Source organism: Paramaledivibacter caminithermalis DSM 15212, assembly GCF_900142245.1.
GTDB classification, from domain to species: domain Bacteria; phylum Bacillota; class Clostridia; order Peptostreptococcales; family Caminicellaceae; genus Paramaledivibacter; species Paramaledivibacter caminithermalis.
The window spans coordinates 1-87,800 of sequence record NZ_FRAG01000012.1 but is presented as its reverse complement, the minus strand read 5'-3'; the positions used below and the strand labels follow the sequence as shown (position 1 = coordinate 87,800).

Below are 87,800 nucleotides of genomic sequence, written 5' to 3'. Positions count from 1 at the left end.
CGAACTTTTATCATCCTTCAGGCGAAATTTAAAGCAATCTGAAGTAATTCTATAAAACATTGTACTATTTTTTCATATTAAGTTTACAAAGCCAACCTTTCCTTTATTAATAACTAGGATCCTATCAGCCATTCTAATAGTAGATAATCTATGGGCGATTATAAAGCTGGTTCTACCCTTTAAAACTTTTCTAATTGCATTTTGTATAAGTTGTTCTGTTTCAGTATCAACTGAGGATGTGGCTTCATCTAGTATAAATATTCTTGGATTAGCCAATATTGCCCTAGCAAAGGATATCAGCTGCTTTTCTCCAGTGGAAAGCCTGCCTCCTTCTTCACCAACCTCAGTATCATATCCTTTCTTCATCTTTATTATAAAATCATGGGCATTAACTAGTTTAGCAGCTCTTATTACTTCTTCATCCGTTGCATCTAATCGTCCATATAATATGTTTTCCCTTATTGTTCCACTAAAAAGATGGGGGGTTTGCAGGACATATCCTAGATTAGAGTGAAGCCATAGCAAAGATCTTTCTTGATAATTAACTCCATCTATCAATATTTCTCCTTCAGTTGGTTCATAGAAGCGACAAGCTAGATTTACTATTGTACTCTTTCCTGAACCAGTCTCTCCAACTAACGCAATTGTTTCACCTGCTTTTACATTAAGATTAAAAGAATCCAAAACCTTCTCTCCTTCTTTATAGGCAAATGACACATTTTTAAAGGTTATATCTCCCTTTATATTTCCCCAATTTTCTCTTCGTGGTCTGAAAACATCTCCATAAATCCTAATTATTTCAGAATCATCCTTAATATCTGGTTCAGTTTCAATCATAGAAATAATTCTTTCTGCTGAAGCTTGAGCCGATTGAAGCTCAGCAAATATTCTAGCAAGTTCTCTAACTGGTTCAAAAAACTGTATTGTAAAGGTGATAAATGCCACAAGTGTACCATAGCTTAAATCTCCAAATACTACACCTTCTCCTCCACGCCATAAAGCTAAAGCTGTCCCTATACTTCCCAGTGTTATCACTACAGGTAAATACATTGAAGAAAATATAGCTGCTTTAACTGATGAGCTATACATTTCACTAGTAATATGGCTAAACTCTTCTAGATTCTTGCTTTCTCTAACTAAAGTTTTTGTGGTCTTAGCACCCATTATACCTTCATTAAATCCTCCTGTTATGCGAGAATTAGTCTTTCTTACCTCTCTAAATGCATTTAAAATTTTCTTTTGAAAAAACACACTTATAATCGCTAAAAATGGAACTACTGTTAGAACTATCAATGCAAGTTTCCAATTCATATACAGCATTACACAAGATATTGCAATCATTACAGCAATTCCCCAAATAAGGTCAACAAGTCCCCATGCAATGGTATCTCCAAGTCTGCTAGTATCAGAAGTCATACGTGCCATTATCCAGCCTATATGAGTTCTATCAAAATATGAAAAAGATAGCTCCTGAAGCCTTTTAAAGCCTGCCTTTCTTATATCATAGCAGATTCCCATATCTACCCTTGCTGCTTCCTCAATAAACTTCCATACCACAACTGACTGAAAAATGACTAATAAACTATACCCCAAAATAAAACCCTTCAAACCTTCTAATTTTTTAGGAACTATAAAACTATCAATTGCATATTTGGTCAACATTGGGAATACTACATCTATGCCTGCTAATATAACCATCATGATTCCAATTGCAATCAAATTCTTTTTATATATTTTTGTAAAACATAACAATTTATTCCAAATCTTTAAATCAAACCCCTTATGATAATCCTGCTCTCTAATTTTATTCATCTATATCTATCCTTTCTAAGATTTTTCCCTATGATGCAGCCTCTTCTAATTTATCCTTGTCATAAGTTTTTATTTCTTCCTCAAGTTCCTCTTCAAGAGAATTTTGTAGTAACCAAACACGCTTATACAGTCCTTCTTCTTTAATTAGATGCTCATGCCTACCAGACTGTATTATTTTACCATCTTCTAAAACCAATATCTGATCTGCCTCAGATAATGTAGTAATACGATGAGAGATAATGAAAGTAGTAGTTCTTTCTTTTCTGGCTTTTAAAGCCCTTCTAATGGCTAAGTCTGTTTCAGTATCAACAGCACTTAATGAATCGTCAAATATTAATATTGGAGATTTTTTAATTATGGTTCTAGCAATTGCAATTCTCTGCTTTTGCCCACCTGAAAGAGTAACTCCACGTTCGCCTACATATGTTTCATAGCCATTCTCAAAATTTAATATTACATCGTGTATTGATGCAATTTTTGAAGCCTCAAATATTTCTGCGTCTTTTATCTTTTCTTTAGTAATCCCAATGTTTTCTTTTAATGTCTTAGAATACAGAAATGGTTCTTGTAGTACTATACCTACCTTCTGTCTAAGCCATTTTTTATTTATATCTCTAAGCTCTATCCCATCAAGCTTTATGTTACCTTTGTCATAATCATACAATCTTAGTAATAGATTAACTAACGACGTTTTACCACTTCCTGTTGCTCCTAGTATTGCTATTGTTTCTCCAAGTTTAACCTTGAAGGAAATATCCTTCAATATTGTTCTATCTTCATCATACTTAAAACAAACATCCTTAAACTCAATTTCTCCTTTTATTTCTGGCTTTCTTCCTTCATCTAATCCATCTTCAATCTCTACTTCCAGAATTTCGTTTATACGTTCTATTGATATTAATGATTTACCTAAATCAGTAAGTATTCTTCCAAGCTGCCTTATTGGAAAAATCAACTTCCTTTCATAACTAATAAATACAACTAGAGTTCCTAGGGTTATTATTTCCTTTGTAGCAAAATAAGCTCCAAAAGCTAATACTGCTCCTATTTGCATAAAACACAGAAGATCAGAGGATGACCAGAACCAAGCAAGTAGACGTATTAATCTATAGGTTACATCTCTATATTCCCTGTTTCTTTTATCAAATTTATCTACCTCGTATTTTTGTCTTCCAAAAGCCCTAACTACCCTGACACCACTCAAATTTTCCTGTAATACCGTCGATAATCTTGCTTCCGATTCATCTGATAGCTTAAAAGCCCTTTGAACCTTATAAAAGAATACCATGGTAAATATAAAAATTATGGGAACTAATGATATTGCTATTAAAGTCATAGTCATATTTAGTGAAACCATTATACCTATAGAAAATATCAAGATGAATAGAACACGACCAATTTCAACAAATTGAATAGCTAAAAATCTTCTGATAGTCTCAACATCTGATGTGCATCTTTGGATTAAATCTCCTGTTTCAGCCTTTATGTGATAATCAAAAGGTAAATGCTGTAGGTGATCATATAATTTTTCTCTAACATTCTTAGCAACAGATTCAGCTGCTACAGCCGACCACTTTCCTTTGAAATATATAAAAACACCATTTATTATTGTTAAAATTATTATAATTGCTCCACAAAACCAAAGGTTCCAAGCAAGCATTGTTTTTCCACCATGTGTATTAATAATGGTTAATATCCGATTAGGTAAATCCATGGGTTTATCCCCTATAATAGAATCTATCGTTATTTTTAATACAAGAGGAATTAATATCTCAAAGCATGTAGCAACTCCTATAGCTAATACTGCTCCGAAATATAACAGTCTGTTTCCCTTCATAAATTTAAGTAGAAGCTTTATCTTCTTCATTTCTTTCTCCCCCAATTCTGTCATGAAATATCCCTTTTATTGACACTTAATAAATCTTCTAAAATTTAATCACCATTGTCTACCTCCTTTAATACATAAAAAAGCCATAGGCAGTTATACCCATGGCTTTAGTTGGTGAAGTTCAAAGAATAATATTTTGTATAGATATATTATTCTTCCTAACTCTTTAAAATAAAAGCCATAGGTTAATATACAAACCTATGGCTATGCTTTATTAATTATTGTATTGTTCAAAAAAATTTAACAATCAATATTGATAGTCCTAGGTCGTATATTCATTATATAAATTTTACTGAAAACTCTATTACTATTACCTACAATAAATCTTTTAGTTTTCATTAATACGACCTCCTACCATAAAAATTTATTTGCATGTCTAGTATATTATTTATTGGCAATATTTACAACTAATTTTGTTATTTGTAATAATTTTGTAATATATGATAACAATGCATCAATTGATGCATTGTAAGTTCCAAGTTTTAGGGACATTCTCATAAGCATCCAAAAAAGCTCTAAAATTTCACTGTCAATAGTTTAAATTTCCTCTTAAATTCACTTTGTTTAAGTCTTATAATTTCATACAAAAAATGTTTTAAAATTAAAACCGCCTTACGGCGGTTTTAGATTGTTGACAAAGTCAACAAGATAGCAGGCTTTTGAGAAAGCTGAAGTTCGAGGCGTGCTGAAAAGGAGCAAGCGGAGCGTATACAGAAATACGTGAGCATTCTCCTTTGAAGCAACAACGAAGAAATTCGGGTTTGTCAACAGCCTGAAACCGCCTTACGGCGGTTTTAGATTCTACTCGATTAAAATCTCATTACCTTACTTTTATATAGGAGTTACCATCTAAAGGAATAACTACTTGTAATGGTGGGCTTTCTCCTAAAAGCCCTATGGCGTACACTGTATAAAATCTATTGGGCTTTAAGTTTATGTTTGGAACATATAAAACTCTTTTATCTGTTCCTGCACCATATATATCTAATGTATATGTTCCCGGGTCTATAAGTTTGTAATCTGCAACCTCTTTATACTCTACATCTTCAAATATATTCTTACCATCTGGTAATCTAACATCAACACTAGGAGCATTTGGTGATAGGTGTACAAATCTCAAATATACTTTATCTTGTGGTACAGACATAGGTGTATCCTCTATAGCATATAAGCTAATATCTTCTAGCTCATTAGTAGCTGCTATCGTCAATATAGTATTTGCTGGTACATTAATATTAGTATTTATAACTGGATTCCTAATTGTGCCTGCTGGGAATACCTTAACATTATATACTCCAGGTGCCAATGGGAGATATTCTGTAAAACTTCTATAGCTTAAATTTGAAACTATAGGTTTATTATTTAAGTATACATCTACAGGCGGTGCGTCGGGAGATGCATGGAAAATACGAGCATAGGTTACATCTACAGGTAAAGTATTTCTTCTAAATAAGCCACCTCTATATAATTTCATGGGATAGAAGTCAAAAAAACCGAACATTATCTCAACACCTCTCAAAACACTATTTTAGTCCTCACTACTAGAATATTCCAATATTTTAGATATGTTACAAAAAAAATAAGAGACAGAGGGGAAGGGTTTGAAATTATTTTTGCTTTTTTATTTTACATTCTAATAATATTTAGACCCATTTCAAGCATCATACCTCTAATTATCCTTCTACCGCAATAGTTGCTTCGTGCTTCTATTATTGTATCAAGCCATTTTATATCTGACATAAAAACGTGGTAGAACAAAAATTTGAATTGTAATTAAATGTTTAATGAAAATATTTATAATTATACAATTTAATTATAATATAATAAATATATACCAATTATATGTATTGCTATATACATGAATGACAATACAAGAGTGTCTTAAATAATTCATAAATATAGAAAGGAGGAATATAACATGTCACCTGCTACATTAGAGTTAACAACAGATCAAAAAAAAGAATTAAGTGAAAAACTTGGAATGATTTGTGATGAATTAATTTTATCATTTATTCCTAAAGGATCAGAAATCAAAGTTGATGATTTAGATGCACCAGTTTTATTGGCATTAGGAAAAACTTTTACTGTCAGTTGAAATATATAAATTTTTCAGACAAATAAAATGGTATAATTAGGATTCAAAAAACTCTTGTGTTTGTCATATTAAGGTTACCCCACAAAAAAAGTCATCATTAAATTTTTAGTGGGAAATAAAGAAATTTCAATAAAAATTATCAATTATTTTATGTTGATGCTTTAGCAGAAAAATTAGATATTGAATCAACAAAAGAGAGAGTTGAAAGATTAGCTCCAGATTTGATTGCTATTACTGTAAAGACTATGCAAGTCCCTAGTACTCTTAAATTAATTAGATTTATTAAAGAAAATACAGATGCTAAAATTGTTTGTGGTGGTAATCATGTAGCTGTGGAACAGAAAGTTTTTTAGACGCCAGTGCAGATTTTTGTATTGTAGGTGAAGGTGAAGTTCCGTTAAGAAAATTGATAGATGCTTTGTTCAATAAGAGAGGGAATATAGATGATATTGAGGGTTTAATTGTTAAAAATAGACAATTAAATACAAAAGTTCGACCTTTTGTTTATAAAAATATTAATGAGTTAAGTATACCTGATTGGGATTGTGTTAATTTAGAACTTTATAATGAAAATATTCATGTTGATAGAGTAAACAAAGCTTTGCCAATTATGGCCTCAAGGGGATGCCCATTTAATTGTGAATTTTGTTCTACCTATTTAACTTGGGGGCATAATGTTAGATATAGAGATGTTAATTTAGTAATTGAAGAAATAGAAACTATTATTTCAAAATATGGCATAAGAAGTTTTCATTTTTATGATGATAATTTGCTTCTAAATGAAAAATGGGTGGAATTTTTTTCTCGTGAAATTTTAAAAAGAGAGATAAAGATTAATTGGATTTGTTTGTCTAGACCTGAAATTATTATGAAACATCAGCATTTACTTCCACTTATCAGAGAAGCAGGATGTAAAGGTTTTGAGTTAGGATATGAGACTAGTGATGAAGATTTATATAACAGAATGAACAAGAAAAATTCTCAAACTTATTTCATTAAAACGTATCAACTATTAAAAGAATTTCGATTTGAAATGATTGAATTTTTATTAATGTGTTTTTATGATGGTGAGACATTACATTCTCTATTGAAGACTTATAGAGATATTAAAGCGTTAAAGAAAAAAGAGTTTTACTTTTTAACTTCAAGATATTTTGCAACACCATTTCTAGGTACAGTTTTCCACATTAAAAGTCAGAATAAAGGAATTAGAATATCAAATGATTATAGATATCATTATGCAATTTTTTTGAATTTTATGCCATATAGCTTTCTTAATAGTAAAATGTCATATTTTAAAATTGATTCAAGAAAACTCAAGACTACTTTTTTATTTTATCAACTAGATAATTTAATCAATAAAAATCAAATTTTCGATATTCAAAATAAAATTCCACCAGAAATGTTTGCACAATACTTTAATGAGTTTTCAGAAAAAGAAAGGACTATTAAAGAGTTTTCTAAATTTTTATATGAGAAGTTGAGCAAATATTATTCGTTAAATTGTATTTATGAATATATGGGAAGAATGATAGAATTTGCAATTAATCAAGGAGTATTATATCATGAAAAAAATACTTTTTATTAATACAGGAGGGATATATCCTTATCATATCAGTGGAGCAGAGGAGACAATAGATCAGTTTTTAAAATATTTAACGTTTTCACAATACGAATGCCTTTCAATAAATTGCAAGGAGAATTATTGGTTTTCTAAAAGATTATGTAATCGCATTGTAGATACTGTAGAATATGTAAAAGATATTTATTTGAAAATATTTTTTAATTCTAAGAAATTTTACAATCGTTATGCATTAGACTGCATCAAAAAAATTCAACCCGATGTTATATTTACTCAACTATCTGGATCACTTGATGTAATTAAAAAGTCTATTGCGGTGGGTATACCAGTTATTTTATTTATGCATAGTTATGATGAGAAGTTGCTTTTAAAGGAAATTAAAATTATCATGAAAGATTATATTAGAGATATTAAAGGTATTATTTGTATATCACGTTTTATTTATGATAGCTTACCAAAAACAGATCAAAAAAATCTCACATTTGTTATCCATTAATCACGAATGAAAAATATAAATTTAAAGGTATTAAAATTAAAAAAGAAAAGAATATACTTTTTGTAAATCCAATAAAGGAAAAAGGTATAGAAATAGTAATACAGCCTGTAAATTATTTTAAAAATAAAATTTTTGAAATTGTTGAAAGTTGGTATCCTATTGAAAGAAAGTATTTACAGATTTTAGAACGATATCCTAATGTAATTATTACGCCACATACTGTGGATATGAAACCAATTTATGCTAGAAGTAAAGTTTTATTGGTACCATCCATTTGTCATGAGGGGTTTGGTAGAATAATTATTGAAGCTAATATTAATCAGGTACCAGTTATAGCTAGTAATGTAGGTGGAATAAAAGAAGCTATGGGAGATGGACAAGTCATTATTGATGATTATTTAAATATCAACTGCTTTATAGATGAGTTGAACTATTTATTAAATAATTATGACTGGTATAAGCAGTTGAAAAAAGAGGCTTTAAAAAATTCAATTAGATTCCAAGAAACAAATTTAATTCAAATATTAAATCAATTTAAAGTGTAATATAATGTAGGAGGTTGAAATGCTAAATTTAATATGTTTTTCACCACATCCTGATGATGCTGAACTTTTCGTTGGTGGAATTTTATTAAAGCATAGTTCAAAATATAAGATTGGTATTATTGACTTGACTAAAGGTGAAAAATCTACAAATGGAGATGTTCAACAAAGGGAGAAAGAAGCTTTAAATTCAAGTGAAATTCTGGGAGTTCATATAAAAGAAAATTTAAATATACATGATACTTGTATTAATCATTTATCTAATGAACAACTTATAAAAGTTGTAGAAATTATTAGAAAATATAAACCTACTATAATCTTGGCACCATATTATGTTGATAAAAATCCAGATCATAGAGAGGCAGGTCTTTTAATTAAAGATGCTATCTTTAAAGCAGCTTTAGCAAATTTATATCCAAAATATCCTGTGCATCGTTGTGCAAATCTGTTTTTTATCCTGCAAGTAATCAAATAATGCCAAATTTATTGGTAGATATTTCAGATGTTTATGAACAGAAACAAAAAGCTATAGCATCCTTTTCTAGTCAGTTTGATTTAAATAACTATTTTCAATCAACAATTTTGAATCATAAGTTTTTAAAGCATATGAAGAATAGAGATAGATATTATGGCAGTTTAATAAGTACTGATTATGCAGAGGGGCTAATTTTTGAGGGTAAATTATATTGTAATAATTTATTTCAAATCATCACTTTTAATAATTGAAATTGTTTTATATATTTATACAATGGTTCTAAATATTTAGATTTAGATGGATGATTATGGGAATGATATATGCTAGTTTAACTATATTTCTAATGGGATTGGTAGTTTCTAGCGTTTTTAAAGGAGTATTTACTAAAAATCAGTTATATTACTTATTTATTGTTTTAGAATTTTTATTAATTTTCTTTATCAGCATTTCAAATATTGCTTTAGTGGTTATTTTTCAAAAAATTGTTCCTCTAGAAAAAATGGGTAGAGTCTCTGCTATATTAAATGCTTCTTGTATGATTGCAGCACCACTTGGACAATTTTTTATAGCACTTCTATATGATTATGTATCTGCTACAGTTACAACGATGTTTATGGGTGGTGTTTTTTTATTAATTGTACTGATTAATAAGAAACAAGTAATAAAAACACTGGAAGAAGATTTTGAACATTTTAAATCTTGAATCAACCTTACCCAAAAAAATAAAATTGTTGCCATGTCATTTAGAAGATATAATTAAAATTTATTAAAAAAAAATCATTTTATGAATTAGGTTATTATGAAAATATATTATATGATTTTTTAAGGAGGATTTTATGGGCTGGTTAAATAAACTTGGATGGTTTGAATATAGTAAGTTTCCTGAAGAAGATGTTGGAAGAATAATTACTGACTATGGCAAACGATTTAAAGTGGTGACTAAAGATGGAATTAAAACAGGAGTAATAGCTGGTAATCTGCTCAATAGAGCATTAGATAATTCTGATTTGCCTTGTATAGGGGACTGGGTTAAGATAAATAATGTATCTGATGATGAATGTGTTATAACTTACGTGTTAAAGAGAAAAAATAAAATTTCTCGTAAATGTCGCGGTAGAAAAGTAGAAGAGCAAATTATAGCTGCAAATATTGATTATGCTTTTATTATTATTCCTATGGATAACATAACATCAAAAATCAATGTTGATAAATTCTTATTAATATGTCGAAATGAAAATATTACACCTATATTGCTTTTAAGTAAAATTGACGTTTTAGAAGATTTACAAGTAATCAAAGATTTCAAAACATATTACAAGAATATCAAGATATTTCCTATTAGTACTACTAAGCTTATTGGTATAGAGAAATTGAAAATATATTTTAATTATAACAAAACTTCAGTTTTTATTGGCCCATCTGGAGCAGGTAAATCTACACTAATCAATTATTTGGCAGGAAAAAATATAATGAAAACCAATTCGGTTTCAGGGAAAGATTTAAGAGGTAGACATACTACTACTTTTAAAAATTTAATCATTTTAGATTCTGGTGGGTTAATCATTGATACACCAGGATTGATTAATGTGATTCCATGGTGTGAAGATAATGTATTAGAAGATGTTTATGATGATATTGAAGATTTAGTGAAGATGTGTAAATTTAGAAACTGTACTCATACCAATGAACCTGGATGTATGGTTAGAGAAGCTATTAAATCTGGAGTTATTTCTCAAGATAAGTTTAATAATTATATTAAAATCAAAAAAGAAGTTGAGTACATTAACTCCGTCCATAGATTTAAAGGGAATTCTTCTACTTGGGAGGATATTGAGAATATAAGAAAAACTCAAAAGGAAAAAATATATCGTAAACATAAATGAGACAGAAAGGGCGGCTCTTTTTGAGTCAAGAAGAACCGTCCCCTCTGTCCCTTCTGACTTAAAATACTCCCTTTTCATTTAGGAAATCTTTATACATATGGTCAACCTTTAAAATATGGTCTTCTATCCAATCCGCAATGAAAACAAGTATTTCCATCATAACTCTTTTTTGTTCCTCATCTATGACACTAATATTAATTTGACTTATTTTATCAACAAAGGCTTTATGTGTTTTTTTATGTTCTTCTAATCCATTAAATCCATATTCCTCCATTAATTTTTCTTCAGTTTCAAAGTGATATATAGTATACTTTGTCAGCTCATTTATAAGTTCAATGATTTCATCGTAATGATCTAAATCGTCCTTTGAACGAACTAAATCCGATAATTTATATCCAATTTCAAATAACTTTTTATGCTGATCATCGATTTTACTAATATTACACGAATATAATTCTTTCCACTTAAACATTGTTTCCCCCTGCCTTCTTAATTATATTATTCTTTTACTTTAGTACCCTTTTTATTATATCTCTAAACACAGCAAGAACGGTATTAACCGTTCTTGCTGTATAAAATAAATAGTAACAGTTAACTATTAACTTTCTCTAATTTTATTCCTGTCTCATGATCGTTTAAGTCCTGCTTTTCAAAGCTGTCATCTGAAACTCTTTCAATACTTACCGCCAATGTTTCTTCCATAATATAGTTTTTATGGATTTCTACAGCTTTAGATATTTCATCGTCCCCATCAAAGTAAATCTTGATATTATCCATCATCTCATAACCATTATTCTTTCTAAGCTGCTGTACTTTAGAAATAAATTCTCTAGCAAATCCTTCGTTAACTAGTTCTTCACTTAATGTAGTATCTAAAATTACAAATAAATTATTTTCCATTTCTACTGTAAAGCCTTCCTTAGCAGAAATATTTATCTTTACAAGTTCATTTGTAACTTCAAAATCTTCTCCATCTAAATCAATAGTTATAGCTTCACCTTTTTCTAGCTTAGGAACTACTGCTGAAGCATCTAGGCTTGCTAATGCTTTGCCAAAGGCTTTTATCTTCTTGCCAAGCTTCGGTCCAGCAACTTTGAAATTAGGTTTTAAGCTAAAGTCCATAAATTCTTTTAAGTCCTTAGCAAATACTACTTCTTTAACATTTAACTCTTCTTTTATAAGAGAAATTAAATCTGATATAAGCTCTTCATATTTACCATCAATAAGAACCTTTTGTATAGGCTGACGAACCTTAATTCTAACTGCTTCTCTAGAAGCCCTTCCTAGCTTTACTAAATTCCTAACAAGATCCATTTTCTCTTCTAAATGACTATCTATTAAGGCTTCATTTGTAGTCGGATAATCACTAATATGAACAGATAATTCTCCTGTTAGCTTCTTATATATCTCTTCTGATAAGTATGGAGCAAAAGGAGCTACCATTTGACTTATCCCTACTAATATTTCATAGGTTGTATTATAAACAGCTTTTTTATCCTCAGTAAGTTCAGTAGCCCAAAAACGTCTACGTGAACGTCTTATATACCAGTTTGAGAGATCTTCATTTACAAATTCTTGTATCTTTCTTACAGCCTTTGTCAAGTCAAATACATCCAAGTCTTCTGAAACACTTTTTAAAAGACTATTGAATTTTGATAGTATCCATCTGTCTATTTGCGGTCTATCCTTATATTCAACAAAGAATTCCTTAGGGTCTATTCCATCAGTATTTGCATATAATACAAAGAAATTATATACATTCTTAATTGTACTAAAGAATTTGCTTTGAACTTCCTTAAGACCTTCTTCATCAAATCTAGTTGGGGTCCAAGCAGGTGAAACGTAAAGTAGATACCATCTTAATGCATCGGCACCATATTTGTCAAATAATGCAAATGGATCTACAGTATTACCTCTGGATTTGGACATTTTTCTACCTTCTTTATCAAGAATAAGGTCATTAACCAATACTCTCTTATAAGAAGATTTTCCAGTAACAAAGGTTGAAATAGCAAGTAATGAGTAGAACCAACCCCTGGTTTGATCTATACCTTCGCATATAAAATCAGCTGGATATAATTCTTCAAAAAAGTTTTCGCTATTTTCAAATGGATAATGATGCTGTGCAAAGGGCATAGATCCACTATCAAACCAACAGTCAATAACGTCCTTAACCCTTGTCATAGTAGAACCACATTTTTCACACTTGATATGAATTTCATCTACATATGGTCTATGAAGTTCTATAGTTTCATCTATATCTTCTATTGCCCTTTCTACTAATTCTTTTCTTGAACCTATGCTAGTAGTATGTTCACACTCATCACATCTCCAAATATTTAATGGAGTCCCCCAGTACCTACTTCTTGAAATAGCCCAATCATTTAAGTTTTCAAGCCAGTTTCCAAAACGCTTTTCTCCAACATAGTCTGGATACCATTCAACACCATTATTATTTTCGATAAGCTTGTCCTTTAGCTTAGTCATTTCTATATACCAGCTTGGCTTAGCATAGTATAGAAGTGGTGTCTTACATCTCCAGCAATGTGGATAATTATGAGCAACCTTTTGTTTTTTGTAGAGTTTACCCTCGTTATAAAGCCATTTAATAATCTCAACATCGGCATCCATAACGAACATACCTTCCCAAGGCGTTGCGGTGTATTTTCCTTCTTCATTTACTGGTTGAAGTACAGGAAGACCATATTTCATACCAGTATTATAGTCATCTTCACCAAAGGCTGGAGCAGAGTGAACTATACCAGTACCATCTTCAGTAGTTACATAATCAGCAAGTGTCACAAAAAATGCTTTTTTGTCTGTCTTAACAAAAGGCATTAGTTGTTCATATTCCATATATTCTAAATCTTTGCCCTTATATTCTTCCAAAACCTCATATTCTTCCTCGACAACGGAAGAAACAAGTTCTTTTGCTAAATAATAAATCTCCCCATTATCAGCCTTTATTTTCACATAGTCTACATCTGGATTAACAGTCAAACAAACATTTGATGCTAAAGTCCATGGAGTAGTTGTCCATGCAAGGAAGTATTCATTTTCTTTATCCTTTACTTTGAATTTTACTACAACAGTGTTGCTCTTGATTTCCTGATATCCTTGAGCAACCTCATGACTTGCTAATCCTGTTCCACATCTGCTACAATATGGAAGAATCTTATGTCCCTCGTATATAAACCCTTCTTTATTAAACTTGTCTAAAATCCACCATACACTTTCAATGTAATTATTATCAAGAGTAATATATGGATTTTCAAGATCTATCGCATAAGCCATTCGCTTAGTCATTTCTTTCCATAGACCTTCATATTTAAAAACAGACTCTCTACACTTTTCATTGAACTTATCAATTCCATACGCTTCTATTTCCTGCTTATTATTAAGGTTTAGCTGCTTCTCAACCTCAATTTCAACTGGTAGTCCATGGGTATCCCATCCAGCCTTCCTCTTTACCTGATATCCCTGCATTGTTTTATATCTACAAACCGAATCCTTTAAGGTTCTAGATATCACGTGATGGATACCTGGTCTTCCATTAGCTGTTGGAGGTCCTTCATAAAACACAAAGGATTTTGCACCCTCACGGGTTTCTACACTTTTTTTAAGAATATCAATTTCATCCCAGAATTTAGATATTTCTTTTTCATTTTCACTAACTGACTTATTCAATAATTCTTCAAATTTTCTCATATTTCCACCCTTTCCATATTGGTTGCAAGTGTTATGGTCTTCCTTTTAGGTCTAATAAAAACTAGCCACTAGGTTAAATTTAAAAATAAGTTATAATCAAAAAATCCCTAAGCTAACAGACTTAGGGACGAAAATTTTTCCGCGGTACCACCCAAATTATAGGTAAATCCTATCACTTATTTATTTTAACGCTCATCAGCGAGATACCTTAATACCCTGCAAGGTTTCAGATATCTGGCTCAAAGGTGATTTTCATAAAGATATACATTGATAATCTTCCAGCCATGGATTATCTCTCTGAAAAAGTATAATCTATACTACTCTCCTTATCATAGCCATTAGCTTTATTCACTTTACTAATAATAATACCTTAAAAAATCATATTTTGTCAAAATTTTTTTTGAAGATTTATTAAAAATTTATTGAATATTGTTACCTACTTCCCAAAGTTCTATACATAATAAGCTGATATAACGGTATATATCATTCTTCATTCAGGTTTTGATATGATGGCTTATATAACCTCCTATTATGAAGAGTCCAAATTTTATCAGAAAACCCTTTTGGTTTAGTGCTTTCTAACGTCCTTTTCATATCAAACATCCTAGCATCTATTACATCTAAATAGTGTAAAATTTCAGCCTCTGGAATCATCGGTCTTTTGGGACTCCCAAACTCTGGCTCATAGTGATGGGAAAGAATCATATGCTGAAGCAAGGTAGTTATTTCCTTATCGGTATTTAGCTTCTCTGAGACCTTTTCAATCTTATTTATACCTTGAATTATATGACCTAACAATTCACCTTCACTAGTATAGGATGAAACTATCCCTAGTTCATTAGAGTCCATCTCTTCTAGTTTAGCAATATCGTGAAGTATTACCCCGCCAAATAATAAATTTTTATCTAAAAAGGTATATATTTCACATAGCTTTTCAGCTGTCCTAAGCATTGTTAAAATATGATAAAGCAATCCACCAAGAATTGCATGATGATTTGATTTTGCTGCAGGATAAAACATAAGTTTTTCTTTACTTTCTTTAAATATATAGCTTACAATATTATGGATATCTTTATTATTTATTTCCCTTATATAATCTAATATTTTTTCATACATAATTTCAGTTTTTTCTGGTGCAGAGGGTACATAATCATCTATAACCAAATTATCTTCGTCATTAGCAGGTCTTATCTTTATGATTTTCAACTGCAGCTTCCCCTGCCATTCTGATACATTTCCCCTTACTTTAACTAATTTTCCTTCTGAATATTTTTTTTCATCATCTTTATTCGAATCCCATAATTTAGCATTAATTTCTCCAGTTTTATCTACAAGATTAAAATCAATAAAGTTTTTGTTATTACTCGAAGTTTTTATATTCATGGATTTTATAATAAAAAATCCTTCTATAAAATCTCCTAGCTTAAAATCACTAATTCTTATATTCGTATTCATAAATATCCCCTCTATTTTTTCATGATATTATAACATATATATATTATATGTGATTCCTTGACTTATAAATGCTAACTTAACCTAAGATCTATGGACGCATATTTATATTATACCATTTATGAGTAAATATCGGAAAACTCTATATTAGTTTTTTCTAACATCCAATTATCTTGAAAGCAAAAAAGGTTTGAAAATTTAATAAAAATATGTTATAATCTTACAGCTATTGTATATTTTATAAACATTTGTTGAAATGCCATTTTTTTATCATTGATTTATTATTTATCACAAAATCCTTAAATGTCAGAAGTATTATTGGTTGTTTCTGTAATATTTTAAAGTTTTATTGGATTTTTTTACCAATTTATTTTTTTATTTATCTAAATTTCTTTTTTTGACATAATTTGACTTAAATATTGGGTATAATTAAATTATAATTCTATATCAAAGGATGATGCAAATGACTTCAATAAATTCTAACGAAAATTTAAATACCTTAGAAAAAAGGATAAAATTTTTAAGGGCTAAAATGCATAAGCTTATTGAAACTAAAGGAGATATAAGCGCTCCTGAAATAATTGAGATAAGTCAAATACTTGATAAGGTTCTAGTACAATATCTTAAACAAAAATCAGTTTAAAGAAATAAATAGTCTCAATTATTTTTTGTTATATAATATAAGATAAATTTCAAAGAAAATAATGAAGTCTTCTACATTTTTTCTTTGAAATTTATTAAATCTTAAAGTTGTTTATCTCTATACAAGTTTATTAAATAGCTAAACTTCCACTCTATGGTTCCAAATTATTATCTTCAGTTATCTTTTGCTTACGAATTACAATACCAAACCAAATAACTAAAATTATTCCTTTGATTACGCTGCTTAAGCTAATGCTCCACCAGACTCCATTAAGTCCTAATATTTCAGGCTTAGAAAGCATTAACGCTGCGGGTATCCTCAGTCCAGTGAATATAATACTAATCAAAGATGGTGGTAAAGTTTTCCCAAGACCGTTAAAGGCTCCAGTAGTGGTTATTTCAATACACATAAAAAATTGAGAAACTCCTAAAATTCTTAAGTAGATGACACCCTGAACAATTGCTTTATCTTCAGGAATAAATATGGTAAATATAGGCTTTGCAAAAAGAATTAGAAGTAAAGATGTACATACTCCTATAATACTCATAATACCCAGTGCTGTAAAATACCCTCTATAGACACGCTTTATTTTACCCGCACCATAATTTTGCCCAACAAAGGCACTTAAGGCTGTGGCAAATCCATGGGCTGTCATCCACGATATTGATTCAATTTGCGAACCTACCTTTTGTACTGCAATCGGTATAGGTCCCCAATTTGCAATAATTCTTGCTATAATCATAGCAAAAATTGTGAACATTCCGCTCTGTAAGGTAGCGGGGAAACCTAACTTAACAATTTTCTTTATATACATCAATTCTGGAAGATTGTAAAACTTCACCTCTGAAAGAAATAAGGTATCTTTCTTTACATACAATAGAAATATTATAGTTACAATTAATTGAGCAGTTATAGTGGCTATAGCTGCACCTCTTACCCCTAACCCAGGTAATGGTCCTATTCCAAATATAAGTAATGGATCGAGAATCATATTAGCTATTAGTCCTACCGAATTTATTAGAAAAGGTGGTTTGCTTTTACCAGCACCATTAAATACACTGGTAAAAACAGGATTAGCAAATGAAAAAACTGTACCTAATCCAATAATACTTAGATAATCAATTGCTCTATTTACAACATATGCATCCTCTATTTTAAAAAATCCAATTAGAGGTTTTCTAAATAATATAAGAAATATTCCATATAATAAAGCTATAATAAAGTCTAATTGCAAAGCACTTCGTGCAAACCCTTTAGCTCCTTTTATATCATCCTTACCGATCGATTGAGCCACTCCCACTTCTGCCCCAATTTGAGATATCCTAATAAAAGCTATAGCAAGCCATGGAAAAAAGCCAGCAGTACCAACTGCTGCAACAGCCCTGCTCCCTACACGACCAATCCAAATCATATCCGTCATGCTATAAGCCATCTGTAGGAATGATGTCCCCATTATTGGAATTGCCAGCTTTATTAGTTCATTAAAAATGTTACCGCTTATTAATGATTTTTCTTGTGTCATATTTAGTTCAATCCTTTTATGTATTTTATCACATCATAATATTTCTTGTAGAAGTATTTGTCAAGTAAAATATAAACTTATTATTTTTCTCTACAGGGCTATTAAAACTTAGGACAAAGGTGTCTGACAACGCATTTTAGTTGCAAGTTGTAAGTTATAAGTCCCATGTTCCAAATTTTAAGGTCATTCTTTTAAGTCTAAAAAAACCTTAATTCTTGATTCTAAAATTTTATTGGTAATAGTTTTAATTTTCCTTCTAGTACTCTATTTTACTCTTTTTTAGCTATTTAATTTGGGGTGAAAAATGTTTGAGTTCTTTAGCAATAAGATAAGACAGGACTAACTCCTGTCCTTTACTCAAATATGGTACATACTTCAGTCAATTATTATTTTATATTGCAGAATCTTTTTCTTTTTGTAAGTTTTTGAATGCTACGGAAAGCATTAGCTTTATACGGTTAAGCTGGTTAACTTCACTGGCTCCTGGATCATAGTCAATTGCAGCAATGTTTGCTAATGGATATGTTCTTCTAAGCTCTTTTATCATACCTTTACCTGTTATATGATTTGGTAAACATGCAAAGGGCTGTAAGCAAACTATATTATTGACACCGCTTTCTATAAGTTCTACCATTTCTCCTGTTAACAGCCAGCCTTCACCCGTTTGATTTCCTAATGATAGATGTTTCTTTGCCCCCTCTGCTACTTCATGTATATTCTTTGGTGCTTCAAATCTTTTACTTCTACTTAAAGCCTCTTTCATTTCCCTTCTATAAAATTCAATTAGTCTTATTGCTCCATTACTGAGTATCATTTTACTATAGCTTCCTGATAGGTCTTTATATTTTATCTCATGATTATAAGCACAATATAGTAAAAAATCAATTAAGTCTGGTACAACTACCTCTGCTCCTTCATCTTCTAAAAATTCAACAATATTATTATTGGCTGTAGGATGAAATTTAACTAGAATTTCTCCTACGACTCCTACCCTTGGTTTAATTAAACTATCATAAATTTCAAGGTTGTCAAAATCCTTAACAATTCCATAGATATTCTGGATAAAATTCTTCCTAGATCCATCTATTAGTGATTTCTGGCATCTTCCCACCCAATATTCATATAGTCTATCAGCTGCTCCTACTATTTTCTCATAGGGTCTCACCCTATATAACACCCTCATCAATAAATCTCCATAAACTAATCCCCTCATAAGATTATCTAACATTGTAAGGGTAAACTTAAACCCAGGATTTTTTTCTAAACCACTTGCATTCAGTGAAATAACTGGTATTTTTTCTAGTCCCGTATCCTTTAAAGCCTTTCTTAAGAAGGCAATATAATTTGTCGCACGACATCCTCCACCAGTTTGGCTAATTATTACTGAAGTATTATTAAGGTCATATTTTCCTGATTTTAAGGCCTTCATGATTTGACCTATTACTATAATAGCAGGATAACAAGCATCATTATTTACATACCTCAGCCCTTCATCAATTGCTGACTTATCAACTGATGGTAAAATCTCAATATTATAACCTGCTTTTTCAAATCCAACTTGTAAAAATTGAAAATGAATAGGTGACATTTGAGGTGCAAGGATAGTATGTTTTATTTTCATTGGTTTTGTAAATATTATCCTATTATAATTATCTGGTGATCTTTTGGATACAAGATTTTTTTTCTGTCTTTCTCTAATTGCAGCAATTAGAGATCTTATACGAATTCTAGCAGCCCCAATATTACTGATTTCATCTATCTTTAAAAGAGTATAGATTTTTCCATATCGTTCCAATATTTCTTTTATTTGATCTGTGGTTACTGCATCTAAGCCGCACCCAAAGGAATTAAGCTGAATAAGTTCCAAATTTTTTTCCTTTGCTACGAATGTAGCAGCTGCATACATTCTAGAATGATATACCCATTGATCTACAACACGAAGTGGTCTTTCTATCTCGGCTAAATGTCTGATTGAATCTTCTGATATAACTGCAAAACCATAGGATTTAATCATCTCTGGTATCCCATGATTAATTTCTGGATCAATATGGTAGGGCCTACCTACTAATACTATTCCTTTTATATTTTTTTCTGCTATGTAGTTTAAAGATTCTTCACCTTTTTTTCTAACGTCTTCTTTATATCTATCTAGTTCTTCATAAGCTTTTCTTACTGCATCAGTTATTTCTTCCTTTGAAATACCTTCTGAAGCTAGTTCTTTTAATAATCGTTTTATCAATTTCTTTGGGTTATCTATAGGCAAAAACGGATGGTAGAAAATAACTCCATTTATCTTAATGATATCCATATTTGCATTAATTGTTTGAGGATATGATGTAACTACAGGACAGTTATAATGATTTCCTGAATCTTTATCCTCTTTTCTATTGTAAGGGATACAAGGATAAAATATCTTATCTATCCCCTTATTAATTAAATCAGTAATATGTCCATGAACAAGCTTTGCAGGGTAGCAAACTGATTCTGATGGTATAGTCTCCATTCCCATCTCATATATTTTCTTTGTTGATCTTGAAGAAATTATTACTCTATATCCTAGTTGGGTAAAAAAAGTAAACCAGAAAGGATAATCTTCATACATATTTAGCACCCTTGGTAAGCCTATGGTTCCCCTAATAGCTTTTTCATTAGACAAAGGTTTATAGTTAAATACTCTTTTATACTTATATTCATAAAGATTTGGAATATTGTTTTCAACCTTTTCTATGCCCGCACCCCTCTCACATCTATTGCCAGAAATAAATCTTCGTCCATCTGAAAATTGCTTAATTGTCAGTAAGCAATTATTTCCGCACAATCCGCAACGCTTCATAGATGTTTCCATATCAAATTTTTTCAGTCCTTCAGCTTCCAAAAGAGTAGTTTTATGTCCTTCTTTATAACGCTCCTTGGAAATTAATGCAGCTCCAAATGCTCCCATTATGCCTGCTATATCAGGTCTTATAACCTCTCTGCCAATTATCTTCTCCATAGCCCTGAGAACTGCATCATTATAAAAGGTTCCACCCTGAACAACAATCTTCTCTCCTAGCTCCTCTGTACTCCTTAATCTAATAACCTTGAACAAAGCATTTTTTATAACAGAAATTGAAATACCAGCAGAAATATCTTCAATGTCTGCCCCTTCCTTTTGAGCCTGTTTGACTTTTGAATTCATAAACACAGTACATCTCGTTCCCAGGTCTATGGGATGCTTCGACTTAATACCTAATAGTGCAAATTTCTTAACCTCTATATTAAGGGATTTAGCAAATGTCTCTATAAAGGATCCACATCCCGATGAACAAGCTTCATTAAGCATAATAGAATCTATAACTCCATCCTTTATCTTCAAGCTTTTCATATCCTGTCCACCTATATCCAGAACGAACTCTACGCCTGGGAGAAAAAAGTCGGCGGCCTTATAATGAGCCACAGTTTCTATTTCACCAATATCTACTTTTAGTGCAGATTTTATCAGATGCTCTCCATATCCAGTAACTGTTGAATTAACTATTTTTATATTTCTATTTAACTTGCCATATAATTCCTTTAATGCTTTTATAGTTGATTCTAATGGACTTCCCATATTACTTCCATAATAGGAATATAACAATCCTCCGTTATTATCAATTAGCGCCAGCTTTGTTGTAGTTGAACCAGCATCTATTCCTAAAAAGGCTTCACCAGCATAAGTATTTAAATCTACTTTTTTTACTTTATTTTTTGCATGTCTATTTTTAAATTCTTCATATTCCTCGTCATTGGCAAACAAAGCATCTATATCATGGTTATCCCTATCATTTAATCTGCAAATTCCTGGTACCTTCTCGTAAATACATTCAAATAGAACAGGCTCCTCTTTTCTTGAAGATAATGCTGCTCCTATAGCAACAAAATACTGAGAGTTTTCAGGAAAAATAACATTATTCTCTTTTAGTTTAAGAGTTTCTATAAAGCGGTTTCTTAATTCAGACATAAAATATAATGGTCCGCCTAAAAATGCAACGTTTCCTTTAATAGATCTTCCCTGGGCTAATCCACTTATGCTTTGATTAACAACTGCCTGTAGAATTGATGCAGCAATATCTTCCTTAGCTGCACCCTCATTTAATAAAGGTTGAATATCCGTCTTTGCAAATACACCACATCTTGATGCTATAGGATATATGTTTTTATATTTTTTTGCTAATTCATTAAGTCCATAAGCATCAGTTTGTAAAAGTGATGCCATCTGATCTATAAAAGCACCAGTTCCACCAGCACAGGTTCCATTCATCCTTTGTTCTATTGAATCACCTAAATAAGTAATCTTAGCATCTTCTCCACCAAGCTCAATTGCAACATCAGTATTTGGAATCATATTTTCAATCGCATTTGTGCAAGACACCACTTCTTGAATAAAAGGTACATTAAGCTTCTCTGATATATTGAATCCTCCAGACCCTGTTATCATTAATGTTACTAGATTTTTTTGCAATATTTCTTTAGCACCTTCAATCATAGAAACTACGGTGTTCTTAATATCTGAAAAATGTCTTCTATATTTTTTATATAGAATATTTCCTTTTTCATCCAAGACAGCCATCTTTACAGTGGTTGAACCTACATCAAGCCCAACATTTAAAATCTTACCCATCTTTGGTCCCCCTTAGATTTGTATCACAATAATGTAATTTTGTTTCTTATGATCTAAAACTATATTATGCCTTGCACATTAGCTATGAAATTTTATATAAATAAACATAGACAGAAAACATGTCTCTTTATTAATTAATATTTCGTATTTAATCATTTATGAATATAGCGTTTATATATCAAAACTTAATTTTTACATATAAAGATTCAACTTTAACTTCTATTAAGTTTAAGCGTTGTCTATTTATATTTAATTTTTTATGTTCTGCTTAAAACACTAAGACATTATTCCCTTGGTAAAGGTTTTAACAAAATTAGTAATACATGAATTAATATCTACATCAGTATTATATTTTTCAAGTATTTTAAGACTGGTAAAAATGCCAAAATTACTTGATAAAAAATTTATCGCTAGAATTTCTGGATTCTTATCTATGACTCCTTTTTCTTTCATTTTATAAAAATAATCGGCTAGCAATTTATTCAACTCATTTGGAAATTTTCTAAGTGGTGAATCTAGTCGAAATATTAATTCATTATTCTTTAACTGCATCAATATAATTCTTTCATTTCTACATAGCATTTCCTGATAAATAGAGCTAATTTTCATTAAATCCTTTTCTAAATCCCACTCTAAGCCACTATCAAATAATGTTTTAAGCTTTGGAGAAAATACATATTTATCAAAGGCTTTTTCAAATAAATACCGCTTTTTCTGAAAATGACGAAAAATTGTCATTTCACTAACTCCAGCTGCATTTGCAATATCCTTTGTTGTGACAGCCTTATACCCTTTTTCAGAAAAAAGGCTCATAGCTGCTTCTAATATTTTTTCTGATGTACTTAAGTTATTCATTAAACCCCTCCCAGATCAATGTTAGTACTAACTAACATTAAAATTATATCACTTATATTATCTATTTGCAATAAAGTCAAATTCTATATTTGCTCTAATTTTTACATAAAAAACCCTATAAGACAAATTGTTTTTAATATCTATCTTATAGGGTATATTTCATATTTAGAAGGTAGGTAGGTCACAGAGTATTAATAATAAATACCAGACTCAATCCTGAAAAAACTACAAATAATATAGTTCCCATCAACAGTCCTTTAATTCCTTTATTAATAATACTTTTAAAATTAACAGATAGTCCCATGGCCGTCATTGCCATTAATATAAAAAGTGAGCTTGTTTTAGTTAATGCTTTAGTAATTGACAATGGTATTATACCAAATGAATTTATAATTCCAGCTAAAATAAAATATAGAACATACATTGGAAATTTCGCTTTATTGCTTCCTACATTCTCTTTATTAAATAAATATGCTAATACCAAGGAAACTGGAACTAGCATAAGTACCCTTGTCATTTTTACAAAGGTCCCAATTTCACCAGATACATCACCCAGTGCAAAGGCTGCTGCTAAAGCATGGGCAACACCATGAAGGGTAAGTCCAGACCATGCTCCATACTGTATCTCAGTTAGATTTAATCCACCAGCTGCAATGCCAGAATATATAAGCACTCCAATTGCCCCTAAAAAACTCACTATAGATACTGCAACCACCGAGTCATCTTCATCAGCATTTATACAGGGAGCCAATGCAACTACTGCTGAAGCTCCACATATACATGAACCTACACCTATTAATGTGCATAACTTATTATTAACTTTAAACATTTTCCCTAATATTACCGCAATTATTAATACAGCTGGAACATAAATAACTACCATAGCAAGTATTTGAGACCCAAGCTTTAGTATAGAGCTTATATTTAGCTTGAATCCCAATAATACTATACCTACCTTTAAGAGCTTTTTTAAAGAAAATTTAACCCCTTCTTTAAATATATCTTGTGTTCCAATGACATTATTATAAATAATACCAATAATAATTGCAATTGTGAGGGATTCTAGATTTATATATCTTTTAAGAGAATCATTTAAAAATATTGATATATAAGAAATAATTAGAACGAAGATTACACCAAGGATATATTTTTTGATATTTTCCATAAACATTGCTCCTCGTATAATATATTTAGATGATAAATCCAACAGAATTACCAGTTTTAAAATGGTAAATAAATATTGGTTAATCATTTACTATTTAATGTTTAACAACTGAATATTTTAAAAAAGGATAATAACTATATTACCTAAATATTAAAAATTTCAATGAGAAGTATAAAGCCCATGGGTAGCTATGTTTTATATCTTTTCTGGGGTGTTCATGCTAAGACCATCCACAAACTTAGCGAAGTGGTTTTGTGTGATAAACTTATATGTTGCTGATGAGCTAGTGGGATGATATCTTTTCTGGGTCCCATCAGCTCTTAATCCTCACCTCACACAAAATTAGCTAAGTCATAGTGGAGATTTGCGAAAGCAAATACTACCTTGACTTTAATCATAGTTAACATGGGTAATTATATCATCCTTTAGTTATAAAGTTAAGGGTTTTATATCAATAATATTCTTTTTTCTCCAAATAAAAAACATCTTAGCTTTATGCTACTTGCAAAACTTTTAATTATATAGATTTCCAATAGTAAAACTTAATTTATACATATCAAAATATCTAGAGTTTTTAGGGACTTTTAATGTGTATAAATTAACTGTTTTACTGGAATATCCATTGTATAACTATTTTTATACAATTAAGGAATTTGCTGTTTTTAATTGGTTGTTATTAATGATATAATATTAATATATGTTATAGGATTTACATAGTAAAACTTAATTTATACATGCACAAATACGCAACGTTTCTGGGCGTTTTGGACATGTATAAATTAAAGTCTTTACTTAAATCCCTATAAAATCGTTTTTCTATAAAATTTAAATAAAGGAGGTAATATTGTGAGGGGTTTAACTACTGTTGATTTTGGAGTAGCAAATGATAGTATCATAGAATTAAGCAGCTTAGATCTTGATACTATCAAAAGCCTGTTACTCTTAACAAATCTGGAACACAAAAAGTTCCTAATAACAGAGAATGATAAGCCAATAGCCACAATAGTTCCTGCTGATGAATATCAAAAAACTGTTCCAATTTCAAAAAAAAAGCTTAGTGAACAGGAGTTGATTTCAATATTAGCGGAATACGAGAAAGAATTAGATAGTATTATCTAATCTAGATTGTTGGCAAATCCAACAAGAGAAGGTAACATTATTTTAGGAAAATAAAAGCATAAATTATGATGATAAAAACTTATAGTGATTTTACTATGAAAATCTATATTCAAAGAAAAACAAGCTTATTTAGATATAAATAGGATACTATGTTAAAAAAATATGCTATGCTAGCAAATTTAGACATAGCATATTTCACCTCTATTCATATAATTATTTATTTCTATTATTTCTTGTTTTTTTGATTCTTATATAAATATAAAATCAATGCTATAAGCATAAATACCAATACAGTTCCAGCAAACATTATGTAGTCACGGGTATTTTTATTTTCTAATGGGTTATCTTCTATTATAGGCTTTGGTGCTTCTTTTTGAAACCTAAAGTTTAATAAATCTCCATTCCTACTTATAATCGCTGCATCTCCCAACAACAAACCTCTTTTATCATCCTTAAAATAATAAAGGGCATCTATGATAGATTGTTTATTCAATGATGTTATAGTCATTAATCCCTTTTCATCATTATAGGGTGAAGGTTTTAATTCAACAAAAGTAGATTGCTGTGAAGTTTGTGGCAAAAGTTCTATCTTTTCATTAGAAAGAATTTTGGTATAGCCTTCATCATATTTAAACCATAGACTATTATTGATAGCCTTTATTTGACTATTTTCATTTGGAGTACCAAATATTATCAAATTATCGGAATAGTAATTTTCTGGTGTTTTAAGCATATTTAAATTTTTATATTTTTCTTCATAATAAGCTCCCTTTGAAATTCTGATTACTCCTTCATTGTTTTTTACACCTATTCCTATTAATTCAGCAAGTTTTCCAGCTATTTCAATATCCTCCTTTGTAGGATGATCTGGCATCACGATTGTTGTTATATCTATATCATTATCTTTTGAAAAAGGATAAGGAAGGTCTTCTAGTAACATCAGACTCCTTTCCTTCTTTGGAACAAAAAAGCTAGAATCCTCTTGTATATATGCCCATGGTACACTTGCCAAGTATCTTTCACATGTTATAATACCATCAGGAATCATTTCAAACACAACTCTTATGTCATAATAATTATTTCTTCTCAACTCCTTAGGTATATATGCTTTAAATTCATCTAAATCTCTCTTATCTCTTTCTAATTTTTTACTTCCTACTGGCTTACCATTCACATATATTGAAACCATTGATTTTTCATAATCTAGATTATCGGAATATCTAAATTTTAAATTTATATTGGCTTCATTAGCCAAAACTTCATTAAATGGTATTTTAATACCTATACTTGTTACCTGCTGATTTCTACCCTTTACTTCAATTCCATTTAAACCTAATTCCTTTAAATAAATATAGTCATCTATTTTTTCTTCCTTTATCCTTGTATTAAAATCCCATGGAATTAACATATGTCTATCAATCATTTGAGCTTTTAATTCAGTATTGTTTAGTGCTTTTACAGCGTTTATAAGACTCTTTCCTTTATCAGAAATAATGGCAAACACTGGTTTGTTACTATCTTCTAATTCTCCTCTATAAATATATCCATCATTTTTATTTGCTTTCGTATTAATTTTAATAATATTTCTCAATTCATCTGGTACATCATTAAAATTACCTATATATATCATACTTTCAAACTCAGATATTTGATAATCTCCACGTCTAAATAAAGTAGTTTTAACATTATATCCTTGTTTATATTCTTTCATATGAGCGATTAATGTGAGAGCTGCAGATATTTCATCTTCCGTATATTTTTGAGGAATCATAACCCCTATCCCCATTGATTCATCTCCATATTTTTTAATAAAAGGTTTGGGGAAATCTGATATTTTATCATATATTTGCTCTTTAGAATAGGTTATTACATAGTTACTCTTCCTATCTACCACAACCCAATTTGCTATGTTTTCATCATCATCACAGGGAGAATAAGATATCCTTGAATAAGTTTTTATTTTAAGTTCATTATAACCTTTATTTATTAGATTATCTGGTATCTGTATATCCCAGTTTTTTATAAGTTCGTCATCCTTATCCTTTAGCTTCATAGTCCGTACAGGTATATTATTCATATAAACAGTTATGTATGAAATATCTTTCATTATTAATTCGTTTAATCTTAAAAATAAGTTGAATCTAAAATCTATTACCTCTAGTTCCTTATCTACATCAAAATACCATTTACTTTCTGCTAAAACTCCTCTTAATTCTATATCCTTATTTACTCTATATATGTATTGTAAATAACCATTATTTTTTTCGATTATACGAATTTGTTTTTCTTCCTCTGCCCACCCAGTTTTTAAACTAAAAAACAAAATGAATAAAGCTATCAAAATTATTTTATAATTATAAAGATGTTTTTTCATACAAACCTCCATAAATTTTAAAATCTTTCGGTTTTATACCATTTTATCTCTCTATTAAATAATGTATCTTTTATAAAGCTAATTAATCCCATAATCGTAACAACAATCCATAATTTGCAATATGTGAAGTACATTAGTAAAATTATGATGAAATTCGAAAGATTCAGTTCACCCTTTTCTGTTGAAGTAGAAATCTGTACCGATAATATAAAAAGCATATAAGCCATGAACCATAATAATAGACTATATCCAACTATATACGTCCTAATAAATCCTCCGAAGCTCAGTATAAATATTGAATCTGAAATCACTGCCCCAGCAAAGAAAAAAATATATATAGATAAAAAATATAGTAAATCAAATCTTATAGGTCCTGCCTTTTTATCGAATAAATACTTAAAATTCTTTGCCATGACATAATAATTTCCCTTTACCCATCGTTTTCTTTGTTTTAACCAAACAGATATAGTTTCAGGCTCTTGCTCCCACGTTGCAGAGTAGGGACAGAATCTTATATGATAACCCATCATATATATCCTAAAGCTAATCTCAGTATCCTCTGTAATAGCCTTGGTATCCCATCCTCCAATTTCTTCCAAGATACTTCTTCTTATTAAAAAATTTGTTCCTGGTATTGTACAAAATTTAAATAACTGCCATCTTCCAGCCTGTGCCACCCATTGAAAATATATTCCTTCTAAATTTATAAATCTTGTTAATAGATTTTTATTTTTATTTCTACATCTAAACTTGCCAATAACTGCCCCTGCCTCTGGGTCATTTTCTATAGCATATACCAATTCTTTTAATGCCTGCCTCTCAGGGGTATTGTCTGCATCATAAATTGCTATTAAATCACCTATACTTTGCTTAAATCCTATATTTAATGCATTTGATTTCCCTTTTCCGCCTATTATATTATCAGTATTTATAATCTTAAGGAATCTATGAGGGTTTTTATCTTTTAGTCTTTGTAATATCTTAGCTGAATTATCACTAGAATTGTCATTTACAACTATTATCTCATATTTATTATTATCATAATCTAAGTCTAAAATTGACTGTACAGTTTTTTCTATAACCTTTTCTTCGTTATGGGCAGGGATTAATATTGATACAAAGGGATATTCATTAAGGACTCTAGGTCTTTTATCAATATGATGCTTCAAGTAATTAATAAATCCACTGGTAACTAAAACCATATTTATTAGTATGACAATCCATATTGAAAAAAGAGAACCTAATAATAAATAATCGTATATATTTTGCAGCATACCATTCAACCTCAATCTTTAAAAAATTTTTTTATATCATATCTCCTGCCGATTAATATTTGAATAATTAATAAAAAAATTATAAAAAATGCTGTTTTAATACCAATTCTTACAATATGTGATATATCGTAGCCTTGTTCATTATACTCTTCCTTTTCTAAATTTTCTCCTCTAATTTTCTCCATTTCCTTTGTCTTAAATCTTTCAAGCTGACTTTTTTCAATCTCTTCAATATCAGAAATACCTTTACCAAAGTTAAAATTTTTCAACTCCAAATAGTATTCTTTTGCTTTAAAATCCCTGATAGGGATTTTCTTACTATATAAAATGCTAATGAAATTATATAATTTCTTTATATCCTTATTGATGTCTACATATATCCCTTGGTTATAGTTGTAATCTTCTTTATTTATATATGAAAAGAAGTTGAATTCGTCTATCTCATTTCCCTTAATAAATATATGCTTGTTTAACTCCTGTGATATTTTTAGCAAATCAATATTTGAATCTACCTTTGTCTCTTCCTCGGTTACAAATAGAAATGGTAAATTTAATCCTTGAAAAACCCTTGTATTTGTAAATACCTTGTCCTTTGGAATACTAATGCCAACTATCTCTATACCCTTTTTTCTATATTCTTCTATAGACCTTTTAAATCCGTCCCTAGGGTCAATATTATAGGTTCCTTCTTCATTAAAAATAGGATAATGTATAAAAAATTTTCCTCCCTTTTTACTAACATATTTTAATACTTCCATAAATTTGTCATATGCTTCTAATTCATAGTTTTCATAGACAGGCATAATGGTACAAATGAAAGTTATCCCTTTATTATTTAGATCCTCTGCTACTTCCATAAGCCCATTTAGATTTGAAAATGGATAGACCCTATCTACAGCTATAAAATATCCTCGATTTTTTATTATATTCTCATCCATGATTTTTTCATCATCATAAATCTTTATTTCTTTATCTCTATAATACTCTATTATATTTTTATACTCTTTTTCAGATCTAAAGCTTGATTTTACAATTATTATAACATCTCCCTTTTCAATTTTAATATTTTTAAATTGGGACGCTTGAAGCAATATAGCTTCTTTACAATCAGACTTTATCTGAATATATAGACTTATTACATCACTATGTTTTTCTCCATAATAATATAAATCCTTGTAAATTAATATATATCTTGATTTTCTTTCAGAATCACATAGACTAATTTCAGTAGTGCAAATTGACAATATTATAATGATAACTATGCCTATATAAATTTTATTAAGTTTTTTATAATTTCTTCTAAACATCATACTCCATATCCTTTTTCGCCATTTGAAAAAACTCGTAGGGATTATTTATGGTTTCTTCATCATATATCGCAAGTCCAACTATGATTTCTATCTTCATTTTGTTTATTACAGCTTCCTCTTCAAATTCTATATTATAAATCATTTCCTTTAGCCTTTTTACCACCTGTTTCCCACCATTTTTATTTGATAAAAGAATTATTCCAAATAAATTCATATCTCTCAATATAAATTTTTTATCTTCTTCTCTTAAAAAATCATCAAGCAATTTAGATAATTTCATGATAATTTTATTGTATTTATCTTCACCCAATATATTTATAACTTCATTTTGATATTTAATTTTAATTAGCATTAAATAGGTTTCTACTCCATATCTTTTACTTATATTCATATAGGCTTGTATTTCATTAAAAAATGATTGAGAACTTCTAAGTCCAGTTTCTTTATCAATCATAACCAGTTCTTCGTTCTCTTTTTTTAATTTTTTATTTTCTAATTGTATTTCTCTAATCAATTTACCTTTATATGCATACATAAGAGTAATGATAGGTAGTGTTATAATCCAAAAATAAACATCAGGATCAATAGGAATGGACTTTGACATATTTAAAAATATATGTAAACTAGAATATATAAAATCAAATATTATTGAATACAGTATTGCAAAAGTAATATTTGTGTAATAGCCAACAATCATACCTATCATAACCCACAAGACTATAAATACATTCATAGGGTTTCTATTTAATCCACCATAAGAAAATGTTATTAACAATATAAAAAATATGGTTATAATTGTGGTATCCAATATATCAAGTTTTTTTGATATTTGATTGTCTAGCTTAGTTTTCATCGAAAAATCCCTCTTTTCTACTTGCTTTTAGTCTCTATCACATGATATAAAATAGAAACAATATATGCAAAATTGAAGTAAAACAGTATATCTAATGTTACTGTAGTCATGAATAGATGTTTTTTCAAATCTGTATCTCCTGCACCAATCAAGGATACTAGGATTTGTGAAAATCCTGTAAGAAATACATATATCATAATAGCTTCCCTATAATAAGTAATTTGCGGGTATTTATTCCCTTTGTATTTCAATACTCTATTGATTCCTGCGGATAAACAAATTACTAAAAATATTAAAACTAATCCTGAATTATGAGGAATATTATTATCTTTAAAATGGCTCCATAAAGAGAAAAACTTAGCCTTCTCACCAAATTCTCTACCTGCACTTCTTTTAAAATTCCCTAAAACCTCTGGTCTTATAGTAAAGCTATTTTTCCATCCAAGCTTCATAATTTTCATAAACGCATCTGGCTTTTTAAAATAATATATTACAACAGAAGCTAAATTGTACTTGGAATAAAAATCTTTTAATAGTAAATCATCCTTAGGATGTATTATAGGGGTTCTATCAAAATATATGGTTTCAGCTAAAAGAGAATACTGTCTATTTAAGCCTACTTCCTTAGTCACCTTCTCTACATCAGGCTCAAAAAGCATAACCCCTCTTGTAATCATATGATATTTATTAATCAAATAAATATTTTCATCGATGACTATATACATTAATGCTGTAGATATTAAAAAAAACACAGATAAAACTAAAACTAAAACTTTTTTATAATTTTTAATTTTAAAAAATATTAAACTTACCAATAGAATAGAAGACAATATTCCATTAACAGCAAATTGATTTTTTGAACCCATAAATATAAAGCTAGCTATGAAATATATAACTAAATATCTTATCCTACTGTGTTCACTGGAGGAAAATTTTAATATCGAGGCTATGGAAAGAATGTAAAATGGATATGCTATGGATTCTCCATAAAAACTATTAAAATATGCTATGTATCCAATATCTCCAAATATTATAACTGCTATTATTGCTAGAAAATATTTTAATTTCTCACTATCTGTCATTCTTAAAACAATTTCAACCATCCAATATAAACTAATTCCTAGAATAATAAGGCATATTATTGCTTGAAATCTTATATCAAATTTTTCATCTTTTGTGAAAAAATCATCTATTTTTATTGCTATTTGTATAATAATATTCTGAGTAGATTTTATTTTTCCTTTTAGTCCATTATAGTATTGGAGCTTATCATATTTATTGGTAAAATAACCAAAAACATTTACATCCCTATCTTCTTCATGCTTCAAATCATTTGGAGCCATTATCCTAAAAAAATCCCCATTATCAGCAAGTCCTATTAATGGCTCAAAAAATAAAGCATACCCACCTATGATAAATAGAAGAATTACAGCAAATGTAGAAGGTTTAATATATTTATTCATAATCAACCCTTTTTTTCAATCCTTTCTTTTTGAAAAACAATAAATTCACTTAGAATATAATTTAATACTATAACTATTGTATTGACTAATATCTTTACTCCATATTTATTAAATTTCATTATTGAGATAAACAAATATAATGTGACACTTTCTAAAAGAAAAGTAGTAATCCTACAACATAAAAAGCTAGTAAATTCATTTATAATCAACCTTTTTTTTCTCTGCTTATTAAATACCCATTTTTTGTTAGTTATATAAGCAAATATTATGGATATAATAAAAGCTATGGCATTACTTACTAAATAAGGTATGGATACTTTTATGCACAAGCTATATATGGAAATATTTATCAGCGTTGTAAGTAATCCAAATAATAGATAAACACTTATTTTTTTTACATCATAATCTTTACATAATTTTTTTATTATTGTATTCTTCAGCAAAATAAAGCGGTCTATTTTTTGTTTCATTAAATACTCTCCCCAAATATTCTCCTATAACACCTAAGATTATAAATTGAATACCACTAAGAAACAATATTAGGCTTACTAAAGATGGATACCCCGCAACTGGATCTCCAAACAATAATGTTTTCATTATCACATATATCATATATATAAATGAAAACATAGCTATCATAAAGCCTATAACAGTACTAATCCTAAGGGGAGCAGCACTAAAAGAAATAATTCCTTCTACAGCAAGTTCTAAGAGCTTATAATAATTCCATTTTGTCTTACCAGCAGCCCTTGGTTCTCTATCGAATAATATTTCTTTCTTATTGAATCCTATCCAGCTAAAAAATCCTTTTGTATATCTATGATGTTCTTTTATTTTCTTTATGGCTTCAACTGCTCTTCTGCTTAAAAGCCTAAAATCTCCAGTATCTTCTTGAATCTCAATCTTAGACAACTTCTTTAGTATTCTATAAAACCAATAAGATGTCTTTTTCTTAAACCAACTTTCACCTGCTCTATTTCTTCTTTTTGCGTAGACATCATCGTAGCCTTCCTCCCAGTATGAAACCATCCTTGGAATCAATTCAGGAGGATCCTGTAAATCTGCATCCATTATGATTATAGCATCACCTACAACATAGTCAAAACCTGCTGCCATTGCTATTTCTTTACCATAATTTCTCGATAAATTAAGGTAAGATACACGGCTATCTTTTTGTCTAAGTTCCCGCATTATATCAAGGGAACGATCCTTACTGCCATCATTTATAAATAAAAATTCAAAATCATAATCCATTTTTTCAGATACCCGTTTTAGTCTTTCATACAGCATATGTAAAGTTTTTTCTTCGTTATATACTGGTATAAGAATAGATATTTTATTACCCATAAATCAAGTTATACTCCTTTTTATAGATTCTCCTTTGGAATTATATAAAGATAATTATTATCTGCCAGTTAAATGATTAGATTATTACTTATGTTATTAATAATTTGTGAAAATTGGTAAGATTAGTAGAAGTTAGTATAATGAGCTGATTTATTATTATGATACAATATTCTAAATAAATTTTCAATATTTTTTTAATAATAGATATTATTGATAATTTTTGTAAAGTATTCTATTTCTTTTGTAAAAAAATAAAATATGACAGGTATAAGTTCCCGTCATATTTCATATTTTACTATATAGATTTCCCATAGTAAAACTTAATTTATACATATCAAAATATCCAGAGTTTTTAAGGATTTTTGATGTGTATAAATTAACTGTTTTACTGGAATATCTATAGATTTCCCATAGTAAAACTTAATTTATACATATCAAAATATCCAGAGTTTTTAAGGATTTTTGATGTTTATAAATTAACTCTTTTACTGGAATATCTATAGATATACAATTTTAAAATATTATATATGTCCTATCCACATTTTTTCTCTAATCTTCTTTAGATTTGGACCAAATCTCTCATTAAGTTCTTTTCTGTATTCTTTATATATTTCCGCTAAATATATATCATGAACTACAAAGGATTCAGCCATTAACATAAAGGCTTCATTTTCTGTCCATATTGCTTGTGTCTTATTTAGGTTAAATATCGCAAATAATGATTCCTTTCCATCGCATACTAGGGTAAGCCATCTACCATGCTTTAGAACATTTTGCTCCATATCATCCATTTCATGATAGTAGATTTCCCCTATTTTTTCTTCTACTTCTCCATACAATACAGTAACTAATTCTACTCCTCTCTCTTCTAAAAGCTTTAAATCCTTTTTAAAGAATTCATAATCCTTATTCCATACTTCTAAATATACAAATTTTTTAGCCTTCGACAAAACATTCCTAATTTTATTGTTTATATTTTCGATTCCTTCTAAATGTAATAAATATGAAACTTTATTAGATGACTCGACCTCTTTAAGGTTATTCTTTAGATATCTCACAGTCTTATTAACATTTTTTTTATAAGTATCTAAAAAACTATCAAATTCTAGGGCTACATATTTAACTGGATTATCACTTATAATATTAACTAGGTTCTTTTCCAAAAGCTTAGACATAGTTTCATAGATCTTAGCTTGTGGAACCCCACATAGCTTAGCTAATTCATAGGCTGTTATATCAGGTCTCTTAAGAAGAGATAGATAAGCTTTAGCTTCGTATTTATTTAATCCTATTTCCATCATCTTCTCAATAATTTTTTCATCATCCATTTATTTTGATTCCTTCCAAATATTTACTGAGTTACTAGAGTACCCGTCTTCCCTTCAATTCCTTCGCCTGCTTTTTCAAGGGCAGTTATAAGGGCTTTTCTACCTTTCTTTGAAGCCGCAAACTTCATTGTTGCCTTAACCTTTGGCAGCATTGAACCAGGAGCAAAATGACCCTCTTCAATATATTTTTCAGCTTCAGCTACAGTCATTTTATCTAATTCTCTTTGATTTGGCTTTCCAAAGTTTATAGCAACCTTCTCTACTGCTGTTAAAATTATTAAATAATCTGCATCCAATATTTCAGCAATTTTTTCACTAGCAAAGTCTTTATCTATAACTGCTGGAACTCCAACTAAGCTGTTTCCTTCTGCTACAACAGGTATTCCACCACCGCCAACTGTAATAACTACATGTCCATTTTCTACCAAAGTCTTAATAGTTTCTTTTTCTGCAACATCTACAGGAATAGGAGATGGTACTACTCTCCTCCAACCTCTGCCTGCATCCTCTTTAACTATATAGCCCTTTTCATCAGCTAATTTTTTTGCTTCTTCTTCTGTATAAAAAGCTCCTATAGGTTTCGTTGGATTTTCAAATGCAGGATCATTCTTGTCTACTACAACCTGAGTAACAACAGTAGCAACTGACTTCCTTACACCTCTATTTAATAATTCTTCTCTAATAGCATTTTGAAGATGATATCCAATGTATCCCTGACTCATTGCCCCACATTCAGGAAAAGGCATTTCTGGAGTCTTAGCTTCAGTTTTAGATGCTGTTTCCATTGCTAAGTTTATCATTCCTACCTGTGGACCATTGCCATGGGCTATAATAACTTCATTTCCTTTTTCTATTAAATCTACTATTGGTTTAGCAGTATTCTTAACTAACTCTAATTGTTGTGTAGGTGTTTTCCCAAGAGCATTTCCACCTAATGCTACTACTATTCTCATTTTTTGTCCTCCTTTTTAAAGATAATAATTGCCAGCCACTAGCATATTTTTAAGGTCTGGTTTCTCATGTCATGGGGAATCTAAAAAATAGCCTAAAAAGAAATATACTAGTAACTAGCAATTGCCCGATTTCTTAAAAATAACTTCTAAAACTGCAAACTAATAGCTACATTATTTTCCTATAGTTGCAACCATTACAGCTTTTATAGTATGCATTCTGTTTTCTGCTTCATCAAATACTACAGAATGTTTACTTCTAAATACTTCATCTGTTACTTCCATTTCTTCTAATCCAAACTTTTCATAGATTTCTTTCCCTATTACTGTCTTAGTGTCATGGAATGATGGTAAGCAGTGTAAGAAGATTACATCAGGATTTCCTGTTTTATTAATCATATCCATATTTACTTGATATGGCTTAAGTAGTTTTATTCTTTCTTCAAACTGGTCTTCTTCACCCATTGATACCCAAACATCTGTGTAGATTACATCAGCATCCTTAACACCTTGATCGATATTTTCAGTAAACTCTATTACTGCTCCTGTTTCCTTAGCTACTTCCTTCATCTCAGCCACTAATTCTTCAGCTGGGAATAATTCCTTTGGAGCTACTCCAACAAAATGCATGCCCATCTTAGCAGCACCGATCATTAATGAATTACCCATATTATTTCTTGCATCACCTACATAAACAAACTTAACCTTGTTAAGGGGCTTATTAACATGCTCCATTACGGTTAGGAAATCGGCAAGAATTTGTGTTGGATGATAAAGATCAGTAAGTCCATTCCATACAGGTACTCCAGCATGAGCTGCTAAATCCTCCACTGTTTCTTGCTTAAAACCTCTAAACTCAATACCATCATAGAATCGTCCAAGAACCTTTGCAGTGTCTTCAATTGACTCTTTCTTACCCATTTGGCTATTGCTTAAGAAAGTAACCTGTGCTCCCTCATCAAAGGCCGCTACTTCAAATGCACATCTTGTTCTTGTTGATGTTTTTTCAAATAATAATACTATATTCTTTCCTTCTAATAAGTCTCCCTTGATGCCTGCTCTTTTCTTTCTCTTAAGATCCATTGATAAATCTAATAGGTACCTAATTTCCTGTGGTGTAAAGTCCTTTAATGTTATGAAATTTCTTCCTTTTAAATTTACTGGCATGTTTTTTCCTCCCTTTCATTTTTTCTTTTATTTTTTATAGCTTATAGGCTAAGAGTAACTGGTAAACAATGTAATAGTAATGCTTAAAAGCTTTACTACAAATCCTTGTACCTATTACCCATTACCCATTTATATTCTTTCTCTAACAAGGGACATACTCATACATCTTGGTCATCCACAACCTCTGGAAACCTCTATCAAAGCATAATATGAGACTTTACCTCATTTTCTTCTAAAAGTCTATTTTTTTAATTACCACCTAAGTAGTTACTAACTACTCTTTGAGTATAATACTTCATACTTATTTTGTCAATCGTTTTCCTGTTAATATTTCATGAATAATTAAGAAATTTGTATATTTATTTATTTTGCTTATATATTTTACATATTATGTATTATAAAAGCGTTTTTAGTTACAATTTGCAAACACTAGGAGCTTTCTAGTAAATTTTAATAGAAAAACTCCCGTTTTTAAGGAGTTTATAGAGTATTTTATTAATTTTATAAAAAGGGCTTAATCATTTTATTCTTCTAGCTCCATACATACACCAGTATCGCTGTCGATTAAGACAAATTTTTTATCCTTTGTTACTCCAATACCTACATTATTGTTCTTTAATAACTCTACTATAGTTACCACTAGTTCTTTTAAGTCCTGTGCTGCTTGTTCTTTAGTCTTTGTCATAGCAATCACCTGTCCTTCACTTAATAATATTATTTATATATTTTTTGTATGTTATATTTACATTTTGACAAATAAATTCATACTTGTTTAATTTCTTAATTAATAATGACAATTTTCTTTAAGCTATCCTATACTTATTATAATACAATTTTTTATTATAGTTAAATGACATTAAGTTCTAAAATAAAGGTATTTATTTAGATAAAGCAAAAAATGAGACTCAGGCAGGAAATTTTATCCCTACCTAAGTCAGAAATAATTCGATTTGATTTTCTTTAATCATGGGTTACTTTTCCATCTCCAGATAAATCAATTACTTCACCTAAATATGTTGGCTTTGGCTTTATAAAATTAACCAATACATAATCCTTACATCTAGCCAGCCTTTCCCTAGCTTCATATATATCCTTTTTAGGATAATAATGTTTATCTGAAGCAACACCATAGGCTTCTAATCCAAATTTTCTTGCAATATAGATTGCTCTAGACAAATGATACTTTTGAGTCACAATAATAATCTGTTTTGCAGCAAAAACGTTTTTAGCTCTATAAATACTTTCATAGGTGTTAAAGCCTGCATGATCCATAAAGATATCTCCAATAATTACCTGATTTGAAACAGCATACGCTTTCATAGCATTTACTTCATCGTAGTCTTTTTGTCCATGGTCTCCACTTAATAGAAGCTTGGCTACCTTGCCTTTTTTATACAACTCAATACCTATATCTAATCTATCAGCCAAAATGTCTGAAACTCTTCCATTACTGTGAACTAGAGCTCCCAGCACCAGGGCAGCTTCACTTTTAGGACAATCTTCTATGGAAACTATATATTGATCTGCATACTTTACTACATGATAATTAATGATAGCAATTAAACTACAACCTAGAATTCCACCTAAAAACAATATCCATACAGCCCTTTTAATAAATTTATTCACGGTCTTTAATCCCTTTCTAATCCTCTTGTTTATCAATAATATATTTCTAAACAAAGCTGATGTCAAGAGCTAACATTATGATTTTATATACGTTAAAAACTCCCTATCATAAATTGATAGGGAGTAATGACTTAACGTGTCTTTATTAAGTCTCTATATATCTATGCTAAGCAAGACTCTGCAACACACAATACTTCCTTTAATTTTTCCAAACCCCAATCTATTTCTTCTTTAGTAATAATTAACGGTGGTGCTAACTTAATAATTTTGTTATAATTTTCTTTTCATAAAAATCCTAGCTTTATTAATACTCGTTTCTTATCACTCCCACTAATTTTTATCATGATTATTTAATATATCCACGCAAAGAACACTAAATAGCTTAACGGCTTTTAGCATATCTTCTTCATTAATATCAAACAGGGAATTGTGATGTCCTCCTTTTATATCTGTTCCAATAGCAAAATAAACTCCTTGTCCACCATTTTTTTGCACTTTATCCATCATAAAATTGAAGTCTTCGCTACCTCCAGAAGTTGTAAAAACATTGATTATATTATCAAAGCATTTCAAATTACTTCCTATATTTTTTACACGGTTTATTAATTCATGGCTACTAGCTGCACATATGGACTCTCCCATGTATTTGATTTCATAATCAACATCATGCATTTTTGAAGCGTTCTCAATAATTCTAACAGCATAATTTCTCAAATAATCATTAACTTCTGTTGTTTCACCTCTTGTTTCAACCTTCATAATACTACTATCTGGTATTATATTTCTATCAGTTCCTGATACCAATGTCCCTACATTAATTCTACTAGCTCCTTTACCATGTCTTGGTATAGAATGTAAATTTAATACAGAAGTGCATGCCGCCAGCATGGTATTTTTACCTTTATTTGGATTACCTCCTGCATGGGCTGCCAATCCTTTAAAGCTTACATCAAATTTAGTTGTGGCCATAAACCCATTTACACCACACACAAGGGTTCCTGCTTGTGCAACAAGTCCAATATGTCCACCTATAACATAATCAACATCATCTAAAATACCTGCTCCAACCATTGCCTTAGCTCCTCTAACCCCTTCTTCAGCAGGTTGAAAGATTAATTTTACCGTCCCATATCCATCTAATTTTTCTTTAAAGTTAGATAATACTTCTGCAACTCCTAATCCAATGGCTGCATGACAATCATGCCCACAGGCATGCATAATATCATTATTTACTGATAAGAACCCTAATCTTGACGGAGCATGGTTTTCTCCATTATTTTCTCTTATCTTTAAAGCATCAATATCAAACCTTAAAGCTAATACTGGTCCATCTCCTAAATCCATAGTCCCAACTACACCAGTAAACCCACCTTTCAAAGGCTTTATAAATTCTTTATCTGCTCCTTGCTCTAGGGCTCGCTTATAGTGAAAATCCAGTTCTTCTTCTGAAGGAAGTCCCATTCTATCTTCCTCCTTTAAAACATCCCTTCCAAGCTTTACATCAAAACCAAGTTCTGTTAGTCTTCTTGCTATTTTTGATGCAGTTCTAAATTCTGTCCAACCTACCTCAGGATATTTATGGAAATCTCTTCTATAATATATAATCCTTTCTTTAATCGCTTCAATAAACTTACATATATCTTTCTCCATCTTAATTACTGCTACTAAAAATATATTAGATATATCCGTAGCAGTTCCCCCTTTCTCCTTTGATTCTTATTAAATTAGCTCTTTTTTATCTTCTCTTAATCAAAAAAACTAGTGTGATAATTCCTAAAGCTAATACTATACTACAAACCACTCCTCCTTCTATACCAAATAATCCACCCGTAATCAGCTCAGAGCCTTGAGCAGTTTCTAAATCTATTAAAATTCCTCCTGCTGGCAAATTTCCGCTTACTTCTATTCCAAATACATTTCCCTGTGTCCAATTCCATGCACTATGTAACCCACATATACCCCAAATACCGCCTTCCCATATTACATATAAGGCTGCAAATAGTCCAAATAAAATTAAATTTAACATTGGTAAAATATTTATGTTGGCGTTTAATAGATGCATAGCACCAAATAATGTAGACGATATAAAAATTCCCAAGGCTACATTATGCCTTGACCCTATCACAGGCAATAGCCAGCCTCTTATCATTATCTCCTCAGAAGCACCTTGTATCATCCATCCCATAAGTACAATAAACACACTGCCAAGGGCATTAAAGCCTTTAATAGAAGGATTAGAAACATCTATTCTTACCAGTCCCATCACTGTAAAAGCTATGACACAAAACCCCATCATCAAGAATCCCAAAATAAATCCCCTAAAATATTTTTTAAAGAAACTATCCTTACCGAATCCCATTGTATATAAAGGTCTCTTTTCAATAAATTTTACCCATGCAAAAAAAGTTAGTATATACATTCCAAAGCGTACCCCTAAGCCATTTATGGAAAAAAACAAGGCTTCCCCTTTTAATCCTTCAACAGATATATTTCTTCCAATATTTCCTAGAGGTGTTAAGAATAAAACTAAATCTATCCCAAATAAAACTATTATAATAATTATAATGGCTAAAAAAGCATTAGGTAAATACCTACTTTCCTTTGTTAAAGAAAATATTCTGTTTTCCTTAGATAATACTGAGTTTTCTTTTCCCATTATCATTCACTTCCTTTCCCATATACTACTTATTTATTATAGTGTAAATAGTTTTATTCCAACTTGGAAATAACAAATCCTAAAAAATTAATAGGTTTCAAAAAAATATATATTTATTTATCAAATTTCACAATCACACTTACTATATTCTACGTTATATCTATATGATCCTTATTACTTTCATTCTTTTCAACAAGTATATTTTTACTCCAATTACTCAGCTTAAGCCATGCAATACTAATAAATGCACTTAATCCGTCGGATACAGCAATTCCCCACCATATACCAGTCTGATTCAAATTAAAGAAATATGCAAATATATATGATAAAGGAATCCTTAAAACACAAAAAGCCATAATAGAAATTATCATTGTAGCTATTGTTTTTCCTGCTCCCCTTAGTGTTCCATTATTCACCATTCTGACACCCATAGTTCCTAAGAAAAGTGCAGTAATTCTCATATAGGATGATCCATATAGTAAGACTTCAGCTTCTTTATTAAAAACTCCAACTATTTGCTCTGGAACAATGAATATGACTATCCCTAGAAATGTTAATAAGCTGAAGGTCAAGCCCATGCTGACCTTGGATATCCTTTCAGCTCTATCCTTTTCCCCTGCACCGATATTTTGCCCAACCATGGTCGTCGTAGCTGTAGATATACCCATTGCGAGCATAGAAGCAATACTTACTATTCTATTTCCTATTCCATATGCTGCTAAGGTTGTTGTCCCAAAGTTTGCCACAATAGAAGTCATCAATATCTGTGCCATAGACAACATGGATTGCTGAACCGAGGATGGAATTCCTATTATAACTACTTTTTTTATTATTTTTATATTTGGCTTAAGATATCTAAACTTTAGGTGTAGATTCTTCTTTCCAGATATTAGAATTGCTAATCCATATAATGCTGCTATAGCCCTCGATATAATAGTAGCTAAAGCAGCACCTTGAACTCCCATTTTAGGAAAAAATCCTATTCCAAAGATTAATAAAGGGTCTAATATGACATTTATAGTAGCAGAAAATAAGGTCATTAGCATAGGTGTCATTGTATCTCCTATACCCCTTAAGGATGCTGAAAATATAAAGAAAATAAACATAAATGGAATCCCAGAAAAAATTATCCTTAGATACCCAGAGGCATCATCAATTATTTGAGGCTGTGCTCCCATCCACACAATAAATTGTTTACTAAAAACAAAACCTATCAAAGCCAAAATAATGGATAACATCCCTACAAAACCAAAGAGCTGTCCTAATATTCTATCTACCTTATCATTATTTCCCGCACCCTTGTTTTGAGCAATAAGAGCAGTTCCTGCGATGGTTAAACCAGCCGCTAAGGAAATCATTAAAAATACAATGGGAAAACTGATGGATACAGCAGCCACTGCTTCCGATCCAAGTTTTCCTACCCAAAGTGTATCAACTAAATTATAAAGGGTTTGAATCAGCTGTCCCACCATTAAAGGTAATGCCAACTTTAATAGTGAACCTAATATTGGCCCTTTTATAATATATTCATGTTTATTTTGTTTCATTAATTATTCATCCTCTCATTATAGTGGGATTTTTCCCGAAAAAAGTACAAAAGCGTCTTCGACGCATTTTAGTTACAAGTTCTATGTTCCAAGTTTTAAAGTCATTCTTTCAAGCCTAAAAAAACTTAATTCCTAATTCTGAAATTTTATTGGTAATAGTTTTTATTTACTCTCTATTACTTGAATTTGCTTAAATTTAAACATGCAATTCCCTGCAAAAAATGTTTAGATTTCTAGGCTACAAAATAAATATTTGGATTTTCCAAGTATTATATCAAAAAAATAAAAATAACCATTTATAAGGTACTATTTAGTTTTTTCATCAGCTTCCTAAACATATCCAGCTCAATATCCGATAATGTCTCAAATATTATTTCTAAATTCTTTATTCTCATATTAAGCATTTGTTTATAGAGCTTTTTTCCTTCATCAGTCAAACTCACCAATACTTTCCTCCTATCTTCTTTCCCAATATCTCGGCAAACATATCCCTTCTCTATCAATCTATTTATTGTTGTAGTAGGAGTACTTACTGTTACTCCTAAATTTTCTGCAATCTCTCCCATAGTCTTGTTACCCTTGTCAGATATCGCAAATATAGTATGTTTTTCCTTTTTTGTTAAGTTACATAATTCCTCGCACAATTCTTTATCTTTTTCCAATCCATCAAGTTTCCTGCGGATTTTTATTGCAACACCTTCTATTAATCTAATATCATCTTCTGTAATCATAAAGCCCCCTAATTTATTTGGATTTTCCAAGTATTATATTAATAGTATATCATTTTTTTATATAAATCAACAGTCAATAAAGAATATATATATAATTTAAAATCAATAGAAATATAAGTAAATCAAATATGATGAGTTTGTGATGCTTTTATGATAAAAATATGAATTTTTTAATATACAATATTTGTTTTCATTTTTCTATGCTATTATAATCTTAACAATATATTTTGAGGTGAGTAAAGATGCAACACATAAAAATTCTTATAGTAGATGATGAAGAAAAAATGCGTAGGGTTATTAAAATCTATCTTGAAAAAGAAGGCTTTATTGTAGATGAAGCATGTGATGGTAAGGAAGCTTTAGAAAAATTTGATATGACTCAGTTTTCCCTAGTGCTACTAGATATTATGATGCCAGAAATAGATGGATGGAGCGTATGTAGAAAAATTCGTAATGAGTCGTCTGTACCCATAATAATGCTTACAGCTAGAGGTGAAGAATATGATAAGCTTTTTGGATTTGAACTTGGAGTCGACGATTACATAACTAAGCCCTTCAGTCCTAAGGAAATGGTTGCAAGAATAAAGGCTGTTTTAAAAAGAAGCAATGCTAATAATAAATTGGACACTGACATTATAATAATAGGAGCTTTAAAGTTTAAAACTAAGTCCATGCAGGTATTTTTAGAAGATACTGAAATGACATTAACACCTAAAGAATTTGATCTTTTGAGTTTTTTTTCTAGAAACCCAGAAATCGTTTATTCGAGAGAACAATTATTGAATCAGGTTTGGGGTTATGATTTTATTGGTGATTTAAGAACGGTAGATACCCATGTAAAACAGCTTAGGGAAAAACTAGGTAAATACAAAAGTTATATACAAACAGTTTGGGGAACAGGATATAAATTTAAGGTAGGAGAATATAATGAAAAGTCTTTTAAGTAAATCATGGCTAGGTATTACATCTCTAGTATTAATAATGCTTTTATTAATCTGGTTATTTCAAATAGTATTATTAAATCAATTTTATATTAATGAAAGAAAGAATATATTGTTAGACGAAGGAAATAAATTGGCTGCTCTCTTTTTGGAATCTAATAATTATAAAGTCGTTCCCCAAAGTGTTATAGATGAAATTGAATCTTGGTCACATTCCTACAATGCCAGAGTTGCAATAATCGATTCCAATGGCAATATGCTATTTTATAACGTTCCTAAGGAATTTCTCAAGGATAAAAAATCTCTTATAGAACGTTTTAGAAAAAATATGTTTGATTTTTATAATAATTGGGAAATCAAAACAAAATTTTCTCAGGATAAAACCTTTGTTTTAAAAAAGGATTATAAACAATCAAACAGGCCATATATTATGGTTGGAGTTCCAATTAACAAAAACGGTAAAATCATAGCTAATATACTTATAACATCCCCATTAGCTCCTATTCAAGAAGCAACATCTATTTTGAAGAAGCAGCTATCAATTATTTCTATTGTGTCTTTATTTATAGGCACTGTTTTAGCACTATTATTTGCTAAACATTTTACAAGACCCATTCTTAAAATTACTGAGACTTCAAGAAGAATAGCAAAGGGTGATTTTACTGCCAATGTAAATTTAAATTCAAAGGATGAAATAGGTGTATTGGGAAACACCATAAACGATATGGCTCATCAGCTTGCACAAATTGAAAATTTTAGACGTGAATTTATCGCAAACACATCCCATGAATTAAAAACTCCAATTAGTTTAATAAGAGCCTATTCTGAATTAATTAAGGATAATATTGCTGAAAACAATAGGAGTAATGCTGAATATCTACAAATTATTATTGATGAAGCAAATAGACTAAATAGCATGGTTGAAGATATACTCTATTTATCTAAAATGGAATCTGGTTATTCAAAGATTAATTATGAATCATATCCAATAATAGAAATAATCAATAATACAATAGAGAAGCTTTCATTTTTTGCTTTTCAGAAATGTATTGATATAAATCTGCAAATCGATGATAAAAAAACATTAATATATGCTGATAAACAAAAGATATATCAAGTTTTTTATAATATAATAAATAATGCAATAAATCATTCATATGAAAATAGTCAAATTAATATTAGAGTCAACAGCATCAATAATATTTGCAAAGTTGAAATTATTGACAGTGGGAAGGGTATCCCAGAAGAAGATCTACCTTATATATGGGATAGATTCTATAAAGTTGATAAATCTAGAAAAAGGGATAGTAGCGGTACTGGTTTAGGAATGGCTATAGTAAAAAATATTTTAGATGCTCATAATTTTAAATATGGTATTGAAAGTGAAGTTAATAAGGGGACTAAAGTCTGGTTTGAAATTAGCAAAAATAGTTGAAGTGCTTTTTTAGTTGCAAGTTCCAAGTTGCAAGTTCCAATATCTTGATCATTCTTTTAAGCCATAGAAACACTTTCCTATTTAATTTTAATATTAAAATAAAATGCTTGATTTCAACTGACTTTTAGACTTTTGAGAGACTACCTAAAAAACTGCAACTTGGAACATGGAACTTGTAACTACAAAGATGACTATAATCATCTATCTAGTATTTCCCCATCTACAACATTTATAATTCTACCAGCATGCTTAGCTACTTCTAAATCATGGGTTATCATTACAATAGTATTCCCTTGCTTATTTAGTTCTACAAACATATTAAGTATTTCAGCACCAGTTTTTGTGTCCAATGCTCCCGTCGGCTCATCAGCCAATAAAATATTAGGTTCACCAATCAATGCCCTAGCTATCGATACTCTTTGTTGCTGCCCCCCCGATAATTCTAAAGGCTTATGATTGATTCTATCTCCAAGTCCAACATTTTCTAGAACTTTTCTAGCTTTTTGATGAGCCTCTCTTTTATTCATCCCCCTTAATAATAAGGGAAAAGCAACATTATGCTCTGCAGTATATTTGGAAAGCAAATTAAATTTCTGAAAGATAAATCCTATTTCCTTATTCCTAATATATGCTAGTTCATCTTCATTTTTAGCTTTAATATTCTGCCCTGATAAAATATATTCACCAGAATCCGCTACATCAATGCAACCTATTATATTCATAAGAGTCGATTTTCCAGATCCAGAAGGTCCTAGTACAGCTACAAACTCACCTTTTTTTATTTCTAAAGATATTCCTTTTAAAACAGTTAATTTATTCTTTCCCATTTTATATGATTTTTCTATATCCTTCATATATATAACATTATCATTCATAGGCTTGCCTTCCTTGTATCATCATAACTCTATTAATATTCTTATCTTTATCTGTCCATATTTGCAACATTGAGCCTTCATAGATATCTACTATATCTAAATTTTTAATTTTTCCACTACTTCGTGTTGTTATGGGAACACCTACAGGTATTAATATAGTAGCTGTTTCTCCAGTTAATTTAAACTCACGTTTTACAGCTCCACTTTGTGGTTTTTGTCCCAACTTATTATCAGTATTAATACCTTTTGTAGCTCCAACATTTTTTCCTTCATCTTTGCTGCCTTGTCCCTTACCCTCTCTCTGAGGCATTTCAGCTAATTCTAGAACAACTTCATTACCGATAATGCTTTTTACCCGTCCAAACATATCGGGCCTACTAAATTTTTTCTCACCTTCTTTATTTGCCACCTCTATATTCTCTTTTTCAGTATTTTTTTCAACCTCTGTTTTTACCTTAGAACATGCTGAAAATAATAGGCTTATACTCAAAAATACTATAAATAATTTATATTTATTTCGCATCTATTTTAACACTCCTTCTAAAAATTAATAAAAATATTCGTCATTACTATTCGTAATTCAATGCATCAATAGGTCTCAGTGACGCTGCCTTTGCCGCAGGGTAATAGCCAAAAAATGTACCTATTAATACAGAAAAACCAAAAGCCAATAGATATCCGAACATAGTATTAATAGCTCTTACATTGAAATAATTTAAGATAGGCATAGCAGCCATACTTAGTATTATTCCTAATATTCCTCCTATAGCACTTATGATAATGGCTTCAAGGAGAAATATTCGTAATATGTCCTTTCTTCTAGCTCCAATTGCTTTTAAAATCCCAATCTCCTTTGTTCTTTCCTTAACTGATACAAATAATACATTCATTATGCCAATTCCACCTACAATAAGTACTACAGTAGCTACCGATAAAAGCATAAGTGTCATGGTTCTAGCAGAGTTTCTTGCCGATTCAAGGCTACTCCCTGCATCTCTAATCATAAACTGATCACTTTTATCTCCATATCTTTTTTGCAATACTGTGGTAATCTCATCAATAGCCGAATCTATATGATTTATGTCCTTAGCAAGGGTCATAATCATAGGTCCTGGATTCTTTCCTGTTATGTACCTTTGTGCAACTTCATATGGTATAAAGACTCCTTCATCAGGGTTAAATCCTCTTTCTGAGTTTCCTAGATATTTTAACACCCCGATTATTTCGAATCTTTTTCCGTTAATAATAATCTTTTCTCCAACAGGATTTGAAATTTCTTCGTCTTCAAATAATAGTTTTGCTAATTCATACCCAATAACAGCAAACCTTTCATTGCTATGGTCTTCACTTATAAACTCTCCATATTCTAGCTCAAGATTATTTATCCCATTATAATCTGCCATAACTCCAGTCACAAAAGATGATGTGGATTTGCCATAGAAATTTATATTGGCATTTCCATTTATCACCATACTAACCTTTGATATAGAAGCCACTTCCTCTGCTATGGCTTCCATATCATCTATTCCTAACTTTAAACTTGCTTTTTTTCTACCGAAGGCAGGCATTATATATAAAGTACCTACGTTTAATCTTTTAAACTGCTCTTCTACACTGGCTTGACTTCCATTACCTATAGCCATTACTAAAACAATAGTCAGAGATCCCACAATAATACCTAATGTAGTGAGGAAGACCTTGGTTTTATTTTCTCTAATATTAATAAAAATTGACCTTAATATTTCACCTAAACTCATATCAATACACCTACTCTACTTTCTTTTCCTCAATAATTATTGTCTCTCCTACATCTAGTCCTTTTATTACTTCTACAAATTTACCATCGGTAAGACCTGTTTTTATTTTTCTTATTTGAATATCATTATTTTCATCCTTTACCTTTACAACTTGATTATTATCTAACATACTTACTGCCTTGTTAGATATATAGATAACATTCTTTCTTTGTCTAATTATAAAGGACACTGAACATGTCATACCTGATTTAATTTTATCAATTCCGCTATCCAGCTCAATCCTTACATCAAAAGTAACTAATCCACTATTATCTATCTTAGGCAATGAATCTATATAAATAACTTTACCTGTAAATATCTGCCCTTCAAATGCTTCAAATTCCACTTCTACACTTTGATCTACTTCTACTTTAGATAAATCAATTTCTGAAACTGGAACAACAACTTCTACTTTACCTGAATCTGAAATAACCATAAAATGTGTAGTATCAGCAGTTGCTTGACCAGATTCTTTTATGCTTGAGATTGTCTCCCCCGGTTTATAGGATATATTTAATATTCTGCCTTCCATGGGAGACTTTAAAATTGTACTATTAAAATCATCCTCTGCCATTTCTAAAGAGAGCTTTGAAGCCTCAACATTTGCCTTTTCAAGCTGTATATCCTTATCAGAGTTCGCTAATATATCATATCTTTCCAATTGCGTCTCGTAGGCAGATTTAGCACTATCATATGATGCTTTTCTCATATCTATTGCCTGCTTCGAATAAACCTCTTTTATCTCTACCATAGGTAAATATTCTGCCTCTATTTGGTCTAGCTTTGATTTTAACTCATCTAGTTTTTGCTTTTCACTTATTAGACTAAGTCTTTTATTTTCTTCTTTCTGAGCTAAATTTGCAAGGGCTTTTTTATAATTAATTTGTGCAGTTTTCAGTTTCTTTTCATACTCAGTATCATCTAGCCTAGCAAGAAGCTGCCCTTCAGTTATTTGCTCACCTTCCTGTACATACAACTCCTTCAGTTTACCGCTTATATCAAAATCCAAATTCACTACAGGTATTTCTGCCTCTCCATCACCTTCAAATCCTATAGTAATGTCTCCTCTTTTTACTTTTTCTTCCTTTGTTACTCCATTTTCACTTAAGGATTTTACAGGTTTCTTTATGTACTTTACTCCAACAAAACTAAGTCCTAATGCCAATCCAAGGATTATGACTATTTTTATGAATTTATTAGATTTTAACAAGCTAATTTACCTCCTTTATTTCAGCGTTTTTTGAACCCAATTTAATTATAATGTCCAATTGTGATATTTCTGTGATATGAAGATAATTATTTACAACATACTATTTTAAATCCACAAAAAAATACATATGACACTAAAATCATATGTATTTACAATATTTTTCTATTTTGCTTTTTGACTTTTACAATCTAGTCACCATCAATTAAATTCCCGAGTCCACCTAAAACATCAAGTACACTTCCCTCACCCCTTCTTGATCCTCCAGTTTGAGGTGCAGCAGAATATATTCTATCGGCTAATCTACTGAATGGAAGGGATTGAAGCCAAACTTTACCTGGTCCCCTAACAGTGGCAAAGAATAATCCCTCACCCCCAAAGAATGCACTTTTAACATTTCCTACAAATTCAACATCATAATTTATATTCTTAGTAAATGCTACTAAACACCCTGTATCAACTCTAAGGATTTCACCTGCCCCCAGCTCCTTCTCAATAATAGTTCCACCAGCATGTAAAAATGCCAACCCGTCACCTTCTAATTTCTGCATGATGAATCCTTCGCCTCCAAAGAATCCTGTACCAATTTTCTTTTGGAATTCTATTCCTATGGAAACACCCTTTGCAGCACACAAAAATGCATCCTTTTGGCAAATTAACTTGCCACCATAAATATTTAAATCCATAGGAATAATTTTACCTGGATATGGAGCGGCAAATGATGCATGTTTCTTTCCTGCTCCCATATTAGTAAAAACCGTCATAAATAAACTTTCTCCAGTGATAAGCCTCTTACCTGCACCAAGTAGTTTACCCATAAATCCACCTTGAGTATTTCTACCCGATCCGTCTCCAAAAATAGTTTCCATCTGTATACCCTGCTCTATGTACATCATTGCTCCTGCCTCAGCTATTACGCTTTCCTGAGGGTCTAACTCAATCTCAACAAATTGCATGTCATCTCCATATAGTTTGAAATCAATTTCATGTGCATTTCTCATAACTATCTTCCTCCTAAAATTTATATTCATTAAAATTATACCAAATATTTGTTAAAAAATCCTTAAAATAGCATCAAAATAATAAATCAGATTAACTAATTCCCTTTATTTATTTTCTTATATTGAACTTGGAGATGGTAATGAGCTATAAAAAAAATTTTATGATTGACTAAATTTCATATCAATAGAACCATATCAATAATTATATTTTATTTTTCTATACAATTTTATAAAAAGATAGGGTTAAGTCTTTCTTTAACCCTATCTTTTTATAAAATCGCTATATATCATTTTCTAATTTCATTTAAAATATCTTGTTGGACTTTCATTATATCTGGAACATAGCTTTTTAATATCTTCATATTTCCCATGATGCTGTATTCTCCTAAAACTGCAGGAATTAATATACTTTCTCCCTTTTCTATAGTCTCACTTCCATTTTTATAAATAATATCTCCCTTGCCTTCTACACATGTGAATATATAAAATCTTTCTTTATCACTTGTTTCAGTAATGCTTTCTTTTATATCATATATTTCTAAGGAAAATTTTTCATTTAAACATACATATGTTTTAATAAATTCTTCTCTCTCTACTTTTATTCCAGTACATTTTTCAGATTTCAAACTTAGATCAACAACATCTAAAGCCTTATCTATATGAAGTTCTCTTCCTCTATTATAATCATATACCCTATAGGTTGTATCGCTATTTTGTTGTATTTCCACTATTATAACACCCTCACCTATAGCATGAAGCAAACCACTTTTAACAAAGTATATATCTCCCTTTTTTACTGGAACTTTATTCATATATTCATCCAAAGTATTAGCTCCAACAGCTTTTTTAAATTCTTCCTTAGAACATTTGCTTTTCATGCCTAGGATTAGATTAGCTCCTTCAACGGCTTCCATAACATACCAGATTTCAGTTTTCCCCATTTCTCCTTCCTTTTCCTTTGCATATCCATCATCTGGATGGACTTGTACTGATAGACGATCTCTAGCATTTATAATTTTAATAAGTAGTGGAAAAAATTCCTTGGATATTTTGTAGCCCATAATTTCTTTGCCCTTTAACTGGATTAATTCATCTAATCTAATACCTCTGAATTCTCCATTTGCTATGATACTAGTACCATTAGGATGACATGCTATATCCCAGCTCTCCCCTATCAATCCTTCTGGTAAATTATCTCTGAATAACTCAATATCTCTACCACCCCATATTTTATTGAAATATATATTTGTGAATTTTAACGGGTACATATTTTCACCATCTTCCTACTATAAAGCTGCAAATTATCCCTCTATTTATTCACCAAAATTATTATTTGCCAGTGCCTTTAGACCCTCAAACGCCTCTTTTTCATCCTCACCTTGGGTAATTATCATTAATTTATCCCCTTTCACTGCACCCATGCTTAATATTGCCATTATACTTTTTCCATTATATTCAATTCCATCTTTAATAATAGATATTTTACATTTATAATTAGCAGCTTCCTTTACTAACAGACTTGCAGGTCTTGCATGTAGTCCTGTTTCATTCATTAATTTTGTCTCAAACTTATACATTATACCCCTCCTAGTTTTTTTATTGCAAGCCTTCCTTAGTCTTATTTATCTTGGTAATAGCTTTAGGGTAATAATCTCATTACTATTCATGCTGGCTATATTTATATTTGAACCCCTTATTTCCAAGCTTTTATCCCTATTTATTTCTTCTTCCCTTAAATTTACAAATCTTATATCCTTAAAAGCTTGTGAATCATATTTGATATTGATATCATCTATCCGCCTATTCTGGGTATTATAAAGTCTTACAATAAGGGCTTCTCCCCTTTCCGCCTTTTTTATTACACTGGTTGCTATATATTCATTGTCTATTGATATAGGATAGTATTCATCTAAAGCTGTTGTACCTTCTTCATCAATACTTGCTGGCATATAACTATAAAGAGGATATACATAGTCATCAGCTAAATAATTCATTTCTATATCATTATTTATGGCAGTAATAGCATATTCTGCCTTGAATTTTTTTAACATATCGCTTTTAGGAGTTGCTACATGTAATCCTGATCTGCGTCCTGGTCTATTAACTAAATCCTGTTTTCCCATATAATCTGTGGTACATAATAGAGTTAAAGCTATCTTAGGATTATCTTTTCCTATGATTTCATATTGCACAAGCCCTTTATTCATAATCTGTAGGCCCTTTTCTCCATCATATACACTTACAAATTTATGCTGATTATAAATAGGATAATATTTTTCCTGCCAACCATCCTCTTGCCAATATTCTACTTGCTTCAAATAGTTTTTCCTATTAAGGATACCAAATTGCTGGTCAGCATAATGTATACTGCTATTTATATGGGAATCAAATAAAGCACGAAGCCTGTGATTGCTTACTTTGTTATCAATAATCGTTTTAATTTCTATTCTTTTAATTCCTTTATACATAGTAATATAACTAGTAATTTCAGATTTTTCCATTTCTGTAGAGCGAAACTTTGTATATGTATCCTTTGGGAAATAGAGCTGATGGGTTATCTTTACCTTAGCCATGATTGAGCCATTTGAAATAATCTCTATATCAGCCTTTTTATCCTTTGAATAAATAAGGATATCTTTTTCAGGTGGTGAATAATCATACTCATCTCCTGAGTTTCCACTTTCTTCTATGATATTTTGATTAAAATAAATTTTGCCTGAAGCCTTATCTTGGATATTAAAACTACCATCCTCATTAATTTCTACTATAAAATATTCATTTTCTAGAACGTTATCATTTAAAATCAAGTTTATGTTATCAGTAATATATTTTTTATTTTGAATATAATATGTGGTATATCCATATCCAGCCACATTGGCTATGAAGTTAAATTTCACCCTATAGCACTCTTGACTTGCATTCTTACCTATAAAATGACTTTCAATAGAAAAATCATTTAGATCAACCTTTTCAATATCTATAATCTGATATTCTATCTCTTTTCCATATCTATCTACTAGTGTAAAGTCTTCATTATCTAAGAATACCTCTACCTCTACAATGCTTTTTCTTGGATTTAATAGTGTATTAAATACTATTAATGGTCTGCCCCTATTAGAATCCAGCTTCATCCTCGAAGAAATCTCTTGAAGATTATATGCCATTATGGTCTCACCTATTTGTTTCGCTTTACTATACCTTATCTCCATTTCATCATGGGTTTTATCAGTACATACGTTACCTATTGAATCGTGGGCTTGATTTTGTATAATATACTTCCAACCTTGGTTTATCATAGAATTATCATATTTGAACCCCCATAGGTGTGCTAATGTCCCTATAGGCTCCACATACTTTTCATAAAGAATTTGACAATCAAAATTTAATCGTTTTATATCTAACCTTGTAGATCCTATACTAGCATGAACCCTCATGTGTTTTCCTTTTCTAAATTCTCCAGTTATCTCATGAAATTTATCCTTTGCTTTTCTTACTGCTTCAACATATTCCTCTAATGAAGAAAAAATAAATTCATAACCCTTTTCCTTATATTGTTTGTTTAATCTTTCGATAATTTCTGGCAGATCAGGGTTTGGCTCTCTCTGGTCATATCCACACAGCATCAGTATCTGATCTGTACTTGTTAGGGGCTGCTGAGCTTTTATATTAGTATTTATGACTTCTTCATTTTTATCATCCTTTAAACAAAGCCACTTGGCATTTTCGTATCCTAAAGGTAAATAATGATTTAAAACCCTGCTTCCATCTAAACCCTTCCACCAAAATTCCTTTTCTTTTATATCTTCATCTGCTATACCTCTCCATATAATGGAGTCCTTCATGTTAAATCCGCTAAATATTTGAGGCATAAAGGCCGATTGTCCAAAAGAATCTGGCAAATATCCTATTTCCATCACGGGTCCAAATTCTTCCCCTATCTGTATACCAATTAATAAATTTCTTATCAATGCTTCTCCGCTAGGTATAAATTCATCGGGCTGAATATACCAAGGCCCAACAATAATTCTTTTTTCTTGTATTAGCTTCGATAATCTATCTCTATTTTCTGGTCTAATCTCTAAATAGTCCTCTAAAACTATGGTTTGCCCATCAAGCATAAAGGAGCTATAGTCTTTATTACTTTCTAATAGATCCATTAAATCGTCCATCACTCGAACTAGCTTTACTCTATATTCTTCAAAGGTTTTATACCATTCTCTATCCCAATGAGTATGGGATACTATGTGAAATCTCATTAAAGACCCTCCATCTATTAGTCCATCCCCTTTTAAGAGGATGGACTTTTTGTTTAACTTAGATTATATTATTGAAAATTCAGTACCTTCATCATTATTCTGAATATCAGATTCTTTTCTCAAAACAACTACTAATACTGCTGTTATTATAATACCAGACACAAAACCTATTAGCCACCTAAATGGATGTGTTAAAAATGGTAATCCCCATATTCCAATGGCACAAGGGATAGAGGCTTCCGCCCCAAAAAATAATGCGATAGCTGCACCAATGCCCGATCCTATCATGATAGATGGTATTACCTTTAATGGAGTCGTAACTGCATAGGGTATTGCCCCTTCAGAAATACCAAGGGAGCCCATAATAGCTGCTGGTAGAGCATTTGCTTTTTCAGACTTAGTAAATTTTTGAGGTTTTATTAGTGTTGCCAACGCTAATCCTATAGGTGCTGTCATAATACCTATCCAAGCAGCGGCCATAGGATGGTATATTCCTTCCGCTAAGGTAGCATAAGCAAATGTAAGGGCAATTTTATTAACTGGTCCTCCCATATCAAAGGCCATCATAGCACCAATTATTAATCCTAATATTGCAAGATTTGAACCCTTCAATGAAACAAGCCAATTTTCTAGCCCCTTCATTGCAGGAGCTAAGGGAACAGAAATCAAATACATAAATATTGCTGTTGCAGCAACTCCTAGTACAGGAATTATCATAATAGGCTTTATAACCATTAAATTTTTGTGTACAGGAATTTTCTTGATTTGATTTGTAATCCATCCTGCAAAAAAACCTACCAATATTCCTCCTATATATCCCGTTCCTAATTCTCTTGCCATAACACCTCCAACAAGACCCACAGTGATACCAGGTTTATCTGCAATAGAATATGATATAAATCCAGCAATCAACGGTACCATAAGTTTAAGGGCAAATACACCAACTTCAATTAGTTTGCTAGCTAAAAATCCTTCTTCTCCCAAAATTATTCCAAGGGATAACAGAATACCACCAGCTACTACAGCAGGAATCATATAGGATACCCCTGTCATTAGATGTCTTTTTACCTTACTCATCTCCATAAATCCCACTCCTTTTAATAGATTTTATTTAGTTATTTTATCTAAAGCCTTTTTTATTAAGGCTTTTGAATCCTTTAATGCAACCTTAGTCGAAACCTCTATTGTTGGAATTTTTTTAAATCTATTTATTTTGTCGATATATGAATCGATTGCCAATATGGCCACATCACTATTTGCTATATCCTCTTCAGTTATTTCATTTTCAATCCCCATTGCTCCTTGAGTTTCTACCTTAATTTCATACCCTAATTCCTTAGCCGCATTTTCAAGGGCCTTTTTTGCCATGAAAGTATGGGCAAGTCCAGCTGGACAAGCTGTAACAGCTACTATTTTCATGTTTCTTCACTCCTTTTATTTTTTATGAAAAATTAAGAAACTTTAATTTAACTTCTTGTGCTAGTTAATTAAATTTTTTGTTTATAAAATACCTTAGAGAGTTTTAATATTTCATTTGAGTGATTTTTATAAACCTGTTTTCACCTTCAAAACAATATAAAAAAACAGATTTATTACATGAGCGAAAAGGAAATATTAAAACTCTAGTGATAGAAACTAGCACAATAGGTTAATTTAATTTGAAACTATATTCTTAATAATAATTACTAAAAAGAAACTTGATCCATTATGTTCAGTATTTCATCTTCATTGTCTGCATTTTTAAGACTGCTTCTGAAATCGTCGTCCATAAGTTTCATTGATAGATTTGAAATAATTTTTAGATGTATGTTATTTCCCTTACATTCAGGTACAGCCAAACCTATCACAAGACTTACTGGCTTATCATCTATAGATTGCCATTCTATTTGACTTTTTAGCCTTATAATTGTCATAGTAGGTATTTTTACAGCATCGGTCTTTGCATGGGGTATAGCAATGCCATATCCTACTCCAGTTGAAAACTGCCTTTCACGTTCGAGCAATTTCTCATAATATAATTCTTCTGAGTTTAATCTATTTTCTGCATTTATCATTTTAGCAATTTCCTTTAATACCTCATCCTTTGTTTCAGCATTAGAGTTTAAATTTATCAAATTAATATTTATTAAGTCTCTTACCTTCATTTTAGATTTTTCTCCTTTTCACTAAGAAATTTAATATAAAAATCATTAAAATCTTTTTGTTTTATCAATTCTTCTACAGAAAATGGTGATTTTGTTACTTGATAAAGGGTGCTAAATAATTCAGCAAATCTATGGGATATATTCTTGGAAATTGATAAAACCATTACAAGCTGAACCTTCTTGTTATTATCCCAAGCAATTGGTTTGTCTAATATACCAATACATACACATGATGGAACATCTACTACTTCCAAAGCATGGGGTATAGCTACCAAATTTCCTATAGCTGTAGATGATAGCTTTTCTCTATCAATAATTGATTTCTTTATATTTTTACCAATATATCCTTTGTTTTCCATATGATTGGTTAAATAATCTAAAACCTTTTCTTTGCTTTTAAATTTGATATCCACAAAAAACAAATCTTGGGTAAATAAATCTTCAAAATCAATTTCACTATTTTTAGGATAACTTATGGTTCTTATTTTGTCTTTTATTTCATCTAAATCAGAATCTTCTAAAACTGCATTAACCAATATGTTTGGTATCGGTATATCTTCCTTAATAGGGACTGTTGTTAGAATAATATCGGGTCTTAAGTGAACTACTAAATCCAATTGATGCAAAGGAAACGTACCTATTAAATCAATATTACTATTTAATGAATTCTTTAGCTTTGCCAATAGCAGGCTTGAGCTACCCATACCCGATGAACAAATAATTGCAATCCTTTTATTAACATAAGTACCCCTCTTTTTCCTTTCCAAGGAGCCTCCAAAATGCATTGCCAAATAGCCTATTTCCTTTTCATTAATACTGTAACCCGTTTCCTTTTCTATTATTTGAGCTGCAATCACACCTGCTTGAAAGGCGAGGGGATATTTTGTTTTAACTTCATCTAGCCAAGGATTTCTAAGATTCATATTAAATCTTATTCTATGAAAGGCTGGTTTTAAATGTAATACTAGGCCACATATCAATCTATCATCACTGGTGAAATCTAAATTAAGTTTTTCTTTTATTCCAAGTAAAATTTTATTGATTAAATCTTTTATATCTTTTTCCATAAATTGTATTAGTTCTATTTCATTTCTTTCATCTAGTAATTTGCTACCCAATAGATGAATAGTTACATAATAAATTTCAGAAGAAGGAACCTTAATTCTAAATTTTTTTTCTAACGCCTTAACTATATTTTTAGCAATACTATATTCCCGTTTTTCTTCTAGCTTTTTCATTTGTTGATTTTTTTGTTCAATGTAATTACTTTCTTTAACTCTTTTAATAGCTATTGCTATATGTATTATTAAATTCTTCAGTGCAATATCAGCTAAAGGAAAATTTGATTTTGATAGTTCTTTTATTAATACATCTTCAATCCTTTGAATATCTACATCTCTAAACATAATAATTTTATCTACATAAATCTCAGCTGAATCAATTTTATCTAATTGACTTCTATTAAAAAAATATTCAGCCATACAAAAGCGTTTATCAATCTCTTTACCTTCAATTCTTATTCCTTTATTTAATCTACTTGCAACTACTAACCTATACTCCTGTAAAATTGACTTTACCTTTTTTAAATCTTTCTTTATAGTTGATGTACTTACATACAATTCATCGCATAATTCTTCAAGGGTTATACATTCCTTTATTTCTAAAAGCTTTTTAATAATATATTGCACCCTTTCTTCAGATGAGATTGGAACTAATTGTTGTTTATGCTCTTCTTCATTAAAAACAGCTTTAGAAAAGGTCAAAAATTTCACATCATCTATAATCTCTAACTTGTATCCTATGCCCTTCTTAGATAAAACTCTAGCACCATAGGAATTCAAAATATCATCTAACTCCTTTAAGTCACTTCTAACAGTTCTAGCTGTAACCCCAATAATTTTAGCTAAATAGCTACTTGTCAAATAATCACATGGTCTATTTATAAATTCCTGTAGTATACTTAATAAACGCTTATTAAATATAGGCTTCACGTTAACTCCTCTCCTTTAATCTAATTATAAGTCTTCTATATAGATAAGGATAGTTCACATTTTTCCTAAATAGATAGGAAATGACAAAAAGATAGGCTTCATCCTATCTTTTACCATAAAATATATAACTATATACCCTTTCATCCTGTTTAAAATAGCTTTCGTATTTATCTCCTTTATCTACAGCCTCAGATATTCTTTCGCCAATACCTTTATAATTAAGGTTCTTAATTTTTTCTTTGATATTATTTAAAATAAAGTTTTTTCTATATCTATCATCTACAAAGCTATTAATACTAAATTTTTTAAATAGTATAAAAGTTTAAATAAAGACTTTAATTTATACATGTCCAAAATGCCCAGAAACATTGCATATTTGTACATGCATAAATTAAGTTTTACTATGTAAATCTTATATATATGAGCCTAATAAAAAGGCATCATCTTTTACATAATTATCTATGAGCTTTAATAAAAATTCTTCGTGTTCAAAGGCATAATTACTAGAACCAGAATTATCAATTAAAATATCAACAGATTTATCCTTTAATGGTATATCTAAAAAATCACAGCATATAAAAATTACTTTCTTAGGGCAGTCTGCTTTCTCTAATATTTTTTTAGAAAATTATGACATCTTATATCATGATAGACTGCCACACATAACGCATTATCAGGTAATTGTTATATATGTATCTTAGAAAAAAAACAATACCCGAACCTAAATCTAGTGCTACTTTATTCTTAAATTCTTCAAAGTTAAGCTTTTTGTACCCCTATTCCAGACCCTTATAGACATTGTTTAAATAATTTGGATCAGTTTCATTTATATATTCAGTTATATGCCTATCCTTATATGAGGTTACATAATCAGTACTATCATCTACATAGATTCAATAAGTGCTCCTAAGACAATTTATGATTTTTTATTACTGGTCAAGAAACAATAAAAGCATTAAATAAGCTACAATCCATAACAAAATCAATAACCTAGGAATTTGGCAAATTGTTTATGGATTTTTCTTCCTATTAATATACTACTTTATTACATTTTCTAATTTTGCTTCAGTTACTTTAATGAGATCACTTACATCAATTTCAATTTGAATTCCAATCTTCCCTCCACTAACAACAATCTTTTCAATTTTAAATGCACTGGTATCTATAAAGGTTTTATATTTTTTCTTCATTCCTATAGGGGAGCATCCCCCTCTAATATAGCCTGTGACCTTTAGTATCTCTTTAACTGGAATCAAATCTATCTTCTTCTCTCCAGCTACCTTTGCTCCCTTCTTCAAATCCAACTCCTCTGATACAGGTATTATAAAAACATAAATATTCTTACTACTCCCTTGTGCCACCAATGTTTTATAAACAACCTTAGGATCTTTACCTATCTTGTATGCAACAGATATACCATCTATTTTTCCATCATCTTTGTCATATTGAAAGGTATTATAATTAATGTTTTTCTGGTCTAAAATACGTATAACATTTGTTTTTTTAGCTTTTCCCATTTATCCCACTCCTCAATATATCATCTATCATCATATAATTTTACTATAAATTATAAGCTAATGACTATAGATTTTAGCCATTAGCTTGAAATATATATTCTAATTTAGATTATTTTCTAATATATCCTTGTATAACCAAACATTATTTAGTATTTTTATTACATTGTAATTCTAGCAAGTCTAAATTATGAAATTTGATCAGTTAATGAATCTACAACTATATATTCTTTTTCATTCTTTATCCTTTTTATTGCAGTTTCGACAATCTTAAATATTAATTTATCGTATGATAAACCTGCTTTTAATGCCATCTTAGGTAAATCGCTATATTGTGGTTTTAATCCTGGCAAACTATTTATTTCAAGTATATAGGGCTTATTTTCCCTTAGTCTTATATCTATTCTTGCAAAATCTTTGCAACCAAGTGCATCAAAGGCTCTCTCAGCATTATCCTTTATTGCTTGCTCAGTTTCTCGATTTATTGGAACTGGACATAGATATTTTGTTTTTTCACCAAAATTAGATTTTACTTCAAATGTATAAAATTCACCAAATTCTTTAGGAATATCATCAAAATTTATCTCCATTATTGGCAGAAAAATTTTTTCATCTTCATTACCAATAATACCTACTGTTAATTCTCTACCTTCAATAAATTCTTCTACCAACACAGGTGGACGATATTCTTTAAGAAGTTTTTTTACCTTTTCCATAAGGTCTTGTTCATTATATACAACACTATCTCTATGTATTCCAAATCCCGAACCTTCACAAGAAGGTTTTACAATTAATGGAAAATTCAATCTGCAATCTAACCTATCGTTAATATTATTAAATATCTGAAATGCAGGTGTGGATATATCATTATAATCAAATATTTGTTTTGCCATAGATTTACTTAAAGCTAAAGAATGAGCTAAAATTCCTGAGCCTATATAAGGTATCCCTAACATTTCTAAGATAGCCGGAACTTGAGATTGTCTACTTTCTCCTATAATTCCAGTGCACAAAGGAAAAGCTAAATCAATTTTGCTTTCAATTAAATTGTTGATAATTTTATCATCAGCCGCAATTTCTACTACATCGTACCTCTTTTTTAACACTTTACATATTTCTTTCTTTGTTGCATATTTTTGTTTATCCCCACACTTAGCTTCAATTGTATTATTAACCTCTACTTGTGGCTTATCAAAAATTACCCCTATTTTAAGTGTCATTACAAATCCCCCTTATTGCTTTTTATAAAAAACAATTTATAGAAAGAGATTTTTGCTTTTACTAAAAATTTTTAGACAAAGTTATATGATAATATTTTTATAATTCTATGATTTATATATGATGCTTTTATTCATAGAATTTTGATAGGTAATATTGGGGTCCGTTAAAATAGAAAAATATCAATACTAAATGCAAACATCACTGACAACTTAATTTGAATACTAAGTCGTCAATATGACTACTTTATTATATCATATAAGTTGTCAGTTGTAAAATTTTTTATGTTTTCCCTTGATATTTGCATTGGAACTCTGCTAAAATTTTTATATTAATATAGAGATAAACAATTTCAAGGTTTAGTAAATTTTAAAGAAAAAATGTAGAAAAGTTCATTATTTTCTTTGAAATTTATTTTAAATGTTAATGTCGTTTATCTATAAAGGAGAATAAATATATGAAAAAAAAATATACAACACCTAAATACATAAAAATCGCATTAGACATAGCCTATAGAATACATAATGGTGATTTAAAGGAAGGAAGTAAAGTTAGTGGACGTTCTACTTTAGCCAGTAAATATAATGTGTCTCCAGAAACTATTCGAAGGTCTATTGCTTTACTTAAGGATATGAATGTAGTTGAAGTGACCGAAAAAAGTGGAATTTTAATAGTTAGTAAAAAACAAGCCTATCAATTTATACAAAATTTTAATACTAAAGATAATGTTTCAAAACTAGTAAATAAAACTCGTAAACTAATAATACAAAAAAAAGAACTAGAAGAACATATAGAAGAAAATATTACATCAATTATCGAATATTCATCTCAATTAAGGAATATTGGACTAATGTATCCCTTTGAATTAAAAATTCCTAAGAACAGTCATATAATCGGTAAAACTATTGGAAACACTAGTTTTTGGCAAAATACAAAAGCTACTATTTTAGGAATAAAAAGGAATGACAAACTTATAATTTCTCCTGGTCCTTATTTAGATTTTAGAGAAGATGATATTATTTTATTTGTAGGTACCAATGAAGTCCTACAAAATGTTGAAAATTTTATTAACCTCTAACTTAATAATATCCCAGTTTACAAGTTCTAAAAATTAGCTTTTCTATGAATATGTATTAAAGTTACAGTTAAAGACAATCCTAATCTTGTTCGTCCTGCTCTACCAAGATTTATATTTGTATTGGGAGGAATTTTTTATGGATAAAAAGACAAAATCAAAATCAATGGTTTTAATTGGTGTGATATTTGTATCATTTGCTTCAATTTTTACTAAAATCTCTTCGGCTCCCTCCTTAGTAATTGCTACTTACAGACTGGGATTTAGTAGTTTAATGCTGCTGCCCTATGTTCTTGAAAATAATATTAAAGAAATTAAAGGAATATCTAAAAAAGATCTTTTTATGTGTTTAATAAGTGGTGTGTTTTTGGCCTTTCATTTTGCAACATGGCTTGAATCCATAAAATATACTTCTATAACAAGCTCTACTGTATTGGTAAATACTCATCCTATTTTTATTGTTATAGGAAGCTTTTTAATACTTAAAGAAAAAGTGTCAAAAAAAGCTATAATGAGTATAATTATTGCCTTAATAGGAAGTACAATAATCTCATTAGGAGATTCATCCTTGGGAAGTAACATATTCTATGGAGATTTACTTGCTATCTTAGGAGGGTTTTGTGTAGCTGGGTATATGATGATCGGTAGAATAGCAAGACAGAGGCTGTCAGTTAACAGCTATACTTTTATAGTATATTCAAGCTGTACACTCACCTTGCTACTCCTGAGCCTTATAACTAGTACCCCTTTATATCCATACCCTAAAACTGATTGGTTGATATTTTTATGTTTAGCAGTATTCTGTACAATTTTAGGTCACAGTATTTTTAATTGGTCCTTGGAATATTTAAGTCCCACTTTTATATCTACTTCTATATTGGGGGAACCTGTATTTGCAACAATTTGGGCAATGCTTATATTCAAAGAAATACCTACCTTATGGCAAATTCTTGGTGGGATTATAATTCTTTTAGGTATATATAGATTTATTCAAGTCAGTGAAAATCCTGTGTGATAAAGATATGACAAAGGGTCATACTAGCGGAACAAAATACATATGTCCTAAGGCTAAAAAACAAAACTTAATAGAAAAACTACTTATATTTTAAAATTTTCAGTATTCTTTGATTTTACTACATTTTAAAAAAATTTTATTTTATTATCATCATCTATAAATATATTTCTTTTGTCAATTCCTCTTAGTACGATATAATATATTCCTGTACTGCTTCTTTTTTTGCTTTTATTGGTATATTTTGCCACACTATTTAAATATACAAAATTATCATAAATATGACAATTGAAACGTCCCCTTGTCTTGTAAAAACCTAGACTTTACTTTAATTTTTAATGATAAAAAATTAGCTGCCGCTATAAATAACCTAACTAAACGTCAAAAACAAATTATGTTTCTCAAATATGTAAAAGAATATGACGAACATCAGATAGCAAATATATTAAAAGTATCTCCACAAGCAGTAAACAAAGTTAAAAATTCTGCTTTAAAAAGAATTAAAAAGAAGGCTTGATTACAAAACACTACAATATATTGTATATAGATTCTCAATAAAAATAATTTTTCCGCAGTCTGACGTCCCCTTTTTATTATTCTTTAGAAATTATCTTTCCTATAAGTACTCCCATTACAGATGCCATCATCAGACCCCTTGTCCATCCACTTGAATCTCCTAGACAATAAAGACCTCTTATATTAGTTTCAAAATTTTTATCTACATCAATTTTATTGCTATAAAATTTTATTTCTGGACCATATAATAATGTCTCTCTACTTGCAAAACCTGGTACAACAATATTCATTGCTTTAATGAAGTTTATAATATTCATCATAGGTCTATATGGAATAGCAGATGTCAAATCTCCAGCTACTGCATCAGGAAGCGTTGGTTTTACATTTGACTGATCTAATTCCTCCTGCCAAGTCCTTTTACCATCTAGTATATCTCCAAATCTTTGTACTAGTATTTTACCGTTACCAAGCATATTAACTAACTCTGCTACTTTCTTTCCATATTGAATTGGTTGATTAAAGGGTTCTGAAAAATTATGAGAACTTAATATAGCTAGATTGGTATTATCGGATTTTTTGTTCTTATATGAATGTCCATTAACTATTGCCAAATCATCATCATAATTTTCTTGGCTAACAAAACCACCAGGGTTTTGACAAAAAGTCCTGACTTTGTTTCTATATGGCTCTGGATATCCTATAAGCTTTGATTCATAAAGAACATTATTAACTTTTTCCATGATTTCATTTCTAACTTCAACACGTACGCCAATATCCACTGTGCCAGCAACATGATTAATTTCATGTTTTAGACACATAGACTTTAACCAATCTGCTCCTTTTCTTCCTGAAGCAATGATTATTTTATCACCATATATTATCTCTTCATTATTTTTAGTTTTTGAATCAGCTATTTTTACTGCCTTAGCTACTCCTTCTTCTACAATTATATCCTTAACTAAGGTATCAAATCTTATGTACACTCCAGCATCTAAAAGATAATTTTGTATCTTTCGATATATTTCGTGTGCTTTTTCTGTACCAAGATGTCTAATAGGACAATCAACTAGTTTAAGACCTGCTTCAATAGCTTTTCTTCTTATATCTTTAATCTCTTCATTATTGCCTAACCCTTCTACCTTTTTATCTGCTCCAAATTCAAGGTAAAGCTTATCTGTATAACTTATAAGCTCCTGTACTCTATCACTTCCTATTAGCTTAGGTAAGTCTCCACCAACTTCATAGCTCAAAGACAACTTTCCATCTGAAAATGCTCCTGCACCAGAAAAACCTGTTGTTATATGACAATATGGCTTGCATGAAACGCATACCTTAGTCTTCTCCTTTGGGCAATATCTTTTTTCAATACTTCTTCCTTTTTCAATAATTAATATTTCTTTATCAGATTTTTGCTTAATAAGTTCTAATGCTGTAAAGACACCAGATGGACCAGCTCCTACTATTATTACATCGTACTTCAAAATCATCATCTCCCTTTATAAAAATACTAATATTCTAAAAGCAATTATTAATTAAAATAACCAAAGCTTCATAGTACTTCCTTTTTTATAAATATTATATATTAATAATTGGATTATAATTTATTCAGCTGCTTTCATAAATCTTTTTTTATAGGGAAATATAAGAAAAGTATGAAAATTGCACTGCTAATAAGCTTATTGCACTTATAGCCTACAACTATTTACGGTAGTTAGGTAGAGACATCTAGCCCATATTGCTAGATTTATATAAGTGAACATTTATGATGTTTTTTTATATATAGTTCGTCTTATAGCAAAAGTATAACCTATTCACCAAATAATTGCAATACTTTTAACATGATTATTACAATCAAAATATAAAGCACTCTCATATAAATCAGAGTGCTCCTAATGATACTTTCAATATATAAATTCCTTAATACACTTTATACATTCATCTATGTCAGGGTCAATTACCCACATTGAGTTAATTATCCTTGGTTTTCCTGATTGCTCAGTAGGAATTTGTATACTTTCTGTATTCCAATCATTTATCTTATAATAGTCATATATTAGCCTTAAACATTCTTTATTACTTATATTTGTTTTAACGTTTGGATAAATACTAGCAATCAACTTAGGATATTCAGAAAAATTTAATTTCTTTACTTTCTCAATGATCAATTTAATTACTTCACGTTGTCTTTCAGTTCTTTCGTAATCACCTTTTCCTACCTTTCTAATTCTACAATAGGCAAGGGCTTGCTCACCATTTAAATGATTTAATCCACTTTTTTTTATATAATTTGTTCTGCTTCTTTTTAAACCAATTAAGCATCTATTTAACTCTCTAACTTCATATTTTTTTATATTCACATCTATTCCACCTAGAGCATCAATAACTCTTTCAAAACCTTTAAAATTAATTATTACGTACTTGTCAATCTTCAAATCAAAATTTTTATTGATTGTTTCTTTTAATAACTCTATTCCTCCAAAGGCATATGCTGCATTTATACGATTGTTTTTATGTCTAGGAATTTTCACATAAGTATCTCTCATTATAGATGTTAATTTCAGCTGCTTTTTAAATTTATTTATCGAAGCTATTATTATAGTATCTGCTCTAGCAAGTTTAAAATTATTGTTTCTGCTATCTATTCCAACTAAAAGTATATGCTCTATTCCATCTTCTATTTTTTCTTTAATCTTACTTTTTTGACTTTCTTGTTTTACTCTTCTATTATCAATTCTAATTTTTTCTATAATATTGTCCGATGTAATAACACTTATATCTGTAAGTTCAGGATTTTTAATTGAATCAACGACTTCAATATGACTTGTTGAAAAAGCATATGAATATAGTGGAAAAATAACTATAGGTATAAATATTATTAGAAAAAATACATATAAAGCTATTCCAATTTTTTTTATATTATCACCTCTTTCTAGCTTTTATTTTTTGTAGTTTTTTGTTTTGATATATAATAAATTTTTTCCAAATTTATAAAAATTTAAAAAATTTGAATACATACAAGGCAACATTTGCTAATATGAATTTAAATAAAGGCTTTAATATCAATGCCGCAATACAACCTTAAATGGTAAAAAATATTAGTTGATAATGGTTGCATTATCAAAAAAAGGATAATCGTGTTCACTTCTTTAAGTCTGGAGACTTTATCGGCAATGCAACCATTGAGAAGATGATTGAGATATGTGTTCTGACTATGGTCAAGCAAGGTTTTGAAGAAACAAAGGCTAGAGAAATAATGAATAATCTTTTTCTATTCCTAAAAATATGGCAAAGTTTTCATTTAACATAGTTTATGATTCGTTTTGTCATAAAATATAGAAAATATGATAAAACGAACCATAATCAAATCAATGCCATTTATCTTATTCTATTATGTATGAAGTTATTAGTTTAATAGTATTTATTAAAGCATTCATATGAGTACGTTCCATGGAATGTGAGGCATGAACACCAGGTCCTACTAAAGCACCCTTTATATTGTTTCCACCCTTGAGGGCAGCAGACACATCGGAACCATAGTATGGATATACATCTATAGCATAGTCTATATCCTTGTTTTTAGCGAGAGAAACTAGCTTTGAAACCATATCATAATCATATGGTCCCGAAGAATCCTTGGCACAAATAGAAACTTGCATTTCAGTACAATTTAAATCATCTCCAATTGCCCCCATATCTATAGCTATAAATTCATCTATATCTTCGGGTATAAATGATGCCCCATGTCCTACCTCTTCATATGTAGAAATAAAGAGCTTTATATTATTAAGCGGAATTATCATATGGGTCTTTAAAAGCTCCATTAAACCAAAGAGTATAGCTACTCCAGCCTTATCATCTAAATGTCTTGACTTAATAAAGCCATTTTCCATAATTACAGTTCTAGAATCAAAGGATATATAATCTCCAACAGCTATACCAAGAGCTTCCACATCTTCCTTACACTTTACCTGCTCATCAATGCGTATTTCCATATTAGCTTCTTCACGTTTTTGCGTTTTAGCTTCTGAGTAAACATGAATAGATGGCTCAGTCGTAAGAACTGTTCCATCATAAACCTTACCATTTCTAGTATGTATTTTACAATATTCTCCTTCAACGGTTGACATTATGTAACCACCAATAGGAGTAAACCTAATCATACCAGAATCTTTAATAGAACGTACCATAGCACCTAATGTATCTACATGGGCAGAAAATCCAATAGTATAATCCGAATTTTTTCCAGGTATCGTAATGATGCCACATCCTTTTTTTGTTTTTTCAAAACTGTAGCCTAACCGTTTAACTTCTTCTTCAACTTTCTCCATTATTTCATGATAAAAACCGCTGGGACTTGGAGTAGTTAAAAGCATCTTTAATATCTCCTGTAAGTAATCTTTATTAATTCTATATTCCATGAATACCCTCCTCGAAATTTTCTAACTAATTCAATATCTATATTATACCAAATATATCAATAATTTTTTACAAATAATTTTATTAATATGAGTTATTAGTATCTTATAACCCAAAGGTTTCTTCGATGGGTTTTAAGTTACAGGTTCCATGTTGCAAGGACTAGGGTCTTTCTGATAAGTTTTGAAAGAAAACAATTTACACCAATATTTTACTGGTAATAGTTTTAATTTTCCTTATAATCCTCTATTTTAGTTATACAGTTTTTTGCAAAAAATGTTTGAGCTTCTATACAATAAAAAAAGAGTCTGCTAAAATAATCCTTAGAATAGGTTATTTATGCAGATTTTCTCTTTTATTTAATAACTATTAAACTTTTATTCAGCAAGTTCTAATGCGATTTCCATCATTTTAGTAAATGCAGTTTGTCTTTCCTCTGGAGTAGTTTCTTCGTGTGTCAAAATATGATCGCTTACTGTTAATATACATAATGCATTAACTCCAGCACGTGCAGCATTCATATATAAGGCTGCTGCTTCCATTTCAACACCTAATATGCCCATTTTTTTCCACTTTAATATTGCATCAGGATTATCTCCATAGAAAATATCACTAGATAATATATTCCCAATATGAACTTTTATATTTTTTTCGTCGGCAACTTTTTTAGCCTTCTCTAAAAGCTTCCAAGAAGCAACTGGTGCAAAGGTTCCAGGCAATTCATATTGAGCTGCATAATTTGAATTTGTTGATGCCCCAATTCCAAAAATAACATCATATAGCTTAAGGTTTTCTTGAAGCGCTCCACATGAACCAATTCGAATTAAGTTCTTTACACCAAAAACATTAATCAATTCCCAAGAATAAATTCCAATACTAGGCATTCCCATGCCACTACCCATGACTGAAATTTCTTTTCCTTTGTATTTACCAGTATAACCAAACATATTGCGAACTGCATTAAATTGAATTGCGTCTTCTAAAAAATTATCTGCTATATATTTTGCACGCAATGGGTCTCCTGGCAATAAGATCGTTTCCGCTATTTTAATATTATCTGATTTAATATGTGGCGTGCTTTTTGACATATTCATCTTCCTCCTTATTGTCTTTTTATATATTTTTTAATTGAATAAATTGCATAATTACCATACTAAAAAAACAACTATTAAATATAGTTTTAAAAACTTCAAGGCTATACCATGTATATTATGCAATTTCTTCAAATCTGTAAATAAACTTTACCTCAAAGCTATTTTTATTATATGACAAAGAAGTTTACTTGTCACGATATAGCTGCTTAATTCTTTATTATACTTTCCAATAATTTAAAAATTATTGGAATAGTTAATGGATTTAACTTGAGCAAATAATCTACAACAAATCATATTATATTATTTTCATTAAAATACTCAATAAATAAGTTTTTATCTGAGTTTTTTTGATTATGTAACATAGATTCTATTTTTGATATTTTCTCAATTAGTAGTTGTTTCGGTTTCAATTCTTTAGATTTTTCTAATAATTCTTCTGCAACTCCATACTTTTTCCCCATCATGGCTAACATGGCCAATTGAAAATATACTATGGCAGTATCATTATTTGTTCTAAGACCATGCTCTAAAGCTTTTTCATAACATATTACAGCATTTGACAGATTTTGTTCACTAGTTTCTACATACGCCTTTATCCAATAATAATAGCCTTTATATGATGGGCTAAGCCAATCAACCTTTAGTGTTTCATTTAGCAGATTTTTTGTTTTCTCTAAATTATTTTTCTTCATACTTCTAAACGCAGCCGTTATAGAACCGTATCTAATATAAGTAAATATCATTATCAAAGCTGCAAATATAAAAAATCCTGCTCCCTTAATAATTCCTGCCAACAAAAACAAAACTGCTAATAACCCATACAGCACAATTAATCCAATTCTAATATTTCTTGTAAGCATTAAGTTAAACCTCCTTTTAAATATGTTGCTAGATTCTAAACAAAATCTAACCATGAATTAACTTACTACAAATTTTTTATTTAATTTTATCATATAAGCAAATTGAATGATTGCCATTCTAAAAAATCAACTACTGCATATAGTTTTAAAATCTCAAAAGGCATACCATATATATTATGCAATTGACTCATATATATAGGATTTACATAGCAAAACTTAATTTAATTTCTTATAGCATCATATTTTTCTCAATGTATGAAGGTCTTTATAAATTGCTATTTATAGGCATTATAGCCAAGTATTTAGTATTGATAATGTATATCCCAAATGATAAAGTAAATTTGTTAAGGAGTGAATTGCTATGAAAAAAATAATATGTTCAATACTTGTTGCCTCGATGTTTTTAACGAATACTGTTTCCCATGCAAATTCTTTTTTAATGCATACTGCCAAAGCAGGAGATTCCTATTTTTACATATCAGAAAAATATAATGTCACCATTAATGAGCTCAAGGCTTTAAATGAAGATTCAGATGATATAATTTATGAAGGCAGCTTAGTTAAAGTAAAGCCTATTTCCAAGAATATAACTATAAAGATAGATAATATAACTCTTCAGCCAGACCAATCGCCCTACATCGAGAATAATCGTACTTTTGTCCCAATTCGTTTTATAGCTGAAGCTCTAAATATAGATAAAATTCTTTGGGATGATTCTAGTAAGACAGCGACATTAATGAATAATGAAAAAACAATAAAGCTGACTTTAGGTTCACATATAGCAAATGTAAATGGTAAAGATATTAAACTGGATGCACCTATAAGTATATACAAAGGAAGAACCTATATACCTATACGCTTTATTTCTGAGATTTTTGATTGTATCGTAAGCTGGGATAATAGTAGTTCTACAGTTTTAATAGATACAAAGAGTACCTATAATGAAGACCTTTATTGGTTATCTAGAATCATAGAAGCAGAAGCTCAAGGAGAGCCCTTTGAGGGTAAACTAGCTGTGGGTAATGTGGTGGTAAATAGAAAAAATAGTCCTAACTTTCCAAATACCATAAAAAAAGTTATTTTTGATACTAATTATGGATATCAATATACACCTGTACTCAACGGAACTATTTATAATTCACCTTCATGGGAAAGTATTAAAGCAGCTAAGATGGTGTTAGCAGGTAATAACAATATTTCTAATTGTCTATACTTTTTAAATCCAAGAAAATCAACAAATACCTGGATTATAAAAAATAGAACCTTTTATAAAAGCATAGGCTTACATGATTTTTACAGATAAAAAGACCTTCTGAGATTTTACTTAGAAGGTTCTTTATCTTTTCATTATTTTGGCTACTGATGTTACAAAGATTATTGCCACGGAAATAGCTCCACTAGTAAATACAGCCTCTGTTCCAAACTTTGCTGCCGTATTGAAATCTTGATTTATAAGATTCACCATGGATAAATATATTGTATAACCTGGTACCAAGGGAACAATTCCTGGAATAACAAAGGTAGTAACAGGCTTTTTATCTACTCTAGCAAATATTTCTCCTAATATTCCAACAAGAATTGAAGCCAAAAAAACTGAAAATGTTGAAGAAATAGTTATATCCTTTGTATACATATATATTGTCCAACCAATTCCACCTGTTAACCCAGCATAGAATATCGATTTTTTAGGAACATTGAATAAAACTGAAAAGCCAACTGTAGAAATAAATGCAAAAATGAAATCCTTATAATAAAGCATTAAAACGTACCTCCAAACAAATGTATCCACAATTTAAGAACAGTACCTACTCCCACTGCAATGGATATTGCTATTAAAATCGCTTCAGCTACTCTGGAGGTTCCAGCAATTAAATCTCCTGATATAAAATCCCTAAGTCCATTGGTAAGAGCCACTCCTGGTACCAAAGGCATAATAGAACCTACTATAATCATATCGATACTCGTTCCAAAGCCAATACTTTTTGAGCAAAGTGCTAAAAATGAAATCAAGGCTCCACTGGTGGCGTTGGCAAGAAAGCTGGTATTACTCAGCTTTTCTATCTCCCAATTCACCTTTATAGCAATTATAGATATCAAAAACGCTAATATAAAATCAGTAGCTCCTCCTCCAAATAATAGAGCAAAAAAAGCCGACGCAAGTCCTGTAAAAAAGGTTCTTATGCTTTTTTTATACTTACGTTCCTTATCTATTTTCCTAAGTTCCAGTATTGCCTCCTTCTCACTTATATCTTCTTCTACAAATCTTCTTGCAAAATTATTTACTTCTGAAATTTTACTTAGATTAATTGTTCTTCCTTTTATTCTTTTTATAAAGCTTATACCATCCAGTCTATCGTCAGATACAAATATACCTGTTGGAGTTACAAAGGAATTCACATGCTTTAATCCCTTAGATTTACATATTGTATCTATAGTTTCTTCTGTTCTATAGGTTTCTCCTCCATTTTTTAGTAATATTTCTCCTGCATAAAGAGCAATTCGTAAAATAGATTTTTTTTCTTCCTGTGTCATTATAGTAACCCCACTTTATTAGGCATCAAATATATACCATATTGTTAATGATAATTATTGCACTAAGCAAAATACAATATAACTCTTTTTATATTATTTGTCAATCCATTATATTTTTTATTTTTACACTATAAAAATTAATAGCCTTATAGAATTTTATTCTGAATTCTATATAAGGCTATTAGTTTTATTTTACCTATTTTCTATAAGTATTTACTCTAAAGGCTTTAAGCTTTCGTCTCCCTTTAATCTAAGGATAGTCTGAGTCAATAATTCTATCTCATTTTCAATATCCTTTAAACTTACGATCTCAGAAGGTGAATGCATATATCTAAGTGGTAAAGATACTAATGCAACTGGTACTCCTTTTCCACTAAGTCTTATCTTGTCAGCATCCGTTCCTGTTGTTCTTGGAGTTAATTCGTATTGTACTGGTATACTATTTTCTTTAGCTGCAGCTTCCATTAATCGATTGATCTTCATATTTATTGGAGATCCCTTTGATAGTATAGGCCCTTCACCTAACTTAATCTTTCCATACTTTCTATTATCTACATCTGGATAATCCGTTGCAAAAGAAACATCACAGGCTATTGCCATAGTAGGCTCTATACTACTTCCAGCAAAATATGCTCCACCCATATTGGTCTCTTCGTTTACTGTACTAACTGCATAAAGTGCAACATTCGGATTTTTATTAGAAACTCTTCTTAAAACCTCTGCCACAATAAATGCACCTGTCCTATTATCAAGACCTCTTCCAACTAACTTGTTATTTAGTATGTATTCAAAATCCATATCATAGATAACATAATCGCCTATCCCAACATATTTCTCAATTTCCTCTTTGTTTTTAGCCCCACAATCTACATAAATGTCCTCTATTTTAATCTCATCCTTGGCTCCACCTTGATGCTCAGCTTTGACGCCAATAACTCCTTTGATAACTCCATTTTTTCCTAATATTCTTACCCTCATGCCAAGAGCAAGCTTTTGACTAATACCACCTGCTTTTGCAATATATATATATCCATCATCATCAATATAATTTACCATAAAGGCTATTTCATCACAGTGCCCTGCTAGCATAACTTTAAAGGGCTTATCTGGATTGACAGAGGCTATGACATTTCCAACCATATCTGTTTCAACTTTATGGGCAAAGCCTTTTACATAGTCCATCCAGATCTTTTGAATCTTAACTTCATCTCCCGATGGTGATGGTGCCAATAATAACTCTTCTAAAAATTCCTTTGACTCTTTTCTCATATGCTTTTACCCCCAGTAAACGTTATAATATAATCATACAATACTACATATAACTATTTCTTCAAATAACAAAATTAAAAATATATTGTCAACAACAATTGCTTACTTCATTTTTATATCTAAACAAAATAATCAGTCAAATGTTTACTCTATAATTTTTTCGACATCTCTTCAAGTATAAAAGCTGTTGAATTTATTTCCTGTATGGAAGCAGTAATTTCTTCAAGTGCATTAGCTTGTCCTTGGAAAATAGTATTGGTTTTTGCAATATTTTTTTCTACATATTCAACAGAATTCTTTATTTTTTTCAGTATTCCATTAATCTCATTAATAGACTTGCTACTAGATACTGATAACTTACGAATTTCTTCAGCAACTACCGCAAACCCTCTACCACTTTCACCAGCACGAGCTGCTTCAATAGCAGCATTTAATCCCAAAAGATTTGTATCCGTTGCTACATTATTAATAAATTTAACTATTTCATCTGTCCGTTTTGTTTCATTGCTTGTTTCAGTAACACTTTCTAAAACTTTTGCATTAGACTTCACAACATCTTGGATTCCTTTAGAAATTTCTTGGATAGTAGCAGAAATTTGTTGCAAAGCACAAGATAGATTTTGAGCTATATCATTCATTTCAGCTTGTCTTTTTAAGCTTCTTGCTGAACTTATTCCTCCAATTATTTCGCCATTTTCATCTTTTATAGGAATCCCTACAGCTTTTATCGGTACCCCAAATACTTCCTTTGGAACAATAATAGATACTGGTCTGCCTTGTTTTATAGCTGTATCAATAGCACTTCCTTCACGTATTGGAGACCCAACTTGTATTCCCAATTGAAGATTTTCATTTGGCGCATACCCTACATATTCCTCCATGTTTGTTAATCCAATAACAACATCATCATCAAACAATCTCTGTATATAGGATATAAACTTTTTAAAGGAATATATCATTTCATGAGATTCATTATTATTGTACATAAATATTCCTCCTAAAAATCAATATTATAGATTTCCCATAGTAAAACTTAATTTATGCATATCAAAATATCCAAAGTTTTTGGGGATTTTTGATATGTATAAATTAACTATTTTACTGGAATATCTATATAGAAATTTAAGTAAAGACTTTATATATAATTAAATTTTAACATTTTAATAAATTATGTCAATTTATCTATATAATTATTGCATAGTAAAAATTCCTCAAAAAATCTCCTTTTTCGCCTGAATTATATAGTTAATTCTTGCTAAAAGGAGATTTTATAGGTATATGACCCTAAAGATTCACCTGCAAAATTTTTGTTGCCAACTATCAACAATTAGCTAAATTCTTATAATTAAACAAAATTAATAAATTGTTAAATTTTTAAACTACATATTTTTATTTTAAATTAAGCATGGATTTTCATATTCCTATTATTTACTAAACAGACAATAATATTTTCTCAAGTCTTTTTATCCTTTCTTTACACATAGGATTTATTCCATGTAATCTATAGGGTATATTCATAACTTCATATTTTTGTACTCCCAGTGTATGGTATGGAAGCAGTTCAACCTTCTCTACATTTTCAAAATTATTTATTATATGCTGTAGTTTTTGAATATGTTCTTGACTATCTGTAATCCCTGGTACAACTACATGTCTTATCCATAAATTTGAACCCGATTCTTTCAATACCTTGGCAAAATTCCAAAACTCATCAATATTTCCTCCAGTCAGTTCCCTATATCCTTTACTATCGATATGCTTTATATCTAAAATAACTAAATCTGTATATTTTAGGATTTCTTCGTATTTCCCCTTACCAAAGCCCGCTGTATCAATTATTGTATGTAATCCCTTTTCTTTACAAATCTTAAGAAATTTAATTAGAAATTCAGGCTGCATCAATGGCTCTCCTCCCGAGCATGTAATTCCTCCTCCTGATTTTTTGAAATAGGATTCAAATCTTAATGCTTTTTCCAGTAGTTCTTCTGCACTGACTTCTTTTCCTTCTTTTATATTCCATGTGTCAGGATTTTGGCAATATCCACATCTCAGTTTACAGCCCTGAAAAAACACTACAAATCTTATACCAGGTCCATCCATAAGTCCCATAGTCTCAATAGAATGAACTCTACCCAACATGTTCTCGTCCTCCTCATGTTTAAAGACTCCAGACTATAGCTCTAGTAAATCCCCAACCTTTTTTACCTTATACCGACTCATGAAAAGTTCTTTTTATAACTTCAAGCTGTTGTTCCCTTGTTAGTCTATTGAAGTTAACAGCATAACCCGATACTCTTATTGTCAATGTTGGATATTTTTCTGGATGCTCCATAGCATCTATAAGTACTTCTCTATTCATAACATTTACATTTAAATGATGGGCTCCCTGTGAAAAATAGCCATCTAAAATAGACACCAAATTAATTACTTTAGTCTCTTCATCTTTGCCTAAGACCTCAGGTATAATAGAGAATGTATTTGAAACACCATCTTCACAAACCAAACGATAAGGTATTTTAGCAACAGAATTCAGAGCAGCTAATGCCCCATTTTCATCCCTTCCATGCATAGGATTAGCACCTGGTGCAAAGGCTTCTCCTTTTTTTCTTCCATCAGGTGTCGCTCCCGTCTTCCTTCCATAAACTACGTTTGAAGTAATAGTCAATACTGATAAAGTTTGACGTGCATTTCTATATGTCCTATGTTTCTTTAGTTCCTTCATAAATTTTCTTAATAATTCAACAGCTATATCATCTACTCTGTTATCATCGTTTCCATATTTAGGAAAGATACCATCTATATCAAAGTCTTCAGCTATTCCATCTTTTCTTATGGGCTTAACCTCGGCATACTTTATTGCACTTAAGGAATCGCATGCTACAGATAATCCAGCAACTCCAAAGGCCATCATCCTACCAACTTCTGTATCATGAAGTGCCATAAGACCTGCCTCATAGGCATATTTATCATGCATATAGTGTATTATGTTCATTGTATTTACATAAAGCTCTGCAATATATTCTAAAACCTTGTAATAATTATCCTTGACTTTATCATAATCTAACTTTTCATCTTCGATTTTTTCTATTCTAGGTACCACTAATATTCCTGTTCTCTCATCTACACCACCATTTATGGCGTAAAGAAGGGCCTTGGCAAGATTGCATCTTGCTCCAAAAAACTGCATCTGCTTTCCTATTGCCATTGCAGAAACACAACAAGCTATTCCATAGTCATCTCCATAAACTGGTCTCATGATATCATCATTTTCATATTGAATAGAATCAGTTATTATTGACATTTTAGCACAATATTTTTTAAAGGCTTCGGGAAGCTTTTCAGACCATAAAATAGTCATATTAGGCTCTGGAGCTGGTCCTAGGTTAGTTAGAGTATGCAAAAACCTAAATGAAGTTTTAGTAACTAGAGTTTTACCATTTATAGTCATTCCTCCTATAGCTTCTGTAATCCAATTAGGATCTCCAGCAAATAATTCATTGTATTCAGGAGTTCTTAAATGCCTTGCCATTCTAAGTTTTATAACAAATTGATCAATTAATTCTTGAGCTTCTACTTCATTTAATTTACCCTCTCTTAAATCCCTTTCTATATATATATCTATAAAAGTACTTGTTCTTCCAAGGGACATAGCTGCTCCATTATTTTCCTTTATCCCTGCCAAATACCCAAAATATAAAAATTGAACAGCTTCCCTTGCACTTTCAGCGGGTTTTGAAATATCATATCCATATGCTTTAGCCATTTCTTTTATCTCTTGTAATGCCCTTATCTGATCGGTAACCTCTTCCCTTTTCCTAATCAATTCTTCATCCATAAAGCCTTTCAAATTCTTGAAATCCTTTTTCTTATCTTCTATTAAGAAGTCTATGCCATATAGTGCTATCCTTCTAAAGTCACCAATTATTCTTCCCCTTCCATAGGCATCGGGAAGACCCGTCAATAATCCCGCACTTCTAGCCTTTTTTATTTCTTCTGTATATACATCAAATACCCCTTGATTATGGGTCTTACGATATTTCTTAAAAATATCCTCCATTTTTTCATTCAATTGGTATCCATATGCCTTCAATGCAGATTCTACCATCCTTATACCGCCAAATGGGTTAATCATCCTTTTTAAGGGCTCATCCGTCTGCAATCCAACTATTACTTCATTTTCCTTATCTATATATCCTGGCTTAAAACTATTAATACCAGAAACCTGGGTTCTATCTATGTCAAGCACTCCTTTTTCAAGCTCCCTTGAAAAAAGCTCTTTACAAATATTCCACACCTTATCTGTTCTTTCAGTAGTTCCTTCTAAAAACTCTTCATTTCCCTCATAGGGTGTATAATTTTTAATAATAAAATTCCTTACATCTACTTCCTTTGACCAATTTCCATCATTAAATCCTAACCATTCTTTTTTAAACATCAAAAAAACCTCCTCGACTTATGTTTATAAGTTCTGGAGGTTTCAAAAAAACGATAGACCCCCAGACTTATCGCCCAGGCGGTCGGCATATCTTCGAATCACACTCCATGTGGTTAATTCCACTTCCGCCAGTCATGTGATTCATTTTTAATGAATATATTATCATTGAATTTGTATTATCATAATACCAATCCTCTAATATTTTGTCAATATTTTTAGTGTAAAATTCGTACCTGTACATATATTGTTTGATAAATATATTTTTAAGTTAGAATTTTCTTAAAACATAAACTATGCTTATATATTCCCTATGTTTTAAACTACATTCATGTTTTCAACAAGATTTTTCATCCATTTTTCAGATTTATACCTTCTAATAGATATTACACACTTTACTACTTCTTCAAGGGTTACTAATAAATATACCTGATAAACAGGAATATCCATAAAGAAAGCCCCTATAGCACACAAAGGCACCCCTATTAACCACATAGTTCCAAGTTCTATTTTCAAAACATAGGATGTATCTCCTCCACCCCTTAATATACCTACTATTAAAAGAACATTCATAAATCTTACAGGCAATATTAAAGCTGTTATTAGAAGCATAAACAAAGCATTATGATACACCTCATTAGAAACTTTATAAATAGTTAAAATAGATTTTGAAGAAAGTATGAGGGCTAAAGCTATAACTATGGAAAGTATAAAGCATATTCTTATAAGCTTCTTTGAATAAACCTTAGCTTTTTCAAAATCATCTTTTCCAATTTCATTTCCAATCATAACACATGCCGCATTAGATACAGCAAATAAAACTATAAAGAACATGTTTTGTACAGTCATACATATTTGAACTGCTGCAATAGCCCTAGTTCCCATATTCCCATAAATGATTGAGTACATCACTGCTCCAAGACCCCAACAAAGCTCATTTATAACAACAGGTACAGCCACATTCATAGTATTATTGAAAAACTTCTTATCAAATGCTAACATTTCACCAAGTGAAGCATTTAATATGTGTTCCCTTTTGTATATTAGCAAAAGAATTAAAACCATTTCCGCTGCCCTTGCAATTAAAGTAGCAATAGCTGCTCCCTTTACACCCATAGCTGGCATATTAAACTTTCCAAATATTAATGTATAGTTGAAGAAAATATTTAATAAAAGTGCAAATAAGCTGCATAGCATTGGTAAAAAGGTCTTTTGTACCCCTCTGCTTCCTATCCCAAAGGCTAAGGACACAGAAGTAAAAATATAGCTTATACATACAATCATAAGATAGCTTTTTCCAAGCTTTATAACAATATCATCTCTGTTAAAAATACTTATTATCTCCGTACTGAAAAATCTACCAGTAAAAGTAAATATAAGGCTTATTGATAGTCCTAGAGCAAGGGATATACCCAAAACCTTTCTAATATTAGATGTATTCTTTTTTCCCCAGAATTGGGATATAAGTACATTACAACCCGAATATATTCCCATTATTATAATATTGAACAAAAAAAAGTATTGATTGGAAATTCCTAACGCAGCAACAGCTTCTTCTCCAAGCCTTCCTATCATAAAACTATCCATAAGATTAATAGTTGATGTGATAAAGTACTGGATCATTATAGGAAAAGCAATTTTAAAAAGATTATTATAAAAAGACGATTTTTTCATTTGTATCCCCCTTCAAATCCTATATGAAAAAACACTATAAAACCAATGGAAAGTTTTATAGTGGATTTCTTCACTGTAAAATAGATATTAGCTTTTATAATTTTACTTATTATGCTAGTTTCTATCACAAGAATTTTAATAATTTCTAAGAAAAATGTAAAACCTTTGTTACTATTTCTATGTTAAAAAAACATTCTAAGTTTTAAAAGCTACTATCTTTAAATTAAATTTTTACATAAAAAGTATATCATCATAAAATATAAATATCAATAGACTAAAATAATTTAAACCCATTGTACCAATAAATAAAATTTTGTAGCCTTGAAATACCTTAGGAGTTTTAATATTTCATTTCAGTGATTTCTATAAATCTGTTTTTTCCTTCAATATCATATAAAAAAACAGGTTTATTACATGAACGAAAAGGAAATATTAGAACTCCCTCAATAAAAACTGGCACAATGAGTTAATTTATACTATTTGTTTTATTATAAACATACTTTTCTATACTTACTCCCTATTTAAAAGCTTTGAAACTTCATTATTCTCAGATATTTCCTCAATTTTTCTAATGCCAAATTGTCTAAGTATTTTCATTACATTTGCATTATCAAATGGAGTCATTATTAGCGAATCTTCTCCAAATTCATTTACTAATTTAGTGGCTTTTTCAACATCTATGTTAGTTCTTGGTCCTCCCACACAGCCACCATTGCAACCCATACCTTCAACGAAATTATAATCTATATCTTTTTGTAAAGATAATTCATCCAAAATTTGTTTACAGCTTTTTACTCCATCTACCTTTTTTGCTTTAAGCTTTATCAGCCTTCTAGGCTCTAATCTATTTACAACTGTTTTTACTGAAAAGCTTACTCCACCAGTTCTTGCATATACTCTTCCTCCAAATGAAGCCTGATCCTTATCATCACTGGGAAGCTCCTTTAGATTAATATTTAAAATCTCAAATATTTCCCTTAGCTCTCTAAATGTCAATACAAAATCAATATCCTTCCTCAAATTAGGCTCCTTTGCCTCAGCTTTTTTTGCTATACAAGGACTTATAAAAACAACTTTTATATCCTTATAAAGTCTTTTTAAAAATCTACTCGAAGCTATCATTGGAGAAATAGATGGTGGCATATGTTCAAATAGCTTTGGATAATTTTTTTTAACTAGATTAAACCACACTGGACAACAGCAGCTGGTTAAATAGAAGTCCTTTTCCTCTCTTACTAGCTTAACGAACTCAAAGGCTTCTTTTATAGTAAGTATATCTGCAAACAAAGCTACTTCCACCATATCTTTAAATCCTAAAATCTTGAATGCCGTTCTAATTTGTCCCATGGTTATATCGTTTCCAAACTGTCCAACAATAGATGGAGCAACCGCAGCATAGACAATAGTATTTTCATCCTTTAAAAAATCAATCAAGGGAATAAATTCTATCTTATCAGCTAAGGCTCCAAAATCACATTTTGTAACACATTCTCCACAACTTAAACACTTATTATTTTCTATTATAGGCCCCTTGCCTCTTCTGTATATGTGGGCTTCATACTTACATGAATCTACACATTTACAATCCTCATCATCACAATACTCACATACCCCATCTATCTTAGCAACAATGGGTTCTTTTATCTCCTTAGAATTTTTTACTATACTTAATTCATCTTGAAAATCTTTATCTCCCTTAGGATTCAGTCCCATGGCTATTCTAATATGATCCTTAATAAATGGGATATCTTTGTCTTGAAAATCATATTTTTCTTTGACCTTCTTTACCAATTCATTTAGGTCTTTAATGTCTTTCATTTTTCCATCCCAATAAGCCTTAACAACTTCTCCAAAAATCCTCATTCTCTTTTCTTGAAAATTTTTAAATCTATTATCTATAGTACCTCATCCTTTCATTATATAATTTTTAGTTTATTTGATAATCTTTTATATAAGAGTTTATAAAAATTTAAGTAAAAACTTTAATTTATACATATCCAAAACGCCCAGAAACGTTGCGTATTTGTACATGTATAAATTAAGTTTTACTATGTAAATCCTATACATATGATATATTCTCCAAATTTAATATCTTTATTTAAAAATTTATATAAAGGTAATAATATTAAGTATAAACAATTATGTAAATAAATCAATATTAATGTTAAAATAATAATAGCATAAAAATTTTTTAATATAGAAAGGCGGAATAATATGAATAAAAAAAATTTAGAAAAATATGCTGACTTAGCTGTTAAAATTGGTGTAGGAGTGAAAAAAGGTCAAACAGTAATTATTAATTCCCCTATTAATGCATTTGATTTAGCAAGGGAAATAACAAAAAAATGTTATGAAGTTGGAGCTAAGGATGTTATAGTTGAATACAACGATGAAGAAATTACTCATCAAAAACTATTGAATTCTCCTGATGAAGTTGTTAAAAATTTCCCAAAATGGAGAATAGATGGTTTAATGAACTACATAAAAGAAGGTGCTGCTGTTATAAATATAGTATCCTCAAATCCAGATCTTCTATCGGATGTTAAGCCTGAAAGACTAGCCCTCCAAAATAAAGTAGCTGCTGAAGCTTCTAAGGAGTATAAAGAATATGTATTAGGCGGCAAAGCCTGCTGGACTATAGTTGCCTATCCTAATCAATACTGGGCAAACAAAGTTTTTCCAGGATTATCTGCAGAAGAAGCTATTGAAAAATTATGGTCCAGTATTTTTAAGGCTACAAGAGTAGATAATGAAGATCCTATTAAAGCTTGGGAAGCTCACATAAATAACTTAAATGAAAAGCTAAGCTTCTTAAATGAAAAATCCTTTGAAAAGTTAATATTTACTGCTCCAGGTACAAATCTTGAGGTTCAGCTTCCAAAGGGTCATGTGTGGATTGGAGGAGGTCAAACAAGCGTAGATGGTGATTATTTCTTACCAAATATACCTACTGAAGAAGTTTTTACTGTCCCCAAAAAAACAGGGGTGAATGGTACACTTAGAAGTACAAAACCATTAAATTATAAAAGTAATTTAATTGATAATTTTGAATTAACTTTCAAAGATGGAAAAATCATAGACTTCAAAGCTGAAAATGGCTATGATACACTTAAAAACTTAATTGAAACCGATAAGGGATCACATTTTTTAGGTGAAGTTGCATTAGTTCCCCACGACTCACCAATATCAAATACAGACATAATATTCTATAATACTTTATACGATGAAAATGCATCATGTCACTTTGCTATAGGTTCAGCTTATTTATTATGTATTGAAGATGGCCCTAAGCTTTCTAAAGAAGATAAGGAAAACTTAGGTATAAACGATAGTCTAATCCATGTGGATTTTATGGTTGGATGCCCAGAGATGAATATACAAGGTATTACTAAATCAGGAGAAAAAGTACAAATATTCAAAGATGGTAATTGGGCATTTTAAAAGCTTTAAACCTCTTTATATAAAAGAACTTCAAGGACCTCCTTCATCTAAAGGGGTCTTTGAAATTCCTTTTGTCAATAATTGCATTTAAAAAATTTTATAGAAATTTAAGTAAAGACTTTAATTTATACATGTCCAAAACGCCCAGAAACGTTGCGTATTTGTACATGTATAAATTAAGTTTTACTATGTAAATTTTATATAGATGTGTAACCCTAAAGGTTTACATTCAAAGTTTTTGCTATTAGCTAAATAAGCAAAATATTTATGATTAAGCAAAACTCAATAAAATTTTAAACTCCTAAATCACACATCTTTATTTTGATACTTGCAAATTACCGCCTTAATTGCTAAGTAATCTATTTCCGAAGGCAATTCTTCCTTTATTGGCTTTAGCCTCTCTGTTCCTATCCTTTTAATAGCATCTAAAATAAGTGTTTCATACTCTAATGGTATAAATTCATCTAAATCTACCCCTAGCCCTTCCTGTGCACATCGAATAATATGGTTGTTTACAGTTATCTGTTTTATTTTCCTTTCTTCTGCAATCTCCTTAAGGGATTTTCCTTCCCTATACATGTTGAAGGTTATAATGTGGCTTGGTATCCTTTCTTCTCTTTTTTTCTCTTTTATCATCATACTGTCTACCATAGTCTTTGACTGCATACCATGTTTTTTTACATATTCACTAATAACATGTAAAAATTCATCACCATATTTTTTTAATTTTGCTTCCCCTACTCCTCTAATTTTAAGCATAGACTCATAATCCTCTGGACAATATTTGCTCATTTCACGAAGTGTACTGTCTGAAAAAACAATATATGGAGGCACATTCTCTCTATTTGAAATATCTTTTCTAAGGCTTCTAAGTATTTCAAATAATGAATTATCCTGAACAGCTTTTTCTCTTTTCTTATGAATCCTTTGAAATACTCTTTCCCTACCCTTTAATACTGGTATAGCTTTATTCTTAAGCTTAACAACTGGATATTGGTCCTGTGTAAGTCCAATATATCCTTCAGCAATCAATACATTTATTATGTCCTTTATCTCCTTTTCTGTATATTCTTTCATAATACCATAGGTCGATAGATTATTTAAATTCAGCTCTCTAACCCTTTTATTTTGGGAACCTCGAAGAACCTTGGCAACTAAGGTTGCTCCAAAACGCTCTTTCATTCGATAAATACAGGAAAAAATCTTTTGGGCCTCTATTGTTATATCTGTAAGATCGCTATCATCGCTACACGTGCTACAATTACTACATTCATCAGTAATATCTGTCTCTCCAAAATATTCGAGGATATACTTCCTTAGACATTTAGATGTATGACAATAATCTACTACAGCTTGTAGTTTTTTATACTCATTCCTTTGTCTAATCTCAGATACTATACTTTGTTCAATCATATATTTTTGAAGCATAATATCTTGGGGTGCATATAATAAGATACATTCACTAGGCTCCCCATCTCTACCTGCACGTCCAGCTTCTTGATAATAAGCTTCCATGCTCTTAGGAATATTATTATGGATTACATATCTCACGTTAGACTTATCTATTCCCATCCCAAAGGCATTGGTAGCAACTATAATATTTATATCATCGTATATAAATTGATCCTGAATATGTTTTCTATCTTGATTACTCATTCCTGCATGATATTTACCTGCTTTATAGCCTTGTTTTTTAAGAATATCATATATACTTTCTACCTCTTTTCTAGTAGCAGCATAAATGATACCTACTTCTTCTCTATTATTTTTTAAATAATTTAAAATATAGTCCTTTTTATTTACTCCTCTTTCTACAGAAAAATATAGATTCTCACGGTCAAATCCAGTAACGTAGACATTAGGAGCCTTAAGATAAAGAAGTTCTATTATATCCTTCTTTACTTCCTCAGTGGCAGTAGCCGTAAAGGCAGAAACAATAGGTCTATTAGGCAATTTATGTATAAATGATGCAATACAGCGATAGCTTGTCCTAAAATCATGGCCCCACTCCGATACGCAATGAGCTTCATCTACAGCAATTAAAGATATATTAAGGGCTTCTAGTAATTGTGTAAAGCCTTCAGATTCTAACCTTTCAGGGGCAATATATAAAAGCTTTATTTCCCCATTTATTGCCTTATTAATCCTATCCCTTACCTCTCTAAATTCTATGGAGCTATTTATAAAAGTAGCTGGCATTCCTATACTCCTAAGTCCATCTACTTGATCCTTCATAAGAGAAATTAGTGGAGAAATCACTAAAGTTAATCCTTCAAGCAAAAGAGATGGAATTTGATAGCATATAGATTTACCTGCACCAGTAGGCATTATAGCAAAGGTATCTTTTCCCTTTAAAATGCTATCTATAATCTTCTCTTGTCCCTTTCTAAAACTATCATATCCATAATATCTTTTCAATATTTTCCTTGCATTTTCAAGCATTTAGCCATACTCCCTCTTTAGAGTCATCGGTGACGGTTCTTTTTGACAGAGTCATCGGTGAGAGTCATCGGTGACGGTTCTTTTTGACTCATTTTATCCTTTGAACGATATTTCTATTAATACCTAAAATATTAGCTATTTGCCTTATTGACAAATC

Annotated in this window: 72 protein-coding genes, 1 pseudogene, 2 riboswitches and 1 other annotated feature; of the genes and pseudogenes, 19 read left to right on the top strand and 54 right to left on the bottom strand. The window is 30.2% G+C overall.

Annotated features, from left to right (window positions below):
* Nucleotides 1–72: 72 nt before the first annotated feature.
* The 3 genes from BUB36_RS06870 to BUB36_RS06860 form a co-directional block, all read right to left on the bottom strand.
* The gene (locus BUB36_RS06870) at nt 73–1,812 is read right to left on the bottom strand and encodes an ABC transporter ATP-binding protein (RefSeq protein ID WP_073148374.1); all 1,740 of its coding nucleotides are present in this window, start codon (nt 1,810–1,812) and stop codon (nt 73–75) included.
* 28 nt (nt 1,813–1,840) lie between these two features.
* Nucleotides 1,841–3,679: an ABC transporter ATP-binding protein gene (locus BUB36_RS06865; RefSeq protein WP_073148372.1), complete on the bottom strand. Its 1,839-nt coding sequence runs from the start codon at nt 3,677–3,679 to the stop codon at nt 1,841–1,843.
* A gap of 841 nt (nt 3,680–4,520) precedes the next feature.
* Complete coding sequence (locus BUB36_RS06860; RefSeq protein ID WP_106406485.1) at nt 4,521–5,174, bottom strand: DUF4397 domain-containing protein; 654 nt, start codon at nt 5,172–5,174, stop codon at nt 4,521–4,523.
* 444 nt (nt 5,175–5,618) lie between these two features.
* Between BUB36_RS06860 and BUB36_RS19650 the strand changes: the two genes are divergently transcribed.
* The 9 genes and pseudogenes from BUB36_RS19650 (at nt 5,619) to rsgA (ending at nt 10,773) form a co-directional block, all read left to right on the top strand.
* Nucleotides 5,619–5,795, top strand: coding sequence for a hypothetical protein (locus BUB36_RS19650; protein WP_165613046.1), 177 nt, complete (start codon nt 5,619–5,621; stop codon nt 5,793–5,795).
* A gap of 152 nt (nt 5,796–5,947) precedes the next feature.
* Nucleotides 5,948–6,148, top strand: a pseudogene (locus tag BUB36_RS20630) (hypothetical protein); the annotation flags it as partial.
* Between the two features lie 65 nt (nt 6,149–6,213).
* The gene (locus tag BUB36_RS06850; protein WP_131821216.1) at nt 6,214–7,383 is read left to right on the top strand and encodes a B12-binding domain-containing radical SAM protein; all 1,170 of its coding nucleotides are present in this window, start codon (nt 6,214–6,216) and stop codon (nt 7,381–7,383) included.
* Nucleotides 7,361–7,873 (top strand): glycosyltransferase family protein, encoded by a 513-nt coding sequence (locus BUB36_RS06845; RefSeq protein ID WP_073148366.1) that lies wholly within the window; start codon nt 7,361–7,363, stop codon nt 7,871–7,873. Before BUB36_RS06850 ends, BUB36_RS06845 begins: the two co-directional genes overlap by 23 nt.
* Complete coding sequence (locus BUB36_RS19075) at nt 7,858–8,418, top strand: glycosyltransferase (protein WP_084111812.1); 561 nt, start codon at nt 7,858–7,860, stop codon at nt 8,416–8,418. Before BUB36_RS06845 ends, BUB36_RS19075 begins: the two co-directional genes overlap by 16 nt.
* Nucleotides 8,419–8,437: 19 nt before the next feature.
* Nucleotides 8,438–8,890 (top strand): PIG-L deacetylase family protein, encoded by a 453-nt coding sequence (locus BUB36_RS06835; RefSeq protein ID WP_073148362.1) that lies wholly within the window; start codon nt 8,438–8,440, stop codon nt 8,888–8,890.
* Complete coding sequence (locus BUB36_RS06830; RefSeq protein ID WP_073148360.1) at nt 8,890–9,141, top strand: hypothetical protein; 252 nt, start codon at nt 8,890–8,892, stop codon at nt 9,139–9,141. Before BUB36_RS06835 ends, BUB36_RS06830 begins: the two co-directional genes overlap by 1 nt.
* A gap of 56 nt (nt 9,142–9,197) precedes the next feature.
* Nucleotides 9,198–9,593: an MFS transporter gene (locus tag BUB36_RS06825; protein ID WP_073148358.1), complete on the top strand. Its 396-nt coding sequence runs from the start codon at nt 9,198–9,200 to the stop codon at nt 9,591–9,593.
* Nucleotides 9,594–9,726: 133 nt separating this feature from the next.
* Nucleotides 9,727–10,773 (top strand): ribosome small subunit-dependent GTPase A, encoded by a 1,047-nt coding sequence (gene rsgA / locus BUB36_RS06820; RefSeq protein WP_073148356.1) that lies wholly within the window; start codon nt 9,727–9,729, stop codon nt 10,771–10,773.
* Nucleotides 10,774–10,831: 58 nt separating this feature from the next.
* On the opposite strand, the gene BUB36_RS06815 is transcribed toward rsgA, so the two are convergent.
* From BUB36_RS06815 to BUB36_RS06805, 3 genes are all read right to left on the bottom strand, one after another.
* A complete protein-coding gene (locus BUB36_RS06815; protein WP_073148354.1) occupies nt 10,832–11,245 on the bottom strand; it encodes a bacteriohemerythrin in 414 nt (137 codons plus the stop codon).
* A 119-nt stretch (nt 11,246–11,364) separates the two neighbouring features.
* Nucleotides 11,365–14,481: an isoleucine--tRNA ligase gene (gene ileS, locus BUB36_RS06810; protein WP_073148352.1), complete on the bottom strand. Its 3,117-nt coding sequence runs from the start codon at nt 14,479–14,481 to the stop codon at nt 11,365–11,367.
* A 120-nt stretch (nt 14,482–14,601) separates the two neighbouring features.
* Nucleotides 14,602–14,823 (bottom strand) — a binding site (T-box leader).
* Nucleotides 14,824–14,964: 141 nt separating this feature from the next.
* On the bottom strand, nt 14,965–15,936 hold the full coding sequence (locus BUB36_RS06805) for a 3'-5' exoribonuclease YhaM family protein (RefSeq protein WP_073148350.1): 972 nt from the start codon (nt 15,934–15,936) through the stop codon (nt 14,965–14,967).
* A 460-nt stretch (nt 15,937–16,396) separates the two neighbouring features.
* Between BUB36_RS06805 and BUB36_RS06800 the strand changes: the two genes are divergently transcribed.
* Nucleotides 16,397–16,576 (top strand): aspartyl-phosphate phosphatase Spo0E family protein, encoded by a 180-nt coding sequence (locus BUB36_RS06800; RefSeq protein ID WP_073148348.1) that lies wholly within the window; start codon nt 16,397–16,399, stop codon nt 16,574–16,576.
* Nucleotides 16,577–16,727: 151 nt separating this feature from the next.
* Here BUB36_RS06800 and BUB36_RS06795 read toward each other — a convergent pair whose 3' ends face one another.
* The 4 genes from BUB36_RS06795 to BUB36_RS06780 form a co-directional block, all read right to left on the bottom strand.
* Nucleotides 16,728–18,098: an MATE family efflux transporter gene (locus BUB36_RS06795; RefSeq protein WP_073148346.1), complete on the bottom strand. Its 1,371-nt coding sequence runs from the start codon at nt 18,096–18,098 to the stop codon at nt 16,728–16,730.
* Between the two features lie 391 nt (nt 18,099–18,489).
* Nucleotides 18,490–22,737 (bottom strand): 2-hydroxyacyl-CoA dehydratase, encoded by a 4,248-nt coding sequence (locus tag BUB36_RS06790; protein WP_073148344.1) that lies wholly within the window; start codon nt 22,735–22,737, stop codon nt 18,490–18,492.
* Between the two features lie 276 nt (nt 22,738–23,013).
* Nucleotides 23,014–23,592, bottom strand: coding sequence for a TetR/AcrR family transcriptional regulator (locus BUB36_RS06785; RefSeq protein WP_073148342.1), 579 nt, complete (start codon nt 23,590–23,592; stop codon nt 23,014–23,016).
* A gap of 181 nt (nt 23,593–23,773) precedes the next feature.
* Entirely contained in the window at nt 23,774–24,757 is a 984-nt protein-coding gene (locus BUB36_RS06780; RefSeq protein WP_073148340.1) for a YeiH family protein, read from the bottom strand.
* Nucleotides 24,758–25,603: 846 nt separating this feature from the next.
* On the opposite strand from BUB36_RS06780, the gene BUB36_RS06775 reads away from it, so the two are divergent.
* Entirely contained in the window at nt 25,604–25,876 is a 273-nt protein-coding gene (locus BUB36_RS06775; RefSeq protein ID WP_073148338.1) for a hypothetical protein, read from the top strand.
* A gap of 226 nt (nt 25,877–26,102) precedes the next feature.
* Here the strand turns inward: BUB36_RS06775 and BUB36_RS06770 are convergent, their stop codons facing one another.
* The 16 genes from BUB36_RS06770 to BUB36_RS06700 all read right to left on the bottom strand — a co-directional run bounded on the left by BUB36_RS06770 (nt 26,103) and on the right by BUB36_RS06700 (nt 44,502).
* Nucleotides 26,103–28,250 carry a cellulose biosynthesis cyclic di-GMP-binding regulatory protein BcsB gene (locus tag BUB36_RS06770; protein ID WP_073148336.1) on the bottom strand — a complete coding sequence of 716 codons (2,148 nt, stop codon included), beginning with the start codon at nt 28,248–28,250 and terminating at the stop codon, nt 26,103–26,105.
* A 17-nt stretch (nt 28,251–28,267) separates the two neighbouring features.
* The gene (locus tag BUB36_RS06765; RefSeq protein ID WP_073148384.1) at nt 28,268–29,524 is read right to left on the bottom strand and encodes a glycosyltransferase; all 1,257 of its coding nucleotides are present in this window, start codon (nt 29,522–29,524) and stop codon (nt 28,268–28,270) included.
* Nucleotides 29,525–29,535: 11 nt separating this feature from the next.
* Complete coding sequence (locus BUB36_RS06760) at nt 29,536–30,834, bottom strand: DUF2334 domain-containing protein (protein WP_073148334.1); 1,299 nt, start codon at nt 30,832–30,834, stop codon at nt 29,536–29,538.
* Nucleotides 30,824–31,687 (bottom strand): GGDEF domain-containing protein, encoded by an 864-nt coding sequence (locus BUB36_RS06755; RefSeq protein ID WP_073148332.1) that lies wholly within the window; start codon nt 31,685–31,687, stop codon nt 30,824–30,826. The genes BUB36_RS06760 and BUB36_RS06755 overlap by 11 nt, the downstream gene beginning before the upstream one ends.
* Nucleotides 31,688–31,704: 17 nt before the next feature.
* Entirely contained in the window at nt 31,705–33,150 is a 1,446-nt protein-coding gene (wsfD, locus tag BUB36_RS06750) for a glycan biosynthesis hexose transferase WsfD (protein ID WP_073148330.1), read from the bottom strand.
* Nucleotides 33,151–33,152: 2 nt separating this feature from the next.
* A complete protein-coding gene (locus BUB36_RS06745) occupies nt 33,153–33,620 on the bottom strand; it encodes a GtrA family protein (RefSeq protein ID WP_084111804.1) in 468 nt (155 codons plus the stop codon).
* The gene (locus tag BUB36_RS06740) at nt 33,559–34,497 is read right to left on the bottom strand and encodes a glycosyltransferase family 2 protein (RefSeq protein WP_073148328.1); all 939 of its coding nucleotides are present in this window, start codon (nt 34,495–34,497) and stop codon (nt 33,559–33,561) included. Before BUB36_RS06740 ends, BUB36_RS06745 begins: the two co-directional genes overlap by 62 nt.
* A 521-nt stretch (nt 34,498–35,018) precedes the next feature.
* A complete protein-coding gene (locus BUB36_RS06735; RefSeq protein ID WP_073148326.1) occupies nt 35,019–35,825 on the bottom strand; it encodes a TrmB family transcriptional regulator in 807 nt (268 codons plus the stop codon).
* 23 nt (nt 35,826–35,848) lie between these two features.
* Nucleotides 35,849–36,778 (bottom strand): carbamate kinase, encoded by a 930-nt coding sequence (gene arcC, locus BUB36_RS06730; protein WP_073148324.1) that lies wholly within the window; start codon nt 36,776–36,778, stop codon nt 35,849–35,851.
* Between the two features lie 171 nt (nt 36,779–36,949).
* The gene (gene argF, locus BUB36_RS06725; RefSeq protein ID WP_073148322.1) at nt 36,950–37,942 is read right to left on the bottom strand and encodes an ornithine carbamoyltransferase; all 993 of its coding nucleotides are present in this window, start codon (nt 37,940–37,942) and stop codon (nt 36,950–36,952) included.
* 523 nt (nt 37,943–38,465) lie between these two features.
* Nucleotides 38,466–38,627, bottom strand: coding sequence for a hypothetical protein (locus BUB36_RS19645; RefSeq protein ID WP_165613045.1), 162 nt, complete (start codon nt 38,625–38,627; stop codon nt 38,466–38,468).
* A gap of 275 nt (nt 38,628–38,902) precedes the next feature.
* Nucleotides 38,903–39,622, bottom strand: coding sequence for a SanA/YdcF family protein (locus BUB36_RS06720; protein WP_330390442.1), 720 nt, complete (start codon nt 39,620–39,622; stop codon nt 38,903–38,905).
* Nucleotides 39,623–39,898: 276 nt separating this feature from the next.
* The gene (locus BUB36_RS06715) at nt 39,899–41,218 is read right to left on the bottom strand and encodes an amidohydrolase (RefSeq protein ID WP_073148320.1); all 1,320 of its coding nucleotides are present in this window, start codon (nt 41,216–41,218) and stop codon (nt 39,899–39,901) included.
* Nucleotides 41,219–41,303: 85 nt separating this feature from the next.
* The gene (locus BUB36_RS06710) at nt 41,304–42,224 is read right to left on the bottom strand and encodes a CPBP family intramembrane glutamic endopeptidase (protein ID WP_073148318.1); all 921 of its coding nucleotides are present in this window, start codon (nt 42,222–42,224) and stop codon (nt 41,304–41,306) included.
* A 149-nt stretch (nt 42,225–42,373) separates the two neighbouring features.
* Nucleotides 42,374–43,771, bottom strand: coding sequence for an MATE family efflux transporter (locus BUB36_RS06705; protein WP_073148316.1), 1,398 nt, complete (start codon nt 43,769–43,771; stop codon nt 42,374–42,376).
* A 296-nt stretch (nt 43,772–44,067) separates the two neighbouring features.
* Nucleotides 44,068–44,502, bottom strand: coding sequence for a MarR family winged helix-turn-helix transcriptional regulator (locus tag BUB36_RS06700; protein WP_084111800.1), 435 nt, complete (start codon nt 44,500–44,502; stop codon nt 44,068–44,070).
* Between the two features lie 242 nt (nt 44,503–44,744).
* On the opposite strand from BUB36_RS06700, the gene BUB36_RS06695 reads away from it, so the two are divergent.
* Both BUB36_RS06695 and BUB36_RS06690 read left to right on the top strand, forming a co-directional pair.
* On the top strand, nt 44,745–45,449 hold the full coding sequence (locus tag BUB36_RS06695; RefSeq protein ID WP_073148314.1) for a response regulator transcription factor: 705 nt from the start codon (nt 44,745–44,747) through the stop codon (nt 45,447–45,449).
* Nucleotides 45,430–46,878, top strand: coding sequence for a sensor histidine kinase (locus BUB36_RS06690; RefSeq protein WP_073148312.1), 1,449 nt, complete (start codon nt 45,430–45,432; stop codon nt 46,876–46,878). The genes BUB36_RS06695 and BUB36_RS06690 overlap by 20 nt, the downstream gene beginning before the upstream one ends.
* A 197-nt stretch (nt 46,879–47,075) precedes the next feature.
* Here BUB36_RS06690 and BUB36_RS06685 read toward each other — a convergent pair whose 3' ends face one another.
* From BUB36_RS06685 to BUB36_RS06620, 14 genes are all read right to left on the bottom strand, one after another.
* Nucleotides 47,076–47,753 carry an ABC transporter ATP-binding protein gene (locus BUB36_RS06685; RefSeq protein ID WP_073148310.1) on the bottom strand — a complete coding sequence of 226 codons (678 nt, stop codon included), beginning with the start codon at nt 47,751–47,753 and terminating at the stop codon, nt 47,076–47,078.
* Nucleotides 47,746–48,276 carry a hypothetical protein gene (locus BUB36_RS06680; protein WP_073148308.1) on the bottom strand — a complete coding sequence of 177 codons (531 nt, stop codon included), beginning with the start codon at nt 48,274–48,276 and terminating at the stop codon, nt 47,746–47,748. The genes BUB36_RS06685 and BUB36_RS06680 overlap by 8 nt, the downstream gene beginning before the upstream one ends.
* Before the next feature lie 46 nt (nt 48,277–48,322).
* A complete protein-coding gene (locus BUB36_RS06675) occupies nt 48,323–49,510 on the bottom strand; it encodes an ABC transporter permease (protein ID WP_073148306.1) in 1,188 nt (395 codons plus the stop codon).
* Nucleotides 49,511–49,520: 10 nt separating this feature from the next.
* Complete coding sequence (locus BUB36_RS06670) at nt 49,521–50,759, bottom strand: efflux RND transporter periplasmic adaptor subunit (RefSeq protein ID WP_073148304.1); 1,239 nt, start codon at nt 50,757–50,759, stop codon at nt 49,521–49,523.
* Between the two features lie 188 nt (nt 50,760–50,947).
* Nucleotides 50,948–51,757, bottom strand: coding sequence for a TIGR00266 family protein (locus tag BUB36_RS06665; protein ID WP_073148302.1), 810 nt, complete (start codon nt 51,755–51,757; stop codon nt 50,948–50,950).
* Between the two features lie 287 nt (nt 51,758–52,044).
* Nucleotides 52,045–53,025 (bottom strand): type I phosphomannose isomerase catalytic subunit, encoded by a 981-nt coding sequence (locus tag BUB36_RS06660; RefSeq protein WP_073148300.1) that lies wholly within the window; start codon nt 53,023–53,025, stop codon nt 52,045–52,047.
* Between the two features lie 45 nt (nt 53,026–53,070).
* The gene (locus BUB36_RS06655; protein WP_073148298.1) at nt 53,071–53,334 is read right to left on the bottom strand and encodes an HPr family phosphocarrier protein; all 264 of its coding nucleotides are present in this window, start codon (nt 53,332–53,334) and stop codon (nt 53,071–53,073) included.
* A 45-nt stretch (nt 53,335–53,379) separates the two neighbouring features.
* The gene (locus BUB36_RS06650; protein ID WP_073148296.1) at nt 53,380–56,013 is read right to left on the bottom strand and encodes a glycoside hydrolase family 38 N-terminal domain-containing protein; all 2,634 of its coding nucleotides are present in this window, start codon (nt 56,011–56,013) and stop codon (nt 53,380–53,382) included.
* Between the two features lie 63 nt (nt 56,014–56,076).
* The gene (locus BUB36_RS06645) at nt 56,077–57,096 is read right to left on the bottom strand and encodes a PTS fructose transporter subunit IIC (protein ID WP_073148294.1); all 1,020 of its coding nucleotides are present in this window, start codon (nt 57,094–57,096) and stop codon (nt 56,077–56,079) included.
* A 24-nt stretch (nt 57,097–57,120) separates the two neighbouring features.
* Nucleotides 57,121–57,432: a PTS fructose transporter subunit IIB gene (locus tag BUB36_RS06640; RefSeq protein ID WP_073148292.1), complete on the bottom strand. Its 312-nt coding sequence runs from the start codon at nt 57,430–57,432 to the stop codon at nt 57,121–57,123.
* Between the two features lie 266 nt (nt 57,433–57,698).
* The gene (locus tag BUB36_RS06635) at nt 57,699–58,157 is read right to left on the bottom strand and encodes a PTS sugar transporter subunit IIA (protein WP_073148290.1); all 459 of its coding nucleotides are present in this window, start codon (nt 58,155–58,157) and stop codon (nt 57,699–57,701) included.
* A complete protein-coding gene (locus tag BUB36_RS06630) occupies nt 58,154–60,148 on the bottom strand; it encodes a BglG family transcription antiterminator (protein WP_073148288.1) in 1,995 nt (664 codons plus the stop codon). The genes BUB36_RS06635 and BUB36_RS06630 overlap by 4 nt, the downstream gene beginning before the upstream one ends.
* Nucleotides 60,149–61,185: 1,037 nt before the next feature.
* Nucleotides 61,186–61,665, bottom strand: a complete 480-nt coding sequence (gene ybaK, locus BUB36_RS06625; protein ID WP_073148286.1) for a Cys-tRNA(Pro) deacylase — start codon at nt 61,663–61,665, stop codon at nt 61,186–61,188.
* 185 nt (nt 61,666–61,850) lie between these two features.
* Nucleotides 61,851–62,882: a D-alanine--D-alanine ligase family protein gene (locus BUB36_RS06620; protein WP_073148284.1), complete on the bottom strand. Its 1,032-nt coding sequence runs from the start codon at nt 62,880–62,882 to the stop codon at nt 61,851–61,853.
* A 455-nt stretch (nt 62,883–63,337) separates the two neighbouring features.
* On the opposite strand from BUB36_RS06620, the gene BUB36_RS06615 reads away from it, so the two are divergent.
* From BUB36_RS06615 to BUB36_RS20355, 3 genes are all read left to right on the top strand, one after another.
* Nucleotides 63,338–63,958: a TrkA C-terminal domain-containing protein gene (locus BUB36_RS06615; protein ID WP_073148282.1), complete on the top strand. Its 621-nt coding sequence runs from the start codon at nt 63,338–63,340 to the stop codon at nt 63,956–63,958.
* 136 nt (nt 63,959–64,094) lie between these two features.
* Entirely contained in the window at nt 64,095–64,970 is an 876-nt protein-coding gene (locus BUB36_RS06610; RefSeq protein ID WP_073148280.1) for a DMT family transporter, read from the top strand.
* 298 nt (nt 64,971–65,268) lie between these two features.
* Nucleotides 65,269–65,484 (top strand): sigma factor-like helix-turn-helix DNA-binding protein, encoded by a 216-nt coding sequence (locus tag BUB36_RS20355; protein WP_073148278.1) that lies wholly within the window; start codon nt 65,269–65,271, stop codon nt 65,482–65,484.
* A gap of 76 nt (nt 65,485–65,560) precedes the next feature.
* On the opposite strand, the gene BUB36_RS06600 is transcribed toward BUB36_RS20355, so the two are convergent.
* Nucleotides 65,561–66,970: an NAD(P)/FAD-dependent oxidoreductase gene (locus tag BUB36_RS06600; protein ID WP_334292996.1), complete on the bottom strand. Its 1,410-nt coding sequence runs from the start codon at nt 66,968–66,970 to the stop codon at nt 65,561–65,563.
* A 181-nt stretch (nt 66,971–67,151) separates the two neighbouring features.
* Nucleotides 67,152–67,255: riboswitch (purine riboswitch) on the bottom strand.
* A 129-nt stretch (nt 67,256–67,384) separates the two neighbouring features.
* Nucleotides 67,385–68,125, bottom strand: a complete 741-nt coding sequence (locus tag BUB36_RS19070) for an LCP family protein (RefSeq protein WP_278247808.1) — start codon at nt 68,123–68,125, stop codon at nt 67,385–67,387.
* Nucleotides 68,126–68,592: 467 nt separating this feature from the next.
* Between BUB36_RS19070 and BUB36_RS20625 the strand changes: the two genes are divergently transcribed.
* Nucleotides 68,593–68,790: a zinc ribbon domain-containing protein gene (locus BUB36_RS20625; protein ID WP_073148272.1), complete on the top strand. Its 198-nt coding sequence runs from the start codon at nt 68,593–68,595 to the stop codon at nt 68,788–68,790.
* Nucleotides 68,791–68,863: 73 nt separating this feature from the next.
* Here BUB36_RS20625 and BUB36_RS06585 read toward each other — a convergent pair whose 3' ends face one another.
* From BUB36_RS06585 to BUB36_RS06575, 3 genes are all read right to left on the bottom strand, one after another.
* Complete coding sequence (locus BUB36_RS06585) at nt 68,864–69,901, bottom strand: M42 family metallopeptidase (protein ID WP_073148270.1); 1,038 nt, start codon at nt 69,899–69,901, stop codon at nt 68,864–68,866.
* Between the two features lie 375 nt (nt 69,902–70,276).
* Complete coding sequence (gene deoD, locus BUB36_RS06580; RefSeq protein WP_073148268.1) at nt 70,277–70,987, bottom strand: purine-nucleoside phosphorylase; 711 nt, start codon at nt 70,985–70,987, stop codon at nt 70,277–70,279.
* A gap of 296 nt (nt 70,988–71,283) precedes the next feature.
* Complete coding sequence (locus BUB36_RS06575) at nt 71,284–71,853, bottom strand: tetratricopeptide repeat protein (RefSeq protein WP_073148266.1); 570 nt, start codon at nt 71,851–71,853, stop codon at nt 71,284–71,286.
* Nucleotides 71,854–72,214: 361 nt separating this feature from the next.
* Here BUB36_RS06575 and BUB36_RS06570 point away from each other — a divergent pair, with 361 nt between their 5' ends.
* Nucleotides 72,215–73,156, top strand: coding sequence for a stalk domain-containing protein (locus BUB36_RS06570; protein ID WP_073148264.1), 942 nt, complete (start codon nt 72,215–72,217; stop codon nt 73,154–73,156).
* 33 nt (nt 73,157–73,189) lie between these two features.
* Here BUB36_RS06570 and BUB36_RS06565 read toward each other — a convergent pair whose 3' ends face one another.
* From BUB36_RS06565 to BUB36_RS06530, 8 genes are all read right to left on the bottom strand, one after another.
* Nucleotides 73,190–73,612, bottom strand: a complete 423-nt coding sequence (locus tag BUB36_RS06565) for a threonine/serine exporter family protein (RefSeq protein WP_073148262.1) — start codon at nt 73,610–73,612, stop codon at nt 73,190–73,192.
* Nucleotides 73,612–74,385 carry a threonine/serine exporter family protein gene (locus BUB36_RS06560; RefSeq protein ID WP_073148260.1) on the bottom strand — a complete coding sequence of 258 codons (774 nt, stop codon included), beginning with the start codon at nt 74,383–74,385 and terminating at the stop codon, nt 73,612–73,614. The genes BUB36_RS06565 and BUB36_RS06560 overlap by 1 nt, the downstream gene beginning before the upstream one ends.
* 213 nt (nt 74,386–74,598) lie before the next feature.
* A complete protein-coding gene (locus tag BUB36_RS06555) occupies nt 74,599–75,654 on the bottom strand; it encodes a M20/M25/M40 family metallo-hydrolase (protein WP_073148258.1) in 1,056 nt (351 codons plus the stop codon).
* A 149-nt stretch (nt 75,655–75,803) separates the two neighbouring features.
* Nucleotides 75,804–76,640, bottom strand: a complete 837-nt coding sequence (locus BUB36_RS06550) for a methyl-accepting chemotaxis protein (protein ID WP_073148256.1) — start codon at nt 76,638–76,640, stop codon at nt 75,804–75,806.
* A gap of 445 nt (nt 76,641–77,085) precedes the next feature.
* Entirely contained in the window at nt 77,086–77,793 is a 708-nt protein-coding gene (gene pflA, locus BUB36_RS06545) for a pyruvate formate-lyase-activating protein (protein WP_106406483.1), read from the bottom strand.
* 67 nt (nt 77,794–77,860) lie between these two features.
* Complete coding sequence (gene pflB, locus BUB36_RS06540) at nt 77,861–80,089, bottom strand: formate C-acetyltransferase (protein WP_073148254.1); 2,229 nt, start codon at nt 80,087–80,089, stop codon at nt 77,861–77,863.
* A 65-nt stretch (nt 80,090–80,154) separates the two neighbouring features.
* Nucleotides 80,155–80,235: riboswitch (ZMP/ZTP riboswitch) on the bottom strand.
* 169 nt (nt 80,236–80,404) lie between these two features.
* Complete coding sequence (locus BUB36_RS06535; protein ID WP_073148252.1) at nt 80,405–81,760, bottom strand: MATE family efflux transporter; 1,356 nt, start codon at nt 81,758–81,760, stop codon at nt 80,405–80,407.
* A gap of 510 nt (nt 81,761–82,270) precedes the next feature.
* Nucleotides 82,271–83,623: a [Fe-Fe] hydrogenase large subunit C-terminal domain-containing protein gene (locus BUB36_RS06530; RefSeq protein WP_242655734.1), complete on the bottom strand. Its 1,353-nt coding sequence runs from the start codon at nt 83,621–83,623 to the stop codon at nt 82,271–82,273.
* 351 nt (nt 83,624–83,974) lie between these two features.
* Here BUB36_RS06530 and BUB36_RS06525 point away from each other — a divergent pair, with 351 nt between their 5' ends.
* Complete coding sequence (locus tag BUB36_RS06525; RefSeq protein WP_073148248.1) at nt 83,975–85,201, top strand: aminopeptidase; 1,227 nt, start codon at nt 83,975–83,977, stop codon at nt 85,199–85,201.
* A gap of 306 nt (nt 85,202–85,507) precedes the next feature.
* Here the strand turns inward: BUB36_RS06525 and recQ are convergent, their stop codons facing one another.
* Nucleotides 85,508–87,643 (bottom strand): DNA helicase RecQ, encoded by a 2,136-nt coding sequence (gene recQ / locus BUB36_RS06520; protein ID WP_073148246.1) that lies wholly within the window; start codon nt 87,641–87,643, stop codon nt 85,508–85,510.
* Nucleotides 87,644–87,800 lie beyond the last annotated feature (157 nt).

Excerpts from the sequence above, each read along its gene's own strand:
- BUB36_RS06870 (WP_073148374.1), bottom strand. The coding sequence starts at position 1,812 with ATGAATAAAATTAGAGAGCAGGATTATCATAAGGGGTTTGATTTAAAG.
- BUB36_RS06865 (WP_073148372.1), bottom strand. The coding sequence starts at position 3,679 with ATGAAGAAGATAAAGCTTCTACTTAAATTTATGAAGGGAAACAGACTG.
- BUB36_RS06860 (WP_106406485.1), bottom strand. The coding sequence starts at position 5,174 with ATGAAATTATATAGAGGTGGCTTATTTAGAAGAAATACTTTACCTGTA.
- BUB36_RS19650 (WP_165613046.1), top strand. The coding sequence starts at position 5,619 with ATGTCACCTGCTACATTAGAGTTAACAACAGATCAAAAAAAAGAATTA.
- BUB36_RS06845 (WP_073148366.1), top strand. The coding sequence starts at position 7,361 with ATGAAAAAAATACTTTTTATTAATACAGGAGGGATATATCCTTATCAT.
- BUB36_RS06835 (WP_073148362.1), top strand. The coding sequence starts at position 8,438 with ATGCTAAATTTAATATGTTTTTCACCACATCCTGATGATGCTGAACTT.
- BUB36_RS06830 (WP_073148360.1), top strand. The coding sequence starts at position 8,890 with ATGCCAAATTTATTGGTAGATATTTCAGATGTTTATGAACAGAAACAA.
- BUB36_RS06825 (WP_073148358.1), top strand. The coding sequence starts at position 9,198 with ATGGGAATGATATATGCTAGTTTAACTATATTTCTAATGGGATTGGTA.
- rsgA (WP_073148356.1), top strand. The coding sequence starts at position 9,727 with ATGGGCTGGTTAAATAAACTTGGATGGTTTGAATATAGTAAGTTTCCT.
- BUB36_RS06815 (WP_073148354.1), bottom strand. The coding sequence starts at position 11,245 with ATGTTTAAGTGGAAAGAATTATATTCGTGTAATATTAGTAAAATCGAT.
- ileS (WP_073148352.1), bottom strand. The coding sequence starts at position 14,481 with ATGAGAAAATTTGAAGAATTATTGAATAAGTCAGTTAGTGAAAATGAA.
- BUB36_RS06805 (WP_073148350.1), bottom strand. The coding sequence starts at position 15,936 with ATGAATACGAATATAAGAATTAGTGATTTTAAGCTAGGAGATTTTATA.
- BUB36_RS06800 (WP_073148348.1), top strand. The coding sequence starts at position 16,397 with ATGACTTCAATAAATTCTAACGAAAATTTAAATACCTTAGAAAAAAGG.
- BUB36_RS06795 (WP_073148346.1), bottom strand. The coding sequence starts at position 18,098 with ATGACACAAGAAAAATCATTAATAAGCGGTAACATTTTTAATGAACTA.
- BUB36_RS06790 (WP_073148344.1), bottom strand. The coding sequence starts at position 22,737 with ATGGGTAAGATTTTAAATGTTGGGCTTGATGTAGGTTCAACCACTGTA.
- BUB36_RS06785 (WP_073148342.1), bottom strand. The coding sequence starts at position 23,592 with ATGAATAACTTAAGTACATCAGAAAAAATATTAGAAGCAGCTATGAGC.
- BUB36_RS06780 (WP_073148340.1), bottom strand. The coding sequence starts at position 24,757 with ATGGAAAATATCAAAAAATATATCCTTGGTGTAATCTTCGTTCTAATT.
- BUB36_RS06770 (WP_073148336.1), bottom strand. The coding sequence starts at position 28,250 with ATGAAAAAACATCTTTATAATTATAAAATAATTTTGATAGCTTTATTC.
- BUB36_RS06765 (WP_073148384.1), bottom strand. The coding sequence starts at position 29,524 with ATGCTGCAAAATATATACGATTATTTATTATTAGGTTCTCTTTTTTCA.
- BUB36_RS06760 (WP_073148334.1), bottom strand. The coding sequence starts at position 30,834 with ATGATGTTTAGAAGAAATTATAAAAAACTTAATAAAATTTATATAGGC.
- BUB36_RS06755 (WP_073148332.1), bottom strand. The coding sequence starts at position 31,687 with ATGAAAACTAAGCTAGACAATCAAATATCAAAAAAACTTGATATATTG.
- wsfD (WP_073148330.1), bottom strand. The coding sequence starts at position 33,150 with ATGAATAAATATATTAAACCTTCTACATTTGCTGTAATTCTTCTATTT.
- BUB36_RS06745 (WP_084111804.1), bottom strand. The coding sequence starts at position 33,620 with ATGAAACAAAAAATAGACCGCTTTATTTTGCTGAAGAATACAATAATA.
- BUB36_RS06740 (WP_073148328.1), bottom strand. The coding sequence starts at position 34,497 with ATGGGTAATAAAATATCTATTCTTATACCAGTATATAACGAAGAAAAA.
- BUB36_RS06735 (WP_073148326.1), bottom strand. The coding sequence starts at position 35,825 with ATGGATGATGAAAAAATTATTGAGAAGATGATGGAAATAGGATTAAAT.
- arcC (WP_073148324.1), bottom strand. The coding sequence starts at position 36,778 with ATGAGAATAGTAGTAGCATTAGGTGGAAATGCTCTTGGGAAAACACCT.
- argF (WP_073148322.1), bottom strand. The coding sequence starts at position 37,942 with ATGCCAGTAAATTTAAAAGGAAGAAATTTCATAACATTAAAGGACTTT.
- BUB36_RS19645 (WP_165613045.1), bottom strand. The coding sequence starts at position 38,627 with ATGACAAAGACTAAAGAACAAGCAGCACAGGACTTAAAAGAACTAGTG.
- BUB36_RS06715 (WP_073148320.1), bottom strand. The coding sequence starts at position 41,218 with ATGGAGAAAGATATATGTAAGTTTATTGAAGCGATTAAAGAAAGGATT.
- BUB36_RS06710 (WP_073148318.1), bottom strand. The coding sequence starts at position 42,224 with ATGGGAAAAGAAAACTCAGTATTATCTAAGGAAAACAGAATATTTTCT.
- BUB36_RS06705 (WP_073148316.1), bottom strand. The coding sequence starts at position 43,771 with ATGAAACAAAATAAACATGAATATATTATAAAAGGGCCAATATTAGGT.
- BUB36_RS06700 (WP_084111800.1), bottom strand. The coding sequence starts at position 44,502 with ATGATTACAGAAGATGATATTAGATTAATAGAAGGTGTTGCAATAAAA.
- BUB36_RS06695 (WP_073148314.1), top strand. The coding sequence starts at position 44,745 with ATGCAACACATAAAAATTCTTATAGTAGATGATGAAGAAAAAATGCGT.
- BUB36_RS06690 (WP_073148312.1), top strand. The coding sequence starts at position 45,430 with ATGAAAAGTCTTTTAAGTAAATCATGGCTAGGTATTACATCTCTAGTA.
- BUB36_RS06685 (WP_073148310.1), bottom strand. The coding sequence starts at position 47,753 with ATGAATGATAATGTTATATATATGAAGGATATAGAAAAATCATATAAA.
- BUB36_RS06680 (WP_073148308.1), bottom strand. The coding sequence starts at position 48,276 with ATGCGAAATAAATATAAATTATTTATAGTATTTTTGAGTATAAGCCTA.
- BUB36_RS06675 (WP_073148306.1), bottom strand. The coding sequence starts at position 49,510 with ATGAGTTTAGGTGAAATATTAAGGTCAATTTTTATTAATATTAGAGAA.
- BUB36_RS06665 (WP_073148302.1), bottom strand. The coding sequence starts at position 51,757 with ATGAGAAATGCACATGAAATTGATTTCAAACTATATGGAGATGACATG.
- BUB36_RS06660 (WP_073148300.1), bottom strand. The coding sequence starts at position 53,025 with ATGTACCCGTTAAAATTCACAAATATATATTTCAATAAAATATGGGGT.
- BUB36_RS06655 (WP_073148298.1), bottom strand. The coding sequence starts at position 53,334 with ATGTATAAGTTTGAGACAAAATTAATGAATGAAACAGGACTACATGCA.
- BUB36_RS06650 (WP_073148296.1), bottom strand. The coding sequence starts at position 56,013 with ATGAGATTTCACATAGTATCCCATACTCATTGGGATAGAGAATGGTAT.
- BUB36_RS06645 (WP_073148294.1), bottom strand. The coding sequence starts at position 57,096 with ATGGAGATGAGTAAGGTAAAAAGACATCTAATGACAGGGGTATCCTAT.
- BUB36_RS06640 (WP_073148292.1), bottom strand. The coding sequence starts at position 57,432 with ATGAAAATAGTAGCTGTTACAGCTTGTCCAGCTGGACTTGCCCATACT.
- BUB36_RS06635 (WP_073148290.1), bottom strand. The coding sequence starts at position 58,157 with ATGAAGGTAAGAGACTTAATAAATATTAATTTGATAAATTTAAACTCT.
- ybaK (WP_073148286.1), bottom strand. The coding sequence starts at position 61,665 with ATGGGAAAAGCTAAAAAAACAAATGTTATACGTATTTTAGACCAGAAA.
- BUB36_RS06620 (WP_073148284.1), bottom strand. The coding sequence starts at position 62,882 with ATGACACTTAAAATAGGGGTAATTTTTGATAAGCCACAAGTAGAGGTT.
- BUB36_RS06615 (WP_073148282.1), top strand. The coding sequence starts at position 63,338 with ATGAAAAAAAAATATACAACACCTAAATACATAAAAATCGCATTAGAC.
- BUB36_RS06610 (WP_073148280.1), top strand. The coding sequence starts at position 64,095 with ATGGATAAAAAGACAAAATCAAAATCAATGGTTTTAATTGGTGTGATA.
- BUB36_RS06600 (WP_334292996.1), bottom strand. The coding sequence starts at position 66,970 with ATGATTTTGAAGTACGATGTAATAATAGTAGGAGCTGGTCCATCTGGT.
- BUB36_RS06585 (WP_073148270.1), bottom strand. The coding sequence starts at position 69,901 with ATGGAATATAGAATTAATAAAGATTACTTACAGGAGATATTAAAGATG.
- deoD (WP_073148268.1), bottom strand. The coding sequence starts at position 70,987 with ATGTCAAAAAGCACGCCACATATTAAATCAGATAATATTAAAATAGCG.
- BUB36_RS06575 (WP_073148266.1), bottom strand. The coding sequence starts at position 71,853 with ATGCTTACAAGAAATATTAGAATTGGATTAATTGTGCTGTATGGGTTA.
- BUB36_RS06570 (WP_073148264.1), top strand. The coding sequence starts at position 72,215 with ATGAAAAAAATAATATGTTCAATACTTGTTGCCTCGATGTTTTTAACG.
- BUB36_RS06565 (WP_073148262.1), bottom strand. The coding sequence starts at position 73,612 with ATGCTTTATTATAAGGATTTCATTTTTGCATTTATTTCTACAGTTGGC.
- BUB36_RS06560 (WP_073148260.1), bottom strand. The coding sequence starts at position 74,385 with ATGACACAGGAAGAAAAAAAATCTATTTTACGAATTGCTCTTTATGCA.
- BUB36_RS06555 (WP_073148258.1), bottom strand. The coding sequence starts at position 75,654 with ATGAGAAAAGAGTCAAAGGAATTTTTAGAAGAGTTATTATTGGCACCA.
- BUB36_RS06550 (WP_073148256.1), bottom strand. The coding sequence starts at position 76,640 with ATGTACAATAATAATGAATCTCATGAAATGATATATTCCTTTAAAAAG.
- pflA (WP_106406483.1), bottom strand. The coding sequence starts at position 77,793 with ATGTTGGGTAGAGTTCATTCTATTGAGACTATGGGACTTATGGATGGA.
- pflB (WP_073148254.1), bottom strand. The coding sequence starts at position 80,089 with ATGTTTAAAAAAGAATGGTTAGGATTTAATGATGGAAATTGGTCAAAG.
- BUB36_RS06535 (WP_073148252.1), bottom strand. The coding sequence starts at position 81,760 with ATGAAAAAATCGTCTTTTTATAATAATCTTTTTAAAATTGCTTTTCCT.
- BUB36_RS06530 (WP_242655734.1), bottom strand. The coding sequence starts at position 83,623 with ATGAGGATTTTTGGAGAAGTTGTTAAGGCTTATTGGGATGGAAAAATG.
- BUB36_RS06525 (WP_073148248.1), top strand. The coding sequence starts at position 83,975 with ATGAATAAAAAAAATTTAGAAAAATATGCTGACTTAGCTGTTAAAATT.
- recQ (WP_073148246.1), bottom strand. The coding sequence starts at position 87,643 with ATGCTTGAAAATGCAAGGAAAATATTGAAAAGATATTATGGATATGAT.